Origin of the sequence: Paraburkholderia sp. RL17-380-BIE-A (assembly GCF_046028085.1) — a bacterium.
Taxonomy (GTDB): Bacteria; Pseudomonadota; Gammaproteobacteria; order Burkholderiales; family Burkholderiaceae; genus Paraburkholderia.
Genome location: NZ_JARESQ010000011.1, coordinates 56484 through 170667, shown reverse-complemented (window position 1 = coordinate 170667; position 114184 = coordinate 56484). Strand labels below are relative to the sequence as shown.

The 114184-nt window shown below is 63.5% G+C and carries 110 protein-coding genes, 1 tRNA gene and 2 riboswitches (2 of these 113 only partly in view); of the genes, 62 read left to right on the top strand and 49 right to left on the bottom strand.

Annotation, left to right across the window (positions count from 1 at the left end):
- Positions 1-874: the 3' end of a UvrD-helicase domain-containing protein gene (locus P0D68_RS20185; protein WP_091800949.1), read on the top strand. The gene continues 1217 nt to the left of window position 1, outside the view; the window shows 874 of its 2091 coding nt (coding positions 1218-2091); the start codon falls outside the window, past its left edge; it ends in the stop codon at positions 872-874.
- A gap of 168 nt (positions 875-1042) precedes the next feature.
- Here the strand turns inward: P0D68_RS20185 and P0D68_RS20180 are convergent, their stop codons facing one another.
- Positions 1043-1948, bottom strand: coding sequence for a c-type cytochrome (locus P0D68_RS20180; RefSeq protein ID WP_408181672.1), 906 nt, complete (start codon positions 1946-1948; stop codon positions 1043-1045).
- 275 nt (positions 1949-2223) lie between these two features.
- On the opposite strand from P0D68_RS20180, the gene P0D68_RS20175 reads away from it, so the two are divergent.
- The 3 genes from P0D68_RS20175 (at position 2224) to P0D68_RS20165 (ending at position 4660) form a co-directional block, all read left to right on the top strand.
- A tRNA-Arg gene (locus tag P0D68_RS20175) sits at positions 2224-2299 on the top strand.
- 394 nt (positions 2300-2693) lie between these two features.
- The gene (locus P0D68_RS20170; RefSeq protein WP_408299793.1) at positions 2694-3215 is read left to right on the top strand and encodes a porin family protein; all 522 of its coding nucleotides are present in this window, start codon (positions 2694-2696) and stop codon (positions 3213-3215) included.
- Positions 3216-3377: 162 nt separating this feature from the next.
- Positions 3378-3553: riboswitch (yybP-ykoY riboswitch) on the top strand.
- A 96-nt stretch (positions 3554-3649) separates the two neighbouring features.
- Positions 3650-4660, top strand: a complete 1011-nt coding sequence (locus tag P0D68_RS20165) for a sodium:calcium antiporter (protein ID WP_091797913.1) — start codon at positions 3650-3652, stop codon at positions 4658-4660.
- An 81-nt stretch (positions 4661-4741) separates the two neighbouring features.
- Here the strand turns inward: P0D68_RS20165 and P0D68_RS20160 are convergent, their stop codons facing one another.
- Positions 4742-5809 (bottom strand): HAD family hydrolase, encoded by a 1068-nt coding sequence (locus P0D68_RS20160; RefSeq protein ID WP_408299795.1) that lies wholly within the window; start codon positions 5807-5809, stop codon positions 4742-4744.
- A gap of 586 nt (positions 5810-6395) precedes the next feature.
- Here P0D68_RS20160 and P0D68_RS20155 point away from each other — a divergent pair.
- Both P0D68_RS20155 and P0D68_RS20150 read left to right on the top strand, forming a co-directional pair.
- The gene (locus P0D68_RS20155) at positions 6396-7091 is read left to right on the top strand and encodes a DUF1214 domain-containing protein (protein ID WP_408181667.1); all 696 of its coding nucleotides are present in this window, start codon (positions 6396-6398) and stop codon (positions 7089-7091) included.
- Positions 7078-8052 (top strand): SphA family protein, encoded by a 975-nt coding sequence (locus P0D68_RS20150; RefSeq protein ID WP_408181665.1) that lies wholly within the window; start codon positions 7078-7080, stop codon positions 8050-8052. Before P0D68_RS20155 ends, P0D68_RS20150 begins: the two co-directional genes overlap by 14 nt.
- Before the next feature lie 231 nt (positions 8053-8283).
- Here P0D68_RS20150 and P0D68_RS20145 read toward each other — a convergent pair whose 3' ends face one another.
- From P0D68_RS20145 to P0D68_RS20100, 10 genes are all read right to left on the bottom strand, one after another.
- Positions 8284-9021: a class I SAM-dependent methyltransferase gene (locus P0D68_RS20145; RefSeq protein ID WP_408299797.1), complete on the bottom strand. Its 738-nt coding sequence runs from the start codon at positions 9019-9021 to the stop codon at positions 8284-8286.
- 4 nt (positions 9022-9025) lie between these two features.
- A complete protein-coding gene (locus tag P0D68_RS20140) occupies positions 9026-9811 on the bottom strand; it encodes a phytanoyl-CoA dioxygenase family protein (protein WP_408299799.1) in 786 nt (261 codons plus the stop codon).
- 33 nt (positions 9812-9844) lie between these two features.
- Positions 9845-10369 carry a GNAT family N-acetyltransferase gene (locus P0D68_RS20135; RefSeq protein ID WP_408181658.1) on the bottom strand — a complete coding sequence of 175 codons (525 nt, stop codon included), beginning with the start codon at positions 10367-10369 and terminating at the stop codon, positions 9845-9847.
- On the bottom strand, positions 10366-11343 hold the full coding sequence (locus P0D68_RS20130) for a hypothetical protein (RefSeq protein ID WP_408299802.1): 978 nt from the start codon (positions 11341-11343) through the stop codon (positions 10366-10368). Before P0D68_RS20130 ends, P0D68_RS20135 begins: the two co-directional genes overlap by 4 nt.
- Positions 11340-12038, bottom strand: coding sequence for a WbqC family protein (locus tag P0D68_RS20125; protein WP_408181653.1), 699 nt, complete (start codon positions 12036-12038; stop codon positions 11340-11342). The genes P0D68_RS20130 and P0D68_RS20125 overlap by 4 nt, the downstream gene beginning before the upstream one ends.
- A 5-nt stretch (positions 12039-12043) precedes the next feature.
- Entirely contained in the window at positions 12044-13189 is a 1146-nt protein-coding gene (gene vioA / locus P0D68_RS20120) for a dTDP-4-amino-4,6-dideoxy-D-glucose aminotransferase VioA (protein WP_408299804.1), read from the bottom strand.
- The gene (locus P0D68_RS20115; protein WP_408299806.1) at positions 13186-15573 is read right to left on the bottom strand and encodes an O-linked N-acetylglucosamine transferase family protein; all 2388 of its coding nucleotides are present in this window, start codon (positions 15571-15573) and stop codon (positions 13186-13188) included. The genes vioA and P0D68_RS20115 overlap by 4 nt, the downstream gene beginning before the upstream one ends.
- Before the next feature lie 275 nt (positions 15574-15848).
- Entirely contained in the window at positions 15849-16163 is a 315-nt protein-coding gene (gene fliT, locus P0D68_RS20110; protein WP_091797944.1) for a flagellar protein FliT, read from the bottom strand.
- 3 nt (positions 16164-16166) lie between these two features.
- Entirely contained in the window at positions 16167-17672 is a 1506-nt protein-coding gene (gene fliD / locus P0D68_RS20105) for a flagellar filament capping protein FliD (protein ID WP_408299808.1), read from the bottom strand.
- Between the two features lie 156 nt (positions 17673-17828).
- Positions 17829-18977 carry a flagellin gene (locus P0D68_RS20100; RefSeq protein ID WP_091797949.1) on the bottom strand — a complete coding sequence of 383 codons (1149 nt, stop codon included), beginning with the start codon at positions 18975-18977 and terminating at the stop codon, positions 17829-17831.
- A gap of 268 nt (positions 18978-19245) precedes the next feature.
- Between P0D68_RS20100 and P0D68_RS20095 the strand changes: the two genes are divergently transcribed.
- Positions 19246-20187, top strand: a complete 942-nt coding sequence (locus P0D68_RS20095; protein WP_408299811.1) for an aldo/keto reductase — start codon at positions 19246-19248, stop codon at positions 20185-20187.
- 358 nt (positions 20188-20545) lie between these two features.
- Positions 20546-20758 carry a 30S ribosomal protein S21 gene (gene rpsU, locus P0D68_RS20090; RefSeq protein ID WP_006050883.1) on the top strand — a complete coding sequence of 71 codons (213 nt, stop codon included), beginning with the start codon at positions 20546-20548 and terminating at the stop codon, positions 20756-20758.
- Positions 20759-20997: 239 nt separating this feature from the next.
- On the opposite strand, the gene P0D68_RS20085 is transcribed toward rpsU, so the two are convergent.
- Positions 20998-21594, bottom strand: a complete 597-nt coding sequence (locus P0D68_RS20085) for a DNA-3-methyladenine glycosylase I (protein WP_408299813.1) — start codon at positions 21592-21594, stop codon at positions 20998-21000.
- 140 nt (positions 21595-21734) lie between these two features.
- Between P0D68_RS20085 and P0D68_RS20080 the strand changes: the two genes are divergently transcribed.
- Together P0D68_RS20080 and P0D68_RS20075 are read left to right on the top strand one after the other, a co-directional pair.
- Positions 21735-22616: a glucosamine kinase nucleotide-binding domain-containing protein gene (locus tag P0D68_RS20080; protein ID WP_408299814.1), complete on the top strand. Its 882-nt coding sequence runs from the start codon at positions 21735-21737 to the stop codon at positions 22614-22616.
- Positions 22617-22748: 132 nt separating this feature from the next.
- The gene (locus P0D68_RS20075; RefSeq protein ID WP_091797962.1) at positions 22749-23570 is read left to right on the top strand and encodes a Cof-type HAD-IIB family hydrolase; all 822 of its coding nucleotides are present in this window, start codon (positions 22749-22751) and stop codon (positions 23568-23570) included.
- A 179-nt stretch (positions 23571-23749) separates the two neighbouring features.
- On the opposite strand, the gene P0D68_RS20070 is transcribed toward P0D68_RS20075, so the two are convergent.
- The 3 genes from P0D68_RS20070 to aqpZ form a co-directional block, all read right to left on the bottom strand.
- A complete protein-coding gene (locus P0D68_RS20070) occupies positions 23750-24061 on the bottom strand; it encodes a PXPV repeat protein (protein ID WP_408299817.1) in 312 nt (103 codons plus the stop codon).
- A 286-nt stretch (positions 24062-24347) separates the two neighbouring features.
- Entirely contained in the window at positions 24348-25043 is a 696-nt protein-coding gene (locus P0D68_RS20065; RefSeq protein WP_408299819.1) for a histidine phosphatase family protein, read from the bottom strand.
- Between the two features lie 147 nt (positions 25044-25190).
- Positions 25191-25931 carry an aquaporin Z gene (gene aqpZ / locus P0D68_RS20060; protein WP_091797972.1) on the bottom strand — a complete coding sequence of 247 codons (741 nt, stop codon included), beginning with the start codon at positions 25929-25931 and terminating at the stop codon, positions 25191-25193.
- A gap of 288 nt (positions 25932-26219) precedes the next feature.
- On the opposite strand from aqpZ, the gene P0D68_RS20055 reads away from it, so the two are divergent.
- On the top strand, positions 26220-26522 hold the full coding sequence (locus P0D68_RS20055; RefSeq protein WP_007179981.1) for an H-NS histone family protein: 303 nt from the start codon (positions 26220-26222) through the stop codon (positions 26520-26522).
- Positions 26523-26812: 290 nt separating this feature from the next.
- Here P0D68_RS20055 and P0D68_RS20050 read toward each other — a convergent pair whose 3' ends face one another.
- On the bottom strand, positions 26813-27877 hold the full coding sequence (locus P0D68_RS20050; RefSeq protein ID WP_408299821.1) for a glycosyltransferase family 4 protein: 1065 nt from the start codon (positions 27875-27877) through the stop codon (positions 26813-26815).
- A 712-nt stretch (positions 27878-28589) separates the two neighbouring features.
- Between P0D68_RS20050 and flhD the strand changes: the two genes are divergently transcribed.
- The 20 genes from flhD to P0D68_RS19950 all read left to right on the top strand — a co-directional run bounded on the left by flhD (position 28590) and on the right by P0D68_RS19950 (position 50874).
- A complete protein-coding gene (gene flhD, locus P0D68_RS20045) occupies positions 28590-28910 on the top strand; it encodes a flagellar transcriptional regulator FlhD (RefSeq protein WP_006050893.1) in 321 nt (106 codons plus the stop codon).
- A gap of 51 nt (positions 28911-28961) precedes the next feature.
- Positions 28962-29522, top strand: coding sequence for a flagellar transcriptional regulator FlhC (flhC, locus tag P0D68_RS20040; protein WP_091797981.1), 561 nt, complete (start codon positions 28962-28964; stop codon positions 29520-29522).
- 214 nt (positions 29523-29736) lie between these two features.
- Positions 29737-30597 (top strand): flagellar motor stator protein MotA, encoded by an 861-nt coding sequence (motA, locus tag P0D68_RS20035; protein ID WP_006050895.1) that lies wholly within the window; start codon positions 29737-29739, stop codon positions 30595-30597.
- A gap of 21 nt (positions 30598-30618) precedes the next feature.
- Positions 30619-31626: a flagellar motor protein MotB gene (gene motB / locus P0D68_RS20030; RefSeq protein ID WP_091797984.1), complete on the top strand. Its 1008-nt coding sequence runs from the start codon at positions 30619-30621 to the stop codon at positions 31624-31626.
- Positions 31627-31710: 84 nt separating this feature from the next.
- Positions 31711-32088, top strand: a complete 378-nt coding sequence (locus P0D68_RS20025) for a response regulator (RefSeq protein ID WP_408181625.1) — start codon at positions 31711-31713, stop codon at positions 32086-32088.
- Between the two features lie 88 nt (positions 32089-32176).
- Entirely contained in the window at positions 32177-34483 is a 2307-nt protein-coding gene (cheA, locus tag P0D68_RS20020; protein WP_408299824.1) for a chemotaxis protein CheA, read from the top strand.
- A 63-nt stretch (positions 34484-34546) separates the two neighbouring features.
- Positions 34547-35083, top strand: coding sequence for a chemotaxis protein CheW (locus P0D68_RS20015; protein ID WP_091797992.1), 537 nt, complete (start codon positions 34547-34549; stop codon positions 35081-35083).
- Positions 35084-35125: 42 nt separating this feature from the next.
- Complete coding sequence (locus P0D68_RS20010) at positions 35126-36985, top strand: methyl-accepting chemotaxis protein (protein WP_408299827.1); 1860 nt, start codon at positions 35126-35128, stop codon at positions 36983-36985.
- Between the two features lie 204 nt (positions 36986-37189).
- Positions 37190-38140: a CheR family methyltransferase gene (locus P0D68_RS20005; protein WP_091797998.1), complete on the top strand. Its 951-nt coding sequence runs from the start codon at positions 37190-37192 to the stop codon at positions 38138-38140.
- On the top strand, positions 38137-38889 hold the full coding sequence (cheD, locus tag P0D68_RS20000) for a chemoreceptor glutamine deamidase CheD (protein WP_091798001.1): 753 nt from the start codon (positions 38137-38139) through the stop codon (positions 38887-38889). Before P0D68_RS20005 ends, cheD begins: the two co-directional genes overlap by 4 nt.
- A gap of 5 nt (positions 38890-38894) precedes the next feature.
- Positions 38895-39983 carry a protein-glutamate methylesterase/protein-glutamine glutaminase gene (locus P0D68_RS19995; RefSeq protein WP_408181615.1) on the top strand — a complete coding sequence of 363 codons (1089 nt, stop codon included), beginning with the start codon at positions 38895-38897 and terminating at the stop codon, positions 39981-39983.
- A gap of 74 nt (positions 39984-40057) precedes the next feature.
- On the top strand, positions 40058-40453 hold the full coding sequence (gene cheY, locus P0D68_RS19990) for a chemotaxis response regulator CheY (protein WP_007179968.1): 396 nt from the start codon (positions 40058-40060) through the stop codon (positions 40451-40453).
- Position 40454: 1 nt separating this feature from the next.
- Positions 40455-41165 (top strand): protein phosphatase CheZ, encoded by a 711-nt coding sequence (gene cheZ, locus P0D68_RS19985; RefSeq protein WP_408181612.1) that lies wholly within the window; start codon positions 40455-40457, stop codon positions 41163-41165.
- A gap of 296 nt (positions 41166-41461) precedes the next feature.
- Positions 41462-42025: a DUF2844 domain-containing protein gene (locus tag P0D68_RS19980; protein ID WP_408299830.1), complete on the top strand. Its 564-nt coding sequence runs from the start codon at positions 41462-41464 to the stop codon at positions 42023-42025.
- 15 nt (positions 42026-42040) lie between these two features.
- Entirely contained in the window at positions 42041-43336 is a 1296-nt protein-coding gene (locus tag P0D68_RS19975; RefSeq protein WP_408299832.1) for a DUF3443 domain-containing protein, read from the top strand.
- Positions 43337-43645: 309 nt separating this feature from the next.
- Positions 43646-44866 carry a flagellar biosynthesis protein FlhB gene (gene flhB, locus P0D68_RS19970; RefSeq protein ID WP_408299834.1) on the top strand — a complete coding sequence of 407 codons (1221 nt, stop codon included), beginning with the start codon at positions 43646-43648 and terminating at the stop codon, positions 44864-44866.
- On the top strand, positions 44863-46965 hold the full coding sequence (gene flhA / locus P0D68_RS19965; protein WP_091798019.1) for a flagellar biosynthesis protein FlhA: 2103 nt from the start codon (positions 44863-44865) through the stop codon (positions 46963-46965). Before flhB ends, flhA begins: the two co-directional genes overlap by 4 nt.
- Before the next feature lie 328 nt (positions 46966-47293).
- Positions 47294-49249 (top strand): flagellar biosynthesis GTPase FlhF, encoded by a 1956-nt coding sequence (gene flhF, locus P0D68_RS19960; protein WP_408299836.1) that lies wholly within the window; start codon positions 47294-47296, stop codon positions 49247-49249.
- Positions 49242-50111, top strand: a complete 870-nt coding sequence (locus tag P0D68_RS19955; RefSeq protein ID WP_091798026.1) for a nucleotide-binding protein — start codon at positions 49242-49244, stop codon at positions 50109-50111. Before flhF ends, P0D68_RS19955 begins: the two co-directional genes overlap by 8 nt.
- A gap of 28 nt (positions 50112-50139) precedes the next feature.
- Positions 50140-50874, top strand: a complete 735-nt coding sequence (locus tag P0D68_RS19950) for an RNA polymerase sigma factor FliA (RefSeq protein WP_091798030.1) — start codon at positions 50140-50142, stop codon at positions 50872-50874.
- 75 nt (positions 50875-50949) lie between these two features.
- Here P0D68_RS19950 and P0D68_RS19945 read toward each other — a convergent pair whose 3' ends face one another.
- The 5 genes from P0D68_RS19945 to flgA form a co-directional block, all read right to left on the bottom strand.
- Positions 50950-51354: a type II toxin-antitoxin system HicB family antitoxin gene (locus tag P0D68_RS19945; RefSeq protein ID WP_091798033.1), complete on the bottom strand. Its 405-nt coding sequence runs from the start codon at positions 51352-51354 to the stop codon at positions 50950-50952.
- A complete protein-coding gene (locus tag P0D68_RS19940) occupies positions 51351-51533 on the bottom strand; it encodes a type II toxin-antitoxin system HicA family toxin (protein ID WP_408181601.1) in 183 nt (60 codons plus the stop codon). The genes P0D68_RS19945 and P0D68_RS19940 overlap by 4 nt, the downstream gene beginning before the upstream one ends.
- Positions 51534-51852: 319 nt before the next feature.
- Positions 51853-52299: a flagella synthesis protein FlgN gene (locus tag P0D68_RS19935; protein WP_091798039.1), complete on the bottom strand. Its 447-nt coding sequence runs from the start codon at positions 52297-52299 to the stop codon at positions 51853-51855.
- A gap of 94 nt (positions 52300-52393) precedes the next feature.
- On the bottom strand, positions 52394-52747 hold the full coding sequence (gene flgM / locus P0D68_RS19930) for a flagellar biosynthesis anti-sigma factor FlgM (protein WP_408299840.1): 354 nt from the start codon (positions 52745-52747) through the stop codon (positions 52394-52396).
- A 201-nt stretch (positions 52748-52948) separates the two neighbouring features.
- The gene (gene flgA / locus P0D68_RS19925; protein WP_408299842.1) at positions 52949-54451 is read right to left on the bottom strand and encodes a flagellar basal body P-ring formation chaperone FlgA; all 1503 of its coding nucleotides are present in this window, start codon (positions 54449-54451) and stop codon (positions 52949-52951) included.
- A 217-nt stretch (positions 54452-54668) separates the two neighbouring features.
- Between flgA and flgB the strand changes: the two genes are divergently transcribed.
- From flgB to flgL, 12 genes are all read left to right on the top strand, one after another.
- Positions 54669-55163, top strand: coding sequence for a flagellar basal body rod protein FlgB (gene flgB, locus P0D68_RS19920; RefSeq protein WP_091798048.1), 495 nt, complete (start codon positions 54669-54671; stop codon positions 55161-55163).
- 96 nt (positions 55164-55259) lie between these two features.
- On the top strand, positions 55260-55685 hold the full coding sequence (gene flgC / locus P0D68_RS19915; protein WP_012434707.1) for a flagellar basal body rod protein FlgC: 426 nt from the start codon (positions 55260-55262) through the stop codon (positions 55683-55685).
- Between the two features lie 10 nt (positions 55686-55695).
- On the top strand, positions 55696-56415 hold the full coding sequence (locus P0D68_RS19910) for a flagellar hook assembly protein FlgD (RefSeq protein ID WP_091798051.1): 720 nt from the start codon (positions 55696-55698) through the stop codon (positions 56413-56415).
- Between the two features lie 43 nt (positions 56416-56458).
- The gene (locus tag P0D68_RS19905) at positions 56459-57970 is read left to right on the top strand and encodes a flagellar hook protein FlgE (RefSeq protein ID WP_091798054.1); all 1512 of its coding nucleotides are present in this window, start codon (positions 56459-56461) and stop codon (positions 57968-57970) included.
- Between the two features lie 20 nt (positions 57971-57990).
- Positions 57991-58749 carry a flagellar basal-body rod protein FlgF gene (gene flgF, locus P0D68_RS19900; RefSeq protein WP_091798057.1) on the top strand — a complete coding sequence of 253 codons (759 nt, stop codon included), beginning with the start codon at positions 57991-57993 and terminating at the stop codon, positions 58747-58749.
- Positions 58750-58778: 29 nt separating this feature from the next.
- Complete coding sequence (gene flgG / locus P0D68_RS19895) at positions 58779-59567, top strand: flagellar basal-body rod protein FlgG (protein ID WP_011490205.1); 789 nt, start codon at positions 58779-58781, stop codon at positions 59565-59567.
- Positions 59568-59603: 36 nt separating this feature from the next.
- The gene (gene flgH / locus P0D68_RS19890; RefSeq protein WP_408181827.1) at positions 59604-60302 is read left to right on the top strand and encodes a flagellar basal body L-ring protein FlgH; all 699 of its coding nucleotides are present in this window, start codon (positions 59604-59606) and stop codon (positions 60300-60302) included.
- Between the two features lie 2 nt (positions 60303-60304).
- The gene (locus P0D68_RS19885; RefSeq protein WP_408299845.1) at positions 60305-61489 is read left to right on the top strand and encodes a flagellar basal body P-ring protein FlgI; all 1185 of its coding nucleotides are present in this window, start codon (positions 60305-60307) and stop codon (positions 61487-61489) included.
- A 12-nt stretch (positions 61490-61501) separates the two neighbouring features.
- Positions 61502-62500, top strand: coding sequence for a flagellar assembly peptidoglycan hydrolase FlgJ (gene flgJ / locus P0D68_RS19880; protein WP_408299847.1), 999 nt, complete (start codon positions 61502-61504; stop codon positions 62498-62500).
- A 336-nt stretch (positions 62501-62836) separates the two neighbouring features.
- Positions 62837-63610 carry a flagellar brake protein gene (locus P0D68_RS19875; protein WP_408299948.1) on the top strand — a complete coding sequence of 258 codons (774 nt, stop codon included), beginning with the start codon at positions 62837-62839 and terminating at the stop codon, positions 63608-63610.
- Between the two features lie 268 nt (positions 63611-63878).
- Positions 63879-65852, top strand: a complete 1974-nt coding sequence (gene flgK, locus P0D68_RS19870; RefSeq protein WP_408299849.1) for a flagellar hook-associated protein FlgK — start codon at positions 63879-63881, stop codon at positions 65850-65852.
- A gap of 10 nt (positions 65853-65862) precedes the next feature.
- A complete protein-coding gene (gene flgL / locus P0D68_RS19865; RefSeq protein WP_091798066.1) occupies positions 65863-67086 on the top strand; it encodes a flagellar hook-associated protein FlgL in 1224 nt (407 codons plus the stop codon).
- 445 nt (positions 67087-67531) lie between these two features.
- On the opposite strand, the gene P0D68_RS19860 is transcribed toward flgL, so the two are convergent.
- The 15 genes from P0D68_RS19860 to fliF form a co-directional block, all read right to left on the bottom strand.
- Positions 67532-68161 (bottom strand): type VI secretion system amidase effector protein Tae4, encoded by a 630-nt coding sequence (locus P0D68_RS19860; RefSeq protein ID WP_408181587.1) that lies wholly within the window; start codon positions 68159-68161, stop codon positions 67532-67534.
- A gap of 3 nt (positions 68162-68164) precedes the next feature.
- Positions 68165-68710 carry a PAAR domain-containing protein gene (locus tag P0D68_RS19855; RefSeq protein WP_408299851.1) on the bottom strand — a complete coding sequence of 182 codons (546 nt, stop codon included), beginning with the start codon at positions 68708-68710 and terminating at the stop codon, positions 68165-68167.
- A 489-nt stretch (positions 68711-69199) separates the two neighbouring features.
- Positions 69200-69982 carry a flagellar biosynthetic protein FliR gene (fliR, locus tag P0D68_RS19850; protein ID WP_091798075.1) on the bottom strand — a complete coding sequence of 261 codons (783 nt, stop codon included), beginning with the start codon at positions 69980-69982 and terminating at the stop codon, positions 69200-69202.
- A gap of 37 nt (positions 69983-70019) precedes the next feature.
- On the bottom strand, positions 70020-70289 hold the full coding sequence (gene fliQ / locus P0D68_RS19845; protein ID WP_011490196.1) for a flagellar biosynthesis protein FliQ: 270 nt from the start codon (positions 70287-70289) through the stop codon (positions 70020-70022).
- A gap of 77 nt (positions 70290-70366) precedes the next feature.
- Positions 70367-71212: a flagellar type III secretion system pore protein FliP gene (gene fliP / locus P0D68_RS19840; protein ID WP_091798078.1), complete on the bottom strand. Its 846-nt coding sequence runs from the start codon at positions 71210-71212 to the stop codon at positions 70367-70369.
- Positions 71212-71823, bottom strand: coding sequence for a flagellar biosynthetic protein FliO (fliO, locus tag P0D68_RS19835; RefSeq protein ID WP_408299854.1), 612 nt, complete (start codon positions 71821-71823; stop codon positions 71212-71214). Before fliO ends, fliP begins: the two co-directional genes overlap by 1 nt.
- Positions 71820-72284, bottom strand: a complete 465-nt coding sequence (fliN, locus tag P0D68_RS19830; protein WP_091798085.1) for a flagellar motor switch protein FliN — start codon at positions 72282-72284, stop codon at positions 71820-71822. Before fliN ends, fliO begins: the two co-directional genes overlap by 4 nt.
- Complete coding sequence (fliM, locus tag P0D68_RS19825) at positions 72277-73275, bottom strand: flagellar motor switch protein FliM (protein WP_091798088.1); 999 nt, start codon at positions 73273-73275, stop codon at positions 72277-72279. Before fliM ends, fliN begins: the two co-directional genes overlap by 8 nt.
- A 65-nt stretch (positions 73276-73340) precedes the next feature.
- Positions 73341-73841, bottom strand: coding sequence for a flagellar basal body-associated protein FliL (fliL, locus tag P0D68_RS19820; protein ID WP_091798091.1), 501 nt, complete (start codon positions 73839-73841; stop codon positions 73341-73343).
- A 485-nt stretch (positions 73842-74326) separates the two neighbouring features.
- A complete protein-coding gene (locus tag P0D68_RS19815; RefSeq protein WP_408299857.1) occupies positions 74327-75844 on the bottom strand; it encodes a flagellar hook-length control protein FliK in 1518 nt (505 codons plus the stop codon).
- A 52-nt stretch (positions 75845-75896) separates the two neighbouring features.
- On the bottom strand, positions 75897-76346 hold the full coding sequence (gene fliJ / locus P0D68_RS19810) for a flagellar export protein FliJ (protein WP_091798096.1): 450 nt from the start codon (positions 76344-76346) through the stop codon (positions 75897-75899).
- Positions 76347-76348: 2 nt separating this feature from the next.
- Positions 76349-77998: a flagellar protein export ATPase FliI gene (gene fliI, locus P0D68_RS19805; protein ID WP_408299859.1), complete on the bottom strand. Its 1650-nt coding sequence runs from the start codon at positions 77996-77998 to the stop codon at positions 76349-76351.
- Positions 77992-78675: a flagellar assembly protein FliH gene (gene fliH / locus P0D68_RS19800; protein WP_177205053.1), complete on the bottom strand. Its 684-nt coding sequence runs from the start codon at positions 78673-78675 to the stop codon at positions 77992-77994. Before fliH ends, fliI begins: the two co-directional genes overlap by 7 nt.
- Entirely contained in the window at positions 78662-79657 is a 996-nt protein-coding gene (gene fliG / locus P0D68_RS19795; RefSeq protein ID WP_007179928.1) for a flagellar motor switch protein FliG, read from the bottom strand. Before fliG ends, fliH begins: the two co-directional genes overlap by 14 nt.
- Positions 79647-81452: a flagellar basal-body MS-ring/collar protein FliF gene (gene fliF / locus P0D68_RS19790; protein WP_408181566.1), complete on the bottom strand. Its 1806-nt coding sequence runs from the start codon at positions 81450-81452 to the stop codon at positions 79647-79649. Before fliF ends, fliG begins: the two co-directional genes overlap by 11 nt.
- A 237-nt stretch (positions 81453-81689) precedes the next feature.
- On the opposite strand from fliF, the gene fliE reads away from it, so the two are divergent.
- From fliE to P0D68_RS19765, 5 genes are all read left to right on the top strand, one after another.
- Complete coding sequence (gene fliE, locus P0D68_RS19785) at positions 81690-82025, top strand: flagellar hook-basal body complex protein FliE (protein WP_408299862.1); 336 nt, start codon at positions 81690-81692, stop codon at positions 82023-82025.
- A gap of 218 nt (positions 82026-82243) precedes the next feature.
- Complete coding sequence (gene fliS / locus P0D68_RS19780) at positions 82244-82678, top strand: flagellar export chaperone FliS (RefSeq protein ID WP_091798108.1); 435 nt, start codon at positions 82244-82246, stop codon at positions 82676-82678.
- Positions 82675-83001, top strand: coding sequence for a flagellar protein FliT (locus P0D68_RS19775; protein ID WP_408181562.1), 327 nt, complete (start codon positions 82675-82677; stop codon positions 82999-83001). Before fliS ends, P0D68_RS19775 begins: the two co-directional genes overlap by 4 nt.
- 90 nt (positions 83002-83091) lie before the next feature.
- Positions 83092-84570, top strand: coding sequence for a flagellar hook-length control protein FliK (fliK, locus tag P0D68_RS19770; protein ID WP_408299864.1), 1479 nt, complete (start codon positions 83092-83094; stop codon positions 84568-84570).
- Positions 84567-84926 (top strand): EscU/YscU/HrcU family type III secretion system export apparatus switch protein, encoded by a 360-nt coding sequence (locus P0D68_RS19765; protein WP_091798117.1) that lies wholly within the window; start codon positions 84567-84569, stop codon positions 84924-84926. Before fliK ends, P0D68_RS19765 begins: the two co-directional genes overlap by 4 nt.
- A gap of 11 nt (positions 84927-84937) precedes the next feature.
- On the opposite strand, the gene P0D68_RS19760 is transcribed toward P0D68_RS19765, so the two are convergent.
- On the bottom strand, positions 84938-86356 hold the full coding sequence (locus P0D68_RS19760; protein WP_408299867.1) for a coniferyl aldehyde dehydrogenase: 1419 nt from the start codon (positions 86354-86356) through the stop codon (positions 84938-84940).
- Positions 86357-86453: 97 nt separating this feature from the next.
- Complete coding sequence (locus P0D68_RS19755; RefSeq protein ID WP_408299869.1) at positions 86454-88139, bottom strand: isovaleryl-CoA dehydrogenase; 1686 nt, start codon at positions 88137-88139, stop codon at positions 86454-86456.
- A 410-nt stretch (positions 88140-88549) separates the two neighbouring features.
- Between P0D68_RS19755 and P0D68_RS19750 the strand changes: the two genes are divergently transcribed.
- Positions 88550-90208 (top strand): GMC family oxidoreductase, encoded by a 1659-nt coding sequence (locus P0D68_RS19750; protein WP_408299871.1) that lies wholly within the window; start codon positions 88550-88552, stop codon positions 90206-90208.
- 249 nt (positions 90209-90457) lie between these two features.
- Here the strand turns inward: P0D68_RS19750 and P0D68_RS19745 are convergent, their stop codons facing one another.
- Complete coding sequence (locus tag P0D68_RS19745) at positions 90458-91420, bottom strand: LysR family transcriptional regulator (RefSeq protein WP_408181551.1); 963 nt, start codon at positions 91418-91420, stop codon at positions 90458-90460.
- Between the two features lie 249 nt (positions 91421-91669).
- Here P0D68_RS19745 and P0D68_RS19740 point away from each other — a divergent pair, with 249 nt between their 5' ends.
- The 11 genes from P0D68_RS19740 (at position 91670) to P0D68_RS19690 (ending at position 104668) form a co-directional block, all read left to right on the top strand.
- Positions 91670-92476 carry a glycosyltransferase family 2 protein gene (locus P0D68_RS19740; RefSeq protein WP_408299873.1) on the top strand — a complete coding sequence of 269 codons (807 nt, stop codon included), beginning with the start codon at positions 91670-91672 and terminating at the stop codon, positions 92474-92476.
- A 114-nt stretch (positions 92477-92590) separates the two neighbouring features.
- A riboswitch (S-adenosyl-L-homocysteine riboswitch) is annotated at positions 92591-92681 on the top strand.
- Positions 92682-92758: 77 nt separating this feature from the next.
- Positions 92759-94180, top strand: coding sequence for an adenosylhomocysteinase (ahcY, locus tag P0D68_RS19735; protein WP_091798138.1), 1422 nt, complete (start codon positions 92759-92761; stop codon positions 94178-94180).
- A gap of 131 nt (positions 94181-94311) precedes the next feature.
- Positions 94312-94665, top strand: coding sequence for a phage holin family protein (locus tag P0D68_RS19730; protein ID WP_091798141.1), 354 nt, complete (start codon positions 94312-94314; stop codon positions 94663-94665).
- A gap of 11 nt (positions 94666-94676) precedes the next feature.
- A complete protein-coding gene (gene metF / locus P0D68_RS19725; protein WP_408181544.1) occupies positions 94677-95507 on the top strand; it encodes a methylenetetrahydrofolate reductase [NAD(P)H] in 831 nt (276 codons plus the stop codon).
- A 289-nt stretch (positions 95508-95796) separates the two neighbouring features.
- Positions 95797-97440: an ABC transporter substrate-binding protein gene (locus P0D68_RS19720; protein ID WP_408299876.1), complete on the top strand. Its 1644-nt coding sequence runs from the start codon at positions 95797-95799 to the stop codon at positions 97438-97440.
- Between the two features lie 195 nt (positions 97441-97635).
- A complete protein-coding gene (locus P0D68_RS19715) occupies positions 97636-99264 on the top strand; it encodes an ABC transporter substrate-binding protein (protein WP_408181541.1) in 1629 nt (542 codons plus the stop codon).
- Between the two features lie 139 nt (positions 99265-99403).
- A complete protein-coding gene (locus tag P0D68_RS19710; RefSeq protein WP_091798153.1) occupies positions 99404-100414 on the top strand; it encodes an ABC transporter permease subunit in 1011 nt (336 codons plus the stop codon).
- Between the two features lie 88 nt (positions 100415-100502).
- On the top strand, positions 100503-101420 hold the full coding sequence (locus tag P0D68_RS19705) for an ABC transporter permease subunit (protein WP_408299878.1): 918 nt from the start codon (positions 100503-100505) through the stop codon (positions 101418-101420).
- An 83-nt stretch (positions 101421-101503) separates the two neighbouring features.
- On the top strand, positions 101504-102508 hold the full coding sequence (locus P0D68_RS19700; RefSeq protein ID WP_408299880.1) for an ABC transporter ATP-binding protein: 1005 nt from the start codon (positions 101504-101506) through the stop codon (positions 102506-102508).
- Positions 102505-103524, top strand: a complete 1020-nt coding sequence (locus P0D68_RS19695) for a peptide ABC transporter ATP-binding protein (RefSeq protein WP_091798162.1) — start codon at positions 102505-102507, stop codon at positions 103522-103524. Before P0D68_RS19700 ends, P0D68_RS19695 begins: the two co-directional genes overlap by 4 nt.
- Complete coding sequence (locus tag P0D68_RS19690) at positions 103517-104668, top strand: TraB/GumN family protein (RefSeq protein WP_408299882.1); 1152 nt, start codon at positions 103517-103519, stop codon at positions 104666-104668. Before P0D68_RS19695 ends, P0D68_RS19690 begins: the two co-directional genes overlap by 8 nt.
- Before the next feature lie 17 nt (positions 104669-104685).
- On the opposite strand, the gene mazF is transcribed toward P0D68_RS19690, so the two are convergent.
- From mazF to pxpB, 8 genes are all read right to left on the bottom strand, one after another.
- Positions 104686-105048: a type II toxin-antitoxin system toxin MazF gene (mazF, locus tag P0D68_RS19685; RefSeq protein ID WP_408299884.1), complete on the bottom strand. Its 363-nt coding sequence runs from the start codon at positions 105046-105048 to the stop codon at positions 104686-104688.
- Positions 105048-105431 (bottom strand): AbrB/MazE/SpoVT family DNA-binding domain-containing protein, encoded by a 384-nt coding sequence (locus P0D68_RS19680; RefSeq protein ID WP_408299886.1) that lies wholly within the window; start codon positions 105429-105431, stop codon positions 105048-105050. Before P0D68_RS19680 ends, mazF begins: the two co-directional genes overlap by 1 nt.
- A complete protein-coding gene (locus P0D68_RS19675) occupies positions 105428-107233 on the bottom strand; it encodes a tetratricopeptide repeat protein (RefSeq protein WP_408299888.1) in 1806 nt (601 codons plus the stop codon). Before P0D68_RS19675 ends, P0D68_RS19680 begins: the two co-directional genes overlap by 4 nt.
- A gap of 215 nt (positions 107234-107448) precedes the next feature.
- Entirely contained in the window at positions 107449-108405 is a 957-nt protein-coding gene (locus P0D68_RS19670; protein ID WP_408299890.1) for a DUF979 domain-containing protein, read from the bottom strand.
- A complete protein-coding gene (locus P0D68_RS19665) occupies positions 108402-109151 on the bottom strand; it encodes a DUF969 domain-containing protein (protein ID WP_408181522.1) in 750 nt (249 codons plus the stop codon). Before P0D68_RS19665 ends, P0D68_RS19670 begins: the two co-directional genes overlap by 4 nt.
- A gap of 242 nt (positions 109152-109393) precedes the next feature.
- On the bottom strand, positions 109394-110146 hold the full coding sequence (gene pxpA / locus P0D68_RS19660) for a 5-oxoprolinase subunit PxpA (RefSeq protein ID WP_408299892.1): 753 nt from the start codon (positions 110144-110146) through the stop codon (positions 109394-109396).
- Positions 110147-110165: 19 nt separating this feature from the next.
- The gene (locus tag P0D68_RS19655) at positions 110166-111218 is read right to left on the bottom strand and encodes a 5-oxoprolinase subunit C family protein (RefSeq protein WP_408181518.1); all 1053 of its coding nucleotides are present in this window, start codon (positions 111216-111218) and stop codon (positions 110166-110168) included.
- Complete coding sequence (gene pxpB / locus P0D68_RS19650; protein WP_408181516.1) at positions 111215-111868, bottom strand: 5-oxoprolinase subunit PxpB; 654 nt, start codon at positions 111866-111868, stop codon at positions 111215-111217. The genes P0D68_RS19655 and pxpB overlap by 4 nt, the downstream gene beginning before the upstream one ends.
- A gap of 207 nt (positions 111869-112075) precedes the next feature.
- Between pxpB and P0D68_RS19645 the strand changes: the two genes are divergently transcribed.
- Positions 112076-112588, top strand: a complete 513-nt coding sequence (locus P0D68_RS19645; protein WP_007179899.1) for a winged helix DNA-binding protein — start codon at positions 112076-112078, stop codon at positions 112586-112588.
- 57 nt (positions 112589-112645) lie between these two features.
- On the opposite strand, the gene P0D68_RS19640 is transcribed toward P0D68_RS19645, so the two are convergent.
- Positions 112646-113188, bottom strand: a complete 543-nt coding sequence (locus P0D68_RS19640) for a 5-formyltetrahydrofolate cyclo-ligase (RefSeq protein WP_286162012.1) — start codon at positions 113186-113188, stop codon at positions 112646-112648.
- Positions 113189-113265: 77 nt separating this feature from the next.
- Between P0D68_RS19640 and P0D68_RS19635 the strand changes: the two genes are divergently transcribed.
- Positions 113266-114184 carry the 5' portion of a lytic transglycosylase domain-containing protein gene (locus tag P0D68_RS19635; protein ID WP_091798190.1) on the top strand. The gene runs 1049 nt beyond the window's last position, so the window shows 919 of its 1968 coding nt (coding positions 1-919); it begins with the start codon at positions 113266-113268; its stop codon lies beyond the right edge, outside the window.

Sequence of the window (114184 nt, the reverse complement as noted above, 5' to 3'; positions counted from 1 at the left end):
CGCGAACGACGACCCCGCGTTCATCCGCGCGATCACCACGCCGCGCCGCGGCGTCGGCAATACCACGCTCGAGGCGCTCGGCTCATTCGCGGGACAGGCCAAGGTGTCGCTGTTCGAAGCGGTGTACATGGGCGGCATCGAGGCGCGTCTGTCGCCGCGGCAGATCGAACCGATGCGCGTGTTCTGCGACTTCATGCAGCGCCTCACCGACCGCGCCGAGAAAGACGCCGCCGGCACGCTGCTCGACGAACTGATGGACGCCATCCACTACGAAGCCTATCTGTACGACGCGTTCGACGAACGTCAGGCGCAGTCCAAGTGGCAGAACGTGCTTGAGTTCATGGAGTGGCTGAAGCGCAAAGGCACCAAGGCTGAGCCGACGGGCGCCGCTGCCGACGAAGCCACCGGTTACGACACCGCCGACGGTCTCGGCGACACCGGCAAGAATCTGCTCGGTCTGATCCAGACCGTCGCGCTCATGTCGATGCTCGAAGGCCGCGAGGAAGATCCCGACGCGGTGCGGCTCTCAACGGTGCATGCGTCGAAGGGCCTGGAGTATCCGCACGTGTTTCTGGTCGGTGTCGAAGAAGGCATCATGCCGCATCGCGGCGGTCCCGACGACGAGCCGATCGACGACGCGCGCATCGAAGAAGAGCGCCGGCTGATGTACGTCGCGATCACGCGTGCGCAGCGCAGTTTGCATCTGAACTGGTGCAAGAAGCGCAAGCGCGCGCGAGAAACGGTGGTGTGCGAGCCGTCGCGCTTCATTCCCGAAATGCTGCTCGACGACGCTCCCCCGCCGACGCCCGAAGAAGCGCCGATGTCGCCGAAAGACCGGCTTGCCAGTTTGAAGGCGCTGTTGCAGAAGCCTTGAGCGAGTGTCGCGAATACCGAGGCAAGAGACGCGCGTTCAGCGCGCGTGAGTGAGTGTCGAAATCGGGCACCTGGGTAGCGCGCTTCAGCGATGGCCGATAAAAAAATCCCTGCACCGCGTCACCGCGGGCAGGGATTTTTTACGACCTGGCAGACGCCGTCGTTCGTCTTACTTCACCGCGCTGACCATGTAGTCGACGGCGGCCTTCACGTCCGCGTCCGAGGCATTCGAGCCGCCTTTCGCGGGCATCGCGCCCTTGCCGTGCAGCGCGTAGTTATAGACCGTGTCCATGGGTTCTTTCAGACGTGGCGCCCAGGCGTCCTTGTCGCCGTACTTCGGTGCGTTCAGTACGCCTGCCGCGTGACAGGCCTGACAGACTTGCTGATACAGCGCCTTGCCGGCTTGCGAGGCATCCGCGCTTTGCGTGCCGCCGGCCGCCGGTGCGGCCGCTTGCGGCACGCTGGCCATCGCGGCCATGGCCGCGGCGGCTTGGGCCGCGCCTGCGTCAGAAGCGCCGGCCGGAGCCGCGGCTGCTGCTGCTGCTGCACCGGATGCCGCCGCGGCGCCTGCCGCCGGCTGAGCCGGTTCAGGGAAGCTCGCGCCGGAGTTGTTCGCCATATAGGTGACAGCGCGTGCGATTTCGAAGTCGCTGTAGTCGTCCGGGCTGGTGCCGCCGCGCGGCGGCATTGCGCCTTTGCCGGCGAGCGCCGTGTGCAGCAGCGTGTCGAAGCCCTGCGCGATGCGCGGCGCCCAGTCGGCGGTATTGGTGAATTTCGGCGCGCCCGCCGCACCCGATGCGTGGCAAGCGGAGCAAACGGCTTTGTAGACTTCTTCGCCGGTCTTGTAGACGCGCGGCGCATTGGCGTCGCGAATGTCGACCTGGGCGAATGGCTTGATGCGGGCGGTGACCTCGGCTTCGGAGAGAGAGTCGGTGCCGGCGCCGGTGCGCGTCGAGTTATCGACGTAGACGGCCAGCAGCACGATGATGACGATCGGTACCGCAAAACTGGCAATGATCGCAGCGACGAGCTGCCCGGGGGTTTTGATCGGGGCTCCGTGTGGTGCTTCGCTCATGCTTGTCTCGTCTCCGTGGGTATGTGAGCGGTACAGCGTGACGGCAACTTCTTGTTCTCAAATCAGCCACGGACGATTATAGACGCAAGATTTCGACGGCGGCGAGGGGCGCGGCGAGCTGTTCAGCAGGCGTTTACCCGCATCGCGAGGGTCGGCCGGAAGGCGCCGGGTGCCGCCATTCAGGCCCTCCGGTGGACGGTATGGCTGAAACCGGGTATCCTTTCGGTCTCGCTTTGGCGTCGCATCCATTCCGGTTGCCGCGCTTTCGTGGTGAAGCGCCCGTAGCTCAATGGATAGAGTACTGCCCTCCGAAGGCAGGGGTTGCTGGTTCGATCCCAGCCGGGCGCACCATAAAGAGTCGATCTCGATCAAGGGCTTGCGCTGTGTGCGCCAAGCCCTTTTGTTTTTCCATCGTCTTGCGATGTCCTCTGGGCGCCGCAATCTCGCACATAAGCCGCACATAAGCCGCACATACGCTCACTGCCTGCCGCCACGATCCGTCCGCGTCGACAGAATTATCCCAAGATCTCTGTAGCTTTCTGTTCATCAATTCAGATTCAGACATATAAACGTCTGCCTTCTGAAATTTCCAATTGCCCCAGCCTATCCGTTTAATTAGCATGCGTTGACCATCCAAATCGTATAACGCGTGGATATTCCATAAGCGGTAATTCAACAATCGCTTCCCTAATTAATAAAGGCATTGCGAAGCCATCCGCGCGCCCATTGTTTTATTTTGCAGGTCATGTACAAAATAGCCCGGTTGATTTTAATCGCATCGATCACGATGCTATCCAATCTCGTGCACGCGCAATCGGTTGCGCCTGTCACGGTGGCAAGCCAATTTGCCGGTCCCTATCTGGGCTTCAAGGTGGGTGTGAATAATTCCGATGCTTCCGGCGTCATCAACAAGCCATCGCACACTACGGTTTTTCCGGGTTTCACGGCTGGATATAACTTCGACGTCGAACGGTTCATAGTGGGCGCCGAGGCTTTTGCTGATTTACATCACGGCTCGACAACCTATAAAGACGCCGGAATCGATGCGAAATTCGGCATGCCGTTCAACCAGATTCTGCCTTATGTCCGCATTGGGTTTACTGGCGACGATCCGGACACACGCTTCCATTGGGGTTTGGGCGTCGAATATAGATTTGCCAAGCACGTAAGCGCGGTAGGTGAATGGACAACCGACACCGGCAATTGCGACGGCACCAAAAGAACCAATAACAGTTTCATAATCGGACTGCAGTATCACTTCAATTGACCGGTTCGGCTCGCGGCCGGGCGGGAAATTCATCGAGCATCGCATTTCCGGCGCTCTTGCTGCGAGGCCGCACCAAACCGAGCGAAGTTCCTGATGTGCCGCGCCACCCCGGCTGCCTCTCGCTGCAACAAGGTTGTTGAAAGCGTCCCCTGCCGTTAGAATCCCCCGGTCACTGGGGAGTAGCCTTCCTTCATCCATTGAAGGAGAGCGCGTCAACATACTTGGCCTTTCGGTCATGGCGCGTTCGACCGGGTCGGTTTGGCGAGACCATTGACGTACTGCCTCGTTCTGGTCGGACGGGTGGCGGTGCGTCATTGGTTTGTCATCTACGTCCGACCGCGGAGTTGTCCCGTGATACCTCGTTTTGCCCTGCCAGTCTTCCCGCTTGGCCGTCCGCCGCGCCGCTGCCTCTCCATGCTTGAAGGGAAACGCGCATGACCAGTCTCCTGCTCGAACTCGCCGTCATGCTGGTCGTCATTCTGCTAGCGGCCGAACTCTTCACTAACGCGCTCGAGCACCTGGGCGAACGTCTCAAGATTTCCGAAGGCGTGACAGGTTCGCTGTTCGCCGCCGTCGGCACCGCTCTGCCCGAGACTCTCGTGCCGTTGCTGGCGATCGCCGGCGGCACGACCGATAGTGCGGTCAATCAGGAGATCGGCGTCGGCGCAATTCTCGGCGCGCCGCTAATGCTTTCCACCCTCTCCACTTTTCTGATGACGCTCGCGATCCTCGGCTCGCGCGGCGCTAGCGGCTGGGTCGCGCCGGAGCGCTCGGGCTTCACGCGCGACCTCAACTATTTCCTATGCGCGTTCGTGCTGGCCGCCGCGGCGATGTACGTGCCGCACGAACGGATGCTCGTGCGCGCGCTCTTCAGCGTGGCGCTGGTCGGCGTGTATGTCACCTATGTGGTGATGACCTTCCGCGCGTCGAATGATCTGGTCGATGCCGGTCACGGCACCGAAGCGCCGGGCAAGATGCTGATCTCGCGCCTCGGCGTGCCGACCAACATGGCCACGATCGTGGTGCAGCTGGCGCTGGCCGTCGCGTTGCTGGTGTGGGGCGCGGAGGGCTTCATCCACGGGGTGCGCGGCGTCTCGCAGGCGCTCGGCGTGTCGCCGCTGCTGCTCTCGCTGCTGATCATTCCGATCGCTACCGAACTGCCTGAGAAGGTCAACAGCATTTTGTGGATTCGCCGCGGCAAAGACACGCTGGCGTTCGGCAATATCACCGGTGCAATGGTGTTCCAGGGCACCTTGCTGCCCGCGATCGGCATTCTGCTGACACCATGGACGCCGCGCATCGAAGTGGTGACCGGCATCGTGATCACGCTCGCCGCGGCGGCATGGCTGCGCATCAATGTGCGCGAGCGCGGCGTGCCGGTGTGGGCGTTGCTGGTTTGCGGGGTGCTGTACGTCACCTATCTGGCCATTACGCTGACGCGCTAGCCGCGCGGCTCAATGCGTCAACGAGCGGCAGGTGAAGCAATCGGGAAAGGCCGCGCACCGGCGGCTTTTCTCGCTTCAGGCTCAATGGGCCGGCGCGCCCGCTGCTGCTGATGCCGTTGCGCTGGCGGGCCTGAACACGGTGTTCCAGTCGTCTTTCATGTCGACGACGAGCCAGCCCTTTGCGCCGGCCTCGTCGAGACCCTTGTCGAGCTTGCCACTCTTCGACGTGCGGTCATACTGGTATTCGCGTTCCGCATCCGTGTGATGCACGAGCGCGGCAAGGCGCGGGCCGTCACCTGCCGAAGTCCATTCGAGCATCGGCGCGTCGCCATCCGCGTTACCGAACGCGATCACCGGACGTCGGCCGATCACGCGATCGATGGCAAGCGGTTTGGCCGCGCCGTCGACCAGCGTGTCGACTTGCGCGAGGCGCGTCAGCGAAATTGCGCCGTTGGTCTGGCTGTACCGGTATTTGACGGTGCTGCCGATCACCTGCTCCGGCGGAATGCCATACATGCGCTGAGCCACCTCGCGGACGAACTCGACATCGCCGCCCGTCACCAGATAAGTTTTGAAGCCGTTCGCGCGCAGATAGGCAAGCAATTCGAGCATGGGCTGATACGCGAGATCGGCATAAGGACGGTTGAAGCGCGGGTCGCTCGATGAATCGAACCATTCGTGCACGAGCGCGGCGAACTGCTCGCTCGTCATGCCTGCGTGCGCCGTGGCCAGTAGCCGCATCGAGCCGGCGTCGCCGCTTGCCGCCACATTCTTGAGATTGCCTTTGAGGATCGAGCGGAACGGTTCCTGGCGCTTCCACTCCGGATGCCGTCCGGCCACCGTCTTCACACGTTGTAGCGCGAACACCAGTTGCACGGAGGCCGGCTGCTCGGGCCACAGTGTGCCGTCGTTATCGAACACGGCAATACGGTCGGCGCGCGGGATGAAGTCCTTGGACTCCGGTGTCGTCACGAGCGTGACGAAATCGACGATCGAGCGCTTGGCCCTGGTGTCGTTCCATGATGCCAACGTCGCGGCCGTCGCTGCGCCGGCCTGCGATTCGCCGTTATCCTGGCGCGGCGTGACGGAGCAAGCGGAGAGAAGTACGACGGTGAAGGCAATGCAGTACCGGTGCAGCGAGCGAATCATGAAAGCCTCATCGAAAACGGTGGGTCGAATCTGGAGCGAGCGCCAGTCTAATGGGCTAAGGCGCTTATTGCAGCCCTTGCGAGATTTTTTCGGCGGGACAGCGGAGCCCGCTCCTCCCGTACGAATATCCATTGAATAAATCAGCAAGCCGGACGACTCCCCGCTTCGCCTAGCCCTTCGGCTGCGTTACAAATTTATCTCTGAAATTGCCGGAAACGTTGCTAGTATTGCCAACGATGCCAGCGTGGTGATTCGTCCACTTTCCGCATGCTTCGTTTGATGCGGCGTTTCTCGTTTTCAAGGAGCGCTCATGCAAGCCCTGTATTCCGTCGCACTGCCATTCCCAATTGTTCGAGTGACATAGCATGCTTTATCCGCGTGGATTGGCATCTGCTTGCCGATTTCTCGGCCGCATGAACACGCGCGAAATAATGAATTCGATTTAAATCGGACACGCGAAAGCCACCACGCCTCTGAAACGGTTTCGCGTAGGCAAAGGCAGGCGCTCGGCGATAAGAGCGCCCATAGACGAGGCCCGATAATGGGTTATAGGTGCGTGTTTGGGGAGGATACGGTATGCGCGTTCGTGTCCGTGTTCTCGCCGGTCGGCATGCGGGCCGATTCGAGCGAACGTAAGAAGACGAACCTTGACGGTCTAAGCGATGTCTTGCCGGGGAATCGCCGTACGATCAGGAGCGGCGCTGTCTTTGACATCGACCAGCGTATCCAAACGCTGATAGAGAAGTCGAACAGCTTTGTCAACAGCGTGAGAAAGACAAACTGTTTTTATTCGGACACCGACGCATCGGGCCCATTTCGCGACGGCGGCGGGCGCTACACTGCGAGCTTCCATGGAGATCGGCCGCCGTCTGAGAAAGGCACCCGGTCGCTGACGTTATACAACTGGCATTACTTTTCTTCACTCAACGCACATAACCGCTACGCGCCCCGGCAAGCCGATCAAAAACTCGAATTTCAACGCAAACGGCCTGCTCTCGCTCCACGTGCGAGACGCGAGGCCCGCGAAGACAGTTTCGCCAATGCGTCGCCGGTGCCGGCTGTTGCGAAGTTCTCCCTGTACTTGCGCGCCTACGGGTCGCGGCAAGCCATGCTCGATGAAAACTGGACGCCGCCGTCAATCGCGTGCGAAGGCCGACACAAGGCCGACACAAGGTCGCACCCGCGCGCGTGCGGCTTGGCGACGCAGACGGTGCGGATGCGGTTCGGCTGGAGTGAGAATGCCGAACTTCTATTTGATGAGGACGATCATGAGTCAACCTAACCGTTTCTTCGCGACGAGGCAGCTCGTCACCCGGCTGTGCAAAGGCGCGCTTCTGACCACTGCCGGTGTGAGTCTCTGCCAAACGGCGTGGGCGACTGAAGGCGGTATAGGCCGGCCCATTACCGGCATGCAGGTGACGCCGTACGGCGGTGTCGTGCCGCCCACCAACGACTGGATCGTGTCCGCCGCCACGATCTATTACGAAGGGTCGCTAGGCGCGAGCAAATCGATTCCGATCGCCGGGCAGGTCACGGCCGGCGTCAACGCGACGGCCGAGTACACCATCCTCGCTGCGGTCAAGACGTGGGGTATCACCGTGGGTGGCTGGAACTTCGCGTCCTCGTTCGGCGTGCCGGTCCAGTACACCGACATCTCGTCGTTCCATGGCCGCTTGCCGAACGACCACGGCACGCAATTCGCCGATTTCTTCTTCACGCCGGTCATCGCCGGTTATCACTTAACGAAGACAGACCATGTCGCGCTGAGCGTGCAGATCTATGCGCCGACTGGCGCATACAACCCCAACCGGCTGGCCAATGCCGGGCAGAACACGTGGACCTTCACGCCGACGATCGCCTATACGAAGCTGCTTCCGAAAGAGAACATCGAATTGTCGTTGAACTATGGTCTCGAGTTCTACACACCCAATAACGACACCCACTATCACAACGCGCCGGTCAGCGTGCTCGATCTACTTGCGCTCAAGCGCTTCAGCAATGGCTGGGGCGTCGGCGTGGTGGGCGGCTACATTCAGCAGATCGGCAATGACAGCGGCGGTATCGCAGACCTCGTCGGCGGCAGCCAGGGGCATTCCGTCGGCCTCGGGCCGATGGTCACGTGGTCGGGCAAGATCCAGAAAACCCCCGTGTCGGCGGCCCTGCGGTGGGTCAATGAGTTCAACACGAGCAACCGGCCGAAGGGCAATGCGGTACAACTGTCGGTCAACGCGACTTTTCAGTGACGCGCGCGGTGAGTCGAGCGTCAGACGTGAGTTGCCGGAAGCGTTGCGCCCGTCGCTTGCTTGAATGGCAAGGAAAGACTGTGTGGTCGCCAGGGGCCGCGGTGCGTCTGTCTCCGCCGTAACATCTATCGCCAAGAGCGCGGTTGTGGCGGCCGGCGGCAGCGCGGCAGCAGCACCGCCGAAGATCGGGCAGCCCGCTCAGGCAGACGCAAACTGGGCCGAGCGTCCCGATCAGCGCCCCATCTCGCGCTGGCATATTGCGTACACGCTCGAGCACAAATCAGGATAAACGCGGCCCAACTCGAAACAGCCGTCCAGATACGCTCGGGAGATAATGCCGGCCTGCAATGCCGCATCGATCTGGAAGTTGGCGAGACCCTTGAAAAACACGCCGCCTTCAGTCACCGGGCGCAGGTTCGCCGCACGCAGATCGGCCCGCAGCGTATCGATCGAATAGGTTACCCGGTGTCCATGTGCGGCTTCCGCCGGCGTCACGGCGGCGTGATGGTCGATCAGTCCCATGTTGACCGCGATCTGCCGGGAGCCGGCGCGCGCATTCGGCGCGGCCACGAACAGCCGGCCACCCTCGGATAACCAGCCACCAATCCGCCTCAGCACTTCAACCGGATGATCGAGGTGTTCGAGCGTATGGATGAGGAAAATATTGTCATAGCGTCGCGACGGTTCGAAAGTCTCGAACGTCGAGTGATGGAAGCTGGCGGCGCCTTGGGTCTTATCCGACGCAACGGCGATACAGTCCGCCGATGCTTCGACCACTTCCACTGAATCGAAGCGCTTCGTCAGAAGGCGCGTGAAGTTGCCTTCGAAGCATCCCAGTTCGAGCGCGTTATCGCCGGCGAGGAACGGCTCGAATGTCCGAAGCATGTACTCATGCATCAGGTAGTCGAAGTCGTAAGCGTAGCGATGTTCCGGATGATCTTTTGCTTCCGCGTTGTAGTCTCTGCTCATGTCGTCAATCCTGTCCGCGTTGATAGAACCGCTGCTCCACCGGCACGTAAAACTCATCGAGCGACTCCGGCACCCGGGCGTTGAAGCCGAGCACCTGGCGCATCCATGCATTGCAGCGGTCGAGGTTGCGGTAGCCGAACAGCCGCGCGTAATCGAGCTGTGGCTTGAAGAATGGGCTGGTGAAAGTCAGTGTCAGCGCACGCCGCGGCGCGTCGGTGGTATTGCGTCCGGTGGCATGCCACATGCGCGAATCGAACAGCAGAACCGAGCCGCGCTCGCCGGTCGCACGCGCGGCCTGAGCGTAGAAATGCTCGTCGGTAGGCTGCTGCTGGATGTTTTGCGAGTGCGAGAGAACATGCGTTGCGCCGTTCTCGAGCGTGAAATCGTCGAGCATCACCAACGCGTTCAGCATGAAGCGCCGCGTGTCCGAGCCGAAGCGAATGTCGCGATGCACGTTCTGCACATACGAGCGCGAGTCGCGTTCGTTGATCACGCCGCCGTACGAATTCAGGATGAAGTTGCCTTCAAAGTATCCTTTGAAAACCGGATCCAGCGCCGAGAGTTCCGCGAGCAATTCGACGTAGCACGGGTCATCCATCAACAGATGATGCAAGGTGCCGGCGCTGTTTTCCAGCACGCCGTTGCGTCGTCGGATTGCGTCGCGCAGCGCGAGCGAAGGGCCCAGCGCCTGGACCAGCGAATCGAGCAATTCGCTGCGTATCAGGCGGGGAAGCACGGTCCAGCCTGCCGTTGCAAGTGCGGTGTGGTGGTGAGCGTCAATCGTGTTCATGGGTGGAGCAAGACAACGGCAAAAGGGAAGGGCTCAGCGCCGATCGTCAGCCAGGATGGCCATCGGAATGACGTCGAGATAGCGGCCGCCTTTGAAGGCGGCCTGGCGCAGCAGACCTTCGGCACGAAAGCCCACTTTCTCGTAAAGCGCGATGGCGCGCGCATTGGATGCGAGCACGGTCAACGAAATGCGGTTGAGATTGAGGTCGCCGAACGCGTGGTCGAGCGTCTGACGTGTCGCGGCCTCGCCGATGCCCCGGCCGCGTGCCGTTTCCGCGCCGATCTGAATCGAGAACTCCGCGCTGCGGTTCACCCAGTCGATGCCCAGCAGGTATGTCACGCCCACCACGGCCTGGGTCGAGGCGAGACATACGGCTAGACGCACGTTGCCCGCGCGGGAACCGAGGTAACTATCGAACCATTTGTTGTCGATCTCGGCGCCCACATAGCGGAAGGCGCCACCCAGCAGGCTGACCAATGCCTTGTCGGCGCGCCATGCATTGATCGTCGGCAGATCGCCGCGCTCGATTTCGCGCAGGAATATCGTGTTGTCGCTCATGCGAGCCGGTCCAGTAAGTGTTGCACGATCGGCTCGAGGTCGTCGCGTGTGAGGCGCTGATCGCACGGCACGCAAAGCGTCGAACCCGGGAGATCGCGTTCGAAGTCCGGCGCGCCTTTGGCGTCCGCCACGTCCGGCCAGTAGGTGGGTGTATAGATGCGCTGCGCACGAAGCGCTTCGCGTGCGCCGGTGGGCGCGTCGAACAACGGATAGCAGAGCGGCACCGTCTGTTCGTCGTAACGAAACGTGAAGCGGTTGTAGCGCTGCAGCTTCTCGTGCAGGAAGGCGAAATTTTCGACTCGCCGTGCTCTCACACTGTCGTAGTCGATGCTGGCGAGTAACCGCTCGGTCAATGTCGACATCCGCAACGGCTCTTGTTGCTTCAGACTTTCTTCGGCCAACGCGTAGTCGGCGTAACCTGCTTCCGCATCTTTCGCGAGCCGGGTCAGCAGATGCCCACAGCGCAGCAACGAGCCTTCGTCAAACGCTGCCGGTATGTCGACCGGCTGCTGCGTGACGAGATAGCCGCCGTCCGGCACGCCGAGAAATTTTCGCGGTGAATACAGTGTGGCGAGACAATCGGCGGGCCGCGCGAACAACGCCTGCGCATTGTCGATCAGCACGCGTTCGCGCGGAAACCGGCTGAGCACGTCGTCGACCTGGCGAGCGCACAGTCCGAAGTAGTTGACGTAGACGAGCCACTCGCCGTGCGCGAGGTCGGCAGACTGCACGCGCAAGTCGGCATCGAGCCGATAGCGTTTGACCGGCGTGCCGGTCATGCGCAGCGGTTCGATCATCGCATCGCAGACGTACCAGGGCACCCAGACGGCAGTCGGTTGCCCCGCGCGAAGCAGCGCAAGAAACGCGGCGCGCGACGACTGAAAGCGCAGTGCGTTGCCGTGAAGCGGCGCGTCGACTCGCGCCAGTTCGAGTTCGAAATAGCCGCCGATTGCACGCGATTCGCGAGCCGTCATGCGTTCACCTCGACGCACAGCATATCTCTCACGCTGTTTTTGCTATTGAACATCAGGACGTCGAGAATGGATAAGGCCGGGTGAAACGCGTCGTCGAACTGTGCGTACGGGCTCAGGTTCGGCTCGATGAAGGCAAGCTCCACGCCGCGTGCCGAAAATGCGTTGCTATCGTAAAGCGCTCGACCGCCCGGCAGGTTCACATAGGTAGCCGCCTGCTCTCGCGCGCAGATGTCCAGGACCCGCTCAGTACCTTTGAGTTGCGCATTGCCGTATTTCGTCGACGACGGGACGAACTCGGTATCGATCTCGAGGTATTTGCAGATTTCCATCACAGTGTGCGAGGCGAGCAGCGAAACCGGCGCAAGCGGCTCCGCCAGAATCCGTCCGATCAGCGCGCTCACCTGCGGGTAGTGAGGCGCTTTGGCATAAGCATGCCGAATCGATTCGAGCAGCTTGCGTAGCCAGCGCTCGCGCGGCTCGACCAGCACCTCGTTGATCTTCAGCATAGGGCTCGCGCCGCTGAGCGGCACGGTGAGATAACGCACCTGGTCGCCCTGCAGCATGCGGTTGCGGTTGATCCAGCCGTTCTTGATGAAGTTCACGTCGTCGTAAAAGACGAACTTGTCGACAGCCGCTGCCAGCTGAAAATACCCGATATACGGCAGCAGGTAGGGCTGCATGATCGCGAGCTTCATGGCGTTCAGGTATCCGCGATGATCCCGATGATGCGATCGAGCATGTCGTCGGTCAGCGCCGGGAAAATCGGCAGACACAGTACCTGTTGTGCAGCGGCATGCGCGACCGGCAGATTGTCCTGACGCGCCGAAGGCAGGCCGCGATAAATCGGAAAGTCCGAGATCAGCGGATAGAAATAGCGGCGCGCGTAGATATTCTGGTCGCGAAACTTCTGATACAGCGCATCCCGGCTGATCGGATACTCCGGGCCGACGAGAATCGGAAAGTACGAGTGGTTCGCGACTTTCTGGCCTTCTTTGGGCAGGCAGCGGATACCGTGCACGTCGCGCAGCCGTTCGCGATAGATTGCGTCGATCCGCGCGCGCCGCGCCAGCGCTTCGTCGATATGCTGCAGTTGCAGCAGCCCGAACGCGGCGTTGATTTCGCTCATCTTGCCGTTGATGCCGGACGCAACCACGGTCACCTCATCGACGAATCCAAAGTTCTTCAGATGGTCGATGCGCTGTTTGGTCTTGGCGTCCTGGCAAATGATCGCGCCACCTTCGAAGGTGTTGAAGACCTTCGTCGCGTGGAAGCTCAGCACGGCGAGGTCGCCGTGTTCGAGCACACTGCCGGTTTCGGTCTGCACGCCGAAAGCATGGGCCGCGTCGTAAATCACCTTCAGATTGTAGTTGTCGGCGATCTTCTGGATCGCCTCGACGTCGCACGGCTTGCCGTAGCAATGCACCGGCATGATCGCGGTGGTCTGCGGCGTGATCGCGGCCTCGATCTTGGCGGGATCGAGATTGAGCGTATGCGGATCGACGTCGGCGAATACCGGTTTGATGCCGTTCCAGACCAGCGAGTGGGCGGTTGCCACGAACGAATAGGGCGTCGTGATCACCTCGCCGGTCACGCGCAGCGCCTGCAGCGCGGTGAGCAGCGCCAGCGTGCCGTTGGTGAACAGCGCAAGATGACGCACGCCGAGGTACTTGCACAGCGCCTCTTCGAACTGTTGATGAAACGGGCCGGCATTGGTGAGGATCTTGCTGTCCCAGATCTGTTGAAGATAGGGGATGAATTCTTCAAGCGGCGCAAGGTGCGGCTGGGTAACGTAAATGCGCTCGTCGATCTGCGGCTCGATGGCCCCAAGCGGTAAGGCTGCGTTCACTTGTTGTCCCCTGTCTTGGACGGCGCGGTGGCGTCGTCGGTGGCGGCGGTGGCTTCTTCTGCCGTTACTTCGAACGCGACGGGCGCTTGGTCGTCGCACCAGCGTTGCCACATGATTCGCAATGCGCGCGACAAGCCCGCGGCGACGACTTCAGGCCGGAATGCCGCCGAGGCCATGCAGCGCTCGCGCAAACCGGTGCGCAGTGCGGCGAGCGCCTCGATATCCGACGACAGCGCGACGCCCTTGGCGACGAAGTCCGCCTTATCGGTGGCGAGATACTGTTGCAGGCCGACGTGCGACATCCAGGTGGCGCCGGCGCGGCTCGGCAACGTGTCGCCTGCAATCGTCAAGGTCGGCACGCCCATCCACAGGGAATTCAGCACGGTGGTCGAACCCGTGTACGGGAATGTGTCGAGGCAGATATCGACGTGAAAATGCTGTTGCAGATAGACCGGAATGCTCGAGCGGCGGCGGAACATCAGACGCTCGCGCGAGATGCCTGCTTTGTCGAACCAGTCGAGGAGCAATTGTTCGTCCTCGTCGGTTGCAATCGCGCCCAGCAACATTCGCGACGACGGTTGCGCGTTCAGCAATTCCGCCCAGAGGGCGATCACGTCGGGGCGCAGTTTGTTGAGGCGGTTGAAGCTGCCGAACGTCACGTAGCCGTTGTGCATGGCCGGCAGGATGTTGACCGGCGGCGCGCTTTTTTCCGGCAGGAAGGGCGCGTTCGCGGGCAAATGGACGATCTTCTCGGAGAACATGCGTTCCGGCTCGCCGAACGGCACACCGAACCGGTCCACGAGGTAATAGTCCATCGCGCTCAGGCCGGTCGTGGCCGGGTAGCCGAGCCAGCTGACCTGGATCGGCGCGGGCTTGCGCGCGAACGTGAGAAGACGATTGCGGCCCGTGTGGCCGGACAGGTCGAACAGAATGTCAATTCTGTCGTCGCGGATCCGGTTCGCCAGGTGCGCGTCCGGCATGCCGGTGACCTGGTGCCATTCATGGGCGCACTTGCGCAGCAAATGGGTGTAGTCGTCTTCCAGGATGTGGTTGTTGTACACATGAAGCGAGACGCTGGCGTCGGTCGCGAGACGCTCCATGATCGGCAACAGATACGAGGCGACGGCGTGACGGAACAGGTCACCGGAAACGAGGCCGATCTTCAGCTTGCGATTCGGCGTGCGCTTGTTCACATGACGCGGCCACTGCGAACGCACCGGCGCTTCGTGCTGTTGCGCAAATTTAATGTGTTCGGCGAACAGCGTGTCCTGCTTGACTTCAGGATTGTGGGCGAGCGAAAACAGATAGTTGTCCGCCGCGATCGGGTCTTTCGGGTCTTTCTCCAGCGCGACGTAAAAGCTTTTCTCCGCTTCGCTCACCATGCCCAGATCGAGCTGCAACACGCCCAGTGTGTTGTACATGCCGGACGTGTCCGGCGCCAGTTCGATCGCGCGCCGGGCCGCAGCCAGACCTTCGGCCACTCGTCCCTGGTGAACCAGCGACATGCCGTAGATCCGTTGCGCTTCGGCGTAGGCCGGGTTGATCGCGATGATCGCGCGGCAGACTTCTTCGGCGTCCTTGTGCAAGCCTTTCAGTCGCAGCGTATCCGCGAGGACGGCGCGACTCTCCAGCTCTTCGGGCAGGAGTTCGGCAGCCTTGCGCAGCGGGATGAGCGCGTCGTCGTAGCGGCCCAGACGATGCAACGCAATCCCGAACCAGCGCCACGCGTTGCCGTCGGCGGGGAAGCGCTGGGTGAGCGTGCGAGCCAGTTTGACGGCGTCGGCGATCTGGCCTTTGTTGTAGAGCGACGTGAATCGCGAGGTTTCCTGCTGGCTTACGCGCCGTCCGGCTGCGATCGTGGACTTGCCGGCATCTGCGGTTGCTTCTGCGCCTTCGCTATTTGTTGGAGCGGCCGCGCTGCCGGCTGACTGCGGGTTCTGGGCTGCCACGGGCTGCGTCAGGACGATCTTGCCGGGATTCGCCATCCGCACGATCAGGCCGTCCACCGCCGGGCCCTTCAGTCCTTGCTTCTGCGCCATTTCCAGCGCGAGCCACGCGGCGGCGGTTTCACCGGCGTCGATCAACGCGCTGATATAAGCCGTCCAATACTGACCGTTTTGCGGTTGCTGACCTAGCGCCAGTTCGAAGCGGGGCAATGCGTCTTTGGGGCGGTCCGTTTGAACGAGCAGCACGCCAAGGTCGTAAAGCGCGTCCGAGTGCTGCGGTTTGGCGTCGAGGATCGCCAGATAGAGCGCTTCGGCGTCGTCGAATTCGCCCTTGTGGTGGTGCTCCAGCGCCGTTTGCAAAACGAGTGCGATGTCGTGCTCGAGCTGTTGTTCGGGCGTCAAGGGGTCAGCTGTCGGCTGCTCGTACAGGAGAGTCATGGTCTCAGCGCAGAATGGTCTATGACGGAAATTGTGCGACGGAGAGGGCGTTTCCGATGCTCGGAGATGACGGTAAAAAGGCCGCCTGTTTAGCGTATGGAGAGGGGGGCGGAAAGCCGGAAGACCAGCGGGGAAAAAGAAAAAAGCCCGCACGAGGCGGGCTGAGGGAACGAGCGCGCCTCACTTCGGCGCGTAGTTCTTATTATTCGGTCGGCCGGTCGAACCGGCTCTTACGGAGCGGATGCCGCATTGGGGCATGCCGCTTCGGGTGATTTTTAAAGGCGGGCCATGCGCTGATATTCGCCGGCGGCCTTGGTGCGCCCGATCGCCGCTTCAAACTCGGTATGCAGTTCGTTCTGGGTGACTGCCGCGTCGGCGACCAGGGCCGCGTCGATCGCCTGGATCTGGCGGATCATTTCCAGCGCGGCCGGCTCCTGCTCCGCGGTGAGCGACATCAGCAGCGGTGAGCGTGCTTCGGTCAGGCGGGCGGCTTCCGGCCAGTCGGCGAGCGACGCCGCCTGCTCGATTTCGCGCGTGATCGACAGCACGCGTTCGACCAGTTCCGTCTGATTCATGGTGTGCGCGTTCATTGCTTAGCCCTTGTTCGTGGCCAGCGCGCCCGCGCTGTTGGTGCCGCCGAACAGCGCGGTCAGGTACTGCGAATTGTTGTTCATGGTCGCCATCAACGTATTCAGGGCGGTGAACTGCGCCTGATACTGATTCGTCAACTGTGTCGTGTAGTCGGCGAGCGCGGTTTGTTGCGTGGTGATGCTCTTCAGGTCGGCATTGAGCGCGGTATTACGCGTGTCGATGATGCCGCCGGTCTGCGTGAACGTGGTGATGCTGGAGTTCAACTGCTCGGCAATGCCGTTGGTCGAGTTGAAGAGCGATGCGACCGTGGCCGGACTGCTCGTCAGCGCGGTATTCAGCGCGGTATTGTCGACCACCAGCGTGCCGTCCGCCGGATCGTCCTTCAGCGAGATACCGATCGCCGCCAGCGTGGTGCCGGTGCTACCCGAGCCGACCGAACCGCCGATGATGGTGGCCAGCGTGTTCTTGATCGTCTGCAGCGTGGAGTCGCCGAGCAGCGGACCTTGCGAGGACGAGCCGGAGCTGAACGAGGTGAGCGTGGACATCGTCGTGACGACGGTGTTGTAGAGGCTCACGAAATTATTGATCGCGGTGTTCTGCGAGGTGGTGTCGGCCGCAATGGTCAGCGTCTGCGTGGTGCCGGCGGATGCGGACGTCAGGTTCATCGTGACGCCCGCAATGGCGCTCGTCACCGCATTGGTCGAACTGCTGGCCGCGATCCCGCCCACGGTGAACTCCGCGTCCTGGGCAAAACCGCTCTGCGTCCAGGCGCTCCCCGCGTTGGCCGAGGTGATCGTCGACTGGCCGCCGGTGGTGCTGGCGGTCGAGGTCACGCCGAGGCTCGACAGGCCGTTGTCGGTCGTGATGTTGCTGGTCGTGACGTTGATGACGTTCGCTGCCCCCGTGTTCGCCGCGCGCAGCACGAGGTGGGCGCCGTCCGTGCCGGTCACGATGGTCGCCGTGACGCCGGGGTTGCTGCTGCTCGCGTTGATCGCCGAAGCGATGCCCGAGAGCGTGTTGTTGGTGCTATCGACGTTGATATCCATCGACTTGCCGCCCAGCGAAATGGAGAGCGTGCCGGTGCCCAGTTGTGTCGTGGAGCTGAAGGCCGCCGACGACAAGGCTTGCGAGCTGGCAATCTGCGTCACGGCGACCGAGTAGCTGCCGGCCACGGCGCCGACGCCGGCGGTCGCGGTCAAGCCGGTGCCGCTCGCGGTGGCCGCGAACGTCGACAGCGTGGTGCCGTTGGCGAGATTCGTGATGCCCGACTGCAGTGCGCTCAGCGCCGAGCTTAGTGCGCCGTAGGCGGACAGCGTGGTGTTGTCGGTGGTTTGTCGTGCCGCCAGAGCCGCGGTTTGTCCTGCGGTCTTCGCGTTCACGAGCGCCGTGACGAGCGTCGACACGTCCATCGACGAATTGCCCGTCGAGCCGCTGATGATCGATTGAGCAGCCGACTGCAGCGCGGCGTTGGCGCTTGCTGTAGAAGACGAGGTTGAGATCGAGGACATGCAGAGGCTCCGGGCGTCTGGAAATCTGTATTGGGTGGTGCGCGATGCTACATCACTGCGTGATGGAAATGCACAGCGGGAGGCATGCCTCCCGTCGTTTGAAACCGGCGATGCGCCCCGCTTGCGCGCGACGCATCGCCGTTACTGCGTCAGCTCTTACTGCAGGAGCTTCAGAACTTGCTGCGGGTTCGAGTTAGCTTGCGCCAACACCGAGATACCAGCTTGCTGCAGCACTTGCGCCTTGCTCAGGTTCGCCGTTTCTTGTGCGAAGTTGGCGTCCGTGATTTGCGACTGTGCCGACGACAGGTCGGTCGATTCAGCTTGCTGCGACGTCGAGATTGCCGTGAAGCGGTTTTGCGCGGCGCCCAGTGCAGCTTGCAGCGTGTTCACGGTCTGCAGTGCGTTGTCGATCGAGACCATTGCTTCGTTCGCGCCGGTGACCGTGCTGATGTCGAGGCCCGAAACCGTCGGCGGGTTGTTGATCGCATTGATCTGTGCGATCGATGCGGTCGCGACGCCGGAAGCCGTTGCGCCCATCGCCGTGGCGAGCGTGGCGTTCAGCGTCAGGTTGGTGATTGCCGTGCCCGTACCCGATGCCGTACCGGCCGAGAAGATGTTGGACACTGCGCCCGACGAGATTGCCTGGTTGTTCTGGTCGGTGAAGGTGTAGCCACCCTTGCCGTCCGACAGCACGTTGACCGACGTGATCGTCGCGCCGGTGCTGGTGTACGTGCCGGTCGCGTCCGTGTTGACGGCGATCGTGCCAACCGTTTGACCCGTTTGCACCAGGCCGCCACCGATCTTCGCTGCCGACATCGATTGGCTCAGGTCCAGGCTGATCGTCTGACCGACGTTCGCGCCGACCTGGAACGTCACGCTGCCTGCCGAGCCGTCCAGAATGTTCGTGCCGTTGTAGGTCGTTTGCGAAGCGATACGGTTCACTTCAGCGATCTGCGCCGAGACTTCCTTCTGCAGAGCTGCCTGGTCGCTCGACGACAGCGAACCGGTCGATGCTTGCACGGCCAGCTGGCGGATACGTTGCAGGCTCGAGGTCAGCGACGACAGTGCGCTCGATGCGGTTTGAATCATCGACACGCCGTCGTTCGCATTCGACACGCCCTGGTTCAGGCCGTTGATCTGCGTTTGCATACGCGTCGAGATTGCCAGACCTGCTGCGTCGTCAGCCGCGCTGTTGATGCGCTTGCCCGACGACAGGCGGGTGATGGCTTGCGAAAGGGCGCTTTGCGAGCCATTAAGGTTTTGCTGTGCAACCAGCGAGTTGATGTTGCTATTGATTCCGAGCATGGAAAATCTCCTAAATAAGCCTTGAGCCCAATACGCCACGTTGGCATCGGCGGAAGCACTCGTTCATTGCTGGCCGCCTCAGTGAAGGTTGACGGCGTCCCTAAAAAAAACTTGAGGAACTTTGTGCAATGGCGTGCCAAACGTTTTCCATGCCGGTTTATTGCAATGTCGCTGAAAGCCGCTTGCAGCCTTGCTCTGCGGACCCACTGCAGGTATTGAAAAGTCGGCGTATTCTCTTTTCTCTCTTGTGACAAACCCTGGAAAAATCATGCAAAAGCGCAGAATCGGACGTTCGGAATTACAGGTCGCGCCGCTGATGTTCGGCGGCAATGTTTTCGGCTGGACCGCCGATGAAGCCACCTCGTTTTCGATTCTTGATGCATTTGTCGATGCCGGTCTCGACTTTATCGATACCGCCGATGTCTATTCCGCATGGGTGCCTGGCAATCAGGGCGGGGAGTCGGAAACCATCATCGGCAAGTGGTTCCGTCAGAGCGGCAAGCGCGACAAAATAGTGCTCGCCACCAAGGTCTCGAAGCATCCGCAGCGCAAGGGGTTGTCGGCGGCCAACATCCAGGCGGCGGTCGAGGATTCGCTGCGGCGCTTGCAAACCGATTACATCGATGTCTACTTTTCTCACGACGACGACTCCGAAACGCCGCTCGCCGAAACACTGGGCGCGTATCAGAAGCTGATCGAGGCGGGGAAGGTGAGGGTGATCGGCGCGTCGAACTACACTGGCGCGCGTATCGAGGAGGCGCTCGCGGTGTCCCGCCAGCACGGGTTGCCCGAATATCAGCTGCTGCAGCCGGAATACAACCTGTATGACCGCGCGGACTATGAGCGCGACATCGAACCGGTGGCGCTCGCCAATCAGCTTGGCGTGGTGGTGTACTACAGTCTTGCAAGCGGATTTCTGTCGGGCAAATACCGGTCGCGGGCGGATCTGGCCAACAAGGCGCGCGGCAGCCGGGTCGAAAAATACTTGAACGAGCGCGGTTTGCGCATTCTCGCCGCGCTGGACCGGATCGCGGAGGCGCACGGCAGCACGCCGGCCACTGTCGCGTTGGCATGGCTGATCGCGCGGCCCAGTGTTACGGCCCCTATTGCCAGCGCAACATCGGTCGACCAGCTCAAAAGTCTCGCGGCAGCCGTCCACCTGATGCTGACAGGCGCAGATATCCGCGAACTGGACGAAGCGAGCGCCTGAGGCGCAAGTGACCTGGCGCAATCGCTAAACCCCTGGTAGGATGGAGAGTTTCCTGATATCATCGGGAGTGAATTGAGATCTTTGCCTGTTTCGTCAATGCTTTTCTGTTGATGAAAGGTTGGCGAAACGGCAGCAGACGCGGCTTTTGCATGTTGTCTGTCCGCGTTCCGCGGTGAACTCCCCACCTCTCTTTTCCGGCCTCCGTGGCCGCTTTGCCTCTCGTTTCAATCGTGGTTTGGCCGGGTTCTGCCCGCGTTTGCCTGTTACTGGCCATGAATTGGAACGACCGGAGGGCCGGCGCGTGAGCGGTATGCCGCCACGCAATTTACCCCTATCAAGTGATTGAGTTAGGAATTACATGACGACGATTCTTCTGAAAGAAAACGAGCCGTTCGAAGTGGCGATTCGCCGCTTTCGTCGCGCAATCGAAAAGAATGGCCTGATCGCTGAACTGCGTGAGCGCCAATCGTACGAAAAGCCGACCACGGCACGTAAGCGCAAGAAGGCTGCTGCTGTGAAGCGCCTGCACAAGCGCCTGCGCAGCCAGATGCTGCCGAAAAAGCTGCACTAAGCACGCTTTTTCCGCACGGCCGAACGGCGGTGTGAGCTTCGAAAGAAGCCACATCGCCGTTTTGCTTTTTGGGGCCTTTTTCTAGCATTTTTGTGGTCTCTTCTTGGGCCTTTGATGCCCGTTCGTTGCTGGGGCACTCAGTCACGGGCGGGGCAACGCCGTTACGGGGCACGGTCGTGAATGGCGGACGGTGTGCGCCAGGCGCGCAAACGCAGAAGCGCAGAAGCGCCTGCCCTGCCTTACCCCGCTTTGCGATTCCGTCCTTTCTTGCCGAGTGCCGCGCATCGCGCCCGGCACATGCAACTCGCCTCGTGGTCGTTGACCATGCCGACCGCCTGCATGAACGCGTAACAGATCGTCGAGCCGACGAACTTGCAGCCATAGCGCTTCAGCCCCTTGCTCAGCGCGTCGGAAATGTCGGTCGACGCGGGAGCCTGCTTGTACGAAGCCCAATCGTTCTGGATCGGCGTCTGATCGACGAAGGACCAAACGAAATTGGCGAGCGAGCCGTGCTCGGCCTGTATCTGTTGGACCGCCCGAGCGTTGTTAATGGCAGCTTCGATCTTGCCGCGATGACGCACGATGCTTTCGTCTTTCACCAGGGCATCGACGTGCTTCGGCGTAAAGCGCGCAACCTTGTCGATGTCGAAGTCGGCAAAAGCGCGGCGGTAGCCGGCCCGCTTGTTGAGAATCGTCGACCACGACAACCCTGCCTGAGCGCCCTCCAGCACCAGCATCTCGAACAGATGCTGGTCATCGCGCGAGGGCACGCCCCATTCGGTGTCGTGATAGTGTGCGAGCGCCTCGCTCGATACCCAGTTGCATCGCTGTGTCACTGTCGCGCTCCTGTATTGTGATGTCGCTCGCCAGCATAGCCGAAGCCGTGCGCACTGCAAGTTGGCCGTTCGGCCGATTGCGGGATTGAAACTGACCTGCCACGCTACGCGTTATTCACCCACTGAACTCACTCGACTCCATGAGCAAAGACTTCTTTCTGATCGGCATCGACGGCGGCGGCAGCGGCACGCGCGTCGTGCTCGGCGACGCACAAGGCCGCGAGCTGGCGCAGGCGGCAAGCGGGCCGTCTGGCTTGGGGCTCGGCGTCGAACGTGCTTGGCAGGCCATTGCGGCCGGCTGCGGCGAAGCATTTGCAAGCGTCGGCATGGCGCTGGACTGGTCGCGCTGCGTGCTCGGCTGCGGACTGGCGGGCGTCAATAATCGCGACTGGCTGAGCGCGTTTCGCGCTCAGGCTCCCGCGGTCGCCGGACTCGCCGTGGAAAGCGACGCCTATACCACCCTGCTGGGCGCGCACGCCGGCGCGCCTGGTGTGATCGTTGCGCTTGGCACCGGCAGCGTGGCGGCCGTGCTGGATAGCAATGGCGAATGCCGTTCGGTCAGCGGCTACGGCTTTCCCTCGGGCGACGAAGCAAGCGGCGCATGGCTCGGGCTGCGGGGCATCGTGCATGCACAACATGCGCTCGACGGTCGCGGCCCCAACGACGATTTCGCGCAGGCGCTGATCAGCCATACCGGCGCGCATGACCGCGACAGTCTCGTCGTGTGGCTTTGCGAAGCCAATCAGACAGCTTATGCGAGGCTCGCGCGGATCGTCGTCGCCAATCGCACGCATCCGTTCGCGGCGCGGTTGCTCGGCGAGGCCGGCGCGGAAGTGGGCAAGATGATCGCCGCGCTGGATCCCTCGGCGAGCCTGCCGGTCGCGTTGTGCGGCGGCCTCGGCGCGCCGTTGCGTGAGTACGTGCCGCAGATCTATCAGGCGCGTTTGCGCGAGCCGCTGGCCGATTCGGCGCACGGCGGATTGCAACTGGCGCAGCGCGAAGCGGGCCGCGTCGGCGGCTAAAAACGGCAGCTAGAAACAGCGGCACGCGGCGCGCTCGCGGGCGAGACCCGTCGGGCATGGCTGGCGCGTTTCCGGTGAGCGCGGCTGGCAACGGTAAAATACGCACTTCGACGCTGCCCGACTGCTCACACCATGTACAAAGTTATCGCCACGGATCTCGACGGCACGCTGCTCAACGCCGATCACCAGGTGGACCCGTTCACGGTCGCCACCGTGCGTAAGCTCGAGAGCGACGGCCTGCGGTTCGTGATTGCAACGGGCCGCCATTATTGCGACGTCGCCGGCATCCGCGACGTGCTCGGCATCAATCCGTATCTGATCACGTCGAATGGCGCGCGCGTCCACTCGCCGGACAACACGGTGATCCATGCCGACGACCTGCCTTCCGCTATCGTGCAACGGTTGGTGCAGCCGGAAATCGCCGGCGCTCATGGCCGCGTGATCGTCAATCTGTTCGCCGATCAGGCCTGGCTGATCGACCGCGACGCACCGCATCTGCTGAAGTTTCATCAGGACTCGGGCTTCACCTATGAGGTGACCGATCTGCCGAAGCACGACGGCGCCGACATCGCGAAGGCCCTCTACATTGGCGAGCCCGCCGATCTTGCACAGGTCGCGGCGAACCTCGCTCGTGAATTCGGCGACGCCCTTTACGTGACCTACTCGCTGCCGGACTGCCTGGAAGTGATGACGGCGAACGTGTCGAAGGGACGCGCGTTGCAGATCGTGCTCGAACGCGTGGGCGTGGATGCCTCGCACTGCGTGGCGTTTGGCGACAACATGAACGATATCGATCTGCTGGAAACGGCCGGCCATCCGTTCATGATGAACAACGCCAATCCCGATCTCATGACGCGCCTGCCGAACGTGCCGCGCATCGGCAACAACTTCGAAGCCGGCGTCGCGCATCATCTGCGCAAGCTCTTCTCGCTCGACGACGAATTGACGTCCTGATCCGAAATGGAAACGGCCCGCATCCGGTTTGATGGATGCGGGCCGTTTCTTCGCGCGAGCCTTTGTGCGCTTGCGGCCGCGATTAACGGCGCTGCGGGCAACGCAGAGGCGCTGCGTGTTTCCCGTTGATCAGCGCCGGCCAACTGCTTTGTTAGCTGCCGCCCGCGGACTCAAGGCGATCAGCCGTGCCATCCGCCGCGACGGTCACCATGGTCGCCCCGGTCGTCGTGGCCCCAGCCACGACCATTGTGATTCCAGTTGCGATCATATCGATGGTCGCCCCGATAGTAGTCGCCGCGGTCGTAACGGTGGTCCCAGCCGCCGTTGCCGTAATACACCGGCTGCGGTGCGGCATAGACGGGAGCCGGGCTGGCATAAACCGGTGCGCCGAGCGACAGGCCGATGTTCAGATCCGTATGCGCTTGCGCGACACCGCATGCGCCCGCTGCGAGTCCTGCGGCAACCAGCAAGTGAGTGACGATGCGTTTCATGTTTGTTCTCCTGTGAGGCGACGTATGTTTGTCGCACAGGACCAATCTACGCATTCCGGCCGGTAGGAACTGCGACGAGATGTTACGGACTGCAAGCATCGTCGCGGGGATTGAAACGTGCGCACGGCGGGATTCGGGTGCGGGACGTGTCACGCGTTGCCTGGTCAAAGCCCCGCCATATAAGGGCGTGCGCTCCATTGAGCCGATTCAGCGGACGGTCAGCGCCACGTTCGGCCCAAATCAAGCGGCCGCAGTGGTAATTGCGGCTTACATCTGTATTACCCGATTAATCTGCCGCACTAGCGGAAGGCGCCGATGCAGCCGCCGACGACGCCCCCGGCAGCGACGCGCAAGGGCAGTCGGTCGCGCGTCCGTCCAATCCTTGCCGATCATGTTTGAAACTCGCCCGCGCGCTGCCGTTTTGCCAGCTGAGGCGAACAATGTAAATGCTGTCGAAGTCGTCGCTCTTCCAGTTCGGGACATCAGCGGCGTTACCGCCGTGCGCGCTTAGCATCTGGCGCAATAGCTTCACGATCAGTTTGTGTTCCCACGCTACGACGATCAGCTTGTTTCGATTGGCCGGATTGACCAGTGCGGTGCCAAGCTGGTCGATCTGCGCGAAACCATATGGCGTTTGCACAGGCATCTGGAACTGGATGGCGGTTGGCTCGATCGTCGCCAGTGGCCGGATGTAGTAGTAGGGCTTGCCGCTGTCGTCTTTTTGCTGGCCGGGATCGGGGGCGTAGATTGCGTCCGGCTTGCCGAACTTGGCAGCGATCACCGCCGGCAGCGCCAGCGCCCGGTTGAGTCCCTGGCAGTTGAGCTGGCCGTAGCCTTGAGCCGGTTTCTCACCGTGCCGTACGAACACAAGCGTTTCAACGTCGCTGTCGGCCGCATGCGCGACGGGTAGCGCCGACAGACCCGCGCACAGGCCGCCGACGGAGAGTGCGACGCCATGCAGAAATCCGCGGAAACGCTTCATAGGTAACACCTGTGCGAGCTTGGAAGGTCGCACGATTCTAGCAGCGGCGCTCGCGTGCGCCATTGGCGCGCTGTCACGGTGCCTGCGATAGCCAAACAGAACGGGCGCCGCAGCGCCCGCTTTGAATGCCTGAATTACCGCGCGTTGTCAGTCGAGCGCGAGCTTTTGAGAATTACCGCCGCGGCTCTCGGCGAGGGCCGGATACAACACGCCGGCGACCACCGCGCCGAGAACCGGCGCAAGCCAGAACAGCCACAACTGATCCACCGCCGCACCGCCGACGAACAGCGCCGGGCCGGTGGAGCGCGCCGGGTTGACCGACGTATTGGTCACCGGGATCGAGATCAGGTGAATCAGCGTGAGGCACAGACCGATGGCGATCGGCGCGAAGCCGGCAGGCGCACGCTTGTCGGTCGCGCCTAGAATGACGAAGAGGAAGAAGCCGGTCATCACCACTTCGCAAATGAATGCCGCGGCGAGCGAGTAATGACCCGGCGAGCGCTCGCCGTAACCATTGCTGGCAAAACCGCTGGCAACGAGGTCGAAGCCAGGCTTGCCCGATGCAATCAACGACAGCACCAGCGCACCCAACACCGCGCCGATCACCTGCGCGACGATGTACGGCAGCAGATCGCGAGCCGGAAAGCGGCCGGCGACGGTCAGGCCGACGCTCACCGCGGGATTCAGGTGACAGCCGGAAATGTGGCCGATTGCGTAAGCCATTGTCAGTACGGTCAGGCCGAAGGCGAGCGACACGCCCACGAACCCGATGCCCAGACCGTGAACCGGGCCGGCGAAATTGGCGGCGAGGACAGCGCTGCCACAGCCCCCCAGCACGAGCCAGAAGGTGCCGAACAATTCGGCAGCGAGGCGTTTTGACAACTGCATGATTGGTAATCCTAAAAAAATGACGTTTCCGCTAGCACGCACGGCTAAGTCCGGATGCCATGCCTTGAGCGCGCAATTCTAGGGAAAGGTTGCCAATTCGGGTGTCAAGAATTGTCAATGTGGCATCGTGCTTACCTATTATTGCGAGATAAAGAGGGGGTTTAACAATTCATTCGTGTTAATAATTATCAGAGGATATCTCGCTAAATCGGTATTCTTGTCCATTGCGAATTTTTATAATTGCAGTTAGTCTGCGAGCCAATGAGTTCTAAAAAGGGGAGAACCGGAATGTCTCAATATGCAGACCTCAAGGCGCAGATCGCCAAATTGCAGGCACAGGCAGAAGAAGCGCGGCGTACCGAAATCGACAACGTGGTCGCCGACATCCGCCAAAAGATCGCTGAATACGGTCTCACGGCTCAAGATTTAGGCTTTGCCGTCGCTGCCAAGCGCGGCCGCCCGCCCAAGAAGGCGCCGCTGCCGGCGAAATACCAGGACCCAAAATCGGGAAATACGTGGAGCGGGCGTGGCAAACCGCCCAAGTGGATCGTCGGCAAGAATCGCGAGCGCTTTCTGATTGGCGCGGCTTGAGTCGATTGCCGCTAGAGACGAAAGCCAACTGAAGGTTATTGGCACTCCGGCTTTATTGGTTGAGCGCTAATCCGCGATGGAAGCGCATCCATACCCGTATTAAAAAAGCCGCCCTTGAGGGGCGGCTTTTTTGGACAAGAAGCGGGATAAGTGGGATTTGCCGTTCGCGCAAACGATTCACACGACGAAATGACCCGCTATTCATCTGCAAATCGGAATCGGCACATGAGGCGGATTCGAACACTCGAGCGGCCGAGCGCATAAATTGCCACGGCCGCTCGAATGCCGCGTTAGCCCACCGCGACTTGACGCAGCACCGGGCGGCGCGTGGCTTCGATCAGCGCCGAATAGCCATCCACATAATTCTGCGCCATGGTCTTCGAGCTGAAGCGGCGTTCGAACTGGGCGCGGATTTCGGTGCGCGACAGTTCGTCCAGGCGTTGCAGCGCCGCGACCGCTCCTTGTACGTCCTCAACGATATAACCCGTCACGCCGTGGTCGATCACTTCCGGCACGGAGCCGCGGTTGAAGGCGATCACCGGCGTGCCGCACGCCATCGATTCGATCATCACGAGGCCAAACGGCTCCGACCAGTCGATCGGGAACAGCAGCGCCTTCGCGCCGGAGAGAAACTCGGGCTTCTGCGCCTCATTGATCTCGCCGACGAATTCCACGTGCGCTTGCGACAGCAGCGGCTCGATCTCCCGTTTGAAATATTCCTGGTCGGCCTTGTCCACCTTGGCGGCGATCTTCAGCGGCAAACCGCTTTGTGCAGCGATCTTGATGGCTGTATCGACGCGCTTCTCAGGGCAAATACGGCCGAGGAACGCCAGGTATTCCGGCTTCTTGTGCGTTTGCGGCGTCAACAGCTGTTCCGGCAAGCCGTGATAAATCGTGTTGAGCCAGTTCGCTTGCGGCAGCGGCGCACGCTGCGAATCGGAAATGGACACCACCGGCACGTCCGAGAACGCGTCGAATACCGGTTGCAGTTCCGGCAAGTCGAGGCGGCCGTGCAGCGTCGTCACGAACGGCGTGTCCATCGTGGTAAAAAGCGGGAACGGCATGTAGTCGAGGTGGAAATGCAGCACGTCGAACTCGTGCGCGACCTTTCGCACCTTCTCCATCATGAGGATGTGCGGAGCCAGCGCGTCGCGGATCGTCGGATCGAGGCGCAGCGCACGAGGCCAGCAGGCGTCGAGGTTCGCGGAGGTGACCGAGTCGCCGCTCGCAAACAGCGTGACGTCGTGGCCGAGGCCGACCAGTGCTTCGGTCAGATACGATACGACGCGTTCGGTACCACCGTAGAATTTCGGCGGGACGGCCTCATACAACGGCGCAATTTGTGCGATTCGCATGCGTTTTCTCCTAATCAGATCGGCATCGCACAGCGGCGCTCGAGTAGAGCGAGGAGTGAATGCCTGACGGACGGTTGGGCGCGGTAAGCCGCCGCCCGGGGGTGTTCCGAACCTGCATCGGGTAATCCCTTAGCTTCATTATCGGGATCGACCGCGCGAATTCGAGTTATTTTTCAAACGCTTAACGTTGTTACAGCGCGAAACATGCGTCGTTACAGGTCGTCTGGAAGGCAGTCCCGATAATTGAGAGCGAAACCCGGCCGTTTTATTCGAACGCAGCGCTTTCTATGAGCAATCCGCGGGCCCGCCCGTCCGAGCGCGGCGCCTACACTGGGCGGATTACGCGGAAGTGAAAACGTCTTATAATTCGGCCTTACCGCAGCAACGGTGCGGAGCGTGAGTTAACCAGGCTCACCCTTCGGCCTCATTCCGCATCACCTCAGGCAGTCATTCAACGCGCATAGCCGTCCAGACTGCGCGTCAATAAGTCCTCCTCAGCCCCTTCCTTACACGACTTTGTAGGAACAATTCCTACATGAATGACGGATTTATCCGTCAACAAGGCTGGGTGTCTATCCGATTTTCGTCCGCTCCCCCTTTCGACACAATGCTCGCAAGACCAGAAACGAGCCGATTCGTGCGGTTTAAGCGCGCGCGTCCGAGCAAACGTTTTCGTAACGGCCTGACCAGCCAGATACACCCCGGGGGAATCATGAGCGCGACAAGCGAAATGCTCAATGAGATCAGAGAAGTCAACCTGTCTTATCTCCTGCTCGCACAGCGACTGCTGCGCGAAGACAAGCCGATGGGCATGTTTCGCATGGGGATTTCGGACCAGTTAGCCGATGTGCTCGCCAATCTGTCGTTGGCGCAGACCGTCAAGCTGGCGGCGTCCAATCAGGTGTTGTGCCGTTTCCGTTTCGACGACCATGCCGTGCTGTCCGCTCTGGCGGACAAAGGCAAATCCAGCGCCGTGGCACAGGCGCATTCCGCGATCCTGATGGCAAGCCAGCCGGTCGAGCAGCTCGGCTGATGGCACGTTGTATTCAAAGCCGAATAATCAGGACCGGGGAAACGCCAACGGATGGCCTATAAAAGTGTTGTGCTCGAAGTCAGGGAGATCACCCTGGCCATTGAACTGATCGAGCTTGGCGCGCGTTTGCAATTGCTGGAAGCCGAAACCAGTCTGTCGCGCGACCGCCTGATCAAGCTGTACAAGGAATTGAAAGGGGTCTCGCCGCCCAAAGGCATGCTGCCGTTTTCGACCGACTGGTTCATGACCTGGCAGCCGAACTTTCACTCATCGCTGTTCTACAACATCTACCGTTTCATGGCCGGACACGGCGGTTGCCTGACGATCCAGTCGATCGTGAAGAGCTACCGGCTCTACCTGGAGCACGTCCGGTTGCACGACGACGAGCCCGTGCTCAGTCTCACGCGCGCGTGGACGCTGGTGCGCTTTTTCGACTCCGGGATGCTGCAAATGACCGCCTGCTGCCGCTGCGGGGGACGTTTTGTCGCACACGCGCACGATCCGCAGCACGCGTTCGTCTGCGGACTGTGCCAGCCGCCCTCGCGCGCCGGTAAGACAAAGAAATCTGCCGACGCCCGGGCCCGCGAAAGCCTCGCCGCCCTCGAAGCTTGACCCGCAAGGCGGCCGCGCAAGTGCGGTCCGCCGTCCGCGTCCCATCGGGCGGGCCTTCCAGCCCGCTCGCCCAAGGCCCGATTGAACCGGGCCGCTGACCTCGACCTCTGGTTTACACCGGATCGCCGAGCCACATTTCCACCAAAGTTTTCTGTTCCTTTGCCGTAAACCTGAATAACGACGGTCACCGTCGCTTCTTTGTGAGGGCTCGGCAGTGCTGATTTTCGTGGGAACACTCGTGACGCTTTTGTCCGTTTTCGGCGGTTACGCGCTGGAAGGCGGCCATCTCGGCGCGCTGCTGCAGCCCGTTGAAGTGCTGATGATCGTGGGCGCTGGCGTCGGCGCGTTCATTCTCGGTAACGGAATGAAGACGATTAAGGCGACGCTGCGCGTCATTCCGACCCTGTTCAAGGGCGCGAAGTACAACAAGGACGTCTATATGGAGCTGATGGCGCTCCTCTACGTCCTGCTGGCCAAGGCGCGCAAGGAAGGCACGCTGACGCTGGAAGCGGACATCGACGATCCGTCGAAGAGTCCGATCTTCACCCAATACCCGAAGATTCTTGCCGACCATCACATCATCGAATTCCTCACCGACTACCTGCGTCTGATGGTGGGTGGCAACATGAACGCGTTCGAGATCGAAAGCCTGATGGACGAGGAGATCGAGACGCACCACCAGGAAGGCGAGGCGCCCGCGCATGCGCTGAACAAGGTCGGCGACGCCATGCCGGCGTTCGGTATCGTGGCCGCGGTGATGGGCGTGGTGCACACCATGGCCTCCGCCGACAAGCCGCCCGCGGTGCTCGGCGAGATGATCGCCCAGGCGCTGGTCGGCACCTTTCTCGGCATTCTGCTTTCTTACGGGTTGATCGGGCCGCTCGCGAGCGTCGCCGAACAGCGCGTGACCGAGTCGACCAAGATGTTCCAGTGCATCAAGGTGACGATTCTGGCCAGCCTGAACGGTTACGCGCCGGCGATCGCCGTCGAGTTCGGCCGCAAGGTGCTCTTCTCGACCGAACGCCCGTCGTTCGCCGAGCTGGAAGAGCACGTGCGTCGCGTCAAGGCCAAGTAAAGGCCACCGGAAACCGAACCCATGAGCAAGGACAAAGACCGCGCCATTGTCGTCAAGCGCGCCGCGCCGAAGAAAGCCGGCCACCATGGCGGCGCCTGGAAGCTCGCGTATGCGGACTTCATGACCGCGATGATGGCGTTCTTCCTGCTGATGTGGCTGCTGAGTTCGGCGTCCACCGTGCAGTTGAAGGGCATTGCCGATTACTTCAATCAGCCGCTGAAGATCACGCTGTGGGGCGGTGACCGCAGCGCGGAGGATTCGAGCATTCTGAAGGGCGGCGGCCGCGACATTTCGACCGACGCGCAGGGCGTGACGCGCTCCAGCGACGGAGCGAACAACCGTTCCGAACACACCGCAGTGCACGGCAGCGAAGAGTCGATGAAGCAGTTGCAGGGCGAGTTGGAGCGTCGCGAGCAGGTTCGCCTGCACGATCTGCAGGTCAAGCTGATGGCCGCGATCGAAGCGAATCCGGTGCTGCGCCAGTTCAAGCAGCAGATCCGCATCGATTCGACGCTGACCGGCTTGCGCATCGAAATCGTCGACTCGCAGAAGCGGCCCATGTTCGCGACCGCGAAAGACCAGGTCGAGCCGTATATGCGCGACATCCTGCGCGAAATCGGCCACACGCTGAACGACGTGCCGAACCGCATCATCGTGCAGGGACACACCGACGCCGCGCAATACGCGGGCGGCGAGAAGGGCTACAGCAACTGGGAATTGTCCGCGGACCGCGCCAATGCGTCGCGCCGCGAACTGATCGCCGGCGGCATGGATGAAGCGAAGGTGATGCGCGTGCTCGGCCTCGCGTCGACGCAAAACCTGAACAAGGCGGACCCGATGGATCCGGAGAATCGCCGCATCAGCATCATCGTGTTGAACAGGAAGTCGGAGGACGCGCTGAATCACGACGATTCCACCACGACGACCTTGTCGGACGACGCAGCCGGCTCCAAGCCGCTGCTGCAAAAGCTTGCGCAACCGGTAACGGTTGCCCCGAAGTTGCCGGCGGTAGCGCCGGCGGCCCAGTAACAGACAGCGATCGTTCCGCTGGCTCACGCGCCCTGCCGGCGCGGAGCGCGGGGCGATCCATAGCGTAGGTGCAGCGAGGTTTTCATGATCAGGCACATCCTGGCAATCGACGATTCGGCATCGATGCGGCAGATTCTCGCCGCCACGTTGACGACGGCCGGCTATGAGGTGACGCTCGCCGCGGACGGCAACGAAGGGCTCGAAAACGCGCTCGCCATGTCGTTCGATCTCGTGCTGACCGATCAGCACATGCCGGGCAAGACCGGTCTCGATCTGATCGCCGCGCTACGCAACAACCCGGCTTACCAGGCCACGCCCATCCTCGTCCTCACGACGGAATCGGGCGAGCCGTTCAAGGAAGCGGCGCGGGCTGCGGGCGCGACCGGCTGGATCGAAAAGCCGCTCGACCCGGACATGCTGACCGAACTGGTGGCGGCGTTAGCCGAGCCAGATCACGCATAAGCACCACTCATAGACCCAGTTATAGAAGCTCTCGACGCGGCGGCACGGTAGCCCACGCCTAGACAGGAACTCTCGCGGTGACCCAGGCATGACACTCGACATCACTCAGTTCTATCAGACGTTTTTCGACGAAGCGGACGAACTGCTCGCGCAGATGGAGCAGTTGCTGCTCAATCTGGATATCGCGCATCCGGACCCCGAAGACCTCGCGGCCATTTTCCGCGCGGCGCATTCGATCAAGGGCGGCGCGGCGACGTTCGGCTTTACCGCGCTGACGGAAACGACCCACATTCTCGAATCGCTGCTCGATCGCGCGCGCAATAACGAACTCGTGCTGCGCAAGGACATGATCGACACGTTCCTCGAAACCAAGGACGTGCTGTCGGGCCAGTTGGCCGATTACCGCGCGAGCGCCGAGCCGGATGCGGCGACCGCTCGTGCGATCTGCGCGAAGCTCGAACGGCTGCACAAGGAAAGCGCCGAAGGCGGCGCGCCCGCCGCAGCCGCAGCCGTGGCACCAGTTGCAGTAGAGGCAAATCAGGGAGGGTCCGCGCCGGAGCACGTCGTCGAACAGGCGGTGCAGGCAGCGGGTGGATGGACTGACGGCGAACCGGCACAGACCGGGCAAGCCGCGGGTGCCGGCGGTGCAAATGACAGCGCCGGTCCCCATCTGAAAATTACGCTACGGGGCGTTGGTGAGAAGGACCAGGAACTGCTGGCCGAAGAGCTCGGCAACCTGGGCAACATTGTCGGGCAGGTCAAGAGCGGCGGCGATTTGACGCTGTGGCTCGCGACCGATGTGACCTCCGACGACATCATCGCCGTGTGCTGTTTCGTGATCGACGAAAGTCAGATCGTGATCGGCCGCGGCACCGCACCGGCGGATGAGACGCAGCAAGGCGAACCTGGAACGCCCGACGCTGCCGATTCGTCCCCGGCGCAAGCAGTACCGGCCCATCAGGCGGAACACGCAGCATCGCCGGCACCGGCTGCCGGCACCGCTGCACCCGCTTCGGCGGCCACGCACGGCCTGTTCGACGCACCGGCCGCGCCGGCGTCTGGCGCGGCTCAACCCGCGGCGGCTGGCGCAGCGGCGCCGGCTCAGGCAGCAGCAACTCAAGCCGCAACGACACAAGCAGCAAGCGCGGCCGCGCCCGCCGAGCACGACCGCAAGGCGGCACGTCCGGCTGCGGCGGCAGGCGGCGCGGAAGGCAGCTCGATTCGCGTCGGCGTGGAAAAGGTCGATCAGCTGATCAACCTGGTCGGCGAACTGGTGATCACGCAAGCCATGCTCGCGGAAACCACCAGCACGTTCGACCCGGCGTTGCACGACCGGCTCTTCAACGGCATGGCGCAGCTCGAACGCAATGCGCGGGATCTGCAGGAAGCAGTGATGTCGATCCGCATGATGCCGATGGATTACGTGTTCAGCCGCTTCCCGCGTCTGGTGCGCGATCTGGCGGCGAAACTCGGCAAGGAAGTGGAACTCGTCACCTTCGGTCAGGCGACCGAACTCGACAAGAGCCTCATTGAACGGATCATCGATCCGTTGACTCACCTCGTGCGCAACAGTCTCGACCACGGCATCGAAACCGTGGAAGCGCGGCGCGCGGCGGGCAAGGATTCGACCGGCCAGCTGGTGCTGTCGGCGGCGCATCACGGCGGCAACATCGTCATCGAAGTGAGCGACGACGGCGCGGGCCTGCGCCGTGACAAGATTCTCGCGAAGGCGGCCAAGCAGGGCATGCAGGTCAGCGAGACCATGTCCGACGAAGAAGTCTGGAACCTGATCTTCCTGCCGGGCTTCTCGACGGCGGAACAGGTCACGGACGTGTCGGGCCGCGGCGTCGGCATGGACGTGGTGAAGCGGAACATCCAGTCGATGGGTGGTCACGTGGAAATCACCTCGCACGCCGGCAAGGGCAGCACCACGCGCATCGTGTTGCCGCTCACGCTGGCGATTCTCGACGGCATGTCGGTCAAGGTCGGCAACGAGATCTTCATTCTGCCGCTGAACTTCGTGATGGAGTCGCTGCAACCCCAAGCCGAAGATATTTACACGGTGGCCAACGGCGAGCGTGTGGTGCGGGTGCGGGGTGAATATCTGCCGCTCGTGGCGTTGCACGAAGTGTTCAACGTCGAAGACGCGAAGCAGGAGCCCACGCAAGGCATCGTCACCATCATGCAAACCGAGGGGCGCCGCTTTGCGATGCTGATCGACGAACTGGTGGGCCAGCAGCAGGTGGTCGTGAAGAATCTGGAAACGAACTACCGCAAGGTGCACGGCATTTCCGCCGCGACCATTCTCGGCGACGGCAGTGTCGCGCTGATCGTCGACGTGGCCGCGTTGAACCGCGAAACGCGCAACGCGCATGGCGCGATGAGCCTCGCATGATGCCGGTCAAACTCGTCTCGACTCTTAATCAACTCATTTCATCCCAACCGTTTGGGGGCTAACGTGGCAGAAGTCCAATCCATCAATTCGAGCGTCGCTAACGCGAACGGTACGACTGGCCGGCGCGACGTGCAGCAGGCAGACGCCGGCGGTCAGGAGTTCCTCGTCTTCACGCTCGGCGCCGAAGAGTACGGCATCGACATTCTCAAGGTGCAGGAAATCCGCGGCTACGACAACGTGACGCGTATCGCCAATGCGCCCGAGTTCATCAAGGGCGTGATCAATCTGCGCGGCATCATCGTGCCGATCGTCGACATGCGCATCAAGTTCCATCTGGGCCGTGTCGAGTACGACCACCAGACGGTGGTGATCATCCTGAACGTCGCGCACCGCGTGGTCGGGATGGTGGTGGACGGCGTGTCGGACGTGCTGACGCTCGCCACCGACCAGATCATGCCCGCGCCGGAATTCGGCGCCACGCTGACGACCGAGTACCTCACGGGGCTGGGCACCGTCGACGGCCGCATGCTGATCCTGATGGACATCGAGAAGCTCATGACCAGCCGCGAAATGGCGCTGATCGAAACGCTCGGCGTCTAACGGCGGCAGCCTTCACGAACGATTGGGATAGGGAGCATCGAAATGTTGAGCAGGTGGTCGATTCGCACGTCGTTGACGATGGTGGGGATCATTCTGGTCGCGCTGACCGTAACGGTCGGCGTACTTGGGCTGAGCGCGTTGAATCGCGCGAGTCAATCGCTCGACCGCATTGCGCGCGGCGATCTGGTCGCCATTCACGCGCTCGACGATGCCTCGGCGTATCTGCTGCGCTCGCGCCTCGCGGTCGACCGCTTCAACACATTGTCCGCCGCGGGCAACGCGGACGAAGCGAAGAAAGCGATCGAACGGGCGCAGGAGTTGCTGACCAAGGGCAACCAAAGCTGGCAGAGCTATCTCGACGCACCGAAGCCCGGCGTCGATCAGGCGCTGCTCGACGACGTTATCGCCAAGCGCATGAGCGTGATGCGCGAAGGCGTCGACCCGGAGTTCGCGGCGTTGAATGCGAACGACATGGCCGCCTACCACGCGATTGCCGATACGAAAATCAGCCCGATGTTCATCGCTTATGACGCGGCGGCGGCGGCGGTCATCAAGGGCTTGCAGCAAAGCGCCGTGGATCAGCAGGCGAGCGCGCAATCGAACATCTCGCTGATGACCACGCTGATCATCGCCATCACCGCGCTCGCGCTGCTGATGGTGGTGGGTATCCGTTTCGCGCTGCGCGGCCTGATCGTGCAGCCGCTCGCCGACGCGACGGCGTGCTTCGAGCGCATTGCTTCGGGCGATCTGTCCGAGACGATCAACGTATTCAGCAGCAATGAAATCGGGCGGTTGTTCGCGGGCATCAAGCGCATGCAGGACAGCATGTCGACGATGGTGAAAGCGGTTCACAGCAGCACGGAATCGATCGACACCGGCGCCCGCGAAATTGCGATGGGCAACACCGATCTCTCACAGCGCACCGAACAGCAGGCTGCCTCGTTGCAGGAAACCGCGTCGAGCATGGAGCAATTGACCGGCACCGTGCGGCAGAACGCCGAGAACGCGCGTCAGGCGAGCCAGCTGGCGGTCAACGCGTCCGATATCGCCACGCGCGGCGGCGACGTGGTGAGCCAGGTCGTCACGACCATGCAGGATATCGCGAGCAGCTCGAACAAGGTCGTCGACATCATCGGCGTGATCGAAGGTATTGCCTTCCAGACCAATATTCTCGCGTTGAACGCGGCAGTCGAAGCGGCGCGTGCCGGCGAACAGGGCCGCGGCTTTGCCGTGGTGGCCGGCGAAGTGCGCAGCCTCGCGCAGCGCAGCGCCAGTGCCGCGAAGGAAATCAAGGAACTGATCGGCGACTCGGTCGACAAGGTGCAAAGCGGCTCGGCGCTGGTCGGCCGCGCGGGCACCACGATGGATGAGATCGTGCAGGCCGTGCGCCGTGTGACCGACATCATGGGTGAAATCAGCGCGGCGTCCGAGGAGCAATCGGGCGGCATCGAACAGGTGAATCGCGCGGTCGTGCAGATGGACGAAGTCACGCAGCAGAACGCGGCGCTGGTCGAACAGGCGGCGGCCGCGGCTGCTTCGCTCGAAGATCAGACGCGCCAATTGCAGGCGGTGGTGAACGGCTGGAAAGTGGCCGGCGGCCCGGCGGTGCGCGGCAGCGCAGCGGTACGTCCGCACACGGCGCAGCCTCGCGTCACCGGCAGCAAGAGCAAGCCGGCCGCCAAAGCCGCGCCGCAGACGTCCGCGCACGGCGCAGCGCATCCGGTTGCGGCTACGGCGGCAACGAACACCGCGCAGGCGTCGGTCAATCACGATGCAGGCTCGGCACGCGTCGAACCGGCGCTCAAGCCGAAGCCGGCCCGTGCGCCATCCGAATCCGCAGCACGTCCGGCCGCCGTCAGCGCGGCCACGGCAAGCTCGGACGCGGACTGGGAAACATTCTAGGAAGTGGCACAAAGACATGCAGTCATTCGACATCTCGCTCCATGAGGGGCGAATCATCGAAGCACGCTTTAGCAGCGTGTCGCGGGCCGACTGCGTGTTGCCAGAACTCGCGGGCGGGCGCGACCCCGCGAACACAATCCCTTCTTCTCAGGCAAACGGCCTGGGCGGAAAGCGGGATGGCTCGTATCGCAGGCAGGAATCTTCATGATGGCAACGCGCGCACAGCACCGTCCCGAACGGGCGGAGCCGGTTAGGTCCGGCGAACAGGGAAGGGACTTCGAGTTCACGTCGGCGGATTTCGCCCGTATTCGCGAACTGATTCACAGCAGCGCGGGCATCTCGCTGTCGGATCACAAGCGCGATATGGCGTACAGCCGGCTGGCGCGCCGTCTGCGCACCCGCGGCCTCGACACGTTCAAGCAGTATCTCGATCTGCTGGAAGCGGAGAATGATCCGGCCGAGTGGGAAGCGTTCACCAATGCGTTGACCACCAATCTGACGGCCTTCTTTCGCGAAGCGCACCACTTTCCGATCCTCGCCGAGTTCGTGCCGCGCCGCGCGCAGCCGGTTTCGGTGTGGTGCTCGGCGGCTTCGACCGGCGAGGAGCCGTACTCGATCGCGATGACGCTAATCGAAGCGCTCGGCGAGAGCGGCGCGCGCCAGGCCTCCGTGCTCGCTACCGATATCGACACGCAGGTGCTGGCCAAGGCCGAAGCCGGCATGTACCAGTTCGACCAGGTGAAGCACCTGTCGCCCGAGCGGCTCAAACGCTTCTTCCTGAAGGGCACCGGCGCGCATGCCGGCATGGTCAAGGTGCGTCCGGAAGTGCGCGCGCTGGTGCGCTTCCAGCAGCTGAACCTGACCGACCGCGATTACCAGTTGCGCTCGCAATTCGACGCGATCTTCTGCCGCAACGTGATGATCTATTTCGACAAGCCGACTCAAGCGCAAGTGCTCGCACGCTTCGAGCCGCTGGTGAAGCCGGGCGGGCTGTTGTTCGCCGGTCATTCGGAAAACTTCACGTACGTCACGCAAGCGTTCAAGCTGCGCGGCCAGACCGTCTACGAACTGACGCGCGACGCCGCCGGCGAGCGGACGGCGGCACGCACGAGCGCAACCGCGGCGCGCCACACGACGAGCGGGGTGACGGTATGAGCAGCGCCCTGCCGATCGCGACCAATCTGTATTACGACAACCACTTCCAGCGCCCCGGCGTGAAGCTGTTGCCCAACGAGTTTTACACCACCCACGAAGACATGGTGCTGGTCACCGTGCTGGGCTCGTGCGTGGCGGCCTGCATTCAGGATCGCACGGCGGGTATCGGTGGCATGAATCACTTCATGCTGCCCGACGACGGCGCGGACGTCGGCCAGCCCGCATCGGATTCGATGCGCTACGGTGCGTACGCGATGGAAGTGCTGATCAACGAACTCATCAAGGCCGGCGGCCGGCGCGAGCGCTTCGAAGCCAAGGTGTTCGGCGGCGGCGCGGTGCTCGCGGGCATGACGACGATGAACATCGGCGACCGCAATTCGGAGTTCGTGCGCCGCTATCTGGCGCTCGAAAAGATCCGCATCGTCGCCGAGGACTTGCAGGGCTCGCACCCGCGCAAGGTGGCGTTCATGCCGCGCACCGGCCAGGTGATGGTGAAGAAGTTGCGCCTGCAGCAGGAAGCGGGCGTGGCCGAGCGCGAACAGGCGCTGATGCGGCAAAGCGCGCAAGCGCGCGCCGAGCGGCTCGCCGCGGCGCGCAAGCGGGTGGAATTGTTCTCGACGCCGGCCGCGTCGAAACCCAAAGTCGAGCTGTTTTCGACGCCCGCAGCAGGCCGCCCGAAGGTCGAGCTGTTCGGGACCACGCCGCGCCCGATTAACTCAAACAACGCCAGAACTACAGAGGAGGCGTGAGCGCTGTGCAAAAGATCAAAGTACTGTGCGTCGACGATTCGGCACTGATCCGCAGCCTGATGACGGAAATCATCAACGGCCAGCCGGACATGACGGTGGTGGCGACCGCACCCGACCCGCTGGTCGCGCGCGAGCTCATCAAGCAGCACAACCCGGACGTGCTGACGCTCGACGTCGAAATGCCGCGCATGGACGGCCTCGATTTCCTCGAGAAGCTGATGCGCCTGCGGCCGATGCCGGTCGTGATGGTGTCGTCGCTGACCGAGCGCGGCAACGAAATCACGCTGCGCGCGCTGGAACTCGGCGCGGTCGACTTCGTCACCAAGCCGAAGGTCGGCATTCGCGACGGCATGCTCGACTATTCCGAAAAGCTCGCCGACAAGATTCGCGCGGCGGCCCGCGCGCGCGTGCGACAGGCCGCGCCGGTGCAGCACGCGGCCACGCATGCCGCGCATGCGCCGGTCGGCGCCGCGCCGCTCTTCAACAATCCGCTGCTCAGTACCGAGAAGCTGATCATCGTCGGCGCATCGACGGGCGGCACCGAAGCGATCCGCGAAGTGCTCGTGCCGCTGCCGCCGGACGCGCCCGCCGTGCTGATCGCGCAGCATATGCCGCCGGGCTTCACAAAATCTTTTGCGCAACGCCTCAATGGTTTGTGCCGGATTACCGTTAAAGAGGCAGAGCACGGCGAACGTGTACTGCCGGGACATGCGTATATCGCGCCTGGCCACGCTCACCTGTTGCTTGCTCGCAGTGGCGCGAACTATATTGCTCACCTTTCGGACGAACCGCCGGTGAACCGGCATCGTCCGTCAGTGGATGTGCTGTTCCGTTCGGCCGCGCAGCACGCGGGCAAGAACGCGGTCGGGGTGATTCTGACCGGGATGGGGCGCGACGGCGCCGCCGGACTGCTGGACATGAAAAAAGCAGGGGCGTATACCCTTGCGCAGGACGAAGCGAGCTGTATCGTGTTCGGCATGCCGCGTGAAGCGATTGCGCTCGGCGCGGCCGACGAGATCGCGTCGTTGCCGGAAATGAGCCGGCGTGTGATGGCGCGTCTGTCGTCGATGGGCGATCGCGTTCAGCGGGTATGATGCGCGCCAGCAGGATTTGAGACGCGGTTTGAGGCAGTCAGGCGCCGCACCATGGAAAAAGCAAAGGGAATGAAATGGATAAGGGAATGAAGATTCTGGTGGTTGACGACTTTCCGACGATGCGCCGGATCGTCCGCAACCTGCTCAAAGAGCTCGGCTACTCGAACGTCGACGAAGCCGAAGATGGTCAGGCCGGTCTCGCGCGTCTGCGCGGAGGCACGTACGACTTCGTGATCTCCGACTGGAACATGCCTAACCTGGACGGTCTGGCCATGCTCAAGGAAATCCGCGCCGACGCCAACCTGACGCACCTGCCGGTGCTGATGGTGACGGCTGAGTCGAAGAAGGAAAACATCATCGCGGCGGCTCAGGCCGGCGCGAGTGGTTATGTCGTCAAGCCGTTCACGGCCGCGACGCTCGACGAGAAGCTCAACAAGATTCTCGAGAAGATGGCCAAAGCCGGGAGCTGATGTGAATCTGCCGACCAACGCGCAAGGCGCCGAAGCGGTCAACGAGAGCGGCGACTTCGCGTCCGACCGTATCCTCGCCCGTATCGGACAACTGACGCGCACGCTGCGCGACTCGATGCGCGAGCTTGGGCTCGACAAGCATGTCGAACGTGCGGCGGAAGCCGTGCCCGATGCTCGCGACCGTCTGAAGTACATCGCGGATATGACGGAGCAGGCCGCCGAGCGCGTGCTGTCCGCGATCGACATCGCCAAGCCGCTCCAGGAACAGTTGAAGGACGACGCGGGCAAACTCGATGCGCGTTGGGAGCAGTGGTACGCGGCGCCGATCGAGCGCGAGGAAGTGCGCGCGCTGATGGACGACACGCGAACCTTCCTGCGCGGCGTGCCCGAGGCGGCGAGCGCGACCAACGCGCAGTTGATGGAGATCATGCTGGCGCAGGACTTCCAGGATTTGACCGGCCAGGTCATCAAGAAGATCACGGATGTCGTGTACCTGATCGAGCAGCAACTGCTCGGCGTGCTGGTCGAGAACATCGCGCTCGAACGGCGCGAGCAGTTCGCGGCGAACGCGGCGGCGCTGGCGGCCGAAGTCTCGCCGACCGGCAGCCCCGAACATCTGCTGAACGGTCCGCAGATCAATCCGGAAGGCAAAACGGATGTGGTGCAGGACCAGTCGCAAGTCGACGATCTGCTGGCCAGCCTCGGCTTCTGACCTGCCGAAGCCGCCGCACCGCAACGGCACTTCGCGGACCGCCGCACCGGGTCGCGCGACAGGACGATGACGCATAGCAAGCCACGCCTTCGCGCGTGCTTGCTGCCCGCGGACACAAACCACAGGCATACTACGACCTCAAGCAGCGCCACGGCGTGCCGGAGGAGGCTGCCTCCGGCCGGTGGCACGGTGGGGAACCTCCTCGCGGTGCGACCGCAGCCGTGTCGTATGATTTGCATAAATGCAGCCGGTTCGCGCGGATGCGAGCCGAGCAGCAGATCGGGAGGAGCTTCGTCATGTGGAGTCGTGTACGCCGCGCCGGGATCGTTACGGCGCTTGCCTTGCCTTGTTCGCTTATCGCCGTGCAGTCCGCTCATGCGGGACTGGGCGGCACCCCCATGACGCCTCCTTCGGACGCGTCGGTCTCGTCCCGCACCATTCAGCCCGGTAGCGGCGCCGCCAATGCGGCGCAAAGCGTGATGCGCTCCGCGTCCAGCGCGGCTTCCTCCACCTCGGCTTCCACGTCCTCCACGTCCTCCGCGTCCTATACCGTGCGTGAAACCACGCTCGGCAGCGGCACCGTGATTCGCGAGTATCTTGCCGCGGACGGCTCCGTCTTCGGCATTGCATGGCACGGCCCGCAAATGCCGGATCTGAACGACCTGTTAGGCACCTATTTCCCGCAGTACGTGGCCGGCGTGAAGGCCGCACGCGCGTCGCGCGGCGGCGGCCGTGGCCCTGTCGCGGTCGACCAGAGCAGCCTCGTGGTGCGCTCCGGCGGCCATATGGGCGCGTTCAGCGGTCAGGCGTGGTTGCCCCCGGCGTTGCCCGCCGGCGTCAGCGGTTCCGACATCCAGTAATAGCGAGGACGAGACATGCGAACCAAGCATATTGCTGTGAAGTTCAAGGGTTGGATGCAGGCTGTCGCGGCCCTGGCGCTGGTATCGGCGCTCGTCGCGTGCGGCGGCGGTGGCGGCAGTTCCGGCGATTCGTCGACCACACTGAACGGCGGCTCGCTGCCGGCCAGTCCGATCCAGCAACCGATCGCCGCGACTGCGGCGAACACCGTGCCGATCACAGTTGGCCCGGGCGTAAGTGGGGTCGTCAATATTCCGACGGTCAGCGTGACCATCTGCGCGCCTGGCTCAAGCTCGAATTGCCAGACGATCAACAATATCCAGGTCGATACCGGCTCGTTCGGATTGCGCGTGGTCAGCTCGGCCCTGAACGCTTCCGTGCTCAATGCGTTGCCCGTCGGCACCGTCAGCGGCAGCGGCGCGCAGCTCGCCGAATGCGCGACTTTCGCGGACGGCTTCACGTGGGGCACCGTGCGCACCGCGACCATCGCGATCGGCAGTGAGAGAACCACGGCGGCGATCCCGCTGCAGATCATTGGGGACAAGGACTCCAGCACCGTGCCTACTGCCGGCTGTGGCAGTGGCTCGCCGCAAAACACGGTCGGCGATCTCGGCGCCAACGGCATTCTCGGCATCGGCAACTCGACCACGGATTGCGGCGCGACCTGCGCGAACGCGTCGACGGCGGCGAATTACAGCAACTACTTCGCGTGTCCGGGCGGCGCCTCCTGTACCCGCACGCCGGTGCCGCTCGCCCAACAGGTGGCTAATCCGGTCGCCTATTTCCCGACCGACAACAACGGTGTGATCGTGCAGATGCCGCCGGTGCCGGACACCGGCGCGCCCTCGGCTACCGGCACATTAGTGTTCGGCATCGGTACGCAGTCGAACAATGCGCTCACCGGCGCCCAGGTCTTCACCACCGACACCTACGGCAATCTGAACAACAGCGTGTTCAATGGCACGACGGTGCAGGCGTTCCTCGATTCGGGCTCGAACGGCTACTTCTTTGCCGATAGCTCCCTCGCGCTGTGCGGCAGCAACTATGCGGGCTTCTATTGCCCGTCGTCCGCGCAAACCCGCTCGGTGACGCTGGTCGGACTGAACAATAGCCGGGCCAGCGCCAGCATCGGCATTCTGAGCGCAGCCACGCTGTTCGGCAAAGGCAACAACTATGCGTTCAACGACCTCGCCGGACAGATCGGCGGCAACAGCAGCTTCGATCTCGGTCTGCCGTTCTTCTATGGCCGCCACGTCTATTACGGCCTCGATCAGACCGCGAATGGCGGCCAGACGCCTTACGTGGCCTTCTGATCAAGGCTCCGCACTGAACGGTTGAAGGTTCATCCGACGCCCGCGCGAGTTCGCGTGGGCGTCGGGGCCGAACGCGAGCGGGCGCTGCGGGCGGCCCCATGCTGACTGCTCGCCCAGAGCCACCCGAAGCCGTCCCGTTGCGCCGCCCCGGCGCTGCCAGCAAGGCGGACCGACTGGCGTGCCTGCGCTTTCATCCCTCGAAATACCCCCCTTTCTCCGCCCTTATCCGCCGATCGGTGCTTGCGTCGAGCGGGAATAATCGCTCTCACTGGAAAGAGGCGCCGTGCCTCAGCCGACTGGAGAGCTTTTGTGGCAGAGGATAGCGACCTCGAGAAAACCGAATCAGCCACTCCCCGGCGCCTGCAGAAGGCGCGCGAGGAAGGGCAGATCGTGCGCTCGCGGGAACTGTCCACGTTTGCGCTGCTCGCGGCGGGGTTCTTCGGCGTGTGGGGGATGTCGGGCAGCATTGGCGACCATTTGCAGAGCATGCTGCGCGCGGCCTTCACGTTCGATCATGCCGGCGCTTTCGAAACCCGCCGCATGATGATCGGCGCGGGCGTGGCGAGTCGCGAAGGGCTCTACGCGCTGCTGCCGATTCTCGGCTTCACCGGCGCGGCCGCGTTGCTTGCGCCGATGGCGCTCGGCGGCTGGCAGTTGTCGGCCAAAGGCCTCGAGCCGAAGTTCGACCGCCTCAATCCGATCGCCGGTCTCGGCAAGATGTTTTCGATCAACGGGCCGATCCAGCTCGGCTTGTCTCTCGTCAAAACGCTGGTGGTCGGGGTGATCGGCGGGACCGCGATCTGGAATCGCCGTGACGAGATTCTCGCGCTGGCGACCCAGCCGTTGCAGCTCGCACTGGCCAACGGCACGCATCTGATCGCCGTGTGCTGTGGCATGACGGTAGCGGGCATGTTCGTCGTCGCCGCGCTCGATGTGCCGTATCAACTGTGGCAGTTCCACAAAAAGCTGCGCATGACGAAGGAAGAAGTGAAGCGCGAACACCGCGAAAGCGAAGGCGATCCGCACGTCAAAGGCCGGATTCGCCAGCAGCAGCGCGCGATTGCTCGCCGCCGCATGATGACCAACGTGCCGAAGGCCGACGTGGTGGTGACCAACCCGACGCACTTTGCCGTGGCGCTGCAATACACCGATGGCGAGATGCGTGCGCCGAAGGTGGTCGCCAAGGGCGTGAACCTGGTGGCCGCGCGGATTCGTGAGATCGCCGCCGAGAACAACGTGCCGTTGCTGGAAGCGCCGCCGCTCGCGCGGGCGCTGTATCACAACGTCGAGCTGAACCGCGAGATTCCGGGCCCGCTGTACGGCGCGGTCGCCGAAGTGCTCGCGTGGGTGTATCAGTTGCGGCGCTTCAAAACCGAAGGCGGCGCCGTGCCGATGGCGCCGACCGAACTCGACGTGCCCGCGGAACTCGACAAAGGCAGCGTATCGGACGACGAAGCCGATCAGGAAGCCGCCGACACGCTCAACCCTGCCAACCCAGATAACGACGACGCTTCAGGAGCCTCCGCATGAACGCTCGCGCCGGTTTCCTCGCTCGACGGCCCGATGCCTTGAGCGGCACCAATTTGCGCGCCCTCGCCGGGCCGGTGCTGATCTGCATGATCCTCGGCATGATGATTCTGCCGTTGCCGCCGTTCCTGCTGGATCTGCTGTTCACCTTCAACATCGCGCTTTCCGTGATGGTGCTGCTCGTCAGCATGTACACGATGAAGCCGCTCGACTTCGCCGCGTTCCCGAGCGTGCTGCTGTTCTCGACCTTGCTGCGCCTGTCGCTGAACGTGGCGTCCACGCGGGTCGTGCTGCTCGAAGGCCATACCGGCCCCGATGCGGCGGGTCAGGTGATCGAATCGTTCGGCCACTTCCTCGTGGGTGGCAACTTCGCGGTCGGTATCGTCGTCTTCATCATCCTGATGGTGATCAACTTCATGGTGATCACCAAGGGCGCGGGGCGGATCGCGGAAGTGTCCGCGCGCTTCACGCTCGACGCGATGCCCGGCAAGCAGATGGCGATCGACGCCGACCTGAACGCCGGCCTCATCAACGAAGAACAGGCCCGCAAGCGCCGCTCCGAGGTCTCGCAGGAAGCCGAGTTCTACGGCTCGATGGACGGCGCGAGCAAGTTCGTGCGCGGCGATGCGATCGCCGGTTTGCTGATCATGGTGATCAACATCGTCGGCGGCCTGATCGTCGGGATGGTTCAGCACGGCATGGACTTCGCGTCCGCGGGCAAGAACTACACGCTGCTGACCATCGGTGACGGCCTCGTCGCGCAGATCCCTTCGCTGGTGATTTCGACGGCGGCTGGTGTGATCGTCTCGCGGGTGGCGACCAACGAAGACATCGGCACGCAGCTCACCGGCCAGTTGTTCACAAATCCGCGCGTGCTTGTGATTACCGGCTGCATTCTCGTGCTGATGGGCCTGATTCCGGGCATGCCGCACTTCGCGTTTCTGATTCTCGGCGGCGGTCTGATCCAGCTTGGCCGCACCATGAAAAAGCGCGCGGAGGAACGCAAGAACACCACGGCGCTCGTGGATGTCGCACCGGCCGCGATGGCGCCGGTCGAAAACACCGAAGCGAGCTGGGACGACGTGACGATGATCGACACGCTCGGCCTCGAAGTCGGCTACCGGCTGATTCCGCTCGTCGACAAGAACTCGGACGGCGAACTGCTCAAGCGGATCAAGAGCATCCGCAAGAAGTTCGCGCAGGAAATCGGCTTTCTGCCGCCGGTCATTCATATTCGCGACAACCTGGAATTGCGGCCGAACGGCTATCGCATCGCCCTGAAGGGCGTCGAAGTGGGCGTTGGCGAAGCGTATCCGGGCCAGTGGCTGGCGATCAATCCGGGGCAAGTGTCCGCCGCGCTGCCGGGCACACCGACGCAAGACCCCGCGTTCGGCTTGCCGGCCATCTGGATCGACACGAACCTGCGCGAACAGGCGCAGGTGTACGGCTACACGGTGGTCGATTCGAGCACGGTGGTGGCGACGCACCTGAATCACCTCGTGGTCACGCATGCATCCGAACTGCTCGGCCGTCGGGAAGTGCAGGCACTGCTCGAGCGGATGCAGAAGGACACGCCGTCGCTGGTCGACGATCTGGTGCCGAAGTCGCTGCCGCTCACCACGCTGCAAAAAGTGCTGCAAAACCTGCTGGAAGAGGGTGTGCCGATCCGCGACATGCGCACGATCCTCGAAGCGCTCTCCGAGCACACGCCGAAGATTACCGACGCGCACGATCTCACCGCCGCCGTGCGTCTCGCGTTGGGCCGCGCGATCACGCAGCAGTGGTTCCCGGGCACCGGCGACATGCAAGTGATGGGCCTCGATTCGAATCTCGAACGGGTGTTGTCGCAGGCGCTCTCGACCGGTTCCAATCCGGGGCTCGAACCGGGGCTCGCACACACGCTGCTGAACGAAACCCAGAAGGCGATGACGCGTCAGCAGAACCTCGGGCTCGCGCCGGTGCTGCTGGTGCAGCACGCATTGCGGCCGATGCTCGCGCGCTTCCTGCGCCGCAGCCTGCCGCAGCTGAAGGTGCTGTCGTATGCGGAAGTGCCTGACACGCGCAATATCAAGGTGGTGAATCTGATCGGCGCGCACGGGTAAGACGGATCGTTCACCGAAGGCCGCTTCTGGCCGATGTTCCTTGCCGGCGCTCGATGAGCGCCGGTTTTCATTTCGGCGCCCGATTCTCTATCCGGAAAGCGGACGGCCGCGCCCATGCTCTGCCCGCGAACGCACTGCCGGGCGCGCGGCAAAGGCACGCTTGCGAGCGTCGTGCGCGTGAGTTGCTGCACGTTTCCATCGCCCGAATTGCCCACGTTTAACGGTCTTTATCCATCGATCGTGACTCGACGGGTTTCGCAATAATGATCTCAATGGGAAGCGGTATGTTGCCGGTCCGTTAGTCCGTTTACCTCATCGGGGGTCCAGCTTGAACATTCGTAAATTTGTCGGTGCTACCAGTCGTGATGCGCTGCGTCTCGTGCGCGAAGCGTTGGGCGCGGATGCCGTCGTGCTGTCCAATCGCACGATGGACGACGGCAGCGTCGAGATCGTCGCGCTGGCCGACAGCGACCTCGCCGCCATCACGCCGAAAGTCCCGCGCGTGAGCGCCGGCGCACCGCAGGCTGGGCCGATGAATGCCATGGCTGGACAACCCGCGCTGGCCGCGCCGCGCGCCATGCCGGCCGCATCGACGATGCAGACGAATCCGTATGCGAGCGGCATGCCCGACGTGTTCTCGTCGGTGTTCGGCGCGAGCCCGGAAGCCGGTGCGGAGAATCAGGGCATCAGCGCTTCCACCGCCCATTCCAGCTTCGCCGACGATGACTCGAACGACGCCCCGCCCGCCGCCATGAAGCCCGCTGTGAGCGCGCCGAAGGCCGCGCTGCCGGGCACGCCGAAAGCGTCGCCTGCCGCCCCGGTCAAGGCAGCCGCGAGCTCGCCGTCGCAACCGGCCAGCCCCGAGCGGCCGAGCGCTCGTGCCGCGGCTTCGCGTCTCACTGAAGACATCCGCGCCGATCTGCTCAAAGCTGCCGGCGTGCCGGCCGCAGCCGTGGCGCCGACTGGCGACGCGCAGACGCCGCGCACGATGGCCGAATCGAATCCCTGGCTGATCGACCACGCTCGCCGCATTGCCGCTGAACAACAGCAGCAGGGCGAATACAGCGCGCGTCCCGCCGCGATGACGCCGGCCGCCGCGATGGCCAAGGGCCTCGGCGCCGCCGTCGAACCGGGCAACGCCGCCGCGCCGCAAGCCGTCGATACGCCCGACTGGGCCCGCGAAGGCGCGCAAGCCGCCGCGCGCCGCGCCGCGCAGAAAAACCCACCGGCGCCGTCCTCGCACGACGACGCCCGCACGCCCGCTTCGGTTGCCGAAGCGATCAAGGCGCGCATGGAGCAGGTCGTCAACGACACCGTGATGAGCGAACTGTCGTCGATGCGCGGAATGATGGAAGAACACTTCGCCGGCCTGCTGTGGGGCGAGCGTCAGCGCCGCAACCCGGCGCGCGCCGCGCTCACCAAGCATCTGTTCGCCGCGGGTTTTTCCGCGCAGCTCGTGCAGATGATGGTCGACAACCTGCCGGACGACATCGAGAGCATGGAAGGCGGCATGGATTGGGTGCGCTCGGTACTCGAATCGAACCTGCCGGTGATGGAAGACGAGGACGCGCTGATGGAGCGCGGCGGCGTATTCGCGCTGATGGGCCCGACGGGCGTCGGCAAGACCACGACGACCGCCAAGCTCGCCGCACGCTGCGTGATGCGCTTCGGCGCCAGCAAGGTCGCATTGCTCACCACCGACAGCTACCGGATCGGCGGCCACGAACAACTGCGCATCTTCGGCAAGATTCTCGGCGTGTCGGTGCACGCGGTGAAAGACGGCGCCGACCTGCAACTCGCGCTCTCCGAATTGCGCAACAAGCACATCGTGCTGATCGACACGATCGGCATGAGCCAGCGCGACCGCCTCGTCTCCGATCAGATCGCCATGCTGTGCCACGCCGGTCAACCGGTGCAGCGCCTGTTGCTGCTCAACGCGACGAGCCACGGCGACACGCTCAACGAGGTCGTGCAGGCCTATCAGCGCGCGCCCGACCAACAGCCGCTCGCCGGCTGCATTCTGACCAAGCTCGACGAAGCCACCAACCTGGGCGGCGTGCTCGATACGGTGATCCGCTACAAGCTGCCGGTGCACTACGTGTCGACCGGTCAGAAGGTGCCGGAGAACCTGTACGTCGCGACCCGCAAATTCCTGATCAAGAGCACCTTCTGCATACCGCGCGACAACTCGCCGTTCGTGCCGCACGACGACGACATTCCGGGATTGCTGTCCGCGTTGTCCGCGCGCTCGACGGCCGAATTGCACGAGGTCCGCTTTGGATAAGCTCATCTCCGATCAGGCTGAAGGACTGCGGCGGATGCTGGCTCGCAGCGGCTCGCGCGTGATTGCGGTGACGGCCGGTTCGGCCGGCGCCGGCTCTACGACGACGGTGGTGAACCTTGCCGCCGCGCTGGCGCAGCAGGGCAAGGACGTGCTGGTGATCGACGAATGCCTCGGCGAGAAGTCGGTGAGCGCGATGCTCGGCGGCGTACGCGGCGCAGGCAATTTCGCCGCCGTGATGCGCGGCGAGATGACGCTCGACGATGCTGCCGCGCGCAACGCGCTCGGCTTCTCGGTACTGGCCGCCTCGCGGCTGAACCGTGAGGGTCACACCGCCGCGGAATTAGGTGTGGTGCTGCGCGGCTCCGCCGACGTCGTGCTGATCGATGCGCAACTCGATCCGCAAGGCCACCTGTCGGCGCTCGCGAAACAGGCGCACGACGTGATGATCGTCACGCGCATGGCCGCGCAGGCCATCACCGACGCGTACGCGTGCATGAAGCGCCTGCACTACGGACATGCGATCGCGCAGTTCCGGGTGCTGGTGAACTACGTGCAGAGCGTGAACGACGCGCATACCGCCTTTGCAAACCTGGCCGGCGTGGCCGGGCGCTACCTGACGGTCGCGCTGGAAGACGCCGGTTGTATTGCCGCCGATGCGCGGATGGCGCGAGCCCTGGAGTTGTCGCGTTGTGTCGTCGATGCGTTCCCGTCGACACCGGCTGCGCGCGACTACCGGCATCTCGCCGCCGAATTGCAGTACTGGCCGATGCGGTCAGCGATGTCGTCGCAAACGCCCTGGATGGCGCCTGCGACAGTTACAGCGGCGCAACACGCCGACCAACCGTCTGCGCAGCACGCCTGAGAGGCGGCACAAGGACAAGGGGAGCACGATGTATAACGCTCAGGGAAAGATTTCCCAAGCCGAAGTTCTGACCAAGTACGCACCGCTCGTGCGTCGCCTCGGCTTGCAGCTCGTCGCGAAGATGCCGGCGAGCGTCGATCTCGACGACCTGATCCAGGCCGGCATGATTGGACTTCTGGACGCGGCGAGCCGCTACAAGGAAGACCAGGGCGCGCAGTTCGAGACGTATGCCAGCCAGCGGATTCGCGGCGCGATGCTCGACGAATTGCGCAGCAACGACTGGTTGCCGCGCAGCTTGCGGCGCACCTCGCGCGAAGTGGAAACGGCGGTGCACAAGGTGGAGCAGAATCTGGGCCGCTCAGCGAGTGAAACGGAGATTGCCGAACACCTGCAAATGCCGCTCGATGAGTATCAGTCGATGCTGCAGGATCTGCATGGCAGCCAGCTGATCTATTACGAAGACTTCGACCGCTCGGCGGACGACGAGCCGTTCCTCGACCGCTACTGCGTCGATCATTCGGACCCGCTGTCGGCGCTGCTCGACGACAGCCTGCGCTCGGCGCTGGTGGAGGCGATCGATCGCCTGCCGGAGCGCGAGAAGCTGCTGATGTCGCTGTACTACGAACGCGGCATGAACCTGCGTGAAATCGGCGCGGTGATGGAAGTGAGCGAATCGCGAGTGTGCCAGTTGCACAGCCAGGCCGTGGCCCGTTTGCGCACGCGCTTGCGCGAGATGGCTTGGGCGAACGCCGAGGCAACCTGAAGCGCGGGTTCAGTGTTTCAACGCGCGAGCAATTCGCCAGGTGAGCGGCGGGACTGAACCCCGGCCGCTTCACACCTAAGCCATTTCATGTTCCGCGGCGAGCGCCAGAAAGGCCGAGCGCGACATGCCACGTGTCTGGGCGTAAGTGTCGATCTCCTGAACGAGCACCTCAGGCAGTGAGATATTGATACGCACCGCCTTCTTCAAGGCGGGAATATTCCGGGTGGCGACGAATCCCCACGCGAAACCCGTGTACTCGGGATTGCGCTGATGCTCAGGGAGCGTGAGTCGCGCGGGAATCGGCAAGCCCTCGTCGAGCAGTACGTCCAGATGTGCCTCGATAGCTTCTTTCGCATTCGCGTAGGCTTCTTCCAGCGTATCGCCCGCGGCGTAGCAGCCGGGAATGTCGGGCACGACAACGCCGAACGCGTGATCCTCGTCGCCCGATTCAATCGCGATCGGGAAAATCAGGTTTTTCATTTCAGGCCCGCCTGTTTCAGGATGCTGTTCAATGTGCCGGGCGGAAGATCTTGCTTTGGGTGCGGGATGGTCACGAGACCGGATCTTGCCGCGTGACGGAAATGATGGTGGCTGCCCGATATGCGGATCAGCCGCCAACCAGCCGCTTGAATCAATTTGACGACCTCGGCACTTTTCATACTGCGCTCCTCGAATCATACACACGATTACACAACCTCGCTAGGGGGTAGCTTTCCGCCGATACGCGTCCGGGCAGCCTTAAAAAAGCTTGGGACGGCGGGGAGAATCAGTAAGGGGAAGAAGTGATTTCAACGCGGCCAGGAGATTCGCGCCACCTGGCCGGATGGCTAACGCGTGGCTGAAGAAGTCGGGCACGCGCAGAGGAGAGGCCTGAAATGCAAAAAGGGCTCGTCAAAGACGAGCCCTCGAACTGCTGATTGCAAACCACCTGTTTCGACCGGACCCGCGGGTCAGGCCATGCGGGTCGAGCGACAATCTTTAAACGGCGGGACGCGCCGGAATGCGGCCATCCGGGCCATAAAAACCGACTTTCTGCGGCACGGCCACTTGCAGCGCCGTCAGCGCCCGCTGGTTGTAGTCCATCCGCACGCGGATCAGTTCACCGTTGCTGGTGTTGTTCCGTCGCGCGCGTTCGGCGGCCTTTTGCAGCAGCGACCATTGTTCGGCGACGCGCGCGTCGGCGCTGGCCGCGAGTTCCATGCCGGGCCAGCCGGCGGGAAAGCCCATCTCGGCGAGCAATCCGTCACGCGTGGTTTCGAGCCTCGCGAGCACGCCGATCAGTTCGGTTTTCTGCTCGACGATCGGCGGCAGCAGTTCTAGCGGCGACAAGGCGGTGAGCGCCTTGGTCTCGAGCGTCAGAATCGAGGCGAACGCCTCGACGGCCGAATATTCTTCGACGAGGGTGGCAAGCAGGGCGTCTTTCATCTCAACAACTCGCTGAACACGGCGGCTCGCGCATGCTTCGCGAGCCGGGTTTGTCGAATGCCGCCCGGCACTTCACCGTACTTCGATGCGTCGATCAGTTGCCGGTCGACGAGGTTTTGCTTTGCAACAGTTCGCGCGCGGTGTTCAGCACGCCGTCGGCGATCTTGCCGGAATCGATCTTCAGCGAGCCGTCCTTGATGGCCTGCTTGATCGACTCGACGTGCGCCGTGTCGATGTCGGCCGAGCCGGACGCCGCGAGACTGCGCAGATGCTGCGACAGACCCGACAGGCTGACGCTGGCGTCGCCCGAACCGTTGGTGGTGGCCGGCGAGCTCGTGCCCGCACTCTGCGCGTTGCTGTTCGCGGTCGTCGCATCGCTTTGTTGCGAGCGGGACAGGGCGTCTTTCAACGTCGGCAGATTCGAATTGGTTGTGGAATCGACTTTCACGATTGGCTTCCTGAACGATTTGATCCTTATAACGGCTACCGCTGATCAAAACTTTAGCGCAGTCGATCCAGGCGTTACCTTTCCTTACATCTCGAACCAACCCCCTCGTGGGTCCGATTTCTGTGCTGTCCGTCGTGCCGCCCGCGCAAGCCGCAACGGGCATTGAGCGATGAACCGGCACGGCGTGCGCGTCGCGGCGTTTCACAGCTGAATCTCCACGGTCGAGCCGTCTTTCACGATGCCGGAAATGATCTGGCCGTTGGCCGTCTTGACCCGCACCTGCTGGCCCGGAGACGCGTTGTTCATCGCGCTGCCTTCCGCCGAAATCGCGAAACCTTCGCCCGCCGCGACAACCCGCACCGTCTGTCCGATCGACACCGCCGACGCGCTTTTCAGCATGTCACGGCGCAGCGGCATGCCGCCGGCGACCCGCGTGAGCGTGACCGAGCCGACCGCCTGCGAAGGGTCCGTGACGATGGCTTGCGGCAAGCCGGTCAGGTCGCCGTCGCGCGCGACGAGATCGGCGGCAGTGAGCACTTCGCCTGGCGCCATGGCACGGGCGGCCAGATAGTAGGTGGCGTGCAGCGAGATGCGCGCCTGCAGATAAATGGTCCACGGACGCTCGCCCGCGCAGCGCACGCCAACGGTCATGCGGCCCCACAGACGCGCGCCGCTCGGCATGAACGGCTCGAGCGTCGAACATTGCGCGAGACCGCGCGGAAACGCCGGCGCCACGGTGATGTCGACCTTGCCGGGCAAGCCGGCGGATTGCTGTTGCAGGAAACCGAGCGCGGCGCTGCGGATCGCTTCCGGATCCTGCTGGCCGGGCAGCGGCAGAGCCTGTGCAAGCGTCGCGGGACGCAGATTCTGTTGGGCGACGGCAGGTGCGACAGGCCGCGTCGCCGACGCACGCGCAATCGCCGGCGCAGCCGGGACAGCAGCCGGAACGGCGACCGCCCTGGTCACGATCGGCTTGCCGTTCGCGCCTAACTGCGGCGGCTCACCGCGTGAAGCCAGGCTGTCGAAGACCGCCGACGCCGACGCGCCGGCGGCCGCGGCGAGCGGCGCGTTGGCGGCCACCGGCTGGACGCCCGCGGTTTGCCGTGCGCTGTTTAACTGCGGTGCGGGCGTCACCACGAAGGGCACCACCTGACGCGACCCCGGCACCACGTTGACTCTTGCGACAGCGTCCGCCCTATTGGCGCTGCCCGGCGCGGGAATCGTCACGACACCGTTGGCGTCGGGCTTGAAGTTGGTGCGAATCATTTGCGGCGCGGCCGGTGGTTCGCCCGCGCCTGGAATGACGATCGAGCCGCTCGCATTGGCGGCACGCGTGAATGAATCGGCGTCGCGAGCCGTCGGACCCGGCGTGAGCGACTGCGCGGTGGCGGCGGCCAGCGTGGCAGCGGAGCCGGCGCGCTTCGCGGGCGCCGCCTGCATGTGCTCGGCCAGATCGGCGAGCGCGGCCGGATTCTTTTCTCCGGGTCCGGGAATCACGATCGGGCCGCCCGCTTCCTGAGCCTGGCCGCTGGCCGGCAGCAGCACGATGCCGCCGGCGACCCACACCGTCAGACTCACCGCGAGGCGAGTCAGGAGACGCGAGACGGCCCGCGCGGCACGCCGTGCGGCGTGAGCGCCCGCACCGACGCGATGCGCCGCCGCGCGGTTTGCGCGGTGCGTCGGATCGAAGGTGGGCTGGTCCATCGTGTTTCTCCATCGAATGCATCGGTACGCCTTGCATTCTAGTGAGCGCCCCCTTTGCGCAAACGTTGAATAGAAGCCCCCTTTCCCGGTTATTCGTCCGATTGCCGCTTGCGTTCGGCCCATAAGATGCACCTCATGCAAAAAGGTCTTCCCGCCTGGCGCAGTCCTCTCGCGAGGCACGCATGGGAAGCCTCGGGAACGTTCTCCGGAGATTCTTATGCTGGACAAACTCGATGCCGAATTCGCCTTTGGCCGTGAAGCGCTCGATGTGCGCGCCTACCGGCAGGAGCTGCTGTCGTCGAATATCGCCAACGCCGATACCCCCGGGTACAAGGCGCGCGACGTCGACTTCGCCTCGTCGCTCGCCGGCGCGCTGAAGAAGGCCGGCGGCAGCGCCGGCACCGCCGCGTCGAACAACTCGACGCTGGCCATGACGCAGCCCGCGGGCGTGACGAGCGGTATGTCGATGGCGTCGACCGCGCCGGGCCATATGGCCGGCAAATCGACGCTGACGCCAACCGGCGGCACGTCCGACGACTACGGCAATCTGCAGTACCGCGTGCCGACACAACCGGCGCTCGACGGCAACACGGTCGACATCGACACGGAGCGGGTGCAGTTCGCGGATAACACGCTGCACTTCGAATCGGGCATGACGGTGTTGTCCAGCCAGATCAAAACGATGCTGTCGGCGATCCAGTCGGGCTCGTAAGAAGCCACGGCGACAGACTCAGCGGTACGCAAGAACAATCGCTACGGGAATTAACTTGAAACCGGCTCAACCCGGTGGGAGAGAGGTCAGGAAACCATGCCATCCCTGATGAACATTTTTGGTGTTGCAGGCTCCGCGATGTCCGCGCAGTCGCAGCGGCTCAACGTGACGGCGTCGAATCTCGCCAACGCGGACAGCACGACCGGCCCGGACGGCCAGCCCTATAAGGCCAAGCAGGTCGTGTTCGCGGTCAGCCCGCTCGGCGGCGCGCGCACGGCTTCCGGCCAGCAGGTCGGCGGCGTGCAGGTCACCGGCGTGGTCGACGACCCGACGCCGATGAAGACCGCCTACGACCCCGGCAATCCGGCCGCGAATTCGGACGGCTACGTCACGTTGCCGAACGTCGATCCGGTGCAGGAAATGGTCAACATGATTTCGGCCTCGCGCTCGTACCAGGCCAACGTCGAGACCCTGAACACCGCCAAGACACTGATGCTGAAAACGCTCACGATCGGAACCTGAGGAGAGCTCCTTGACCACCAACACCACCATCGGCAGCAGCGGCACGAACGTGTCGCAAACGCTGCTCGATACGATGAACGGCACGAACAGTGCCTCGAGTTCCACGAGCTCGACGGGCAGCACCTCGGGCACGTCGGCGACGGATCTGCAGAACACCTTCCTGCAATTGCTCGTCGCGCAGTTGAAGAACCAGGACCCGACCAATCCGATGGACAGCTCGCAAATGACCTCGCAGCTGGCGCAGATCAACACGGTCTCAGGCATCAGCCAGTTGAACACGACGCTCAGCTCGCTCGCCACGCAGATGTCGGCAGGCCAGCAGTCGCAAGCGGCGCTGCTGATCGGCTCGACCGTGCTCGCTCCGGGCAGCTCCGTGTCGGTCGCGAGCGGCAAGGCCGGCGCGTTCGGCGTGCAGCTCGCCAACTCGGTGGGCGATCTGCAGGTCGTCGTGAAGAACTCGGCGGGCACGATCGTCAACACGATCGACCTGGGCAAGCAGTCGGCCGGCACGATTCCGGTGGGCTGGACGCCGACCGATACGGCCGGCAATACGCTGCCGGACGGCACTTACACGATCAGCGCGGTCGGCACGATCAACGGTCAGCAGGCCACGGCCACCACGCTCACGGGTGCGACGGTGCAAAGCGTCGTCATGCAGAACGGTGCGCCGGGCCTCGTGCTCTCGAACGGCTCGACGGTCGGCCTGACCAGCGTCGCCGCCATCCTCTGATTCAGATTCAGTCAGTCACGACTTTCCAGATACGGAGACCGTCATGGGTTACCAACAAGGTTTGAGTGGTTTGTCGGCATCGTCGAGCGATCTCGATGTGATCGGCAACAACATTGCCAACGCGAATACGGTTGGCTTCAAGAGCGGCGCCGCGCAATTCGCCGATATGTACGCCAATTCCGTGGCGACGGCGGTGGGCAACCAGGTCGGCATCGGCACGAAGCTCGCCGAAGTGCAGCAGCAGTTCTCGCAAGGGACGATCACGAGCACCAACCAGGCGCTCGACGTCGCGATCAACGGCAACGGCTTCTTCCAGCTGTCGAACAACGGCTCGCTGGTGTACTCGCGCAACGGCGTGTTCCAGCTCGACAAGAACGGCTACATCACCAACGCACAGGGCCTGCAACTGATGGGCTACGCGGCGAACAGCTCGGGCATCATCAACACCGCGCAGACCGTGCCGCTCACCGTGCCGACCGCGAACATCGCACCGCAGGCGACCACCAAGATCGTCGCGGGCCTGAACCTGAACGCGCAGGATCCGCTGATGCTCGGCACGCCGACCGTCACGCCGACGCTCGCCGGGGGCAGCACGCTCACCACGCCCGGTGCGACCATCACGAACACTGCGTCGGGTACGAACAACGACAACTACACCGTCAACTTCACGAGCCCGACGACCTACACAGTGACCGACACGACGCTCGGCACGACGTCCGCCGCCGCGACGTACACGGCGGGCTCCGCGATCTCGCTGGGCAACGGCCAGACCATCACGTTCAACGGCACGCCGGCGACCGGCGACAGCGTCGCGATTGCGCCGACACCCGTGGCGTTCAACCAGAACAGCTCGTCGACGTACAACTACTCGACCAGCACGACGGTCTATGACTCGCTCGGCGGCTCGCAAACGGTCAACATGTACTTCGCCAAGACCTCGGCCGGTACGTGGAACGTGTACGCGGGCACCTCGACCGGCACGGCGAGCCTGATCGGCCACGCGAACTTCAACTCGTCGGGCACGCTGCTCGGCACGACGACCGCGGCCGGCGTCGCAACCACCACGCCGTTCGCCTACAACTTCTCGATCCCGACCACCGACGGTTCGTCGACGCCGCAGAACCTGACGCTGAACATCGCCGGCACGACGCAGTACGGCGGCAAGGACGGCGTGAACTCGCTGCAGCCCGACGGCTACGCAGCGGGCACGCTGACGAGCTTCACGATCGGCGCCGACGGCACGCTGACCGGCAACTATTCGAACCAGCAAACCGCGGCCCTCGGCCAGATCGTGCTGGCGAACTTCTCGAACCAGAACGGTCTCGTGAACCTCGGCAATAACGAGTTCCAGCAGACCTCGCAATCGGGCGTCGCGCAGATTTCGGCGCCGGGCTCGACCAACCACGGCGTGCTGCAAGGCGGCGCGGTGGAAAACTCGAACGTCGATCTGACGAGCGAACTGGTGAACCTGATCACCGCGCAGCGCAACTATCAAGCGAACGCGCAGACGATCAAGACCCAGCAGACCGTCGACCAGACCCTGATCAACCTGTAAGCGACCGGGACCCACCCATCATGGATCGGCTGATCTACACCGCGATGTCGGGCAGCACGCAAGCGCTCGAACAGCAGGCTATCGTCGCGAACAACCTGGCCAATGCATCGACCACCGGTTTTCGCGCGCAACTGGCGACTTTCCGTGCCGTGCCGATGTCGTTCGGCGACGGCAGTTCGATCAACGACAACACCACCCGCACCTTCGTGCTGTCGTCGACGCCGGGCGCGGACTACACGCCGGGGCCGATCCAGCAGACGGGCAACCCGCTCGACGTGGCGATTCAAGGGCCGGGCTGGCTGGCGGTGCAAACCACCGACGGCGGCGAGGCTTACACGCGTGCCGGCAATCTGCATATCGACGAAAACGGCCAGCTGGTGAACGCCACCAATCAGGTGGTGCTCGGCAACGGCGGCCCGGTGTCGGTGCCGCCGGGCGCGCAAATCACTATCGGCAAGGACGGCACGGTGTCCGCGCTGACGCCGGGTGATCCGCCCACCGCGGTGGTGACGGTCGATCAGCTGAAGCTGGTGAATCCGGATCCGCAAACCATGACGCGCGGCGACGATGGTCTCTTTCGCACCGGCGACGGCAACGCCGCCGACGCCGACCCGACCGTCACGCTGGCGCCGGCTTCGCTCGAAGGCAGCAACGTGAATCCGGTCAGCGCGATGGTCTCGATGATCACCAATGCGCGTCAGTTCCAGATGCAGACCAAGCTGCTGGAAAGCGCCGACAAGAACGACCAGTCCGCCAACCAGCTGCTCAGCTTTAGCTAATGGGCGCTTAGGCGCCTTGGAGAAGAACCATGAATCGCTCACTCTACATCGCCGCCACCGGCATGAATGCGCAACAGGCGCAGATGGACGTGATCTCGAACAACCTTGCGAACGTCAGCACCAACGGCTTCAAGGGCTCGCGCGCGGTGTTCGAGGATCTGCTGTATCAGACCATCCGCCAGCCGGGCGCGAATTCGACGCAGAACACCGAACTGCCGTCCGGCATCCAGCTCGGCACGGGCGTGCAGCAGGTCGCCACCGAGCGTCTGTACACGCAGGGCAACCTGCAGCAGACCGGCAACTCGAAAGACGTCGCCATCAACGGCCAGGGCTTTTTCCAGGTGCAGATGCCCGACGGCACGACCGCCTATACCCGCGACGGCTCGTTCCAGACCAACGCGCAAGGCCAGCTCGTGACTTCGAGCGGCTACCAGGTCATTCCGGCGATCACGATCCCGAACAACGCGACGTCGCTCACCATTGGCAGCGACGGTGTGGTGTCGATCACGGTTGCCGGCTCGACCAACAGCCAGCAGCTCGGCTCGATGCAGATCGCGACTTTCATCAACCCGGCGGGCCTCGATGCGAAGGGTGAAAACCTGTTCGCGGAAACCGCTTCGTCGGGCGCGCCGAATGTCGCGCAGCCGGGCCTGAACGGCGCCGGCACGCTGAATCAGGGCTACGTGGAAGCATCGAACGTGAACGTGGTGCAGGAACTGGTGAACATGATCCAGACGCAACGCGCTTACGAAATCAACAGCAAGGCCGTGACGACCTCCGACCAGATGCTGCAGACCCTGAGCCAGATGCAGGTTTAAGGCTCGAGGGACTGGAATTAACAGGCGGTAATCATGATGTCGCACTTCACTCGCAATCCGGTTCATTCGCGCACCGCTCAGGCGCTCGCGCAGCTCACGCTGCTCGCCGCCCTGGGTGGCTGCGGCCTCGTGCCGAAGCAGCCGATCACGCAGCAACCGATGACAGCGCTGCCGCCGATGCCGCCTTCGGCGCAGTCGCCGGGCTCGATCTACAACCCGGGTTATGCGGGCCGGCCGCTGTTCGAAGACCAGCGGCCGCGCAATGTCGGCGACATCCTGACGATCGTGATCCAGGAAAACGTCAACGCAACGAAGTCGTCGGGGGCGGGCGTCAATCGCAGCGGCAACACCAACTTCGACGTACCGACTGCCGGCTTTCTCAGCGGCCTGTTCGGCAAGGTCAACCTGAGTGCGAACGGCGCCAACAAGTTCGCCGCAACAGGCGGTGCGAATGCATCGAACACGTTCAGCGGCGTGATCACCGTCACCGTGACGGGCGTGCTGCCGAACGGCAACCTGATGGTGAGCGGCGAGAAGCAGATGCTGATCAACCAGGGTAACGAGTTCGTGCGCTTTTCCGGTGTGGTGAACCCGAACACGATCTCCAACCTGAACGCCGTGTACTCGACCCAGGTCGCCGACGCGAAGATCGAATATTCCGCGAAGGGCTATATCGACGAATCCCAGAACATGGGCTTCCTGCAGCGCTTCTTCCTCAACGTGTCGCCGTGGTGATCATGCGTACCGTCTTTTCCCGCACCCGCCTCGCGCGATTCGCCGGCTTCGGCCGCGTGCTCGCCTTCGTCGCGCTCGCCTGCGCGGCGCTGCCGGCGGTGACGCCTGCCCACGCCGAACGTCTGAAGGACCTCGTGCAGATCCAGGGCGTGCGCGACAATCCGCTGATCGGCTATGGCCTCGTCGTCGGCCTCGACGGGACGGGCGACCAGACCACCCAGACGCCGTTCACCACGCAGACACTCGCCAACATGCTGGCGAACCTCGGCATCTCGATCAACAACCAGGCGGCCGGCTCCAGCAATTCGCAGTCGTCGCTGTCGAACATCCAGTTGAAGAACGTCGCCGCGGTGATGGTGACGGCGGTGCTGCCGCCGTTCGCGCGTCCGGGCGAAGCGATCGACGTCACCGTGTCTTCGCTCGGCAATGCGAAGAGCCTGCGCGGCGGCACGTTGCTGCTCACGCCGCTGAAGGGCGCCGACGGCCAGGTGTATGCGCTCGGCCAGGGCAATCTCGCGGTCGGCGGCGCGGGCGCCAGCGCGAACGGCAGCAAGGTGCAGGTGAATACGCTCGCTGCGGGCCGCATTGCCGGCGGCGCGATCGTCGAACGCGCGGTGCCGACTTCGGTGTCGCAAGCGGGCACCATGCAGCTCGACCTGAACGAAATGGACTACGACACCACGCAGCGCGTGGTGGCAGCGGTGAACAACGCGTTCGGCGGCGGCACGGCGACCGCGCTCGACGGCCGCACGATTCAACTGCGCGCGCCGAGCGATCCGGAGCAGCAGGTCGCCTTCATGGCGCAATTGCAGAACCTCGACGTCAAGCCGGCGCAAGCGGCCGCGAAGGTGATCCTGAACGCGCGCACCGGCTCGATCGTGATGAACCAGATGGTCACGCTGCAGAACTGCGCGGTGGCGCACGGCAATCTCTCGGTCGTGATCAATACGCAGCCGGTGGTGAGCCAGCCGGGCGCGTTCTCGAACGGCCAGACGGTGGTCGCCAAGCAGTCGCAGATCCAGATGAAGCAGGACAACGGCGCACTGAAGCTCGTGACCGCCGGCGCCAATCTCGCCGAAGTGGTGAAGGCGCTCAACGCATTGGGTGCGACGCCCGCGGATCTGATGTCGATCCTGCAGGCGATGAAAGCGGCGGGCGCTTTGCGCGCCGACCTGGAAATCATCTAAGGAAGACACAGGATGAATTCGGATACGACCAATTCCGCCGCTTCGGCGAACGACCTGACCCAGCGCTTCGCGCTGGACGTGCAGGGTTTCGCGAAGTTGAGCGCTCAGGCCAAGGCTTCGCCGCAAGCCGGCATGAAGATGGCCGCGCAGCAGTTCGACGCGGTGTTCACGCAAATGATGTTGAAGAGCATGCGCGACGCGACCCCGCAAGACGGTCCGTTCGATTCGCACGACAGCGCCACCTTCACGTCGATGATGGATCAACAGTTGTCGCAGCAGCTTTCGCAAAAGGGCATCGGCGTGGCCGACGCCATGCTCAAGCAGATGATGCGCAATCAGGGCATGCAGGTGGGCGGCGGCGCAAATGGCGCGGGCGGCCTCGCCGGCATGGCCAACGCATTGGGCGGCGGCAGCGGCGGCGACGAAGGCCAGACCGCGGCGCTCAATGCGCTCGCCAAGGCCTACGGCAACGCTCAGGCCAATGGCCAGTTGGCGATGGGCAAGGGCTACTCGGCCAACAGCGCGCTCACACCGCCGCTCAAGGGCGACGGCACTTCGCCGAAGGTCGACGCATTCGTCGACAAGCTCGCCGAGCCGGCCCAGGCGGCCAGCGCGGCGACCGGCATTCCGGCGCGCTTCATCATCGGTCAGGCCGCGCTCGAATCGGGCTGGGGCAAGAGCGAGATAAAAAAGGCGGACGGTTCGACCAGCCACAACGTGTTCGGCATCAAGGCGACCAAGGACTGGACTGGCAAGACCGTGTCGACGGTCACGACCGAATACGTGAACGGGAAGCCGCAGCGTGTTGTCGAAAAATTCCGCGCGTACGATTCGTATCAGGAAGCCATGACCGACTACGCGAGCCTGCTCAAAGGCAATCCGCGTTATGCGCAGGTGATCAATTCGGCGCACGACGTGAACGGTTTTGCCAATGGCATGCAACGCGCCGGTTACGCCACCGATCCGCATTACGCGAAAAAACTGATGTCCATCATGCAGAAAATGGGCTGATCCACGCCCATGCGGTTTGAATCAGCCGGGCATTGAATCGAAATAAACGCCATGCACGCGACGGGGCCAGGTGCATAACAAGACGGAGACGGCCGGCTGCCCATGGGCGGCCGGTCCACCCGCGAAAGGCGTGAGGTGTGTTTAACGTTTGCGCAAATAATTCATGGCACGCCCCTAAATTTTGGCCGGACGCTGCCGCTAATGAGTTAGACCCAATACCGGAAAACGTTGTAATGTCCGGTTTGATGCGCGTGCTGCGGCTTCGAGGAAGACCGCGTGAAAGCCCTGCCAGGAGCCTTGGCACGCGCCCGCAAGAACAAGCATACCGGCAAGCCCATGGATACTACCCAGTTGAACGGCCAGACCGACACACCCGGCCAGCTGCACGCAGCGACCGACGAAGGCGTCAACGATTTTGGCCGGCGCAATCCGCTGGAGATTGGCGTTCAGTTGCGCAATCTCGTCAATCGCGGCGATTTCCTCACCGTTCAATACGCAGGCGGACAGCTCGTCACGCGTCTGCTTGAGGTCGACGTGCGCGGACGCACTTTCACGTTCGATTGGGGCGCACTGTCCGATCAGAACCGCGGCCTGCTCGGCGCACCCGGCTGCCAGTTCCATGCGCAGCCGGATGGCGTGCGCGTAGAGTTCGCCACCACCACACCGCGCGAAACCCGTTTCGAAGGACTGCCCGCATTCGAGGCCGACTTCCCCGAGGTGCTGTTCTACGTGCAGCGCCGCGAGTATTTCCGCGTCGATGCGCCGATTCTCGATCCGTACATGTGCACCGGCCGTTTGCCCGAAGGCGATACGTTCCGCTTCGAAGTGCACGACCTCTCGCTCGGCGGCGTCGGCATGCGCACTACCGACGAACGCGTGGCCGAATTGCCGATGGGCACGCGCCTCATGGATTGCGAATTGTTGCTCGGCGCGCTCGGCCGGCTCTCGCTCGATCTGCAACTCGTGTCGCATCGCTCCACGGCGCTGCCGAACGGCACGCAGCGTTACCAACTTGGCTTCCGTTTTCTGGCGCTGCCGGGCAGTGCGGAAAACACGCTGCAACGTCTGATTACGCAACTCGAAATGAAGCGCCGTTCGCTGGTGCGCTAACTGAAATGCTGGATCACCGGTGCGTGAGCGGGACTGCTCGCGCACCGTTCGCTTGCCGTTCATCACCCTTGCTTCATCACCCTGTTTTTCGCGCCGTCCGCATGCTCATGCGCGACGAGTGACGAACCCGGCAGGCTAGCCTCGCAAACGTTGAAACAAACGTCGAACACACATCGGAATGACCTCAATTTTTCCCTGTTGAGGCCGTTAAACAGAATGTTCAAGTAACGCGGCGGCATGTGTACGGTGTCGCCCTTCAGGATGACGCATGTCCAATCTCATCAATCTCGGCCTCAGTGGACTGAACGCAGCCCAGTGGGGACTCACGACGACCGGCCAGAACATCAGCAACGCGTCGACGCCAGGCTATACCATCGAAACGCCGGTGTACGCGGAAAGCGGTGGCCAGTACACGGGCTCGGGCTATTTGCCGCAAGGCGTTTCGACCACGACCGTCACGCGCCAGTACAGCCAGTATCTGACTACCGAGCTGAACAACGCGCAGAGCTCGGGCAGCTCGCTGTCGACGTACAACACGCTGATTTCGCAGCTGAATAATCTGATCGGCAGTCCGACTGCGGGGATTGCGAGTGCGATCACCAGCTATTTCACCGGCTTGCAGAACGTCTCGAACAATGCGTCGAGTCTGGCTACGCGTCAGACCGCGATGAGCGGCGCGCAGACGCTGGTGAACCAGATCAACGCCGCGGGTCAGCAATACGACGCGCTGCGCCAGAGCGTCAACACGCAGCTCACCAATACCGTGTCGCAGATCAACAGCTACACGCAGCAGATCGCGCAGCTGAACGGGCAGATCTCCCAGGCCAGCACGCAGGGGCAGCCGCCCAATCAGTTGCTGGACCAGCGCGATCTCGCCGTGTCCAACCTGTCGCAACTGATCGGCGTGAACGTCGTCAACAGCAACGGTAGCTACAGCGTGTTCATGAGCAATGGCCAGCCGCTCGTGTCGTCCAACAACAGCTACGACCTGGGCACCGCGCCTTCGACCGGCGACACCAGTGAACTGTCCGTGCAATATCTCGGCCAGGCCGGCGCAAACCCGGCGGCGGCGCCGCAGAACCTGCCCGACAGCAAAATCGACGGCGGTACGCTCGGCGGCCTGCTCGCGTTCCGCAGCCAGACGCTCGACCCGGGCGAGGCGCAACTCGGCGCGATTGCCGTAAGCTTCTCCGCACAGGTCAACGCGCAGAACAGCCTGGGTATCACGCTCGCGGGCGCGCAGGGTAGCGCGTTGTTCTCGGTGAGCGGCCCGACGGTCTATGCGAACACGCAGAACACCGGCAACGCGTCGCTGAACGTGTCGTTCGCGAACCCCGCGCAGCCGACCACCGGTGATTACACGCTGGCCTACAACGGCACCACTTACACGCTGACCGACAATTCGACGGGCAGCGTGGTAGGTTCGGCGACCAACCTGAGCCAGCCGATCAACGGCCTGAATTTCTCGACCACCGGCACGATGAACGCCGGCGATTCGTTCACGGTCGAGCCGACCCGCGGTGCGCTGAACAGTTTCGCGACCGCCACGACCGACGCATCGGCAATCGCCGCCGCGGCGCCGGTGCTGGCCAACGCCGTGGCGAGCAACACCGGCACCGGCACGATTACGCAGGGCACGGTGACGGCCGGCTACACCATGCCGAATTCGACCACCACGCTGTCGTACGACGGCACGGGCCTGTCCGGCTTCCCGGCCGGCTCGACGGTGACGGTGGCCGGTTCGCCCGCCACCACGTATACGATCGCCAGCGCGGCGACCGTGGTGCCGTATTCGTCGGCCACCGGCGCCACGCTCACGATCAACAACGCGACCCTCGGCCAGATGAACAACGTGTCGGTGACGATCAGCGGCGCACCCGCTGCCGGCGACAAGTTCACCATCGGCCCGAACACCGGCGCCACCAACGACGGCCGCAATGCGCTGGCGTTGTCGAACCTGTCCACCGCGAAAGCGATGTCGGGCGGCACGGTCACGCTGACGGGCGCGTATGCGAACTACGTCAACCAGATCGGCAATCAGACCAACCAGATCCAGACCTCGAGCACGGCGCAGAGCTCGCTGGTGACGCAGATCACCACCGCGCAGCAGTCGGTTTCAGGCGTGAACATCAACGAAGAAGCAGCCAACCTGCTTCAGTATCAGCAGCTGTATCAGGCGAACAGCAAGGTCATTCAGACCGCGCAGACCCTGTTCCAGACGATACTCGGCATCTTCCAGTGAGGCGTTGACAATGCGCATCTCCAGCACGCAGTACTTCAACATGAACGTCGCGACGATGAGCGATCAGCAAGCTCAACTGTCGCAGTTGTACGCCGAGATCTCGAGCGGTGTGAGCCTCTCCACGCCGTCGGACAATCCGCTCGGCGCGGCACAGGCGGTGCAGTTGAGCTCGACGGCGACGACCCTGTCGCAATACACGACCAATCAGGGCACCGCGCTGGCGTCGCTCCAGCAGGAAGACACCACGCTCGGCAGCGTCAACACCGTGCTGCAAACCATTCATACGCTGGTGCTGCGCGCCGGCGACGGTTCGCTGAACGACGGCGACCGCGGCTCGATCGCGACGCAGCTGCAAAGCTTGCGCAGCCAGCTGATGACGCTCGCCAATTCGACCGATCCGCAAGGCAACTACCTGTTCGCCGGTTATCAAAGCAGCGCGCAGCCGTACACCACGAACTCGGCCGGCGTCGTGACCTATTCCGGCGACACTGGCACGCCCGGCGTGCAGATTACCGACTCGCACGTCGTGCAGACCGGCGACAACGGCATTTCGATCTTCGGCAGCGTGGCGCCGATCGGCACCAATTCCGTGCCGGCCGCGACGACGGGTAACACCGGTACGGGCGTGATCAGCTCCGTGAGCCTGAACAACCCGACCGATCCGACCAATGCGGACAAGTACTCGATCAATTTTTCGTCGGCGACCACCTACACCGTGAGCCAGACCGATCCGGCTACCGGCGCGGTGACCACGAGTGCGCCGCAGGCGTTTACCGCCGGTTCGGCCATCACGCTCGGCGGCCAGTCGGTGTCGATTACCGGTGCGCCGAACGCCGGCGACAGTTTCACGGTGACGCCGGCCACGCAAGGCAGCATGGACGTGTTCGCCAATCTGAGCCAGTTGATCACCACGTTGCAGACGCCGGTGTCGGGCGGCGCCTCGACGGCCAGCTTCCAGAGCGCGTTGACTACCAGCATGGCCCAGCTCGAGAACACGATGAACAACGTCGTGACGGCGCAAGCGGCTGTGGGTGGTCGCGAGCAGGAAGTGCAGGCGTTGCAGACGGTCACGCAGACCAACACGCTGCAGACCTCCAGCAACCTGGCGGATCTGACGCAGACCGACATGGTCAAGACGATCGGCAAATACACGATGACGCAGGCTGCGCTGCAAGCGGCGCAACAGGCGTTCGCGAAGATTCAGAACATCTCGCTGTTCCAGTACCTGAGCTGATAACACGAGCGGTCTGAAACGCAGAAGGGCGCAAACCGGTGTGAATCGGTTCCGCCCTTCTTCTTCTTGGAGTGCGCTGCATTGCGCAGTCGGTGCTTGCACCGGCCCAAGCGATGGAAAACCTAAAAACCTGCTGAGATGTAGTCAGTCGAGTAGAACGCGACCATCAAGATTGATAGGCCAAACAACCAACCAGCCCATTTCGAGGCGGACCAGCGCTTCCATGCAACCGAATTGACGAGGCCCAGGAGCACGGCCGGCCCCAACAGGTATGCGAGAAGAAGCGCCGTATCCCACGACGAGACAGCGCATTTGCCGAGCTCATGGCACCTGGCCATGGATTTATCGGCATGATGTGGCCATTGGTTGTGACTGAAGGCATATAAACATGCCCATGTCAGGAATAGACCGCAAAAACAGCCGGCCAACGAGACACCAATGCGCTTCACTTGATCTCCCAGAACAGGATCGATTTTGAGCCACGCAGGTCGGAGTAACTCACCTCCGAAGCTACGGTTGCACCCTGCCGAAACGACTGGATACCCACGTAACGCCCAATAGTCGCTACGCCGTCAAAGAAGCCGCTGATCGTCAGTCGTGAACCGTTCCAAAGATCAATGTGCCCACCGCTTGCAGTGCCTACGCTTTCGCCTTCGCGCGTCCAATAGCGCGAAAACTGAATGATGCCGGTGCGGCCCTTGACCTTTGATTCCCAATCCGCGCCCGTTATATCTTCCGCCTTCGGGAGCCCTGCAAACGGACGCAGCTGCAACCACTTGCCCAATTCGTCGGCTCGCGTCGCGGTAGCTTTGCCATCAAGCATGATCCGCCCAATGGACGATTGACCCGAGAGCGGTTTAACCCATCTCTGTGAAAATGACTTCATTTCGACGCCGACCCGGTGGAATGTCACACTCATCCGAATAGCGCATTGGTCGCGATAAGCTGGATTATCGTAGGGATCGCCCGATGGATAGTGATCCCACAACTCCTGAAAAGTCAGTGCCTTCAGTTGCACTTCCTTGATCGAATTCGGCGTCGAATTGGTTTCTACCTCGGTCGTTTTATTCGGCATTGGTCAGGACCCTTCCTGTCTCGCAAGCGCTGCATCGCCCCAATACACTTTGTAATGGGTGACTGCTTCGGCGTGGACACGTGGCAGATAACCGTATTCGTCAAGCCGCCCGGATATAGTGCTGCCGTTGGCCGATTCGATGAAGTACGGATAGCCTTCGAGGCTCGCCACCGTCGTCGCGACGCTCACCTGTTCGTCATAGATGCCCTTTGCCAGAGCCGAATTGTCGATAGGGGATACGACACGGCTCGCGGCCACAGTGATGTCGTCAGTCCAGTAGAAACAGCCAGGATTGAGGCTGGCCATCACATGGTTGAGTCCGCATGGACACAACACCAGATCGCCTTCGACAACGCCGGGCTGTCCCCTGTAGCACCGGCGCGTAGCCGTGCCGACTATCCTGAACACGCCCTTGCAATTGCCGCACGTTGCTTCGTCGCCATCCAGTGCGAACGGCTTGCCTTGGTCCATCATGTGAGTGGCCGAACCGCCAATGACGACGCCGCCTGTCGTTGTCGGGCTGCCTTGCACCACGAGCGCCTTACGCATGGATCTCGTCTCCCTCGAAGCACGCGAGCCTGTACGCCGGCCCACCGAGTGTCGTAATCCGACACGTCGTTTCGTTCCTTTCGCTTCCCGGCATTCTCAATGTCTCCCGTATGAAATGAGCCAACGTGGATGGGATTCGCGTGCGGTCGTTGAGCGCACCTATCCCGCAATCCATTTCGGCGAATCACAGAGGGATTAGGTATCCGACAAGTCCGAAAAAATGGATATTTCTGTAACGATTTGTGGATGCCTGATGTGGGCCAACTGAGCAACGCAGACAGGGTGATCTTCTCGGAAGCGTTGAAGTCGCGACCTAAGACGGCAACCTTTCCTGCTACCGCGGACGCCGTTGCAATACCGCACGCGAAGCGAATCGCTTCAGTTCGGATTGCACGCGAAAAAACGCCCGCTCTGGGCGGGCATGAAGATTAGCGACTCGCTACAACGTGTCGACGCAAAGGCCACGTAGCACCCTTAGTCAAAACTTCACTACCTGAACCCCGCCGCCACGCGCCCCATCTGATCGAGGCCAACGTCGAAGAGCCGTATGAAGAACGGAATCATGTTCGGGGTCATCAGTTGCAGAAGCAGCATGCCGATCAGCATGGTGAGCGGGAAGCCGATCTGAAAGACGCCGATCTGCGGCGCGGCGCGATTCAGAATGCCGAGCGAGAGGTTGGTGATAAGGAGCGCGACGACCACCGGCAGCGACAGCAACAGCCCTGCTGAAAACACCGTGCTGCCGAAGTTCGCCAGCGTGCGCCAGCCCGGCGCGCCGAGAATGTTCGCCGATACCGGCACCGACTGGAAGGTGGTGAGCAGCGCGCTGATCATCTGCAAATGGCCGTCGATCACCAGAAACACCAGCATCGCGATGGTGTTCATGTAGCTCGACAGCACCTGGCTCGAACTGGCCGCTTGCGCGTCGAAGAACGTCGCGAAGCCGAGGCCCATGCCGAGACCGACGAAGTCGCCGGTCGCGCTGATCGCCTGAAACACGATCTGCATGGTGACGCCGAGTGCGATGCCGATCAGGAACTGGTTGACGATGATCCACACGCCTTCGGCGGAAAACACCGTGACCTGCGGCAGCGCGCCGAGTGTCGGCGCGACGATGATCGTGACGAACGCCGCAAGGCCGATCTTCACGCGCATTGGCAGCGAACGGTTGCCGAGCACCGGTGCGGTGGCGACCAGCGCGAGAATGCGCACGAACGGCCACAGGAACGCGGTGAGCCAGGCGTTCAGTTGCGCGTAGGTGACGGAAAACATCGCGGTGGGGAAGGGGAGGTCGAGACCGGCGCCGCGCTCAGTTGACGAGCGTCGGAATGTTGGTGAGCGTCTGGCGCAGGTAGTCGAGCATGGTCGTCAGCATCCACGGTCCGGCGATCACCATCGTGACGGCAATCGCGAGCAGCTTGGGAATGAACGACAGCGTGCTTTCGTTGATCTGCGTGGCGGCCTGAAACAGGCTCACCACCAGACCGACCACCAGCGCGACCAGCAGCAACGGCGCGGCAAGCAGCAGGCCGACATACATGGCCTGGTGCGCGAGCGTCATGACGGATTCTTGATTCATGGCGATAGGACCGGAAGCGTGAAGGGCGCGAGGGGCGGTGAAAAAACGCGGTAAAAAAACGCGGTTAAAAAACGCGGTTAAACGAAGCTCTGTGCCAGCGAGCCGAGCAGCAACTGCCAGCCGTCGACCAGCACGAACAGCATCAGCTTGAACGGCAGCGAAATGGTCGCGGGCGACACCATCATCATGCCCATCGACATCAGCACGCTCGCCACCACCATGTCGATGATCAGGAACGGGATGAAAATCGTGAAGCCGATCTGGAAGCCGGTTTTCAATTCGCTCGTCACGAACGAAGGCACCAGCAGCGACAACGGTACATCTTCCGGACCCTGCATCGGCGCGGCGTGTGAAATGCGGGCGAACAGCGCGAGGTCGCTTTCGCGGGTCTGGCGCAGCATGAACGTCTTGAAGGGCGCGAGGCCACGGTTCACCGCGGTCTCCATCGGCATCGTGCCGTCGGAGAACGGCTTGTAGCCGTCGGTGTAGGCCTTGTCGAGCACCGGCGACATGACGAACAACGTAAGGAACAGCGCGAGCCCCACGAGCACCTGGTTAGGCGGCGTCGTGGTCGTGCCGAGCGCCTGGCGCAGCAGCGAGAGCACGATGATGATGCGCGTGAAGCTCGTCATCATCAGCACCATGGCCGGCAGGAACGACAGCATCGTGAGCAGCAGCATGGTCTGCACACTCAGCGAGTACGTCGTGCCGCCGTTCGGGCCGGGGCTCGTGTTGAAGGCCGGCAAGCCGGCCGTTTGCGCGAACGACAGGGTCGGCAGCGCGAGCATCAGCGCCGCCAGTACGACGGGCGCAACGGGGGTGACGCGGCGTAGAGCGTGCACAACCACGGGAATCACTTTCGAAGCGGTGCTGGACATGCGAGCGGATTGCGCGTGACGCGCCGAAGAAAGACTGAACTGCATTACCGAACCTCGCCGCCTTGCCCGTTGAAACGTTTGCCCACTTCGCCTTTCAATGCATCGCGAAAGCGTTGGCCGAAAGTGCCGGGCAGTGCCGTACCGGTAGCCGGCGTGCTTGCCGGACCGGCTTGCGACGCGCCGAGCGCATCGACGGCGGCCGAACCGGCCGGCATCGTGTGAAGCAGACGTACGTTGCCGGGCGCCGTGCCTAGCACGAGCCACGTATCGCCGATCTCGACCACCGCGACGCGCTCCTTGCCGCCGAGCGAGGCGCCGCCGATCGTTTTCACGAGGCCGCCGCGGTTCGCCGGCTGCAAGCCGAAGCGGCGTGCGAGCCATGCGCAAGCGAACACCAGACCGATCACGACCAGCAGGCCGACGATGGTTTGCAACACCGCGCCGACGCCGAGCGCCGGAACCGCGCTACCCGCACCGACACCCGAGGCGATTTTCGCGGCATTGTTGACCGCGTTCATGTCCGCCGCGCCAGCCGCCGACGGTGTGAGCAACATGAAGATCGACGCCGGGGCGGATAGCGCCACCGCGACGTTGGCAGCCAGTGCGGCGCGAATCGGAACAGTGCGCGACGCGGCGCGACCGGCTACGCGTTTCATCGATTCAACTTCCGGATGCGTTCGGACGGCGTGATGATGTCGGTCAGGCGGATACCGAACTTGTCGTTCACCACCACCACTTCACCCTGCGCGATCAGACAGCCGTTGACCAGCACGTCCATCGGCTCGCCCGCCATGCCGTCCAGTTCCACCACCGACCCCTGTGCGAGTTGCAGCAGGTTGCGGATCGCGATCTTGGTGCGGCCGAGTTCGACGGTCATCTGAACAGGAATGTCCAGGATCATGTCAATGTCGTTGCGCGTCGAGGTCGGCTCGACTTTCGACAACGGCTGGAACACGCCGGCCGTCGTCGCACTGACTTCCGAATTGTCGTTCTGCTCGGCCAGCGCGCTCGCCCAGTCCGCCATGGCCGCTTCGTCTTCGGCCGCGGCTGCGTCGGCGGCCAGTTGCGGTTCGCCAGCGGCCAGCTCGGCCTCGGTTTTTGCGTTCAGGTCACTCATATCCACCTTCCTTCATCGTGTCGGCTGCGCTGATCATTTTCTGGACCCGCAACGCGTACTGACCATTGAAAATTCCGTAGCCGCATTCCATCACCGGCACGCCATCGACTTTCGCCGTGATGTGTTCGGGGATGTTGATCGGCAGAACATCGCCTTTGCGCATGTTCAGGATCTGTTCGAACGTGACCGGCACCTGCGCGAGGTCGGCGGTCAGTTCCACTTCCGCGGCCTGCACCTGCTGCGACAGCACGCGGACCCAGCGGCGGTCGACTTCGAGCGCCTCGCCCTGGATCGGCGACGAAAGAATGTCGCGGATCGGTTCGATCATCGAGTACGGCATGCAGATGTGCAGCGTGCCGCCCGTCGTGCCGAACTCGATCGAGAACTGCGTGACGATGACGATTTCGTTCGGCGTCGCCACGTTGGCGAACTGCGTGTGCATTTCCGAGCGCACGTATTCGAATTGCAGCGGGCGCACGCTTTTCCACGACGCCGTGTAGTGCTCGAACGTGAGGTTGAGCAGCTTCATGATGATGCGCTGCTCGGTCTGCGTGAAATCGCGGCCTTCGACGCGGGTATGGAAACGGCCGTCGCCGCCGAACAGGTTGTCGACCACGAAGAACACCAGGTTCGGGTCGAACACGAATAGCGACGTGCCGCGCAACGGCTTCACATGGACCAGATTCAGGTTGGTCGGGATCGGCAGGTTGCGCGTGAATTCGCTGTACTTCTGCACCTTCACCGGACCGACGGAGATTTCCGCCGAGCGCCGCATGAAGTTGAAGATACCGACGCGCAACAGCCGCGCAAACCGGTCGTTGATGATTTCGAGGCCAGGCATCCGGCCGCGGACGATGCGTTCCTGCGTCGCGATGTTGTAGGGCCGTACGCCCACACGCTCGCTTTGCTCGGCTTCCGAATCGGACTCGCCGGTTACGCCCTTGAGGAGAGCATCGACCTCCTCCTGGGACATGAACTCTTCGTGGCCCATTCCTTATTCCTCGTGCGTCCCGTGGCGGTTGATGATGGCAGCGCTGATTAACGTCACGACCGACGTCACTGCACGACGAATTCGGTGAACAGCACGTCCTGGACATGGATCGGCACGGCGCCCTTGTCGGTCGGCTGTTCGATCAGTGTCCGGAGTTCCGTGGCGAGCGCGCGCTTGCCTTCGAGCGGCGCCAGTTCGTCAGGGTGCTTGTTCGACAGCGCGAGCAGGATACGGCTACGCACTTCGGGCATGTGCTCGGTCAGTTCCTGCTGGGTCTTCGCGTCGGTGAGTTTGAGCGTCAGGCCGATGCGCAGGAAGTGCTGCTGGCCGTCGTCCGATTGCAGATTGACGGTCATCGATTCGAGCGGGAAAAACAGCGGCGCGGGTGCCGGGGCCGGTGCGGCTTCCGCCGAGGCTGTGGCGGGTGCGCGCTTGGACATGAAGAACCATACGCCCGCGCCGGCTGCGCCCGCGGCGATGATCGCGATGAGCACGATCAGGATGATGCGCTTCAAGGGGCCCGGGGAAGCGGGCGCGGCTTGCTGGGGTGCGGTCGTGGTTGCCATGAGGTTTGCTTTGCTTGCCTTTAGTGCTGGTGATGGTGATTGTTGTTTATTTGCCTGCGGCGCGATGGGTCGAAAAGAAGGGTTATTGCGGGCTATCTCTGGTTTTTGGGGTTTTTGCTGTCGCGGCCGGAGACGTTGGCCTTTCCTTGAATTCGCTGTGGTCTATTGGCGTTGCCCCTGTGCGGGGCGGCACTTACTTTCTTTGCCGCCGCAAAGAAAGTAAGCAAAGAAAGCGGCTTCACACCGCTAATTCTTAAGCGGGGCCCTCACGCAGTCGCGGTAGTGGTGCATCTGGAATCAGTCTCCTCGCACATTCAACGTTCGTGACAAGGCAGTCATTCTTCCGGCGGCGCTGCGCGCGCCGTCGCGGTCCTTCATCCAATGCCTGACGCGAATCGGCGCCCTTTGAAGGGCGCCGACAACCCGTTGCCTTGAGACTCCCATGCCTTCGGCGCGCAGCGGCGTCGGGGCTCAAGGCGTCAGCATCACGCGAATGTGTCTACCAGACCCACTGTGCGTCGCGCCGGTACGTTGACCGCCATGTCGATCGTGTCTGAGCCGCTGCTGCCGCCATATGATCCGCTCGCACCGCCCGAGCGGCCGCCAGAGCGGCCAGAGTCGGCGCTCTGCTGTTGGCCGCTCTGGCGCGCAAAGCCGTCGCTGACGCTCGCGCTGCCCAAGCCGATCCCGTTCGATTCCATCGCCTCGCGTAGTTTCGGCAACGCCGCTTCGACCGCTTCGCGCACGGATTGATGCTGCGAAACAAACAACGCATGAGCGTGGTTGTCGGCAACCTGCAAGACAACCTGCAAGGGACCAAGGTCCTTCGGGTTCAGCGTCAGTTCGGCGCTCTGTGAATGCGCGTTCGACAGGAACACCACCTTCTGACTCAATGCGTCCTCCCAGTCGGTCGTGCCGACCTGAGGTGATAGTGCGTTTGCCGCTTGCGCCGCGCCGGCATTGCCGGTGGTCTGGACGGCAGCGGTCGCGCTCGCCGCGCTGGCCGCCGCCTGCGTGGCGGCCAGCGCCGCTGTCGCTGCGTCCGCCGCGCTCTTGAAGGATGCGGGACCGTCGCCCTGCGTGCCGCCGGCCGTTGCCGTCAATGCGTCGCTCGCCGCCTTTGCCGCTGCGGACGGGTCCGCCACGGTCGTCGCCGCCGTCGTCAAAGCGGCCTTCGACGCGCTCGATCCCTTGCCGTCGCCGAACAGGCCACTGGCCAAGGTCTTGCCGTCCGAGGTTCCGTTCGAGGTTCCGTTAAGTCCCGCGTTCGTGCCAGCCGCGAGGCCGTTCGCCGACGTCGCGGCATTGGCGGCGGCGCCGCTCGCCAAAGCTTGCGCGGGAACGCCCTGGCCATTCGCCAAAGCCGCCAGCGCCGCCTGCAATGCGTCTTGCAACGACTTTGGATCCGTAGCGGTAGTTTTCTTGCCTGAGGTGCCGCCCGTCGTGGCGTCCGTGGTCGTGCCGGGCAACGCGGTCGCGGCGTCGGCCAAGGCCGTGGCGGGGTCGGCGGTGGCCGGCGTGGCGGCGTTGTCCGCGTTAGCTTGCGCTTGCGCTTGTGCCTGGGCCTGCGCTGCGGCGGCTGCTGCGGCGGTGCCCGCGTCGGTCTGGGTCGCCGTGTTGCCGGCCTTCGGCGGCGTGGCGGCGGGCTTGTCGCTCGAAGCCTGTTGCGTGTTGCCCGCCGATGCCGACGACGATGCGGAGTTCGCCGGCTTGCCGGCGTCCTTGCTGCTGCTCGTGTCGTCCGTGCTCTGCGCGCTTGAATCAGCCGGCGGCGGAGCATCGTGCACGCTCGACGAAGACGACGATCCAGAAGACGCCGCAGCCGCAGCCTGCTGCTGTTGCTGCTGGCTCGCGCTCTGCGCGGCAGCACTGTTTTGCTGGTCGATGCTCTGCTGCAGGGTTTGCGAGAACGGTTTGGCGTTTGCCGCAGCGGCAATGGCCGCGCTGGTGGACGTGCTGCTGGCGGAGCCGAGCAGCGAGCCGATCTGTGAAAGAAGCGACATAGGGAATCCTGTCAATCCGTCAAACGGGGTGTTCGGTCAGTCAAGGCGGCGCTCATGCACCTTCGGCGCGCATCCGCAGAATCCGGGCGGCGTGTTCGTCGGCGTCGCGCTGGTCGCGCCGCGCCGTGGTCCTGGCTTCGGCTGCTTCGCCGCGCGCCTGCAGCACTTCATATGAGCCGAGCTTCTGCTTCTGACGCTGCCAGTCGGGCTTCGCGGCCTCGACGCGCGCGGTGGCCGTCGCCAGCAGATTGCGCTGCTGTTCGATGGCGGCGTCGAGCGTGTCGATGAACGCCTGGAAGTTGCGCATGTTGCCCGCGGGCATGCCCGTCTGGGCGGTCGCCGTGAAGCGCGCGTGATATTCGTCGCGATACTGCACGAGGGCGTCGAGTTGCGCCTGCACATCGTTGCGCTCGCGCTGCGCGCGGCCCAGACGTTGCGCGGCGGCGTCGACATCGTCCTGGGCCAGGCCGATTAGGGTCTTGATCGGAAAGTGTTTCGCCATCGTCAGCCTCCTTGGGCAAACAGCGCGTCCAGCATCTCGAGACTCGGTTCAAAGTTCGCGCACTCGCGAAAACCTTGCTGCAAAAATGCTTCCATCCGCGGATACAGCGCGATGGCGCGGTCGAGCAGCGCGTCGCGCCCGCTCGAATACGCACCGACGTTGATCAGATCGCGGTTGCGCTGATAGCGCGACAGCATCTGCTTGAACATACGCGTCTTGTCCAGATGGTTATCGTCGATCAGCGCGGTCATTGCCCGGCTAATCGACGCTTCGATGTCGATGGCCGGATAGTGGCCGGCTTCAGCCAGCGAGCGCGACAGCACGATGTGGCCGTCCAGAATCGCTCGCGCGGAGTCGGCGATCGGGTCCTGCTGGTCGTCGCCCTCGGTCAGCACGGTGTAGAACGCGGTGATCGAACCGCCGCCCGCCGGGCCGTTGCCCGTGCGCTCGACGAGCGCCGGCAGCTTGGCGAACACCGAAGGCGGATAGCCCTTGGTGGCGGGCGGCTCGCCCACGGCCAGCGCGATCTCGCGCTGCGCCATTGCGTAGCGGGTCAGCGAATCCATCAGCAGCAGCACATGCTTGCCCTGGTCACGGAAATATTCGGCGAGCGAGGTCGAATACGACGCGGCCTGCATCCGCAGAAGCGGCGAGACGTCGGCGGGCGCGGCGATCACCACGGAGCGCGCCAAACCTTCCTCGCCGAGAATCTGCTCGATGAATTCCTTCACTTCGCGGCCGCGTTCGCCGATCAGGCCGATCACGATCACCTCGGCGCTGGTGTAGCGCGCCATCGTGCCGAGCAGCACCGATTTACCGACGCCCGAACCAGCGAACAGGCCCATGCGCTGACCACGTCCGACCGTCAGCAGCGCGTTGATCGCGCGCACGCCGACGTCGAGCACCTTGTGGATCGGTTCGCGATTCAGCGGATTGATGACCGGTGCGGACAACGGCGCGTCGGCATGCGCGCCAAGCGGGCCGAGTCCGTCGAGCGGACGGCCGGACGCATCCAGCACGCGGCCGAGCAATTCCCAGCCGACCGGCAGACGTTTCGCGCCCGCCATCGGATCGGCGATCGGCGCGCTTTCGAGCGGATAGACGCGCGCGCCGGGCAGCAGGCCGATCACTTCGGTGGTCGGCATCAGAAACAGTTTGTCGCCGGAGAAGCCGACCACTTCGGCTTCGGCCATTGGCAGTGAACTGCCTTGCGGCAGTTCGATCATCACTTCCGCGCCCACCGAAAGGCGCAGGCCGACGGCTTCCAGCACGAGGCCGGCGGCGCGCGTGAGACGACCGCAGGCGCGCATCGGCTTGGCGATCGCATTGCGCGCGCGCAGCGCGTCGAGGCGGCCGCGCCAGGCCTGCATGTGCGGGTTGCTGTCGAGCGCGGGGTCGTACGGGGGGAAGGGAACAGCGGCGGGAGCGGGGCTCGAAGGGGCGGCGTCGTGGCTTACGGCGGCTCCCGTCGCCGGATGGGCATGCGCCGGATCGCGCAGGGCGGCTTCAATGGCGGCGACCGCCGCCGCGGCGGGTGTGACCGCGGCCGGCACGTCTGCCAGCGCCTCGGCGCCGAACGATGCCAGCGCCAGTTCGCGTTCGAGCGGCGTCAGATCGCTGGCGCGAATCTCTTCGAGCGTCGGCTTCACCATGTGCTCACCTTGCCGAGTGCGGCGGCCACGCGCTCCCAGCGCGTATCGATGCCGGCGTCCACTTCGCCGGTTCCGGCCTGCGCGCGGCAGCCGCCGCGCTCCACGGCCGGATCGGTTCGCACGGTCCAGCCGCGCGTTTGCAGTTCTTCCATCAGATAGGCTTCGACCACCGGCAGATCGGCGGGACTCACGATCAGGGCCGGCGCGCCGACCAGCGTGGGCTCGCTCGCCAGCACCTCACGCGCGGCGGCGATCAGCGCGGTCGGGTCGTGCTGCACGTGCTGACGCACCACCTGCTGCGCGATGTCGAGCGCCAGTGCGACCAGCGTTTCGGAGATCGCGCCCTGGGCGCCGTCTAACGCCGACTTGAAAGTTTCAGCCAGCGCGGCGAGCCGCGCCGCTTCTTCGCGCGCTTCGCTCTGGCCTTGCTCGAAGCCCTGCGCATGACCTTGCTCGTAGCCGGCCTGGTAGCCGAGCGCCTGACCGGCCACGTGGCCGGAGGCGATGCCCTGTGCATGCGCGGCGTCGCGCAGACGTTCGAGTTCGGCCTCGAACGCGCCGTCGTCGACTTCGGGTTCGGGCGGTGCCGGCGGTACTGGATCGAACGAAGCCATCTCCCAGCGCTGGTAGGCCGAGAGGCTTTCCTTCGCCGAGGAGTTCTGATCAGACATATGCATCTTCGGCCTTGCCGCCTAGAACGATCTGGCCGCCTTCGGCCAGGTTGCGCACGATCTGCAGGATGCGGCGCTGCTGCGTCTCGACTTCGGAGACGCGTACCGGACCGCGCGCGTCGAGGTCTTCGGCGAGCAGTTCGGCAGCACGCTGCGACATGTTCGACAGGAACTTCTGGCGCAGCGCGGGCGGCGCGCCCTTCAGCGAGATGATCAACGCCTCGGACTCGACTTCCTTCAGCAGCAGCTGAATTGCGCGGTCTTCCAGATCGAGCAGGTTCTCGAACACAAACATCTGATCAATGATCTTCTGCGCAAGTTCCGCGTCGTACTGGCGAACGTTCTCGATGACGCCTTCTTCATGGTTGCTCGACATGAAGTTGAGAATTTCGGCCGCCGTGCGGATCCCGCCCATCGGGCTGCGTTTGAGGTTGTCGCTGCCGGACAGGAGGCCTGTCAGCACGTCGTCGAGTTCGCGCAGCGCGGCCGGCTGGATGCCGTCGAGCGTCGCGATCCGCAGCAGCACGTCGTTGCGCAGCCGCTCCGTGAAGCAGGCGACGATTTCCGACGCCTGATCGCGATCCAGGTGAACGAGGATGGTCGCGATGATCTGCGGATGCTCGTTCTTGATGAGTTCGGCGACCGCCGCGGAATCCATCCACTTCAGGCCTTCGATACCGCTGGTATCGCTGCCCTGCAAAATCCGGTCGATGATCGCGCCGGCCTTGTCGTCGCCGAGCGCCTTGGTCAGCACCGAACGGATGTACTCGTTCGAATCCAGCGACATGCCGGTGTGCTGCTCGGCCTCGCGTACGAACTCCTGCAGGACTTCGTCGACCTGCTCGCGGGTCACGCTCTTCAGTGCGGCCATCGCGACGCCGATCTTCTGGACTTCGCGCGGCCCGAGGAACTTGAACACCTGCGCGGCTTCTTCCTCGCCGATCGACATCAGCAGGAGCGCGCTCTTCATTACGCCTTCAGCGCTCATCGGACACCCAATTTTTCACGACGGTTGCAACGATCTTCGGATCCTGGCGGGCGATGCTGCGCGCGAATTCCAGGTTCCGCTCATATTTGTGCTTGGAGCTTTCGAGCGCGAGCAGTTCGCTGTCGGTTTCCAGTTCGGCGACCGAGCTTCCGTTCGCGCCCGCGCGCTCGGCGGCGGGGATGCCATCCAGCAGGACCGGCTCGTCCGGCGACGGCAGCGCCCCGGCGACGACCGGCTCCGGCGGCGGGAAAGCGCGGCGCAGCGCCGGCTTGACCATCACGAAGTAAAGGAACAGGGCGACCGCGCCGATGCCGAGGTAGGTGGCGATCTGCTTGGCGAGCGCGATCATGTCCGGCGTGCGCCACCACGGCAGGTCGGCGTTCGGGTCGAGGTCGGTGCTGAACGGGCTGTTGACCACGTTCACCGAGTCACCGCGCGCCGAGTCGAAACCCATTGCGTCCTTGACCAGCTGGTTGACCTGCGCGAGCTTGTCGGCGGTGACCGGCTGCATCGTGGCGTGACCCTTGGCGTCGACCACCCGCATGTAGTTCACCACGACCGCCACCGAGAGACGCTTGATGCCGCCCATCGGCCGCTCGAGGTGCCGCACTGTCTTGTCGAGTTCGTAGTTGGTAGTCGAGTCCTTGCGGTCGCTGACCGGCGTGGTCGTCACGCCGCTCGCGCCGTTCGGCGCGTTGATCGGCGCGGACGCCGGCTGCGGCGGCTGGTTCGACAGCGCGCCCGGCACGCCCGAGGCGGCGCCTTGCGACATTTCGGTGGCGCTGCTCGACTGCTGGCTGCGGATCGCCGCCTGCTGCGGGTTGCCGTTCGGGCCGTAGTTTTCCGAGGTCTGCTCGCTATGCGAGAAGTCGATGTCGGCGCTGACCTGCGAATGCGCGTTGCCCGAGCCGAACAACGGCGAGAGGATCGCGTCGATACGTTGCTGGGTGCTGCGCTCGATCTGCTGGCGGTACTTCAGTTGCGAGGCGTCGAGTCCGCTGCCGGTGGAAGGCTGCGTCAGCAGGTTGCCGTCCTGGTCGAGAATCGTCACGCCCTTGACCGGCATATCCGGCACCGCCGAGGACACCATATGGGTGATCGCCAGCACCTGGCCGTCGTCGAGCGCGCGGCCCGGGTAGAGGTTGACCAGCACGGAGGCGGACGGCGCTTCCTTGTCGCGCACGAAGACGGAGGGTTTCGGGATCGCCAGATGCACGCGAGCCGACTTCACCGACGAGATCGATTCGATCGTGCGCTCCAGCTCGCCTTCCAGGGCGCGCTGATAGTTGATCTGCTCGGCGAACTGGCTGATGCCGAATTTCTGGTTGTCCATCAGCTCGAAGCCGACCGAACCGCTCTTGGGCAGACCTTGCGACGCGAGCCGCAGACGCATCTCATGCACCTGCTCGGCCGGCACGAGGATCGCGCCGCCCGCATCGGAGAACTTATAGGGAATGTTGGCCGCTTGCAGCGCCGTGATGATCGCGCCGCCGTCGCGGTCCGACAGATTGCTGTAGAGCACCTTGTAGTCCGGCGCCCGCGACCACAGGAACAGGCCCGCCACCACGGCGACCAGCAGCGCGACGGCGAAAATCAATGGCGCGCGCGGGTTGCCGCGCATTTGCGCGAGGCCTGACAGACGTTGACCAAAGTTGCCGCCGAGGTTGCCCGAAAGGCCGCCCAGGTCCGCGGCGCCGCCGGCCTGGCCGGCGCCGGCCGCACCGGCGCCAGGCTGCGCGCCGGCCAGGCCCATGCGGGCGTCGGGGTTGATCAAAGAGTTGGCTGACGAATCCATGCGTCGGGTTTCTCCGGGATGCCTTTTGCGTTCTGCCGCTTACCGCGCCGAGGGTCGGCGGGCGTGCGGACAGAGACTTTCACCATTGAAATTATCCGTGGCGCGGCTCAACCCGATTGCTTGAATAGAGCCGGGTTTCCCCCCTAGTTTCGGGGCTTTCCCGTATGGCTGCGGCGCTATGCTTTCGTCCAGATCGGTACGGTTCTGGCATGCCGGTCGTCATTCCCTGGAGAAAACATGACTTTCCCCGTGAACGCGCTCTCGTCGGCGCTGCAACAGATGCAGTCGATGGCGGCGCAAGCGGCCGGCGGCAACAATGCCGTCGCCGACACCTCCGGCGCGGCGACGCCCACCGGTTTTGCCTCGGCGCTGAAAGCCTCGCTGGACAAGATCAGCGGCGATCAGACCAAGGCGATCGGCGAATCAAAGGCGTTCGAACTCGGCGCGTCCAACGTGTCGCTCAACGACGTGATGGTCGATATGCAAAAGGCCAACGTGGGCTTCCAGTTCGGCCTGCAGGTGCGCAACAAGCTGGTGTCCGCCTATAACGACATCATGCAGATGTCGGTATGAGCGCGCCTCGGGCGGCAAGGTTCGTCCGCCCGCCCGAATGCGTGCATGCCGTGTGGCCCTCGCGGGCCGCGCCATTCGGCCCCTTAATCCTCCTTACACCGGCCTAAAGCTTTCCGGCTGCCTATCCGATAACCAGATACAGGCAGCGATCGGGGTGCGGCAACGTGCCCGGATAGGGAGCCACTACCCAACCGCAGTGCAAGACAGGAGGAGCGCCGATGTTTTCCCCAGGACACTCTGGAGCCAATGCGTACGCACGCGTCGGCGTCGAGACAGGGGTGATGGGCGCGAGTCCGCATCGTCTGATCGTGATGTTGTATCAGGGCGCGCGGCAGGCCATCGCGCAGGCGCGCATGCATCTGCAGCAAGGCAATGTGCCGGGTCGTGGAGAGGCGATCGGCAAGGCGATCCAGATCGTCGAAAGCGGGCTGCAGCAGTCGCTCAACCTTGAGGCGGGCGGCGAGATTGCGGAGCGGTTGAATGCGCTATATAGCTATATGTCGCGCCGGCTGCTCGAAGCCAACATAAAACAAAGCGAGGCGATGCTGGTCGAGGTGGATGGCCTTCTGGCGACACTCGAAGAGGCATGGATCGGGATTGCCCCGGAGATCGCGCGGATGGCAGCTCAGCCGGCCGCGGAAAGCATGAGATGACATCGAACGCAGAATACTTCGCCCGATACGAGGCGATTGCAGCGATTTCCTGCCGCATGTTGATGGCTGCCCGGCGCGCACTGTGGAACGATCTGGTCCACTTGCAGGAGGAATACCGCCATCTGGTGGAGGCGTTGCGAGACGCCGAAACCGGCGTGAAGCTCGACGAGGGGGAGCGCCTGCGCAAATACGCGCTGATCCGCCAGATTCTCGCCGACGACGCTGCGATCCGCGATCTGGCGAATCCGCGCATGGCCAGTCTGTCGGCGCTGTTCGCCGGACGGCCGACTCACGTGCTCAAGGAGCTGTACGGGGCGCGCTGAGTTTCGCCGCGCGCGCCGCCTCCGTCTCTATTCATCTGGCTGACTGACTCTGTTTGAGCGCGCCGTCGCCAATGTGACCAAGGAATCGGCATGAACGGAATCGACACGGCCGTCGCTTCGCTGCTCGCGAACCGCGTCGACAGCCTGCTCAACATTGCTCCGGGCAGCGCGGCCGCGTCGCAGACCGGCGCGGCGGGCGTCGATACCACGCCCACCACCTCGACGCCTATTGCCACGCCGGCCCCGCAGGCTTCGGCGCAAACCGCGCTGTCCGCCGTCGCGCTGACGCTCAACGCGATCCTGCGCTCGGGCGGCGAGGCGACGCCCGCCGTGCTCGGGCAAGCGCCGATCTGGCCGGCTGCGCCTGCGCTCGATGTCGAAGTCGGCGCGTTACCGCTGTTCAACTCGCCCGCTGCGGCAACGGCTTCCGCCGGGACCACCGCCAATCCGAATGGCGCTGCAAACGCGGCCACCGCGGCGACCGCGAGTGTGGCGGCAACCCAGGTGCCTGTCGCGGCGCTCGCAGCCGCGCTCGAACAGACGGTCGGCGATAGCGGTCTCTTCTACGAAGCCCATCTCGCGCAATGGCTGGCTGGCCAGCGTCCGCCGGCTTCGCTGGCCGGCGAGGCACAAAACAAGCTGGTGGCCGCCGCCGCGCAATTGCCGCTCGACTGGGCGAACGACGCCGGCGAGGCGTCCGCCGCCAATCCTTCCGCGCGGCAGGGCATGGGCGCGGCGCCGAATGTCTCACCGAACGGCTCGCCAAACGGCCCATCGAACGGCCCACCGAACGGCGCACCGGACGCCGGCGCCGCCGGCCGCGCGATGCCGTCGATCCAGACCGCACAGGCCGCACGATTCATGGCTGGCGAGGTGCTGGCCAGTTCCCTGTCCGACCTGAACGGCCAGCCCGCGCACGCCGGCCTGCATAGCGCGGCGGCGCAATCAGCCGACGGCGGCTCGTCGCAGAATTCGCAGTCGATGGCGGCCGCGGTTCATCCCGCGACCGTGCCGCTGGTGCGTCAGCAGCTCGATCTGCTCGCGACCGGCCAGTTTCGCTGGACCGGCGAAGCATGGCCGGGCGCGCGGCTCGACTGGACCATCGAACAGGACGGCGACGAATGGGATCGCAGCGGCGGCGGCGCGGCGAGTGAGGACGACCAGCCGTGGCGCACGCGCCTCACGCTGTCGCTGCCGACACTCGGCACCGTCGATGCGGAACTGACGCTGACCGGCACGCGGCTCATCGCGCGAGTGCAGGCCAGCCCCGGCGGGGCGGCGCGCCTCGCCACGCAGGGCGAGAGCTTCCGCCAGCGGCTCGCGGCGGCGGGCATCGAATTGAATGGCTTGACGATTCGCGAGATCGGCGGCGGTGCGCCGGTCACTGGCGCCAACGCGGCCGGTGCGGCCGCGGCCGCTCAGGCGGCGGCGTCGGCCTATGTGAAGTCGGCTTCGGCGGCGAGTCCGGCTGCGGCGAGCGCCGACCGGGCCACGACTGTACGCCGCGCGGCACGCTCCGCCCGTACCGAAGCCGCGTCGCCCGACGATTTCGATTGGGACCTGTCATGAGCCGCAAGCACCGCCGCAGCGCGGCCGCGCTCGTCTACGACTCGCAAGGGGGCGATCCCGCGCCGCGCGTGATCGCCAAAGGCTACGGGATGCTGGCCGAGATGATCGTGCAGCGGGCCAAGGAAGCCGGCCTGTATGTGCACGAGGCGCCCGAAATGGTGTCGCTGCTGATGCAGGTAGACCTCGACGCGCGGATTCCGCCGCAGCTCTATCAGGCCGTGGCGGAGTTGCTTGCGTGGCTGCATCGGCTGGAAAGCGGTGCGGAGAACGAACCGGCGCACGCCGCGAATGCCGATGCACGCGATGTCATCGACGTGGTGGCCACCGAAGTGGACGGCGGCACCGCGGCGCGTTGAGCCGTTGAGGGTCAGAAGCGCATCATCAGTTTCAGCAGCGCATTCACCCGTTTGCCGTACGGCGGCGAAATCCACCCGCGCGCGTTCAGGCGCGCCTGCGTCAGCACCGGCTTCATCTTCGAGAACGTCACGAAGCCCTCGTAGCCGTGATACGCACCCATCCCGCTCGCTCCGACGCCGCCGAACGGCAGGCTTTCGCACGCCAGATGCATCAGCGTCTCGTTGATCGCCATGCCCCCGGCGATCGTTTCGTGCGTCACGCGGTCGATGGTGGCCGCGTCGTCGGCATAGAGATACAGCGCGAGCGGACGGGGACGGGCGTTGATCCATGCGATTGCGTCGTCGAGCGTGTCGTAAGGGACGATCGGCAACAGCGGCCCGAAGATTTCCTCCTGCATCAGCGCGCACGCGCCCGGCGCATTCGTGACGGCGATCAGCGGATAGCGGCGGCTCGCCGCATCGGGCGAGCTGTCGGTGAGCGCATGCAGTTGCGCGCCGGCACCCTGGGCTTCGTCGGCGAGACGCTCGAGGCGCGCGAAGTGACGCTCCGAAATGATCGTCGTGTAATCCAGGTTGCTGGCGAAGTTCGGGTACATGCGGGCCATCCGCGCGCGCGCCCGTTCGACGAAGGCCTGCTCCTTGCCGCGCGGCACCAGCACGTAGTCCGGCGCGACGCAGGTTTGCCCCGCGTTGAGCGTCTTGCCGGCGATCAGGTTGTCCACCGCGTTGTCGAAGCGCGCATGCGCACCGATGATGGCCGGCGACTTGCCGCCCAGTTCGAGCGTGACCGGCGTCAGATGCTCGGCGGCGGCGCGCATCACCTCGTGGCCGACCTTGGTCGAGCCGGTGAACAGCAGATGGTCGAACGGCTGCGCGCTGAACGCGGCGGCGAGCGCGGCGTCGCCGTTCACTACCGCGACGTGATCGCGTGCGAAGGTCTGGCCGATCAACTGCTCGAACAGCGCCGAGGTGCGGGGCGTCAGTTCGGACATTTTGATGATCGCGCGATTGCCCGCGGTCAACGCGCTGATCAGCGGCCCGACGGCGAGCAGCACGGGATAATTCCACGGCACGATGATGCCGACCACGCCGAGCGGCTGCGGCACGACTTTCGCGCGCGCCGGCAGCAGCCATTTGTTGGTGCTGCGGCGCTGCGCTTTCATCCAGCGCTTGCCGTGCCGAAGGGCGGCGTCGATTTCCTCTTTGACCAGCAGGAATTCGGCGAGCAGCACTTCCTGCTTCGCGCGATTGCCGAAGTCGAGGTTCATGGCGTCGGCGAGCGCGTCGCGATTGTCGAGCATGACTTTGCGCAGCGCTTTCAGATGCGCCGCACGGGTTTCCCACGACGGGTACGGCGCGCGCAAATAAGCATGGCGCTGATCGCGAAGCAGCGCTTCGAGCGCGGCGACTTCCGGCAGATCGTTCTTCATGTGTGTCCACTCCCTGATGGATTGCGTTGCGCGTGGAGTCGCGCTTTTATTGGATGCGTTTGCGCTGCTGCGCGGTGTCACTCAAGCGTGCTGAATGTCAGACAGGAAAAGCGCGTTCGACGATCGCCGCGTGATCGAACGTGGCCGGCAGCGTGCCGTACACACGGCCGCTCTCGCCGCAGCCGTCGGCAAGACGTGTGGCAATGAACGCCTCGGCGACTTCGCCGGGCGCATGCTCGAGCAGCAACGTAGCCTGCGCGATCAGCACGACCTGTTGTGCGATCCGCCGCGCCGACGCCTCGCGATGTTCGGCCGGTCCGTTGAGCGCGGCGGCGAGCTTGCCGAGCGCGGCGCTCAAGGCCGGGTGCGCCTGAGCTTGTGCCTGCCAGGCGGCGAACAAGGCCTGCGCCGCTTCCGGTTCGCGCTCCATGGCGCGCAGCACGTCGAGGCACATCACGTTGCCGGAGCCTTCCCAGATCGAATTCACGGGCGCTTCACGATAGAAGCGCGCCATCGGACCGGTTTCGACGTAGCCGTTGCCGCCCCAGACTTCCATCGCTTCGCCGGTGAATTCCAGCGCGCGCTTGCAGACCCAGTACTTCGCGGCGGGCGTGACGATGCGCCGCCACGCGCGCTCGGCGAGCGAGGTGGAGGCGGCGTCGGTGGAGTCTTCGAAAGCGCGCGCGAGACGCATGAACAGCACCGTCGCCGCTTCCGATTCCAAGGCCAGATCGGCCAGCACGTTGCGCATTAACGGCTGGTCCGCGAGATGCCGGCCGAACGCGCTGCGATGACGCGCATGGTGGATGGCCTGCACGAGCGCCGCGCGCATCAGGGCCGCGCTGCCGATCACGCAGTCGAGCCGCGTGTAATTTGCCATTTCGATGATGGTCGGCACGCCGCGCCCTTCGTCGCCGATCATGATGCCGAACGCGTCGAGAAATTCGACTTCGCTGCTCGCGTTCGAGCGATTGCCGAGCTTGTCTTTCAGACGCTGAATCTGCACGCCGTTTTTTCTGCCGTCCGGCGCGAAGCGCGGCACGAAGAAGCACGAGATGCCTTCGTGATCGTCGGTTCGGGCGAGCACGAGATGAGCGTCGCACTGCGGCGCGGAAAAAAACCACTTGTGGCCGACCAGCCGGTAGGCGGCGCCGCGGCCGCTGCCGGCCGTGGCATAGGCGCGCGTCTGATTGCTGCGCACGTCCGAGCCGCCTTGCTTCTCGGTCATGCCCATGCCGATCATCGCGGAACTCTTGTGTTTGAGCGGCACGTCGCGCGGATCGTGCTCGCGCGCATAGAGCTTGTCGCGCAGCGTGGCGAATAGCGCGGGTTCGCGTTGCAACACGGGGATGCTCGCGAAGGTCATGGTCAGCGGGCAGAGCGAGCCGGATTCGATTTGCGCGTGCAGGAAGTAGCCGGCGCAGCGCGCCACCATCGCGCCGCGTTGCGGATCGGAAAAGGGCAGGGCATGCAAACCCTCGCGGCGCAGAAGCGCAAGAAGCGAATGCCACGACGGATGAAACTCCAGCGCGTCGATGCGCTCGCCGCGCGGGCTATGCGTGAGCAATTCGGGCGTATGGCGGTTGGCGAGGTCGGCGAGCGCCAGCGTCTCGGGCGTGGTGAGCGCCGCGCCGTGCCGCAGCAACGCGCCGCGATGCCACGCGGCGCCGTCGCGTTCGAGGGCGGCGGATAACGCGGCGTCGCTGGAAAAGAGGTTGTAGTCCGCCAGCGGCGGAGCCTGATTGGTCACCTCGTGGGTCTGGCCGAAGCTGTGCGGTTGCATCTGCTGTCTCCGTTCAACGCATGCTCGCCGGCGTCGATCGACGGTGCGCTGTTTAATCGTTGCGTGTCGTGCCGCGCACTGCGAGGACGGCGCGTGCAGCGCCGTGTTTGAATGCCCTGCGCGGCCGCCTGGCGGGCGCCTGCGCGTCTTTCATCATAGGGTCGCGGCGGCCCTTCCGTTTAGAGGAATCGCTCTGGCGTGAACCCGCCGCGGCATCCTAACGCTCCCTACAATGCCGGTAAAACACAGGTAGACAAGTGTTCTGCAGTTGCCTGCAGGGGATCGGAGAAAGCGCTTTGATTGGGACCAGTGTAGCGCGCTAAAAGCGTGAAATCGGGTCGACAGTTCAGCGCTCACTCCGATCGACGGAGACAGGGTTCGCGAGCAACGCGGCCCACATGGAGGAGCGGATGCAATACGACTACATCATCGTCGGTGCAGGCTCGGGCGGTTGCTCGCTGGCGAGCCGTCTCGCGGATAGCTGCCCGGACGCGACGATCGCCCTGATCGAAGCCGGCCCGCACACGGACCGCAATCTGTTCGTCAATATGCCGGTCGGCGTTGCGGCGGTGGTGCCGCACAAGCTCAAAACCAACTACGGCTATCTGACCACGCCGCAGCCGGGGCTCGGCGGACGGCAAGGGTATCAGCCGCGTGGGCGCGGTTTCGGCGGATCGAGTGCGATCAACGCGATGATCTACACGCGCGGCCATCCGCTCGATTACGACGAATGGGCGAAGCTGGGTTGCGAGGGCTGGTCGTGGGCAGAGGTGCTGCCGTATTTCCGCCGCGCCGAAGGCAATGAGCGCGGCGCCGATGCGTGGCACGGCGATAGCGGCCCGCTCACCGTCTCCGATCTGCGCTACCAGAATCCGTTTTCGCGGCGCTTCGTGCAGGCGGCGATGGAAGCCGGTTACAAGCCGAATAGCGACTTCAACGGCGCCGAGCAGGAAGGCATTGGCTTCTACCAGGTGACGCAGCGCGACGGGCGCCGCTGCAGCGTGGCGCGAGCCTATATCTACGATCGCGCGCGCCCCAATCTGCACACGATCGCCGACGCGACGGTGCTGCGCGTGGTCTTCGACGGCAAGCGCGCGAGCGGTGTCGAGATCGTGCGCGGTGGCCGCACCGAAACGCTTGCGGCGCGCGCGGAGGTGGTGCTCGCGGCGGGCGCGTTCAATTCGCCGCAACTGCTGATGTGCTCGGGCATCGGGCCGGCGGCGCACTTGCAGTCGCTCGGCATCGCCGTGCTGCACGACGCGCCGGAGGTCGGGCAGAACCTGATCGACCACGTCGATTTCACGATCAACAAACGGGTTGCGTCGATCGAGCCGACCGGTTTTTCGATTCGCGGCATTGCGCGGATGCTGCCGCAGTTCGTGACCTTCATGCGCCACGGGCGCGGCATGCTGTCGAGCAATGTCGCCGAGGCGGGTGGTTTTCTGAAGAGCAGCCCGACGCTCGACCGGCCGGACCTGCAGTTGCATTTCTGCGCGGCCATTGTCGACGACCACAACCGCCATATGCACTGGGGCCATGGTTATTCGCTGCACGTGTGCGTCTTGCGGCCGCATAGCCGCGGCACCGTGACGCTGGGGAGTGCCGATGCGCGCACTGCGCCCGTGATCGATCCGCGCTTTTTCAGCGATTCGCGCGACCTGGACCTGCTGGTGGAAGGCGCGCAGATGGCGCGGCGCATCCTCGATGCGCCCTCGCTCGCGCTGCACGGCGGCACTGAGTTGTATACGCGTCCTGGCCAGTCGGAAGCGGAATTGCGCCGCGTCATCGCCGAGCATGCCGACACGATCTATCACCCGGTGGCGACGTGCCGGATGGGCGGCGACGCCCGGTCGGTGGTCGATCCGCAATTGCGGGTGCGGGGCGTGACCGGGCTGCGGATCGTCGATGCTTCGGTGATGCCGACGCTGATCGGCGGCAACACCAATTCGCCGACGGTGATGATCGGCGAGCGCGCGGCCGAGCTGATCGCGGCGGCTCGGCGCGAGTTCCAGGCGGAGCTGAAGGTGGCGTCCGCGGACGGAATTCGCATGGCGACGAATGCCGCGTGAGTTTAGTCGCCCGCGCCGACCAAAGAGAGCCAGCTCAGCTTCACCGTCGACGCTGCGGCAAACCAACGGTCATGGCCGGTTGATTCGCTGATCGCGCAAGGCCACGGCGAGACGCATCCGGTCGCGAGCAAGGCCACGGCGAGCGGTCGCGTTGCCAACCGCCGCATCGAGTTTGTCGCGCAGCAGTAGTCGCGATTGCGGCGAGTGATGCAAGACATGCCACCGGCTCTGCGCGGCGGCGGTATGTCTTCATTCGGCGGGCGGTACGGGAAACGGCGTCGTGATGCCGGCCACGCCAATGCCCGGTGCCAGCATGAAATCGTCGCCTGCCTGGCCGGGCAACGCCTCGCGGGCGACTTCGAGCCATGCGCGCGCGGCGTGCGACAGGTAGCCATTGCGTCGCCAGCCGATCGCCATTTCCCACGGAATCTCAGGCTCGACCACCGGCCGGCAGGTGAACTTCGCAGGGTCGAGCCGCCGGCAATACGGCGCTGGCAACAGGGCGATGCCGACACCGGCCAGCACGAGCGCCGCCATGAAATCCCAATGTCCGCTGCGCCCGACAATGGTCGGCGCAAAGCCAGCCGAACGGCACGCGTTCAACACCACGTCATTGAGCGCGAGACTTTCGCCGTAGAACACGAACGGATCGTCGGCGAGTTGGGCGAGCGGCACCTCGTGCAGGTCGTCCCAGCGTGAACCCGCGCGCGCGACGAGCCACAGGAGCTGGCGCGTCACCGGCAGCACGTCGATATTTTCCGGGTCGACGGGTTGCAGCACGCCGCCCAACTCCAGTTCGCCGTTGATCAGCGCCGCTTCGATGGCGCGCGAACCTTGCTCGAACAGCTTGAGCTCGATTTTCGGGTAACGCTGGCGGAATGCGGCGATGGCCGGCGTGAAAAGCGAGCCGCCCATGGGCGGAATGCCGATGGTGAGTTGGCCGCGGCCGAGCGTGTCGAGGTCGTTCAGTTCAGCCTGCAACTGCGCGTGCGCCGCCAGCACGTCCTGACCGCGCTGGTAGACGATCCGGCCGGCATCGGTCAGCACCATCTGCCGCCCGTCGCGCAACAGTAGCGGGGAGCCGATTTCGTCCTCCAGCGACTTGACCATTTTGCTGATGGTCGGCTGCGTGACGAACATCTGCTCGGCGGCGACGGTGAAACTCTGCTGGCGCACCACTTCGACGAAATACCGCAGCGCTCGTAGTTCCACGATCTCAAACTCCAGAATTCCAAATTGGAATGATCGGAGTGATTGTAAGTCATCGTATTTATGTCGCGGCAAGCCTTAGCGCAGTCTTCACCGACTTTCGCTGGCCGCGCGCTCATGACATAGCCGGTGCTGGAGTTGCGCTTCTGACGGGGCGCAAGGCACCTCAGCCATTTCAAGATGCGCTCGGTGGCAAGCGGAATAACATCGACGGTTCTTCACCGTAGACACGCTCATCGCGCCCGTTCATTCATGACTCCCGTTTCGATCATCATTCCCTGCTACAACGGCGCGGCGACGCTCGTTCGCGCTTTGCACAGTTGCCGGATTCAGCCCGAGGCCGCACAGATCATCGTGGTGGACGATGGTTCGACCGATGCCTCCGCGGACCTCGTCGCCCAATGCGGCAGCCTCGACGCGCGCGTGTGCCTGCTGCGGATGCCGTACAACGGCGGCGCGGCGCGAGCGCGCAACTGGGGCGCGATGCATGCGTCGCACGATCTGCTCGCCTTCCTCGACGCCGACGACGAATACCTGCCCGGCGCTGTCGGCGCCGCGAGCACGTTCCTCGCGCAACACCCCAACGAAATGTCCGTGCGTCTCGACGTGGAGTACACGGATTTTCCGCGTGTGCTTACCGCTCACCCCGACTTCGCCGCACATGCGGCGACGCTCAGCAATACGGTGCCGAGCAGCCTGTTCATTCGCCGCTCGGCGTACCTCGCGCTCGGCGGCTTTCCAATGGACGAAGGGTTTCGCCGCATTGGCGGCGAAGATGGCGCGTTTTCCTGGGCGCTGCGCGATATTTTCGGCAACCCGCGTCTGGATGATGCCAAGCGCGTGCGCATGCATTACCACGCCGACATTCACGCGGAGCGCTACTTTCGCATTGCGCTGGGTCTGCAAACCGCCAATCCCGACGATACCGCCGATGCCTTTCATCTCTCCCGCCAGTTTCTTGACACGGCGAGCGCCGGCATCGCGCAATTGCGCGCGGCAAAAGTGATGCTTCACGCTCCCGCACAGGCCGCACCGATCGCGCCGGGGAGCGCTTTATAAGCCGTCGCGGCGGCCGAACCCAAGCGCGCCGCGCCCGTTCTCCCCGCGCGCGGCGGCAAAGTCGAAACCCGATCCGCGCCCCGAAGCCATCTCGATTTGCTACAATCGCCGTTCGTCTTCGAGGAGCGTTGCGACGGGTACCGCGAATCAGCATATTCGCCGGCCGCCCGCCAGGCTCGAAGGCTTCAATCGGAGGTCGGTTGCGCACAGCGCTTTCCGGTCCACCGCATCGAACCGCGCTCACGTCAAATTTCTAGTCAATTTCTTAGAAAGGAGGGCGTGATGAACGCCGCAGTTATCGATTCCCAAACTTCCCAGGATTTCGTTGTTGCCGACATGTCGCTTGCCGACTGGGGCCGCAAGGAACTGAACATTGCCGAGACGGAAATGCCCGGCCTCGTGCAGACGCGTGAAGAGTACAAGGCGCAGCAGCCGCTGAAGGGCGCGCGCGTCGCAGGTTCGCTGCACATGACGATCCAGACCGGCGTGCTGATCGAGACGCTGACGGCGCTCGGCGCGGACGTGCGCTGGGCCTCGTGCAACATCTTCTCGACGCAGGACCACGCCGCCGCGGCAATCGCCAAGGCCGGCACGCCGGTGTTCGCATTCAAGGGCGAATCGCTCGACGAATACTGGGAATTCTCGCACCGCATTTTCGAATGGCCGAACGGCGAATTCGCCAACATGATCCTCGACGACGGCGGCGACGCCACGTTGCTGCTGATCCTCGGCTCGAAGGCCGAGAAAGACCGCTCGGTGATCTCGAAGCCGACCAACGAGGAAGAAGTCGCGCTGTACAAGTCGATCGAACGTCATCTGGACGCCGACCCGACGTGGTACTCCACGCGCCTCGCGCACATTCAGGGCGTGACCGAAGAAACCACGACCGGCGTGCACCGTCTGTATCAGATGGAAAAAGAAGGCCGCCTGCCGTTCCCGGCGATCAACGTCAACGACTCGGTCACCAAGTCGAAGTTCGACAACCTGTACGGTTGCCGTGAGTCGCTGGTCGACGGCATCAAGCGCGCGACCGACGTGATGATCGCGGGCAAGATCGCCGTGGTGGCCGGTTATGGCGACGTGGGCAAGGGCTGCGCGCAATCGCTGCGTGGTCTGGGCGCGACCGTATGGGTCACCGAAATCGATCCGATCTGCGCGCTGCAGGCCGCGATGGAAGGCTACCGCGTCGTGACGATGGAATACGCGGCGGACAAGGCCGACATCTTCGTGACGGCGACCGGCAACTACCACGTGATCGGCCACGACCACATGAAGGCGATGCGCCACAACGCGATCGTCTGCAACATTGGTCACTTCGACTCGGAAATCGACGTTGCGTCGACCCGTCAGTACCAGTGGGACAACATCAAGCCGCAAGTCGACCACATCATTTTCCCGGACGGCAAGCGCGTCATTCTGCTGGCTGAAGGCCGCCTCGTGAACCTGGGTTGCGCGACGGGCCACCCGTCGTTCGTGATGTCGAACTCGTTCACGAACCAGACGCTCGCGCAGATCGAACTGTTCACGCAAGGCAAGAAGTACGAAAACAAGGTGTACGTGTTGCCGAAGCATCTGGACGAGAAGGTCGCACGCCTGCATCTGGCGCGCATCGGCGCGAACCTGACCGTGCTGTCGGACGAGCAGGCTGGCTACATCGGCGTCGACAAGAACGGTCCGTTCAAGCCGAACCACTATCGCTATTAAGCACGCCGCAGGCGGTTTGACAGCATGACAGTTGGAAGACAGGGCGGCGCATCATGCGCCGCTTTGTTCGCCAAGCCGCCTTTTTTCGCGCGTTTTCCCCGTTATCGGACATCCTGCCAAAGGAGCTCTACATGACCTTGCTGCTGACCTGGCTGATCAACGCGCTTGCGCTCCTGATCATCACCTACCTCGTTCCGTCGATTCATATCCGCAGTTTCGGCACCGCGCTGATCGTCGCGGTGGTGCTCGGGTTGATCAATACGATCCTGCGGCCGGTGCTGATCCTGCTGACGCTGCCCGTGACGATTCTCACGCTCGGACTCTTCATTCTGGTGGTCAACGCGCTGTGCTTCTGGCTGTGCGCTTCGCTGCTGAAGGGCTTTGAAGTGTCGGGATTCTGGTCGGCGTTCTTCGGCTCGATTCTGTACAGCATCGTTTCGTGGCTGCTGTCCGCGCTCATTTTCGGCAACCGCAGTCTCGGTTGACCCACTGAATCATGAACCCGATCGAACTTTCATTCGAATTCTTCCCGCCGAAAACGCAGGAAGGCGTCGACAAGCTGCGCGCCACGCGCGCCCAGCTCGCCACGCTCAAGCCCAAGTTCGTGTCCGTCACGTTCGGCGCCGGCGGCTCGACGCAACAGGGCACGCTCGATACCGTCGTCGATATGGCGAAGGAAGGGCTCGAAGCGGCGCCGCACGTGTCGTGCATCGGCTCGTCGAAAGAGAGCCTGCGCGCTATTCTCGACGAGTACCGCGCGCATGGCATCCGCCATATCGTCGCGCTGCGCGGCGATCTGCCGTCCGGCATGGGCGAAGTCGGCGAGTTGCGTTACGCGTCGGAACTGGTGAGCTTTATCCGCGCCGAGTTTGGCGACTGGTTCTGGATCGAAGTGGCCGGCTACCCGGAATACCACCCGCAGTCGCGCTCGCCGCGTCAGGATCTGGACAACTTCGCTCGCAAGGTGAAGGCCGGCGCCAATTCGGCGATCACGCAGTATTTCTTCAACGCGGACGCCTACTTCCGTTTCGTCGACGACGCGCGCAAGCTCGGCGTGGACGTGCCGATCGTGCCGGGCATCATGCCGATCACGAACTTCTCGCAGCTGATGCGTTTCTCGGAGATGTGCGGCGCTGAAGTGCCGCGCTGGATCGCGCGCCGGCTGGAGAGCTTCGGCGACGACCGCGAGTCGATTCGCGCATTCGGGCTGGATGTGGTGACGGACCTGTGCGGGCGTCTGATCGATGCCAAGGTGCCGGGCCTGCACTTCTACACGTTGAATGGCGCCGCTGCGACCAAAGCGATCTGCGAACGGTTGAACACGTAAGATTCGCATCACGTCGTTGAGACGAAACCGCGCGGCTGTTTTTAGCCGCGCGGTTTTTTTTCGCGCTGCGAATGGCGGCCCGGGCGTTCATGCGAATGCGGGGCTCCGCCGTGCGACCGCAGCTGTGATGACGCAAACCGTCGCTCGCACGCCCGTTGCGAGAGTCGCTGCGTCGCAACAAACCCAGGGTTCCGCGCCAACCTTGCGGCGCGTAAGCCCGCATTGAACCCGAATTTTGTGCTGTCTATGATCAAAGCGCAGCTGACGTGGCTGCTGTGCGGAGAACGTAATGACGGTATCCAAGTTGCTGTTTGCAGTTCGCCAAACCTGTCTTCCAGCGCTGAGCGCCTGCGCGGTGCTGACTGCGGGCCTGTCCCCCGCCGCCGCCAATGCGGCCACGCTGCCCGACAAGACCCTCGTGTTCTGCTCCGAAGGCAGTCCGGCGGGCTTCGACAGTGCGCAGTACACCACCAGCGTCGAATTCAGCGCGGGCTCGTACACGGTCTACAACCGGCTGATCGAGTTCGCGCACGGCAGCACGGATATCGAACCGAGTCTGGCCGAAAAGTGGGATGTGTCGCCCGACGGGCTGACGTATACGTTTCATTTGCGCCACGGTGTGAAATTCCAGACCACCTCGTTTTTCAAGCCGACGCGCGAATTCAACGCGGACGACGTCGTCTTCACTTATCAACGGATGCTCGATCCGGAGCAGCCGTTCCGCAAGGCGTATTCGGTGCCGTTCCCGTATTTCACCGATCTCGGCCTCGCCAAGAACATTGCGAAGATCGAAAAGGTCGATCCGTACACGGTCAAGTTCACGCTGAAAGAAGTCGATGCGCCGTTTTTACAACAGATCGCGATGCCGTTCGCATCGATCCTCTCGGCGGAATACGGCGATCAGTTATTGAAAGCGGGTAAAGCGTCGGATATCAATCAATATCCGGTCGGCACCGGCCCATTCATTTTCCGCAGCTATACGAAAGACGATACGATTCGCTTCGACGGTAATCCCGATTACTGGAAGCCGGGTATCGTCAAAGTCAGCAAACTGATATTCGCGATTACCGTCGATCCGGCCGTGCGCCTGCAAAAACTCAAGCGCGGGGAATGCCAGGTGATGGCGTATCCGCGTCCCGCTGATATTCCGGCGGTAAAAGCCGACGCGTCGCTGGCCATGCCGAACCAGGTGGGTTTCAACCTCGGCTATATCGCCTACAACACCACCAAGAAACCGCTCGACAATGTGCTGGTGCGCCGTGCGCTCGATATGTCGATCAATAAGAAAGCGATTATCGAATCGGTCTATCAGGGCGCGGGACAAGCGGCGACGAACCCCATGCCGCCGACCCAGTGGGGCTACGACAAGAATCTGAAGGACGCCCCGTTCGACACGGAAAAAGCCAAAGCGCTGCTGAAACAGGCGGGTTATCCAGACGGTTTCGACCTGACGCTGTGGGCCATGCCGGTTCAACGGCCGTATAACCCGAACGCGCGGCTCATGGCGGAAATGCTGCAAGCCGATTGGGCGAAGATCGGCGTCAAGGTGAAGATCGCCACTTATGAATGGGGCGAATATATTCGCCGCGGCCATGCCGGCGAACATGAAGCGATGCTGATCGGCTGGACCGGCGATTATGGCGACCCGGATAACTGGCTCGGCGTATTGCTGGGTTGCGACGCGGTGAACGGCAGTAACTTTTCCAAATGGTGCTACAAGCCTTACGACGATCTGATCAAGAAAGGCCGCGGCACCACCGACCTGCCTGAGCGCACCAAGGCTTATACGGAAGCGCAGGAGATATTCAAAGATCAGGTCCCATTTACGCCGATCGCCCACTCCACGGTCTATCAGCCGATCAGCAAGAACGTCACCGGCTTCAAGATCGACCCGTTCGGCCCGACGCAATTCATGAATGTCGGCCTGAAATAACGCCGGCGGGCCGTTTTTTTGCTTCGGCACCCCTCTGCGGCCGCACGTTCCCGGTAATGCCGGCGTGCGGCCACGCTTATGCCCGATTGGTTTCCGATCGTCAACAGAGGGAATTTCCTCCGCTTGTTGCTGTGAGCCAAGCTCAAGTAATATCGCGCTACGCCGGCGGGAGCCGGCCACGAACCTGGAGGAAACATGAAGCAAAACAATCTGTTGCGCGCCGCGCGTGTTACGACGCTCGTCGCAGCTGCAGCGGCATCGATGGTGGGCGCAAGTGTCGCGCGCGCCGAGATTCCGAATAAAACCCTGGTTTACTGCTCAGAAGGCAGTCCTGCGGGTTTCGATCCGGCCCAGTACACCACGGGCACCGATTTCACGGCTAATACATTCACCGTTTACAACCGTCTCGTCGAATTCGAACGCGGCGGCACCAAGGTCGAACCGGGCCTCGCCGAAAAGTGGGAAGTGTCGGCGGACGGCAAGACGTACACGTTCCACCTGCGTCATGGCGTGAAGTTCCAGACCACGTCGTTCTTCAAGCCGACGCGCGAATTCAATGCGGACGACGTCGTGTTCACGTTCCAGCGCATGCTGGACCCGAACTCGGCCTTTCATAAGGCTTACCCGGTTCAGTTCCCGTACTTCACGGACATGGGCCTCGACAAGCTGATCACCGGCGTCGAAAAGGTCGATCCGTACACGGTCAAGTTCACGCTGAAGGAAGTCAACGCACCGTTCATCCAGAATCTGGCGATGGAATACGCGTCGATTCTGTCTAGCGAATACGGCGACCAGTTGTTGAAGGCCGGCAAGGCTGCCGACATCAACCAGTTCCCGGTCGGCACGGGCCCGTTCATTTTCCGCAGCTACACGAAAGACGCGACGATCCGCTTCGACGGCAATCCGGATTACTGGAAGCCGAACACGGTGAAAATCTCGAAGCTGATCTTCTCGATCACGCCGGACGCCGGCGTGCGCGTGCAGAAGATCAAGCGCGACGAATGCCAGGTGATGAGCTATCCGCGTCCGGCCGACATCGCGCCGCTGAAGGCTGAAGCGAACATCGCGATGCCGTCGCAACCGGGCTTCAACCTCGGCTACCTCGCGTACAACGTGTCGCACAAGCCGGTCGACAAGGTCGAAGTGCGTCAGGCGCTCGACATGGCGATCAACAAGAAGGCGATCATCGAGTCGGTGTACCAGGGCGCGGGCCAGGCTGCCACGAACCCGATGCCGCCGACCCAATGGTCGTACGACAAGAACCTGAAGGGCGCAGCCTACGACGCGGACAAGGCCAAGGCCTTGCTGGCGAAGGCCGGCTACCCGAACGGCTTCGACATCACCCTGTGGGCGATGCCGGTGCAGCGCGCGTACAACCCGAACGCCCGCCTGATGGCGGAAATGATCCAGGCCGACTGGGCCAAGATCGGCGTGAAGGCCAAGATCGTCACGTATGAGTGGGGCGAGTACATCAAGCGCGCTCACGCAGGTGAAGACGACACGATGCTGATCGGCTGGACCGGCGACAACGGCGATCCGGACAACTGGCTCGGCACGCTGCTCGGCTGCGAAGCGGTGAACGGCAACAACTTCTCGAAGTGGTGCTACAAGCCGTTTGACGACCTGATCCAGAAGGGCCGCGTCACGTCCGATCAGGGCGCGCGCACCACGGCTTATATGCAGGCGCAGCAGATCTTCGCGCAGCAACTGCCGTTCTCGCCGATCGCTCACTCTACGGTGTACCAGCCTGTCAGCAAGAAGGTCGTGGACATGCGTATCGAACCGCTCGGCTACGCGCGTTTCGATGGCGTCAGCGTCAAGTAATACACCAAGCAAGTCGTAAAATTCACGCAGTACGCTTTTCGCACGGTTAGAAAACTGGTCGAAATGGTCCGGCGACCGGGGTCACAAGCCCTCGTCGCCGGTTGCGTTTTTTCTTCATCAAGACCATAGGGACAAAACCATGTTCCGCTTTGTTTTGCGCCGCATCGGCATGGTGATTCCGACCTTCATCGGCATCACGATCCTCGCGTTCGCGCTGATTCACCTGATACCGGGCGACCCCATCGAAGTGATGATGGGCGAGCGCGGCGTCGATCCCGCCATGCACGCCGCGGCCATGCACCGGCTCGGGCTCGACGAATCCCTGCCCATGCAGTACGTCCACTACATCGGACGCGCGCTGCACGGCGACCTCGGCACCTCGATCATCACCAACACCAGCGTGATGGGCGAATTCCTCGCACGCTTTCCCGCTACCGTCGAACTGTCGATCTGCGCGATGCTGTTCGCCTTGATCGTCGGCTTGCCGGCGGGCGTGTTCGCGGCCTTGCGGCGCGGCACCGTGGTCGATCACGGCGTGATGGGCACGGCACTCACCGGCTACTCGATGCCGATCTTCTGGTGGGGCTTGATCCTCATCATGGTGTTCTCCGTGAAGCTCGGCTGGACGCCGGTGTCCGGCCGCATCGCGGTCGAATACGACATTCCGCACGTGACCGGCTTCATGCTGATCGACGCCATGATGTCCACCGACGAAGGCGCGTTCAAATCCGCGCTGAGCCATCTGATCCTGCCGGCCATCGTGCTCGGCACGATTCCGCTGGCAGTGGTCGCGCGTATGACGCGTTCGTCGATGCTCGAAGTGCTGCGCGAGGACTACATCCGCACCGCGCGCGCGAAGGGCTTGTCGCCGGGGCGCGTGATCGTCGTGCATGCGTTGCGCAACGCGCTGATTCCGGTCGTGACCGTGATCGGTCTGCAGGTCGGCACGCTGCTCGCGGGCGCGGTGCTCACTGAGACGCTGTTTTCGTGGCCGGGTATCGGCAAGTGGCTGATCGACGCGATCGGCCGGCGCGACTATCCGGTGGTGCAGGGCGGTATTCTGATGATCGCCACGCTGGTCATTGTCGTGAACCTCGTCGTCGATCTGTTGTACGGCGTGTTGAATCCGCGCATCCGCCATACGAGGTAAATATGAACCCCCACGCTCACATTTGTTCGCTGCCCCCCGAGGGGGCGCATGCCTCCCTTGAGGCGGCTCGGCGGGAGGCATACTGATCATGGCAGACATTCAAAACACAGTCCCCCAGTCGGTCACTCCCCCGAGTGGCCGCGCTATCGCCGCCCGAGAATTCTGGGCGAATTTCTCGCGTAACCGTGGCGCGGTCGGCGCCGGTGTCATCGTGCTCGTGCTGATCTTTATCGCGATCTTCGCGCCGTTGATCGCGCCGCACAGCCCGATCGAGCAATACCGCGACTTCGTGAAGATTCCGCCCGCATGGCTCGACGGCGGCAACTGGAAGTTCATTCTCGGCACCGACGAAGCGGGCCGCGACATCCTTTCGCGCCTGATGTACGGCGCGCGGCTCTCGTTCTGGATCGGCTTCGTTTCGGTCGTGCTCGCGCTGATTCCGGGCGTCGTGCTCGGTTTGATCGCGGCATTCTTCGAAAAGTGGGCTGACACGCCGATCATGCGCATCATGGACGTGCTGCTCGCGCTGCCGTCGCTGCTGCTCGCTGTTGCGGTGGTCGCAATCATCGGCCCGGGCCTCGTCAATACCATGCTCGCCATCGCGATCGTCGCGTTGCCCGGCTACGTGCGTTTGACGCGCGCGTCGGCGCAAGGCGAGTTGCAGAAGGAATACGTGACGGCCTCGCGCGTGGCGGGCGCCAGCACCTTGCGTCTGATGTTCTCGCAAGTGCTGCCCAACTGCACCGCACCGCTGATCGTGCAGGCTACGTTGGGCTTTTCGTCGGCGATTCTCGACGCCGCGGCGCTCGGCTTTCTCGGCCTCGGGGTGCAACCGCCTTCGGCGGAGTGGGGCGCGATGCTGGCCTCGGCACGTGACTACATCGACAGCGCATGGTGGATCGTCACGATGCCGGGTCTGTCCATCCTGATCTCGGTGCTCGCGATCAATCTGCTCGGCGACGGGCTGCGCGACGCACTCGATCCCAAACTGAAAAGGATGGCGTAATGAAACAGCCCCCACACTCACTTCATTCGCTGCCCCCCGAGGGGGCAAGTCAGCACGCTTCGGGCGGCCGTGCGCGCGCTGACATGTCTAGCCTATTGACCATCCGCAATCTCGCGGTGGACTTCAACGGACTGCCCGCCGTCGACCGGATCAACCTCGATGTCGCGCCGGGCGAAGTGGTCGGCGTGGTCGGCGAATCGGGCTCGGGCAAGAGCGTGACGATGATGGCGCTGATGGGCCTGATCGACGCGCCCGGCAAAGTGACGGCCGACGAAATCACCTTCAACGGCAAGAACCTGCTGAAGGCCTCGGCGAAGGAACGCCGCAAGATCATCGGCAAAGATATCGCGATGGTGTTCCAGGACGCGCTCACCAGCCTGAATCCGAGCTACACGGTCGGCTATCAGATCAAGGAAGTGCTGAAGCTGCACGAAGGCTTGCGCGGCAGCGCGCTGGACAAGCGCGCTTTGGAACTGCTCGACCAGGTCGGCATTCCGGACGCGAAAAGCCGTATCAGTTCGTTCCCGCATCAGATGTCGGGCGGCATGAACCAGCGCGTGATGATCGCGATGGCGATTGCCTGCAACCCGAAGCTGCTGATCGCCGACGAGCCGACCACCGCGCTCGACGTGACGATCCAGGCGCAGATCATGGAACTGCTGATCAAGCTGCAGAAGGAACGCGGCATGGCGCTCGTGCTGATTTCGCATGATCTGGCGGTGGTGTCCGAGGTCGCGCAACGCGTCGCGGTCATGTACGCTGGCGAAGTGATCGAGACCAACCGCGTGCCGGACATTTTCGCCGCGCCGCATCATCCCTATACGGAAGCGTTGCTGGCGGCGATTCCAGAGCACAATGTCGGCGCCGTGCGGCTGGCGGCCCTGCCGGGCATGGTGCCGGGTCGCGACGACCGTCCGAAGGGCTGTCTGTTCGCACCACGCTGCAAGTACGTGGTCGACGACTGCACCAAGGCGCGGCCCGCGCTCGCGCCGATGGAAGGTCACGCTGAGGTGGCGCGCGTGCGCTGCATCAAACCCCTGAACCTGAGCGGCGACGCCAACATTCACACCCATGGAGGCGCACGATGAACGCAGTACTCGAAACGCGGCGCCAGTCGGACCATGCGGGCGACCACGTACTGGTCGCGGAGCAATTGGCGCGTTATTACACGGTTAAGCGCGGTCTGTTCGCCACCGGCACGGTGAAGGCGCTCAACGGCGTCTCGTTTGCGCTGGAGCGCGGCAAGACCTTGGCCGTGGTCGGTGAATCCGGCTGCGGCAAATCGACGCTCGCGCGTCAACTCACCATGATCGAAGCGCCCAGCGCGGGCCGCTTGCTGATCGACGGTGAAGACGTGGCCGGCGCCGATCACGCGAAGATCGCCGCGCTGCGGCGGCGCGTGCAGATGGTTTTCCAGAACCCGTTTGCCTCGTTGAATCCGCGCAAGACCGTCGAGCAGACGTTGGGCGAGCCGCTCGCGATCAACACGCAACTGAGCCCGACCGAGCGCGCCGAGCGCATCGCGCAGATGATGCGCACCGTCGGCCTGCGTCCGGAACATGCGAAGCGCTATCCGCATATGTTCTCCGGCGGCCAGCGGCAGCGTGTGGCGATTGCGCGCGCGATGATTCTCGACCCGCAGATCGTCGTTGCCGACGAACCCGTGTCGGCGCTCGACGTCTCGATCCAGGCGCAGATTCTGAATCTGTTCATGGACCTGCAGCAGCAGTTCAAGACCAGCTACGTGTTCATCTCGCACAACCTCTCGGTGGTGGAGCATATCGCCGACGATGTGATGGTGATGTACTTCGGCGGCGTGGCGGAGCTCGGCGACAAGAAGCGCATTTTCTCGAAGCCGCGTCATCCGTACACGCGCGCGTTGATGTCGGCGACGCCTTCGATCTTCGAAGCGGATCGCTCGATCAAGATCAAGCTGCAAGGTGAAATGCCGTCGCCGCTGAATCCGCCGTCGGGCTGCACGTTCCATCAACGCTGCCCGTACGCGATCGACCGCTGCCGCAGTGAAGAACCGAAGCTGCGTGAAGTGGATGGCCGCCAGGTGTCGTGTCACCGCGCCGAGGAGGTGGGGGACATGGATGCCTGATGGGGTGGCGGCGCGTCGTCTTACGCGCCGCTTGCGTGATGGCGACCTTGGTGCTGCTTTCTCGCGGCGCTGGAGGGCGCGTGCACTGACCGGTGCCGCGCTCATCGGCGTTTGTTCTGTCTTTCATCCGGGCACGACAGCGATCGGCGTCGCGCATGCCGCCGGTGCCGCCGCCAATACGCCCGCGCAGGCGGGGCGCCCGGCACTGCCGGTGCCCAACATGCCGGCGCCGCCACGCGCCAGCTTGCCGGGTTTCAATCCGCCGCCCGCCTCGCCGGGCACTACGGCGAGCGGCCCGGTGCGCGCGCAGCCGGCGCGCATGCCGTTCTATGTCGCGACTCGCGGCACGATCACCCTCTACGTGCTGGGCACGCTGCACGTCGGCGACCCGGCTGACTACCCCGCCAATCAGCCCTTCCGCGCACCGATCCTCGGCGCACTGGCTGCCTCGCCGACGCTGGCGCTCGAACTCTCACCCGACGAACTGCTTGTTTCGCAAGATGACGTTGCGAAGTACGGCGTCTGCCGGCGCGACTGTCTGCCCGGTCTGCTGCCCGAGCCTTTGTGGCACAAGCTGGCGCTTCGACTGCGCGCTAACCCGGCGGCACTGGATGCCATCAAGAAAATGCGGCCCTGGCTCGCTTCGTTGCTGGTTGAAACCTACGATTCTTTGAGCGCCGGTCTGCAGACCGAGTACGGTTCGGAAGCGCAGTTACAGAACGTGTATATCCGCACGCGCGGCAAGATCGTCGGTCTCGAGACGTTGCCGCAGCAGATGCGCGCATTCACGGGGCTGACGCTCGCGCAGCAGCGCGAGATGCTGGCGCAGGATCTGGTGCAGACACCGGCGGAAAACGTCGAGGACGTGCGGACCTTGCATCGCCTATGGCGTGTGGGCGATGCGGATGCAATCGCCGCCTGGCAGGCAGCGAAGTCCGAAAAGCTGGCGCGCGACAAGCGCATCTCCGATTCGATCGACAACAAGATCGTCTATGACCGCAACCGGCGTTTCGTGTCGCGAATGCTGCTGATCGCCGCGCCGAACAAGCCGGTGTTCGTGGCGATCGGCGCGCTGCATCTGGGTGGCCGCAAAGGCGTGCTGGAGCTTTTGCGGCAGCGCGGGTTCGTGGTGGAGGCGGGGTGAGGCGTCGCCAGACGTTGTTATGGCGCGGGGTCGATGGCGCTAATGACCCGCGCGACCATTTCGTCAGCGGTGACCTTGTCGAGCGTCTCGATGTAGCGGGCTGAGCCTGCGCTCACACGTGCATCGATGTCGAAAGTGCGAACCTGATTGCAGACTGCGACGCCGCTCGTGTCGTGCCCAGAGATCGGAACCGCAAGTCCGACGTTGCGGGTGAAACTCCCCGCGCTGGTGATGGGCACGGTCATGCAAACGCCCAACGCATTGATCTCGCCAGGTGTGATGACGACGAAACGGTGCCTGTCTTTCCTTTCGCGGCCTGCTACCGGTTTGGGATCGATCCAGTACACGTCGCCGCGTCGTGGTGCATCGCGTTTTGCCATTAGCCAAGCTCGCGTCCGACCGACCCTCCATCGCGCGCCCACGCTGTGTCCGCATTCAATTCGGCAATGCTTTCAGAGCCCTCGAGTATTTCGGCTAGCGAGTAGCGCCTACGCGCTGAAGCAAGCGGCCGCGCAATTAATTGTCCGTCTGCGACGTCGAGAGTCATCTGGTCGCCCGCATCGACGTGAAGAAGCTTGAGAAGCGCTGGTGGAATCGTCATCACCAGGGCGCCCCCCTGGCGGCGAATTTTCGATATGACAGCCATGGTCTCGTTTCCTGTCGGCGATGAGCTGTCGATGTGCAACAAATGTGGCACATTTTCGTGGCTTACCGGACCGTGCGTCACCGCGCCAAAATTTGTCCCACTTTGAAATTTGCTCACTGAGCCTCCTTCTTTAGAGCTTGCGTCACTTCTTCAACCACCGGCATCCAATCCCCCAACACCGCTTGCCGGAACAACCTCATCCCCGGATACCAAGGCGAGTCGCTGCGCGCTTCCAACCAGCGCCAATCTGAATTGGCAGGCAGCAGTAACCACACCGGTTTGCCCAACGCGCCGGCCAGATGCGCGACGCCGGTGTCCACGGCAATCACCAGATCGAGATTCATGATCAGCGCGGCCGTGTCTTCGAAGCTGTTCAGCGCGGCGGTGAAATCGTTGGCACGGAAAGCCGGCGATGCGTCGGCCAACTGCGCATGCGCCGGGCCCTTTTGCAGCGCGTACCAGGCGACGTTCTCCGCCTCGCTGAGCGGGCTCAGGTCGGCGAGCGTCGTCGACCGATAGCGGTCGTTGCCGAATGTGGGACTGCCGGCCCAGACAAGGCCCGCCTTTCGCTTCGATTCATTGGCTGCGCCGAGCCGTTTGCGCCACGCTTTCGTTTTCGCCTTGTCGGCGAACAGGTAGGGCACGTCCGCGGGAAGGGTTGAGAGATCCAGGTCAAGACAGGACGGCACGCTCATCATCGGCACCCAGAAATCGTACTCACCGTCGGGCTTGCCGCTGTACGCGCGGTGTATGCCCGCCATACGCCCGACCAAAGGCAGCAGAGCCTCGCGCACGCAGAGGTCGACGATGGCGCCGCGCTGCGCGAGCACGCTTGCAAAGCGCAGGAACTGGAAGTGGTCGCCGAAACCTTGCTCGCCGACCAGCAGCAGGCGACGCCCTTCGAGCGGCTCGCCCCGCCATTCGGTCACGCCCGGCACCGCGATCGCGTCGTAGTCGTTCCTGCGCCAGCGCAACGCGAATTCAGCCCAGCCTTCCTTGTAGTCGCCGCGCTTGAGCAACAGCCACGCGAGATTCTGATGCGCGTCGGCGTAATGCGGATCGTGGGCGAGTGCTCGCCGGTAGAAACCTTCCTCTTCGTCGAGGCGCCCTTGAGCGCCGATCGAGCCGCCCAGACACACCAGGTGAGTCGGAATCGGTTTGAGTGCGACCGCGCGCCGGTAATGCGATTCTGCGCCGGCATAGTCGCCGAGCTTGCCGATCAGGCTGCCCAGATTCACGTGCGCCTCCGCGTAATTCGTACGCAGCGCCAAGGCTTGCTTGAAGCTGGCGATCGCCGCGCCGTGGTCGCCCTGCGCCTGGTACGTGTTTCCCGCGCTGAAGTGCGCCTCCGCGGATGTCGGATCGAGCGACAGGACGTGCCGATAGCACGCGAGCGCTTCGTCGAAACGGGCGAGCTTGTTCAGCGCCGTGCCGAGGTTCAGATGCGCGTCGAGCAGCGCGGGGTTCGATGCCAGCGCCAACCGGTAGTGCTCGATCGCTTCGAGGAAGGCGCCTTGCGCTTGCAGCGCGACGCCGAAGTTGTTGTGCGCGTCGGCGAAATCTGGCTGGAGTTGCAGTGCCTGGTCGTAGCAGATCATCGCTTCGTCGAGATGGCCGAGCGCGGCGGCCACGAGTCCACGGTTGCTCCAGCAGGCGGCATCGTGCCGGTCGAGTTTGAGCGCGCGGCTCATCAGGCCGGCGGCGGTGTCGTGGTTGCCGCGTTGATAGTGCAGCACGCCGAAGTAGTGCAAGGCTCCCGTATGGGCGCCATCGAGCGTGAGCGCCTCGCGATAAAACGATTCGGCCGTGTCGAGCCTGCCGGCCTGGTGCGCTTCGAGCGCGGCGTCGATCAATGCGGTGAGATAGGCGGTGGGTGGCAGAGCGGCGTGCGTGCGCTCAGGCTGCGATTGATGTTCCATGGAAACCTGCGGGAGAGCGACGGCAGTGCGTGCTGCGTGAGCCGGCGCATGTGGATGGGAGACCATCCAGCATCGTAGAGTTGCCGCTCGTTTCCCGACGATCGGACGCTTCCTAATTCGGTTGCATCCATGTCGTGCAGTGTGACCATTTCACTGACACATCGCAGAAAAATCCTGCGATGCGTCAGTGTTTATTGATTGCTGAAGAAAAAGTCCTACAAGAACATCAGGAAATTCAGCAGGAAGATATTCACGATCAGCAAGGTCAGCGCGGTCGGGATCTGCACTTTGATCACTGCGTTCTTATCGGGCAATTCCAGCAGCGCGGCCGGCACCATGTTGAAGTTCGCGGCCATCGGCGTCATCAGCGTGCCGCAGTAGCCCGAGAACATGCCGATCGCGACCATCACCGCCGGATTGCCGTGGAACACGCCCACCAGAATCGGCACGCCGACGCCGCCCGTCATCACCGGGAATGCGGCGAAGCCGTTGCCCATCACCATGGTGAAGAGCGCCATGCCGATGCAGTACACGGCCACCGCAATGAAGCGATAGTCGAGGCTGATGTAGGCCGTGGTCACGTGTGCGACGGCCTTGCCGACCCCGGCGTCCGAGAACACGAGGCCGAGCATGCCGAGCATCTGCGGCAGCACTGCTGCCCACGACAACGCATCGACCAGCCGGCGCGTTTCCTTCATCGACTGGCCGACGGTGTCGCGCGTCATTACGCAGGCAATCGCGAGCGCGATCACGCAGCCGATCCCGAAACCGATCAGCGTGACGTTGGCCTTCTCGATCAGCGGCAAGCCGCCGAACACCAGATGGCTCGCCGAGAGCGTGATGATCACGGTGACAACCGGAATCGTCAGCGCGGGCACAAACAGCTTGTTGCGAAGACGCGCGGCGCTGGCCATACGCGCTTCGAGCGACAGCACTTTCGGCTTGGCCGCGGTCACGCCGCCGAAGCCGGCAATCAGCGCCATCACGATGACGAGCACACCGACCACGGCCGGCGGCAGCTTGTCGCCGATCAGGAAGATCAGCGCGTAGAGAATCCAGAAACCGCCGGCCGTGAAACGGCGTGGGTGATCCTTGTCCGTGACGATCATGCCGCCGACAACGAGCAGCACCACGCCCAACAGCCAGAACAGATAGGTGATCGAGAGCGTCATGCCTGGTCTCCTGCGGCGGATTGTTTCGGCGAAACGGCAGCCTGGCTGGCCGTGGCGTTGCCGCGCAGTTCGCGTTCGAGTTTGCGGTCGAGCAGATACAGGCGGAAGCCGTGAATGATGAATGCGCAGATAGCGGTCGGAATGCCCCACACGGCCACGTGAATCGGCTCGACGATGATTCCCGCTTCCTTCAGGAAGGTGGTCATCAGCACGATCGCGCCGAACGCCACGAAAATGTCCTCGCCGAAGAAGAGCCCCACGTTGTCGGTCGCCGCGGAGAACGCGCGCAATTTGAAGCGCACGGCGTCGCTGATCTTGCCGAAGCGGGTTTCGGTCGCGCCTTCGGCCATCGGCGCGATCAGCGGACGCACCATTTGCGGATGGCCGCCGAGTCCGGTCAGGCCGACCGCCGCGGTCAGTTCGCGCACCAGCAGATAGACGATCAGAAGACGCCCGGCGGTCGCGGCCTTGATGCCGCCGATCCACGCTTGCGCGCGTTCACGCAGTCCGTGCCGTTCGAGCAGACCGATCACGGCCAGCGGCAGCAGAATGATCAACGGGATATTGCGGGTCTTGATAAAACCGGTGCCGATCTCGGCAAGAATCTTTTCAGGCGGGAAGTGCGCGGCGAGGCCCGTGATAATCGCGGCGACCGCCACGATCAGCATCGGATTGAACCGCAATAAAAAGCCGACGATGATGACGGCCACGCCAATGAGCGGCCATAGACTGACTGTTGTCTGCATCTGGATCTCCAAACAGGGTTTCAACCTTGCCGCTTGTGACGGCTAACGTGGGCCGGCGTCCGGTGGTCCGGGCGCCGTCTTGTTGCGACGGCTCTTGATGGCCGCCTCTGCTTCGAACTACACCTGCTGACTACGGGTACTGCTATGCGCCCTGTACCTGGCAAACGCCCCGCATGAAGCGGGGCGTGGGAAAGGTGCAGAAGGTTTGAATCGCGCTGTCCGGCTCGCGTTTCGGCCGACGCTCAGGCGCGGGCGGCGACGGCCGCATGGACTTCGATGCCGGCGTCCCGCAGCGCGCCACGAATGCGCCGCGCAAACGCCAGCGCATGCGGACCGTCCCCGTGCAGGCAAATGGTCTGCGCGTTCAGCGGCACCCATTGGCCGTCCACGGCCTGCACGCGTTGCTCGCGAATCATGGTGAGCGTGCGCGCCAGCACTTCGTCTTCGTCGTCGAGCAGCGCGCCGGGTTCTTTGCGCGGCACCAGCGAACCGTCAGCGCGATAGCCGCGATCGGCGAAGACTTCCTCGATCGCGGTGAGGCCCGCGTTGCGCGCGGCCGTCACGAGTCCGCTGTTGGCCAGCGCGAACACCGCCACCGACGGATCGAAATCGTGCACCGCCGAGACGATCGCGTCGGCGATCCTGTCATCGCGCGCGGCCTGGTTGTACAGCGCGCCGTGCGGCTTGACGTGCGCAATGCGCCCGCCCTCCGCCTGGGCGATCGCCGAGAGTGCGCCGAGCTGGTACAACACGCCCGCGTAAATCTCGTTGGCCGGCAGATCCATTTCCTTGCGACCGAAATTTTCCGGATCGTTGAAGCTTGGATGCGCGCCGATCGACACGCCTTTCCGCACCGCCCAGCGCACGCAGTCGTGCATCGCATTGGCGCCGCCCGCGTGCCAGCCGCACGCGATATTCGCCGAGCTGACGAGGTCCAGCAGCGCCTCGTCGGACCCGCTGCCTTCGCCGAGGTCGGCGTTCAAATCGATTTCCATGGAGTTCCCCTACTCAGTATTACAGCGCCGCGACGGCCGACTGGCGCGCGCAGCGTTCTTCATGCATGGCGATCGCCGCGTCGATCTGCCGCAAGTACGTGCGCTCTTCCAGCAAAGCCTGACGCGCCTCGTAAGGCGTCGTCGGAATGAAGCGTACGGATGCGTTCAGGCGAACCTGCGCGAGCTTCCAGAGGTCGGCCTGAATCACCGCGCCGATCTTCGGATAGCCGCCCGTGGTTTGTGCATCGCTCAACAGCACGATCGGCTGGCCGTTCGGCGGCACCTGAATCGTGCCCGGCAGCACGGCGTGCGAAAGCAGATCGGTTTTCTGCGTGCGTTTGAGCTCGGCGCCGGCAAGGCGATAGCCCATGCGGTTGCTGTTCGGCGTGACGAGCCATTCATCGGACCAGAAGGATTCGTGGGCTTCCTCGGTGAAGTGCTCGTACTCCGGTCCGCGCAGCACGCGGATCGGCACGGCCCACGGCACGCCGGACGGATGACGCCCACGCCGCAGCGGCTCGTGAACCAGCACGAACTTGCACCACGCGGGCGCCTTCACGCCGAACTCCGGCGCCTCGGGCGTAAAGCCGAGATGGCCGCGCTGAGGCGGCGCACCCACCGGCAGGCGATCGCCGTCGCGTAACGCCCGGCCGCCGAGTCCGCCGAAATGGCCCGCCAGATCGGTGCTGCGCGAGCCGAGCATCGGCAGCACGTCGACGCCGCCCGCCACGCACACATAACCGCGCATGCCGCGCTTCGCCGCGTTCAACACCAGTTCCTGGCCGGCCTGCACCGGCAGGCTCCACCACGAGTAGACCGGTTTGCCGTCGAGCGTCGCGCCGAACTCGGTGCCGGTGATCGCGACCCGCGTGGCGCGCAGAAAGCGCAGCACGGTCGGCCCGAAGGTGATTTCCAGACCGGCCGCATCGGGCCGGTTGCCGACCAGCCGGTTGCCGACTTCGAGCGACAGACGGTCGAGCGCTCCGCCCATCGCGACGCCCAGATGCCGGTAGCCATGACGGCCGAGATCCTGAATCGTGGTCAACAGACCCGCGCGAATCACATCGATCATGCCTGTATCCCCGCGATGGTGAAGCGCACCCGGTCGCCCGGTTGCAGCAGCGTGGGCGGCCGGCGCGCCGGGTCGAACAGCGGCAGCTCGGTGCGGCCGATCAACTGCCAGCCGCCGGGCGACGTGGCCGGATAGATGCCGGTCTGTTCGCCGCCGATACCAACCGACCCAGCCGGTACTTCGAGCCGCGGCGACGCGCGGCGCGGCGTGTGCAGCGCGGCTTCGAGCCCACCCATATAGGCGAAGCCCGGCTGGAAGCCGAGGAAGAACACCACGTAGTCGCCATTCGAATGACGTTCGACGACCTCGCGCACGCTCAAACCCGTGTGATCGGCGACCGCTTTCAGATCAGGACCGAACTCGCCGCCGTACTGCACCGGAATCTCGACTTCGCGGCCCGGCGCGGGCGCGTCGCTCACCGCATTCCAGGCCGTCTGCAGGTGGCTTACCAGCGCGTCGCGGTCGGCCTCGAGCGGATCGAAAACCAGCGTGAGATTGTTCATGCCGGGCACCACCTCCAGCACATGCGGCCATTCGCGCGCGGCAGCGGCCGCCGCCCACACGCGACGCTGGCATTCCAGCGTGGCAGGCGGCGGCGCCTCGCAGACTAGCGCGGTATCGCCGAGCGGAAAGATTCTTGGTTGGCTCATGAGTTAACGGCCCAGGTCGAGTCGGAGGATTCGGGCACAGCACACCCTTTGACCGGTTATCGGCATCGGGCAGGCGACGATTGAAGCGTACATTATCAATAAAATATCAACAATTTCTCAATAAGCGTTTTTGCCAGGCTCCCTGGGATCGAGCGCTCGTCGTACACTCCCGACACCTTCCCAATCTGCCTCTCGAGAATCTTTGCCATGTCGCGCCATCCCACCAAGATCGTTTCCTCGGAACATCTCGTGTCTGAGACCAGCGCGGAGCTGTCGGAACTCGAGTACGCGCTCATCATGGCAGGCAACGCCTTCAATCGATGGATGGTGCGCTGCATGTCGGCGGCGGGAGACAAGGACATGACCGCTATCGAGGTCTCGCTGCTGCATCACGTCAGCCATCGCGAGCGCCGCAAGAAGCTGGCGGACATCTGCTTCGTTCTGAACATCGAAGACACGCACGTCGCCACTTACGCATTGAAGAAGCTCGTAGCTAGAGGGTATGTAAAAAGCGAAAAGACCGGCAAGGAAGTGTTCTTCTCGGCAACCGAAGCCGGCCGTGAGCTCTGTCTGAAATATCGCGAGGTGCGTGAGAGTTGCCTGATCTCCACGCTGAAGGAAAGCGGCCTGACCAACGAGCAGATCGGCGAGGCGGCGCAACTGATGCGCAACGCGTCCGGTCTTTACGACACGGCGGCGCGGGCGGCCGCGTCTTTATAACGCGGCCCGGTGTGCGTCCGGCTGGCGCGGCCGCCCGGCGCGGCACCCGCCGAACGCCTAACCCGCCGGGTGCGGGTAGAGCGCTGCCTCGGTGACGATCAGATCGAGCGGAATGTCGTGGGTTTCGCGCTGCAATGCGGGCGTGCGGCAAGCTTCGTAGGCGATGCCCACGGTGATCGGCTTCTTCGCGCCCGGCCACGCAGCCAGCGTGCGATCGTAATAGCCGCCGCCATAACCGAGCCGGTAGCCGTGGGCGTCGAAACCCACGCACGGCACGAACAGCAGTTCGGGTGTCACGATACGCCCCGAAGACGGCTCGGCGATCTTGTGATGGCCGATCTTCATCGGCATGTCGGGCGTCCATGCGTGAAATTCCAGCGGCTCGCCGCGCGCCTTGATCACCGGCAAACTGGCCTCGCGTTGCGCGCCTGCCGCAAGCCAGATCGAGATCGCCGCACGCGCGTCGAACTCGCCGGCGAGCGGCCAGTAGAATCCCACGCTATTCACGCCGTACTGCTTCAACGCATCGAGCAGGCGCCGTGCGAGCGCGGTATTGCGCGCCGGCTCGGAAGCCGCTTGCAGCCTTGCTTCCAATAGCATTTTACGCAGCGCCTTTTTCGATTCGGCGGCAGGGTTGCATGCTATGCTTGAGTTCAATTCGCGCTCCAGAAACAACGATGTCAAAACGCCTTTACCGAGTATATCGCGCGGCCGGTCTGGCGCTTGCCGCTGCGGCACTCGTCGCGTGCAGCACGGCCTCCGCCGTCAAGCCCCTTCCCCTTTCGCAACTCACGAACGACGACCAGATCTTCGTTCAGCTACGCGAGGCCGCCCGTAGTAACGACGCGGCGCGTGCAGCGCAGCTTGCCAGCATGATTCCGGACTATCCGGCGCCTGCGTATCTGGAGTACTTCCAGATCAAGCCGCAGTTGTTCGATTCGAGTGGGCACGCGCGCATCGACGCGCCTGACGCGCCGGTGCTGAGCTTCCTGCAGAAGTACGACGGCCAGGCGATCGCAGACCGCCTGCGCAACGACTACCTCACGGTGCTCGGCGCGCGTCACGACTGGCGCAACTTCGATCAGCAATACGCCCGCTTCGTCCTGAACGACGATACCCAGGTGAAGTGCTACGCGCTCGAATCGCGCGCCTCGCGCGGCGAAAATGTCGCCGACGCGGCCCGCGCGCTGCTGGTCGATCCGAAATGGTACGGCGACGGCTGCGTGGATCTGATCAACGCGCTGGCCATCAATCAGCAGTTCAGTTCCGCCGACGTGTGGCAACAGATCCGCCTCGCCTACGAACAGAACTACACCAACACCGGCGCGAAGCTCGTCGACGCGCTCAGCAACCAGCCGCCCGACCCGGTGCTGTTCAATCAGGCCGCCAATACGCCGCCGTTGCTGCTGGCGCGCGGCGTCGGGCCGGATACGCAGTCGCATCAACTGGCGTTGCTGGCTATCACACGCATGGCGCGCAATGATCCGGCCATGGCCGCAGCCACGTTCGCCTCGGTGGCGCCGTCGCTGAGTTCGCCCGAACGCGCGATCGGCTGGGGCACGATTGCTTATCAGGCTGCCGCCAAGCAGATGCCGG

Excerpts from the sequence above, each read along its gene's own strand:
- P0D68_RS20180 (WP_408181672.1), bottom strand. The coding sequence starts at position 1,948 with ATGAGCGAAGCACCACACGGAGCCCCGATCAAAACCCCCGGGCAGCTC.
- P0D68_RS20170 (WP_408299793.1), top strand. The coding sequence starts at position 2,694 with ATGTACAAAATAGCCCGGTTGATTTTAATCGCATCGATCACGATGCTA.
- P0D68_RS20165 (WP_091797913.1), top strand. The coding sequence starts at position 3,650 with ATGACCAGTCTCCTGCTCGAACTCGCCGTCATGCTGGTCGTCATTCTG.
- P0D68_RS20160 (WP_408299795.1), bottom strand. The coding sequence starts at position 5,809 with ATGATTCGCTCGCTGCACCGGTACTGCATTGCCTTCACCGTCGTACTT.
- P0D68_RS20150 (WP_408181665.1), top strand. The coding sequence starts at position 7,078 with ATGAGTCAACCTAACCGTTTCTTCGCGACGAGGCAGCTCGTCACCCGG.
- P0D68_RS20145 (WP_408299797.1), bottom strand. The coding sequence starts at position 9,021 with ATGAGCAGAGACTACAACGCGGAAGCAAAAGATCATCCGGAACATCGC.
- P0D68_RS20140 (WP_408299799.1), bottom strand. The coding sequence starts at position 9,811 with ATGAACACGATTGACGCTCACCACCACACCGCACTTGCAACGGCAGGC.
- P0D68_RS20135 (WP_408181658.1), bottom strand. The coding sequence starts at position 10,369 with ATGAGCGACAACACGATATTCCTGCGCGAAATCGAGCGCGGCGATCTG.
- P0D68_RS20130 (WP_408299802.1), bottom strand. The coding sequence starts at position 11,343 with ATGACGGCTCGCGAATCGCGTGCAATCGGCGGCTATTTCGAACTCGAA.
- P0D68_RS20125 (WP_408181653.1), bottom strand. The coding sequence starts at position 12,038 with ATGAAGCTCGCGATCATGCAGCCCTACCTGCTGCCGTATATCGGGTAT.
- P0D68_RS20115 (WP_408299806.1), bottom strand. The coding sequence starts at position 15,573 with ATGACTCTCCTGTACGAGCAGCCGACAGCTGACCCCTTGACGCCCGAA.
- fliT (WP_091797944.1), bottom strand. The coding sequence starts at position 16,163 with ATGAACGCGCACACCATGAATCAGACGGAACTGGTCGAACGCGTGCTG.
- fliD (WP_408299808.1), bottom strand. The coding sequence starts at position 17,672 with ATGTCCTCGATCTCAACCTCGTCTTCTACAGCAAGCGCCAACGCCGCG.
- P0D68_RS20100 (WP_091797949.1), bottom strand. The coding sequence starts at position 18,977 with ATGCTCGGAATCAATAGCAACATCAACTCGCTGGTTGCACAGCAAAAC.
- P0D68_RS20095 (WP_408299811.1), top strand. The coding sequence starts at position 19,246 with ATGCAAAAGCGCAGAATCGGACGTTCGGAATTACAGGTCGCGCCGCTG.
- rpsU (WP_006050883.1), top strand. The coding sequence starts at position 20,546 with ATGACGACGATTCTTCTGAAAGAAAACGAGCCGTTCGAAGTGGCGATT.
- P0D68_RS20080 (WP_408299814.1), top strand. The coding sequence starts at position 21,735 with ATGAGCAAAGACTTCTTTCTGATCGGCATCGACGGCGGCGGCAGCGGC.
- P0D68_RS20075 (WP_091797962.1), top strand. The coding sequence starts at position 22,749 with ATGTACAAAGTTATCGCCACGGATCTCGACGGCACGCTGCTCAACGCC.
- P0D68_RS20070 (WP_408299817.1), bottom strand. The coding sequence starts at position 24,061 with ATGAAACGCATCGTCACTCACTTGCTGGTTGCCGCAGGACTCGCAGCG.
- P0D68_RS20065 (WP_408299819.1), bottom strand. The coding sequence starts at position 25,043 with ATGAAGCGTTTCCGCGGATTTCTGCATGGCGTCGCACTCTCCGTCGGC.
- aqpZ (WP_091797972.1), bottom strand. The coding sequence starts at position 25,931 with ATGCAGTTGTCAAAACGCCTCGCTGCCGAATTGTTCGGCACCTTCTGG.
- P0D68_RS20055 (WP_007179981.1), top strand. The coding sequence starts at position 26,220 with ATGTCTCAATATGCAGACCTCAAGGCGCAGATCGCCAAATTGCAGGCA.
- P0D68_RS20050 (WP_408299821.1), bottom strand. The coding sequence starts at position 27,877 with ATGCGAATCGCACAAATTGCGCCGTTGTATGAGGCCGTCCCGCCGAAA.
- flhD (WP_006050893.1), top strand. The coding sequence starts at position 28,590 with ATGAGCGCGACAAGCGAAATGCTCAATGAGATCAGAGAAGTCAACCTG.
- flhC (WP_091797981.1), top strand. The coding sequence starts at position 28,962 with ATGGCCTATAAAAGTGTTGTGCTCGAAGTCAGGGAGATCACCCTGGCC.
- motB (WP_091797984.1), top strand. The coding sequence starts at position 30,619 with ATGAGCAAGGACAAAGACCGCGCCATTGTCGTCAAGCGCGCCGCGCCG.
- P0D68_RS20025 (WP_408181625.1), top strand. The coding sequence starts at position 31,711 with ATGATCAGGCACATCCTGGCAATCGACGATTCGGCATCGATGCGGCAG.
- cheA (WP_408299824.1), top strand. The coding sequence starts at position 32,177 with ATGACACTCGACATCACTCAGTTCTATCAGACGTTTTTCGACGAAGCG.
- P0D68_RS20010 (WP_408299827.1), top strand. The coding sequence starts at position 35,126 with ATGTTGAGCAGGTGGTCGATTCGCACGTCGTTGACGATGGTGGGGATC.
- P0D68_RS20005 (WP_091797998.1), top strand. The coding sequence starts at position 37,190 with ATGATGGCAACGCGCGCACAGCACCGTCCCGAACGGGCGGAGCCGGTT.
- cheD (WP_091798001.1), top strand. The coding sequence starts at position 38,137 with ATGAGCAGCGCCCTGCCGATCGCGACCAATCTGTATTACGACAACCAC.
- cheY (WP_007179968.1), top strand. The coding sequence starts at position 40,058 with ATGGATAAGGGAATGAAGATTCTGGTGGTTGACGACTTTCCGACGATG.
- P0D68_RS19980 (WP_408299830.1), top strand. The coding sequence starts at position 41,462 with ATGTGGAGTCGTGTACGCCGCGCCGGGATCGTTACGGCGCTTGCCTTG.
- P0D68_RS19975 (WP_408299832.1), top strand. The coding sequence starts at position 42,041 with ATGCGAACCAAGCATATTGCTGTGAAGTTCAAGGGTTGGATGCAGGCT.
- flhA (WP_091798019.1), top strand. The coding sequence starts at position 44,863 with ATGAACGCTCGCGCCGGTTTCCTCGCTCGACGGCCCGATGCCTTGAGC.
- P0D68_RS19950 (WP_091798030.1), top strand. The coding sequence starts at position 50,140 with ATGTATAACGCTCAGGGAAAGATTTCCCAAGCCGAAGTTCTGACCAAG.
- P0D68_RS19945 (WP_091798033.1), bottom strand. The coding sequence starts at position 51,354 with ATGAAAAACCTGATTTTCCCGATCGCGATTGAATCGGGCGACGAGGAT.
- P0D68_RS19940 (WP_408181601.1), bottom strand. The coding sequence starts at position 51,533 with ATGAAAAGTGCCGAGGTCGTCAAATTGATTCAAGCGGCTGGTTGGCGG.
- P0D68_RS19935 (WP_091798039.1), bottom strand. The coding sequence starts at position 52,299 with ATGAAAGACGCCCTGCTTGCCACCCTCGTCGAAGAATATTCGGCCGTC.
- flgA (WP_408299842.1), bottom strand. The coding sequence starts at position 54,451 with ATGGACCAGCCCACCTTCGATCCGACGCACCGCGCAAACCGCGCGGCG.
- flgB (WP_091798048.1), top strand. The coding sequence starts at position 54,669 with ATGCTGGACAAACTCGATGCCGAATTCGCCTTTGGCCGTGAAGCGCTC.
- flgC (WP_012434707.1), top strand. The coding sequence starts at position 55,260 with ATGCCATCCCTGATGAACATTTTTGGTGTTGCAGGCTCCGCGATGTCC.
- P0D68_RS19905 (WP_091798054.1), top strand. The coding sequence starts at position 56,459 with ATGGGTTACCAACAAGGTTTGAGTGGTTTGTCGGCATCGTCGAGCGAT.
- flgF (WP_091798057.1), top strand. The coding sequence starts at position 57,991 with ATGGATCGGCTGATCTACACCGCGATGTCGGGCAGCACGCAAGCGCTC.
- flgG (WP_011490205.1), top strand. The coding sequence starts at position 58,779 with ATGAATCGCTCACTCTACATCGCCGCCACCGGCATGAATGCGCAACAG.
- flgH (WP_408181827.1), top strand. The coding sequence starts at position 59,604 with ATGTCGCACTTCACTCGCAATCCGGTTCATTCGCGCACCGCTCAGGCG.
- P0D68_RS19885 (WP_408299845.1), top strand. The coding sequence starts at position 60,305 with ATGCGTACCGTCTTTTCCCGCACCCGCCTCGCGCGATTCGCCGGCTTC.
- flgJ (WP_408299847.1), top strand. The coding sequence starts at position 61,502 with ATGAATTCGGATACGACCAATTCCGCCGCTTCGGCGAACGACCTGACC.
- P0D68_RS19875 (WP_408299948.1), top strand. The coding sequence starts at position 62,837 with ATGGATACTACCCAGTTGAACGGCCAGACCGACACACCCGGCCAGCTG.
- flgK (WP_408299849.1), top strand. The coding sequence starts at position 63,879 with ATGTCCAATCTCATCAATCTCGGCCTCAGTGGACTGAACGCAGCCCAG.
- flgL (WP_091798066.1), top strand. The coding sequence starts at position 65,863 with ATGCGCATCTCCAGCACGCAGTACTTCAACATGAACGTCGCGACGATG.
- P0D68_RS19860 (WP_408181587.1), bottom strand. The coding sequence starts at position 68,161 with ATGCCGAATAAAACGACCGAGGTAGAAACCAATTCGACGCCGAATTCG.
- P0D68_RS19855 (WP_408299851.1), bottom strand. The coding sequence starts at position 68,710 with ATGCGTAAGGCGCTCGTGGTGCAAGGCAGCCCGACAACGACAGGCGGC.
- fliR (WP_091798075.1), bottom strand. The coding sequence starts at position 69,982 with ATGTTTTCCGTCACCTACGCGCAACTGAACGCCTGGCTCACCGCGTTC.
- fliQ (WP_011490196.1), bottom strand. The coding sequence starts at position 70,289 with ATGAATCAAGAATCCGTCATGACGCTCGCGCACCAGGCCATGTATGTC.
- fliP (WP_091798078.1), bottom strand. The coding sequence starts at position 71,212 with ATGCAGTTCAGTCTTTCTTCGGCGCGTCACGCGCAATCCGCTCGCATG.
- fliO (WP_408299854.1), bottom strand. The coding sequence starts at position 71,823 with ATGAAACGCGTAGCCGGTCGCGCCGCGTCGCGCACTGTTCCGATTCGC.
- fliN (WP_091798085.1), bottom strand. The coding sequence starts at position 72,284 with ATGAGTGACCTGAACGCAAAAACCGAGGCCGAGCTGGCCGCTGGCGAA.
- fliM (WP_091798088.1), bottom strand. The coding sequence starts at position 73,275 with ATGGGCCACGAAGAGTTCATGTCCCAGGAGGAGGTCGATGCTCTCCTC.
- fliL (WP_091798091.1), bottom strand. The coding sequence starts at position 73,841 with ATGGCAACCACGACCGCACCCCAGCAAGCCGCGCCCGCTTCCCCGGGC.
- P0D68_RS19815 (WP_408299857.1), bottom strand. The coding sequence starts at position 75,844 with ATGTCGCTTCTTTCACAGATCGGCTCGCTGCTCGGCTCCGCCAGCAGC.
- fliJ (WP_091798096.1), bottom strand. The coding sequence starts at position 76,346 with ATGGCGAAACACTTTCCGATCAAGACCCTAATCGGCCTGGCCCAGGAC.
- fliI (WP_408299859.1), bottom strand. The coding sequence starts at position 77,998 with ATGGTGAAGCCGACGCTCGAAGAGATTCGCGCCAGCGATCTGACGCCG.
- fliH (WP_177205053.1), bottom strand. The coding sequence starts at position 78,675 with ATGCATATGTCTGATCAGAACTCCTCGGCGAAGGAAAGCCTCTCGGCC.
- fliG (WP_007179928.1), bottom strand. The coding sequence starts at position 79,657 with ATGAGCGCTGAAGGCGTAATGAAGAGCGCGCTCCTGCTGATGTCGATC.
- fliF (WP_408181566.1), bottom strand. The coding sequence starts at position 81,452 with ATGGATTCGTCAGCCAACTCTTTGATCAACCCCGACGCCCGCATGGGC.
- fliE (WP_408299862.1), top strand. The coding sequence starts at position 81,690 with ATGACTTTCCCCGTGAACGCGCTCTCGTCGGCGCTGCAACAGATGCAG.
- fliS (WP_091798108.1), top strand. The coding sequence starts at position 82,244 with ATGTTTTCCCCAGGACACTCTGGAGCCAATGCGTACGCACGCGTCGGC.
- P0D68_RS19775 (WP_408181562.1), top strand. The coding sequence starts at position 82,675 with ATGACATCGAACGCAGAATACTTCGCCCGATACGAGGCGATTGCAGCG.
- fliK (WP_408299864.1), top strand. The coding sequence starts at position 83,092 with ATGAACGGAATCGACACGGCCGTCGCTTCGCTGCTCGCGAACCGCGTC.
- P0D68_RS19765 (WP_091798117.1), top strand. The coding sequence starts at position 84,567 with ATGAGCCGCAAGCACCGCCGCAGCGCGGCCGCGCTCGTCTACGACTCG.
- P0D68_RS19760 (WP_408299867.1), bottom strand. The coding sequence starts at position 86,356 with ATGAAGAACGATCTGCCGGAAGTCGCCGCGCTCGAAGCGCTGCTTCGC.
- P0D68_RS19755 (WP_408299869.1), bottom strand. The coding sequence starts at position 88,139 with ATGCAACCGCACAGCTTCGGCCAGACCCACGAGGTGACCAATCAGGCT.
- P0D68_RS19750 (WP_408299871.1), top strand. The coding sequence starts at position 88,550 with ATGCAATACGACTACATCATCGTCGGTGCAGGCTCGGGCGGTTGCTCG.
- P0D68_RS19740 (WP_408299873.1), top strand. The coding sequence starts at position 91,670 with ATGACTCCCGTTTCGATCATCATTCCCTGCTACAACGGCGCGGCGACG.
- ahcY (WP_091798138.1), top strand. The coding sequence starts at position 92,759 with ATGAACGCCGCAGTTATCGATTCCCAAACTTCCCAGGATTTCGTTGTT.
- P0D68_RS19730 (WP_091798141.1), top strand. The coding sequence starts at position 94,312 with ATGACCTTGCTGCTGACCTGGCTGATCAACGCGCTTGCGCTCCTGATC.
- metF (WP_408181544.1), top strand. The coding sequence starts at position 94,677 with ATGAACCCGATCGAACTTTCATTCGAATTCTTCCCGCCGAAAACGCAG.
- P0D68_RS19720 (WP_408299876.1), top strand. The coding sequence starts at position 95,797 with ATGACGGTATCCAAGTTGCTGTTTGCAGTTCGCCAAACCTGTCTTCCA.
- P0D68_RS19715 (WP_408181541.1), top strand. The coding sequence starts at position 97,636 with ATGAAGCAAAACAATCTGTTGCGCGCCGCGCGTGTTACGACGCTCGTC.
- P0D68_RS19710 (WP_091798153.1), top strand. The coding sequence starts at position 99,404 with ATGTTCCGCTTTGTTTTGCGCCGCATCGGCATGGTGATTCCGACCTTC.
- P0D68_RS19705 (WP_408299878.1), top strand. The coding sequence starts at position 100,503 with ATGGCAGACATTCAAAACACAGTCCCCCAGTCGGTCACTCCCCCGAGT.
- P0D68_RS19700 (WP_408299880.1), top strand. The coding sequence starts at position 101,504 with ATGTCTAGCCTATTGACCATCCGCAATCTCGCGGTGGACTTCAACGGA.
- P0D68_RS19695 (WP_091798162.1), top strand. The coding sequence starts at position 102,505 with ATGAACGCAGTACTCGAAACGCGGCGCCAGTCGGACCATGCGGGCGAC.
- P0D68_RS19690 (WP_408299882.1), top strand. The coding sequence starts at position 103,517 with ATGCCTGATGGGGTGGCGGCGCGTCGTCTTACGCGCCGCTTGCGTGAT.
- mazF (WP_408299884.1), bottom strand. The coding sequence starts at position 105,048 with ATGGCAAAACGCGATGCACCACGACGCGGCGACGTGTACTGGATCGAT.
- P0D68_RS19675 (WP_408299888.1), bottom strand. The coding sequence starts at position 107,233 with ATGGAACATCAATCGCAGCCTGAGCGCACGCACGCCGCTCTGCCACCC.
- P0D68_RS19670 (WP_408299890.1), bottom strand. The coding sequence starts at position 108,405 with ATGACGCTCTCGATCACCTATCTGTTCTGGCTGTTGGGCGTGGTGCTG.
- P0D68_RS19665 (WP_408181522.1), bottom strand. The coding sequence starts at position 109,151 with ATGCAGACAACAGTCAGTCTATGGCCGCTCATTGGCGTGGCCGTCATC.
- pxpA (WP_408299892.1), bottom strand. The coding sequence starts at position 110,146 with ATGGAAATCGATTTGAACGCCGACCTCGGCGAAGGCAGCGGGTCCGAC.
- P0D68_RS19655 (WP_408181518.1), bottom strand. The coding sequence starts at position 111,218 with ATGATCGATGTGATTCGCGCGGGTCTGTTGACCACGATTCAGGATCTC.
- pxpB (WP_408181516.1), bottom strand. The coding sequence starts at position 111,868 with ATGAGCCAACCAAGAATCTTTCCGCTCGGCGATACCGCGCTAGTCTGC.
- P0D68_RS19645 (WP_007179899.1), top strand. The coding sequence starts at position 112,076 with ATGTCGCGCCATCCCACCAAGATCGTTTCCTCGGAACATCTCGTGTCT.
- P0D68_RS19640 (WP_286162012.1), bottom strand. The coding sequence starts at position 113,188 with ATGCTATTGGAAGCAAGGCTGCAAGCGGCTTCCGAGCCGGCGCGCAAT.